Here is a 115,343-nt window from a genome sequence, read left to right as displayed (position 1 = left end):
TCGATGTCACAGGCGACCGGCATCATATTGACGAAATTGCCGAGGGTTAGCTGAAACTCCCTTTTGGGCCGCCCCAGCGTCGGCAATCCCATGGTGAAACGCTGCTTGCCGCGCCATGCCGACAGGGCCAGCATGAACGTCCCCATGAGCACGGTGGAGGCGCTGTATCTCTTGGTTTCCCGGAAATTGAACAAGCGATCGGCAAGATCGCCTTTTATCTCAAAGCTGATCTTGTCGGTGGCGAAAACCGACGCATCCTCTGACCCGAGGGCCAGTTCGAACCGCTCGTCCAACGGCAGCAGGCCGTCAGCACATTGTTTTTCCCAAAAGGATAGACTTTTGCGCCCTGCCGGCGAATTCATGTATTCGGATTCGAATTTCACGAAATCAAAGAAATTCGAATGCGTCTCCTGCCACGGCAATGGCCGGCCCTGCAGAAGAGAACGATAATCCTGCCAGATCGTCGACAGCCACAGGCTGATCGAGCTGCCGTCGCAGATGATATGATGAGCGGCCAGCAGAACGACATATCGGCCGGAGTTCAGCGAATAGACATTGATCCGATAAAGAACGCCGTCATCGATTGAAAATGGGGTTTGCGCGTCTTGCTTGATCTGATCCAGGCATTCCGGCAACTCGCCGTCCAGATCAATTTCCCGCCATGACATCTCCTGGCGGGGATTGACCCGCTGCAATACCTCACCACCACTAAAGGAGATATGAGTGTTCAACACCTGATTGCTGTTCAAAAACCGCTGACACGCGCGACGGAAGCAGTGTTTGTCGAAATTATCCCCGACAACGCAGGCAACAGCCACATTGTAAAAGGGATCCGCGGGGAATAACGCCTGGCGGGACCAGATGCCTTGCTGATTTTGCGAGAGCGGAGCGTCGGCCGCGACGGAATAATATTGCAAAAGCAATTTTTCGGCATCGGCTTGAGTAAGTTGCCCCTTCTCATAGCTGCGCTGAATATGTTCGGGCGTCATCGGTTTGTTCACCACATTCATTGGGCTGCTCCGTTCTCTCATTCATTAAGCAACCATAACTTTAGTCACCTAACAATACAACAATCTATGCGAGTATGTCGGCACAGCATCACTCCCACGCCGACTAGCGCGGCGAAACAAGATGCCAGCTAAGCTTCCCTGTTAGGTCGGTAGGTATCCGCTCTGCCTGCCGACGCATTTCTCAACGTCATTCCACTGGAGCCGCAATCGCGGAAGATTCCGTCGGGCCATTACACCCAGTTGTGCAGTTGACCGATTGAGATGTCGCCACGATTGAGCCGTTCCAGCAAATCGATAATGCCTCTCTGCCGCACATCTGTGACCTGGGAATTATCCGGGGGCTCGCTAACATCAGGTGCAATCTCAGCGCCCTGCTGTTGAAATTCCGTGACCAGATCGGACATCGGCCTGTTCAGGTCCCGCAGCATCGCATCGGCGAAGTCCACGACCAGATGCAGAAATTTCTGCATGGTTTCATGTTCGAACGACGCCTGATCGTAGGAATGGAAGATGTACAGGCGGCCATCGAGCTTCAGGAACTGAAAGAATATCGAGGCAAGAGACTGCTCTAGAAAATGGATCTTGCGCTGCTCCAACACGGCGTCCATGTAGGCTGAGACGCCATGTTTGCCGGCGATATTCACATTGGCGGTGTCTATGTCGGCACTGTCCAGGATGATGTCGCCGCGCATATCGCAAAACTCCGGATAGCCATCGAGACCAGCGATTTCCATCAGCTGTTTGAATTGCACCTTGGAGTTCTGCAAGGCATCCAACAATGTCTTGCGTACATCGCTCAGGAACTCGATCACGCTCTGATTTTCTTTCAGCTGGAACGGTATGAGGGCGATGTTCGAGAAATCCCCCAGGCACGCAGCGAGCGAAGCCCGATCTCTGTGATTGTGAACGACCTGGAGAACCGGCCTGCGATTACTGAGGAACCTCTGAAGGACAACGACGATGACGGCGGCGAACAGTTGTGTATAGGAAATTCCGTGCTGCCTGTTCAGATTTGCAATGCTGTCGTTGAGGGCCTCAGAAACCGGATTGATGTGATTGGCCGCCAGCTTGCGTGACAACGGCGCGGCTTCGGAGTGCTCCCGATAGGGGAGCCGCATTGCGACATCCACGCCGTCAAGCTTGTCGCGCCAGTATTCCTCTTGCTCCTTGGCGCCAAAGACCGAAGTGTCGTACTGCTGCAGCGCGTAAAGCCAATATTGCTCCAGCTCGTGCTCCCGATCTGCCGGTGCATCGGATTGTTCTGTGAGCGCCTGATAGGTCTCCATCAGTTGCGAGAAAAGCAGGCCGGACGTGAAGGCGTCTGCATGAGCATGGTGGGCGACCAGACCAAGATAGAAAGTTCCGTCTGTCTCGGTCAGCCACATTTTGATCGGACTGCTTCCGTCCCCCTCCAGCAATTGATGAGAGCGTTGACCTTGGATGAACTGATAAAAAGCCTCCGAACTGGGCATGGAGATATAGTCGAGAGATACGCAAACCAGCTCGGAAATGCATTGCGAATGGACATCGCCAAACTTGCAGTAGCGCGTCCGCAACAGGTCCTGCCGCCTTGCCAACAGGGTCAATGCATGTTGGAGACGCGGTAGGTCGACATCGACAGCTTGCAAGCGGAAGATATGAAAGACGTTCCAGGCGGTACTCTTCATCTCTTCCGTGATGTACAAATTCCGTTCCTGTTCCTGGGAAATCGGCACCCAAAGGCGACCAGGGATCAGGGAATTGAAGCTGGCGTTCAGGACTTCCTTTGAGTACCACCCCAATTGGTCGTCGATATCGACCGTTCGTGGAGCAACCAGCACCACCTTATCGGTATCCCTGAAGATCGCGATGCCGCTGGCAAGCACGTCGGATATGACATACTGCCGCTCCTCCTGATCCAGCTCCGACGCTATAGCCTCTAGGGTAAAGCTGGTCACGCCGACCGTGCGAGGCAGACTGGCCAAGCGGCTCTCGAACCAAGGATATTGTACGGAAGGCAGGGGCTGCGATATTGCTTGCTCTAACTTTTGCAATGCGTGTTCTGGCCGGGAGAAAGCCTCCAACTCAGTCAGATAATCGAGCAATTCCCCCGGTGTCTCCCTATCGAGTAGGTCCACCAATTGGACATTCGCTTCGGTCTGCTCATTGATCAGCGACACAAATCGGATGCTCATCAACGAGTCGAAACCCATCGCATTCCAGCCCGTATCCAGGCGCAATTCCTGCCAACGATTGCCAGTGATCTTCGCGACCTGTTGCAACAGCCAGTCCTTCGGTCCTTCAACGGTCGGCGAGGCCTGCTCGGTGGAGGCCGCCAACGTAGGGAGCAACCAACTGCGCGTGTCGGCGAACGGATAGCCCGGGAGCGAGAGCGGCACGAGCTCCTCAGCGCGGAAGAAACCTCTCGCGTCGAATTCGACCCCGTGGACGAACCACAGCGCCGCCCGGTCGAACGGGGCTGTCTTCCAATCAGCAACGCCCTTTCGCGCCTCGTGTTGAAATCTCAACCGATCCGCTTCATCGAGCGTAATCGTTCTTGCATCCACCTCATCCTCGCTTGTCATCAGGGCAATATTGCAAAGGATATTCGGATCCGCTTTCTGCGAAAGAATACATTCGAGCAGCTCCGCGAAATGTGCTTCGTCCCGCGCCAACACGGCAACGCGATAGCGCTGATGGTGGCGCCGCGAGAGCAGGTTGGCCGACAACTGCCTGAGGGAGAGCGGTTTGTTAGCGTTGCCGGTCAAGTGCTCGAGAAGATCGCGGCAGCGCTGGTGCAGAGCATCAGACGTATGCGCCGAAATCGCCATGAGTACTGGTCCCGCCGATCCCTCCTCAATCGCAGGAGACGTTGGTGGTAACCAGTCCGAGATCACGAGATGGGTATTAATGCCGGTGGCACTATAGGAGCTTACCCCGGCTCGGCGCGCTTCGGGTCGCCGCGGCCAAGGCTGTGCCTGGCTATTTATGTAGAAGGGTCCCGGCTCCTTCCCCAAGACCGAGTTGTTGGGGTCGATATTCGGAGTTGCGGGGATGACTTCATGATGCAGTGCTAGGATGGCTTTCAGCAGATGGGCCATGCCGGATGCGGCAAAGGAGTGTCCTACATTGTTCTCGACAGTGCCCAGTGCAATGCTCCGCTCCGGGCGCTGATCGAAGACTTTGTTCAAGCCCTGCAACTCGACCTTGTCGCCCAGCGGTGATCCACTGGCATTGGCCTCGAAGAAATCCAGGGAATTGATGTCTATGCCGAATTGCCGGTAGGTCGACGACAGCAACTCGGCCTGCGCCGCCCCGCTGGGTGCCGCGATACCCTGCGTCCGGCCATTATGATTGCTGCCCCAGGCATCAATGACGGCATATATTCGATCGCCGTCTCGTATTGCCTCCTCCAGAGGCTTGAGAACGACGGTGGCCACGGCCTCCCCGGGCAACATGCCCCGCGCCTCGGCGCCGAGACCGTTGACCTGACTTTCCCTGCTTAACAACCGATAATAGTGGCTGGTGGAGATCAGGTTCCGAGTGGAATACACCATCGCACCACCAGCGATCGCAACATTGCACTGGCCGAGCTTCAGGCTGTCGCAGGCATGCTTGACCGCCATCAACGAAGAGGCGCAGCCGGCGTCTATGGAAACTGTTGGGCCGTTCAGGTTGAGGTGGTAGGCAACACGCCCGGGAAGCGTCGACTGCGACACATGCGGCGCTATGCCAAGAATGTTTTGCACATGCAGATTGTAGTCGCCGCCGCTGCCGGCAAACACGCCCCAATGGGAACCCGCAAGCCTATCCGGCACCAGGCCTGCATCCTCCACCGCGCGCCAGGCTTCCTGCAGGAACAGCCGCTCGCTGGGCTCCATCATTTGCGCTTCGTTTGGGCTTATGTTGAAGAACGCGTGGTCGAAACCGTCGATGCGTTCGAACAGGCAGCCATGTTCAAGCGCCTCGTCCTCCAGCTCCGATGAAGCGAAACGGTCAGCGGGATAAGGTTGCAGCAGGCTCTTTCCGGCTGACAATTCCCGCCAGAATGCTTCCACGTTTTCCGCGCCGGGGAACCGCGCCGACATGCCAATGACGGCGACCTTGAAACCATCGCGCGGAACGACGGTCAAGGGAGATCCGGCAGGGGAGATTGCCGGCGCAAGCGCCGCACTGCCGGAACCAATCCACACCTGCGAACCCTGGGGAGGCGGTGTCGTTTCCACATCTCGCTCCAACGTGGCTTCGCGATTCATAGAGGCCAATATCGGGCCGATGACTTGCTGACTGCCGATGCTGTGATTACACAGGTCGAAATGATCCTTACCGTCCGCGATCACGGTTTTTACCTGGGGCATTTTCTCCGTCCAGGTGTCCAGCAATGGGAGCATCGAACCGAGGTCCCGTTGCAGCTTATGAAGATAGTTGGGATTATAGACCTCGTCGGACGTGGCCTTGGCGGATTCGGTTCGGAACATCAATATCTCTATCTCGCTAGGCCGAGGCAGAGGCTGCCAGCGATATTCCCGCATGCAACGCAGGTTATTCCGGTGTGTTTCCGACATAGAGCGCAGACGCAGGCGCAAGATATCCGGTGATTGCCGAACTCCTCGATGGACGATCCGTTCCACGAGACGATCTTCGATCGTGTCGGTGCTGATCTCCACGCCATCGGCTGTCGTCAATTCGGATGCGGTGATGACCAGATCTGGCCATTTGATCGCACCCGCCTTTTTGCGTTGCCGAAAGGCCGGATCGAGATGCAGCATGGCGATCATCAGGAAATTGGCATTTGTCAGCCAATTCTGTACCTCGTCCAGCGAGAAGATATCCTGATCCCTCTCTCGCGTTATGAGGGGTGTTTCGAGCATAAAAATCGACTTCACATGCCTGCCGGCTTGCTGGAGCACTCTTGCTACCGCGTAGGCAGCGACGCCTCCCATCGAAGCCCCCATCAGATGATAGGGACCGACAGGGTCCACCGCCTGGATGAGTTCAGCATAGTACCGCGCCATCTCTTCCGCATCGGCACAAGCCGGCTTCTTTGTTAGGAAGCCTCGCGCCTTGATCCCGATGATCCGACAATTGGTTCCCACGCCGGTCACCAGCTTGCTGAACATTGCGACATCGCCAGAGGCGGGGTGGAGGCAAAACAGGATCGGGCCATCACCCTCGCACTGAAGCGGTACGATTTCCTCGTAAGCTCCCCGCCCGTAGCGCAGCACATTTTCCTGCAACTCGGCACTGCTGAGTGGAGATGACTGCAAGCTATCCGACAGTTCCATGTCTGCCGTATTGCCGGCATCCCCCGTTCCACCAATGTCAAGACGCTCGACCATGTGCTTGGCAAGACCGATAATCGAGGGGTGGTCGAAGAGCACCGTCTCTTCCAGCTCCAGCGCCAGCTTTTCCGAGAGCTGATCGATGAAGCTCACCATGCGAATCGAGTCCACGCCCAGTTCGAAGAACGTAACGTCGTCGTCGAGGATCTCCGAAGCGGGATAGTGCAGGATCTCCTTTACCGCATCCTTCAGCCGCCGAATGACATCCGTAAGTATTTCATGACTGATAGAATCTTTCAGCCCTCCATTCCGAGCAGATGCTGGTTGGACCGCCGCACTCGCGAGTCGATCCGTTTCGCCGGGATCTGTGGCGGCAACGGCATGGCCACTCAACAGCCGAAATATGTGCTGGCAGAACTGCATCACAGTCGGATGGTCGAACAACACGGTTTCTTCCAGGCTGAGAGCAAGCGCCTTTGCCATGTCGTCCACAAAACCCACCATGCGAATGGAATCTATGCCCAACTCGAAGAATGTGGCGTTGTCGTCGATCTCGTCCGTTTTCTGGAAATGCAGCAGTTCCCTGACGGCATTCTTGACCTGACGGTCAATCGTTGACCGCGTAACGAGACCCGACGTCTGTTCGCTTGCCCCCGATGCATGTGGTTCACGGGAGCCTTGTTCATACATGTCCATGGAAATAGCCTCAGCTTCGGGCACGATGCCGACGGAAGCGACTGCAGTCGCATCCGGATGGCGCGAAGTTTGACGGAGTTTTTCCTGCGCGGGCGCCACGGACCGCCAATACTCCCGGGAATCGAAAGAATAGGCCGGCAACGCCAGCAGCCTGGGGTGCCCGTCCGGCCCCCTGTTTGGGTAAACATCGAGCCAGTTGACGGCTCCGCCTTTCACCCATTCTCGAACAACCGCCTCAAGACCCGAACGCTCTTGCGAAAAGCCCACCTCACCGGGACTAGCGAAACCGCCCACTTCGCCGCCGACGATAAACATGCTCGCCACATCTCCCGAACGGGCCAAAGCAATGGCACTGAGCTTGCGCATAAGTTCCTGCCGGCTGGCGACCACGAAACCGGTACGGATCTTCATCGCCTCGCGCCCGACATGCAGGGTGTAGGCGATGTCTTCAATTTCATATTCTGGATGGGCTGCCAGGTGATCGGACAAATTCCCGGCGATACGTTTCAGTGCATCCACTGTGCGGGCCGAGAGCGTGATGGCGACGAGCGGTTCGCGCGCTGCCTTTCCGCAATCTGCGTCGCTTGGCGCTTGCTCCACCACCATGGCGGCATACGTACCGCCAGCGCCGGCAGCGGTAACAAGGCACTTATGCGAACCGTCGAAACCCGACCAGGGACGGCCGTCGGTGACTAATTGCAGGCCGCTATCGGCCAATAGATCGTGATCCAGGCGCCTCTCATCGATCAGGGTCGGCGCCAAGGCCTGATGCTTCATCTGGGCCACGACTTTGCTCAACTGCGCCATGCCGGCGGCGGCCTCAAGGTGACCGGTGTTTGGCTTGACGCTGCCGATCAAACAAGGTGTCTGACGGGAGCGAAAGACGTTTTTCAGTGCACCCCACTCGATCGCATCACCCATGCTCGAGCCGTTGGCGGCAGACTCGACATATGAGATGTCGTCGACATCATTGCCCGACTTTTCGATAACATCGCGGATCAGTTGCTCCTGCTGAGCAAGGCTAGGCGCCGTATAGCCGTGTGTCCGCCCGCTATGGCTTAGCGCGGTGGCGGAAATTATCCCTTCTATTCTGTCGCCATCGGCAATGGCCGCATCCAACCGTTTCAGAATGATCGCGCCTGCTCCTTCGCCCGGGATAAAACCGGTTCCTTCGGCGGCGAAACAATGCACCCGTGCCTCGTCACTCAGCATCCCGAGTTTCTGCAAGGCCAAGTAATCATTGGGATGGAGATAGAGATTGACGGCCGCGGCAATCGCCAACTCGCAATCCCCATGCTGCAGATATTGGCAAGCGTGGTGGATCGCCGTGATAGACGAGGTGCACATCGTATCAAACGCAATACTGGGGCCTTTGACATCAAGGAAATACGACACACGATTGGCCATACCGGAAAACGAGGTCGAATTGACCTGACCGCTAACGCTCCCTTCAGATGAGACGTAATTGAAGCCGCTTTTGGTCGCCCCCACGCATACCGCAACTCTCTGGCCGTGCTGCTCCTTCAGGCGCTGGCGGGTGTAACCGCTATTTTCGAGCGCCTCCCAGCACGTCATAAGAACCAGTCGTTCCTGAGGGTCGATGGAATAGGCGTCTATGGGCGCAATCTGGAAAAATGACGGATCGAACTGAGCAAACCCTTCCAGGAAAGCCCCTTTCTTCCCTTGCAAGCTTGCGTGGATATTTCCATCCCCGGAGGCGGTTTCACCGTACCAACGCCAAGCGGGGATCTCGCTAATCTGGCTAGCTCCGGCATGAATTTGTTGCCAGAAGGCGTCCAGTGTCCCGGCATTCGGATAACGTCCGGCCATGCCGACAATCGCAATCGGCTGTTGACGGCGTCCCGCTCCATCCACCAACGTTTCAGATACGGCTTCACCGGACCGAGACCTGAGCGCCGACAAGCGATACCCGCTTGCGGAAATCGGCCTGTCAGCTAGGCCGACATGATCCACCGTGTCCTTTTTTAACCTAGCCGGCATCCGATTGACCGACACAAGCTTTTCCGTGGGAGCCTTCTGTCGGAGACCTTGTCCAACCAGATAGCCAGCCAGCGCCTCCAACGTCGAATATTCGTAAAATAGCGTCCGTGGCAGTTGTTGGAAGTCTTCGGCCAGAGCCTTGTTCAACTTGGCAATCATGACGGAATCCAAACCGAAATCCTGTAGGGCCTTATGCTCATCGATGTCGGCGACATCCAGTTTGGTCACGTCGCTGAGCATCTGCTTCAAATAAGGATAGAGGTCCTGGGCGCTTGGCCCTTCCTCACCTACACCGCATAGCTCGCGTGAGGGTTCCGTTTCAGGCAATAGTGCCTCACCGCCGCCTCGTTCGGGGTGAAGCCATTCGGACGCACGCAGCGTATTGGCGGCTGCGGCGTAATCGCCCGTACCCACGAACACTTGAGGTTTCGCCGAGGCGAGAATGCCATGCAGCATCTGCCTGCCCTGTTCATTCGAGATGGAGGCAAGGCCGTGCTGTTGCTCCAGCATGCCCGCAAGTTCAGGATCCAGCGCCATCCCACCTTCGCTCCACAACGGCCAGTTGATCGATACGCTACGCCCCAAACGTTTTTGGTCGAGCGACAGCCGGTTTCGATAATGGGCGAACTCGTCCATAAACGCGTTCGCCACCGAATAATCCCCTTGGCCCGGATTGCCCAGTACCGCGCTGATCGAGGAAAAGAGGACAAAGAAGTCCAGAGGTTGGTCCCGGGTGGCGCGGTCGAGATTGACCGTTCCCGCTACCTTGGCCGACAGAACCTCCCGAAACTCGATTGGGGATTTGCGCAAGAGATAAGCATCCCGAATGACCCCGGCGCAGTGAATCACACCACTTATGTCGCCATGCACGATACGGATATCATCGACACAATTGGCTAGAGCCGGCCCGTTGGAAACGTCAACCTGACGATATTCGATCCGTAGCCCCTGCTTCCTGAGGCTTTCAATTTCCTGACCGCGCGCTGAGCCCGCGATGCTCGAATAATCGCTGCGCGCAAGCAGGAATATCGTCGCGCTGTCATCGATCATGCCAACCCACTGGGCGCAGACCAGGGCCAGGGCTCCCGAACCACCGGTAATCAGATAGTTTCGTGGCCCACCGGGTTTCTCAACATTGGAAAGAGGAAGTGGCTGCGGCGCCAGGGGTAAAGTCCGCCAGGTCCGCACCTGCCGTCGAGAGCGGTAACGTACGATCACGTCTTTCCCATGCTGCATTTCGTCCTGAAGCAAAGTGAGCCAATTCTTTGCCTCTTGCTCAGCGTTTAGCTCGACAAATTGGCCGGACAGCAGCGGGCTCTCTTGCGTCGCCGTCTTCAGCAGAGCTGCGAGACCTGTCCAGGACTCATGCTGATCACCGGATACCGCCGCCACCTGTAACAACGTGCTCTTGCGCAGACCACTCTTCAGGAGATCCTGTATGTAGGTGAACAGGGCAACCGCACCATCTGCAAAGGCACCCTCCCCTATGTGAGGCAGAAAGCAGTGGGTCACCTCGGAGTTTCTCAACTCGCCTTCCAGCTTGGCCCGCTGTTCGTGATCAAGACCACAGAAAACAATGCGGCGATCCTCGAAGAGAGAAGGCATTGAGGAAGACTTGGCGATATCCGTCTCGATCCAGACCGGCTCGAAGAAATTCGCCGCATCATTTACGGGATTTTCTTCTTCACTGAATTGAGTGATGGCAGCCATCGGCGACTGCACGAAACCAGCCTGCCGCGGAATATAGGCGTGCTCAAGCCAGTGCGACCGCCCCCTGAACGGATAGGTCGGCAGGCTGATTTTGGACGGAGGAGCGTTTGTGTACAATTCCGCCCAAGGCATGCTGAAACCATGCAGCCACAAGCGGGCGATGCGGTGGTAATCCTGCTCGCCCACCCATTTCTTCAGCAGCTCCTGCATATCCCCCTGCTGGTCGAGGTAGCTGCCCAATGCATCTCGAGCGGCAGTCCTGGCGCTGAGCCAGGCAGGACTTTCGCTAACACCGGAACTGAATTCCTCCAGCGCCTTCAGCAGCTCGTCCATGTCGCTGACGACGAAGATCACCCGATGGTCCATGGGCTGGCGGCCGATTTGCAACGTGTAGGCAACCGAGGCAATGTCCGTGGCAGTAAGATCGCTCCCCTTCAGAAGGTCGTGCAAGCGTCGGCACATCAAAGGCAATTGTTCCTGCTTGTTGGCAGAAAGTGGCACCAGGTAGCGTGCGATGCTCCCGTCATCCCGATCGGCGACTTTTTCCTGGCGGTACTCTTGTAAGACCACATGCACATTGGATCCACCCGCACCGAAATTGCTGATACAGGCGGCAATAGGGGGCGAGACTTCCGGTGACCCGGCACCGGCAGGTTGGACGTCCCAATCGCTGAGCACACGCTGGACTTCAAATCCCGCGGTGGAAAAATTTATTGCCTTGTTGGCCTCGTCAGAGGTCAGCGTCGGCGCCCATTGCCTGTGCTTGAACTGCAGCAATATCTTGCTCAGACCCGCGATGAAGGCATTGGATTCCGTATGGCCGATGTTTGCCTTGATCGAACCGATCTTTCGATGGCCGCCATCGCCCAGACTGTGGAAGGCACGACTGAGCGCACTGACCTCGATGGGATCGCCCAAGGAAGTTCCGGTGCCATGCGCTTCGACATAGGCAATGCTTTGGATGGGCAAAACCGCCTCTCGCAGCGCCTGCTGGATTAGCTCGGCTTGTGCAATGGGGTTGGGGACCGTGAAGCCGTTGGTCTTGCCGCCGCTATTGACCCATGACGACTTGATGACGGCATAGATATTGTCCCCGTCCAGCCGCGCCTGCGACAGCGGTTTCAGCAAAACGGCGCCTACGCCCTCGCCCAGCAAAGTGCCATCAGCCCCTTGCCCGAATGGCTGGCAGCGCCCGTTGTTCGAGAGCATCCCCGTCTGCGTGTACTGTATCAGGCGGCTCGGATGCAGGATGAGGTTCACGCCGCCAACAATTGCAGCGCTGCAATTGCCCGCACGGATTGCCTGGCAAGCGAGGTGAAACGCGGTGCCTGAAGACGCACAGGCGGCATCGACCGCAATACTCGGCCCGTGCAGGTCGAAGTGATAGGAAACGCGATTGGCGATCTGATAGTAGTCGGTATGACGATATTGTTCGGCATGCTGTAGCGCATGCAGGTTGGCATACATGGCGTAGTCGTTGGAGAGCACACCGACGAACACGCCCGTCGACCTATCCAACGTCTGCTTTGTATAGCCGGCATCCTCGCACAGCCCCCACACTACTTGCAGGAACAGACGCTGCTGTGGGTCCATCAGCTCTGCTTCTTTCGGAGTTATGCCGAAAATTTCCGCGTCAAACCGGTCGATATCGTCAATGTAGCCCGCGCGGTCCATGCTCCCGCGCAACGACGCGGAAATCCCCGGGAAGGATCGTTCCATCAGTTGTCGCCGAGCCTCCGGCAGGGGAGCGATCCGGCACTCTCCCGCTCGCAATATCCGCCACAGATCATCCATGCTCTCGGCGCCGGGATAGTTTCCGTGCAGACCGATAATCGCAATGTCTTCACGTACCGCAACATCATCTCTCGATGTCGAGGGCTGCGCGGTGATGTTCCGTTGCAAATCCGGCGCTTCGGACACCAGGGCGTCAACCGGCAGACCCGAGGGCACGGCGAGACCGTAGTCCCGTTGCAGGCTCTGCACGATGCTGTGCAGAGTGCGATGTTCAAACAAGAAGGTGGGAGACAGGCTGGGGACGACCTTGCTGATCGCGACAGTAATATTGACGATATCGATCGACTCCAGACCATATTTCTCAAGCTCTTCATGCTCGGAAATCTGGTCGGGACTGATCGCCAAGGCTTTGGCGAACAAGGTCTTGATCATCAGCACAAGCTCTGTCGGGCGGCCTTGGTAGTTGCCGTTCCGCGCATTGGCACTTCGCTCTCGCCCTGCGGCCTTCGCTGCCGGCATTTTCCTCGAAGAGTCTTCAAGATCGCCGAAGGCAACGCTCGATCGTTCGGCGATCCTTACATAGTCCACGTCGAATTGCACATCATCCGTCGCAAGCACGAACGGCGCCTTCGGTGCCTCCTTGGCGACCGTCTTCTGTTCCAGATAGACCTGATTGTCGAGCAGCAGCTGGAGTGAGCGCCGGTCGTAGACATAACGGCTTATCCCGTCCGATGCGCCATTGCCGGGTAGGGTTTTCTCAGGCGAGAGCTTGTCCAGGAATTGCAGAAAGGGCGTGTTCTTCTTGGAGGGAACGAAGCCGATGTGAAGCTCATCCAGCCGCGCGTCTTCGGCAATCGCCAGGAGGCGTTGAAGTATCCGATCCTCGACGGCACGCCCAAGCACGCGGCAACTCAAAAGGAAGGACTCGACGAAAAGACAATTCTCTTCGAACCGGTATGTCACGAGCCCCACGGTTCCGTAATCGCCGAATCGATCGGTGACCTGGATGACCAGCGGACGCAGCCCCTCGCTCTCTGGAAGAGAGGCAATTTCGGATTGATCCCTGCGGATCGTCGTGTTGTTGAACTGATTGGTGCGCAACGTCATTTGTGACGCCCGGTCCACTAAATCGGCCGTCAGCGGGTTGATCGCTACCTCTAGACCCAGCCCCTCCAGGAACTCCCTGAACGATACCACCGATTTCTTGAATTGCTCACGCTGGGACTGCTCCCTGTACATCTGCGTTCGTGAGCTATCCTCGCTTGTATGGGTCAGATGATCGAACGCCCACAACAACCGCGCCCAGCGGGAAAAGCGAAGATTGCTCTCGGTTAGGCAGATCGTGACAACGTCCGGGCAGCCGGCGCGCACTTCCGCGCACTCCATCGGGTTGTCATCAAAAAACACAAAACTGTTCAGGCCAAGATTGAGCTCGTCTGCCAATGCCTGGATGTTTTCCGACTTCGGCTGCCAGTTGATCTTCGAAGCAGCAATGTCTTCCCGTGTCAGCACCATGCCCGGATGCTGGTCGAATACCTTCCAAACATCCTCCTCTCTGTTCTTGCTGCACAGGCAAAGGATGTAGCCTTTCTCCAGCAAGCCTTTCATCGACCGCTGGAATTCCGAAAATTCGTGATCGATAGTCAGATTATTGACGTCGTCCTCCTCACCGCAAACCCCCTTCCACAGGGTATTGTCGCAGTCGAGAACGACGACTTTGTAAGGTTTCTGCATCTTCGCATTCAGCGTCCTGACGCAGAGCAACGCCAGGAACCGATAATAGTCCTGAACAAAGGGAATATGCGCGATCCGATCCCGCGATGCGTCGCCGATCAGATGGCTGTCGATGTCATAGACGGCATGATGGTCGCGAGCGATCACCGTGGTCAGATTTGGAGTATCCTTATCGAGCGTCAGCAGCTGCGCCTGTATTTCCTCGATAAGGGCGGCGCCGCGACGATCCTCCGGATCGAGGCCGGGCTCCGGGCAAACCACCAGCAATTGCCAGGCGCGGCTTCGCCGGCAAAACTCACCGAGCGCGGTCGCAAATTCCTCTGCGACTTGCCGGATGAAATCTTCTCCTTTGGAGAGATTAAGGCCAGCCGGACCCCAGTAGTCTTTGCGCTCATGGACCCAATCGCCGATACGCAGGAAAACGATATTGACGGTGCCAGAATCCGTATTCAGCAGGCTGGCGGGGTTAAGCAGATCAGGCATGATCTGGCTGTAGCCGGTCTGCTGAACCACGTAGTCACGAGGCAAGAAGTCCAGCCACTCCTTGAATTCTTCGATAAGGGGATCCAAGGTAAAGCTTCCGGTCAACATTATAGCCGACGCATTGCTCTTGGCTTTGCCCGTGCCAAACTCCGTTATCAGCTTCGTATGATCCGTCGTCGTCACCAGTGCATTGACAACCTGCATGGCAACATCGTCGGGAGAAATGGCATTGAAGATCCGGGCGGGAGTGTTGCTCATTTCCGTGAGAAGGTTTGCAGGCCTGGCAATGAGGGTTCTGATGGACGGATGTTCCTCGGCAAGCTTCGCAAGCACTGCCTCGACCTGCTGCTTCAGCTCGACATAATGAGAAAAACCCTTGGGCTTGGTCTCGACCATGGTCGATGAGATGGCGGCGCACACGCCGCCGCTTTGCTCAAGCAGATCGGAGAACGTGGTGATCGGAGCCTCGACCATTTGACGGTTATGGGCGATATATTCGGCTCGACGGGAGGCGGTGGACTCCTCCTCTTCCATGCGCAGGGGTGGCTGGCAGGCATTGCAAACGAGAATGTCCAGTCGCCCGTGTTTCTCCAGCAGCTCGGTCCTCAGACCATCACACCAATCACTATCGCTGGCATCTCCCCGGTACAAGGTTACCGCCAAGCCATTATCTTCGAGGTCGTCTGCGATTGCCCGCGCCTGCGCTTCACTGCTCAGGAAGTTCAGGTAGACATGGCAGCCAAGTGCGGCAAGGCTCTTGACCATGGACGCACCAAGACCGCGTGCGCTACCCGTGACAAGCGCGACCTTGCCGGCCAAGAGCCCCCGTTCTCCATCAGGTATCTTTGCAAGATAATCGGCGACCGGCCTATCATTGAACTCTTTTCGGACAAAGGATTTCAGCTGGCCATGCGCGACGACGGAGTGTGCCGCATGCACGCTCAGCTCGGTTTCTAGCAATCCATATCCTGGATTGTAGAATTGCGTCTTATGGGAATAGCCCAACTCGCCATTAGTCCCGCGCGCCTCGAAGGTCAGCTGCATGGATGAGAAAAGCGCTCTTTTTCCGGGGAGCTTCATGCCTACCAAGAAGCTGCAAAGCGAAACTACCTCCAAGACCGCCCTTCCGAAAACCCGATATGCGATCGGATAATAGTCTTGCAGACCTTTCGGCGAATAGGTCCCACTGAGCTCGATGTCCCCAAGCAACGCATCTTCGACATAGTCGCAGGCTTCGCACGATGCTTCATCGCTTCCGTTTGCAGGCGGCGTCATCACTTCGGCAAGCTCAAGCTCGGCAGATCCCGTCAGCGGCGCCCAGGAAATACACAACTGCATGAGCGCGGTCGAACCATCCCGCAAGGAGATGATGCAGCTATCTTCACCGTCCTGGTCCAGCTGATAAGTATATTTCTGGTCGCAGAAAATTGGGTTCTTGAAATTGACCGACAACTCTTTGACACGCACGGGTTCGGAAATCCCGGTCTTTTCCAAAGCGGCCAGAACCGCAATCGCACCATGCACGATACACCCTCCAAACGGTGAGCGCCTGGCATAGTTCCGGTTCATGTGCAGAGGGTTGAAGTCCCTGCTGATACTGGCAAAGGCGGAAACATCTGAGTTTGTAAATGTATGAATGCCGTCGACAGAGTTAGCATTTTCTCCGAAGAATGATGTCGTCGCCATGAAATGATCTTTCACCAATGACTAGAGTTAATATCGGCGTACTGATGCTGTTACGTGGCTCATCGCAAATCGCTAAAGCTCAGATGCGCTACCGGCAGCGTGAGCTTGCGGTTGTCGTCTCTAAAGCAGCGCAGTCCGCGCCATTCCGATGCACCCCATCCGCCGGCAAGCAGTAGGGCCACTTAATCGTTCGGCTCATTCTTGTCGTTTCGGTCGTCCGCAGCATCTGGGAAAAATTCCAGAGACATGACATCAAGTGTTTGGACACATGGACGCGCCAACCGCATGCGCAAATCTGGGGTGATGGCACGACTGAACCGCACCGGGTTTGCCGGAGGCTCCAACTTCTGAGAGAGTGGAGTCGATATGAACAAGACAACGAACAAGTTTTCACCTGAAGTCCGTGAGCCTGCGATCCGCATGGCTCTGGATCACGAAGCAGAACATCCGTCACGGTGGGCCGCCGTTTCATCTATTGCGGCCAAGATTGGCTGCTCGGCAGCCACGCTGCATGAATGGGTGAAGAAGACTGAGGTCGATACCGGCAAACGAGCAGGCCTGCCGAGCGATGTGGCCGAGAAGATGAAAGCTCTTGAGCGGGAGAACCGCGAGCTTCGTCAAGCCAACGAGATATTGCGCACGGCGTCTGCTTATTTCGCCCAGGCGGAGCTCGACCGCCCCTTCAAACGATGATCTCGTTCATCGACGAAAACCGTGGCGTGTTCGGGGTCGAGCCGCTCTTCAGACTATTGTGCTCTTTAAGGGAATTGAACCCCGCGCACCCCTATTCGATTTACGGCTGCATCGCGCAAATCAAACTATGGACCTTCAGATGATCCGCAACGGACCACCGTCGCGATGTCCGGCCTGAGAGACAGGTGACGCATTGTGCCGGGACATGGCCGCACCCGACCCACGGTCCCCAGACAGCGACTAAAATCACGTTGCCAAACCGGTGTCATCCAAACATTAAGGTGCCAGGGAACGACATCGCGGATGTTACCCTGCAAGTGGAGAAGCCGATCCGGCCTAGGTTATTCGCGGCTTACATCACCGATATTGAGGCTGGCACCTGCGCCATTGCCCGTTTGCGGTTCAAGATGGATAGTGACGGCACGCGGCTGGCGGCAGGCCGGATCGTCGGGCAAGGGAAAACTGAACCGCTGGGATTGGGCTCCTGCTGATGCCGAAAACGCCTCGTCCGGGAAAATACCGAACCGGCCGATTTCCTGTGTATTGTCGCCGCAGTGCACCGTGTTGGTTTCCACACAGAACTGAGCCGGTTAGACGCATAATTTCCATTGAGAATTGAGCCATGTGACCTTCCCCCCAACGCGGTGAGCGACGGGGGCAACGGAGTGATCCACATGGGACTTTTAAACATCATCCGTCGGATGAAGCTGCGCGAGAAGCAGTCGATCCGCGAGATCAGTCGGCATACCGGTTTGTCGCGCAACACGATTGCGAAGTATTTGAACGCTGGCACGATCGAGCCGACGTTCACGGTACCGGAGCGACCGAGCAAGCTTGATCCTTTTGCCGACAAACTGGCGGCCTGGCTGAAGACCGAGGCCGGGAGGTCGCGCAAGCAGCGCCGAACGCTGAAGCAGCTTCATGCCGATCTGGTGGTTCTCGGCTTTACCGGCTCCTATGGTCGGGTCGCCGCCTTTGCCCGTGAGTGGCGGGTTGAGCAGCAGACGACTGGCCACGGCATATTCGTTCCGCTGTCTTTCCGTGCAGGCGAAGCATTCCAATTCGATTGGAGTGAAGATTATGCCGTGATCGGCGGCGAGCGCACCAAGCTTCAGGTCGCACACATCAAGCTATCGCACAGTCGGGCGTTTCTGGTCAGAGCCTACCTGCTGCAGACGCACGAGATGCTGTTCGATGCTCACTGGCACGGGTTCCGTGTGTTTGGCGGCGTACCTGGTCGCGGCATCTACGACAACATGAAGACCGCGGTCGATCGCGTTGGCCGCGGCAAGGAGCGACAGGTCAACGTCCGCTTCCAGGCGATGACGAACCACTACGTTTTTGCGCCAGAGTTCTGCAACCCGGCTGCGGGTTGGGAGAAAGGCCAGGTCGAGAAGAACGTCCAGGATGCCCGACCACGGTTGTGGCAACAGATGCCGGACTTTCCAGATTTAGCGGCGTTGAACGCATGGCTGGAGCAGCATTGCCAGGACCTGTGGCGCGAGACACCGCATGGCACCTTGTCCGGTTCGATCGCAGATGTTTGGGGTGATGAGCAGCCTGCCTTAATGGCATTGCCCGCCATGTTTGACGGCTTCGTCGAGCAGAGCAAGCGCGTCTCACCGACATGCCTGATCACCTTCGAGCGTAATCGTTACAGCGTGCCTGCGTCTTTTGCGAACCGGCCCGTCAGCCTGAGGATTTATCCCGAGCGACTGGTCGTTGCGGCCGAGGGCAAAATCCTTTGCGAACATCCGCGCATCATAGAACGCAGCCACGACAAGCCGCCGAGGACGATTTACGACTGGCGCCATTACCTTGCGGTCATCCAGCGCAAGCCTGGAGCACTGCGCAATGGCGCACCCTTCCTGGAATTGCCGCCGGGGTTTCGACAACTGCAGGATCAGATGCTTCGCCGCCCCGGTGGTGATCGGGAGATGGCCGACATCCTCGCTCTGGTTCTTCATCACGACGAACAGGTTGTCGTCAGGGCTGTGGAACTGGCTCTGGATCAAGGCGTCGCGACCAAGACGCATGTGCTGAACCTGCTGCATCGTCTGATCGATGGAAAGACGACTGACGGTCCTGACATCGACACGCCACAGGCGCTGACCTTGCTGCGTGAACCCAAGGCCAATGTAGAACGCTATGACGGTCTGCGGGTCCGGATCGTAGGAGGTCGTCATGCGTCATGATCCTGCCAGCGCCGCCGTCGTCATCATGCTGCGTAGCCTGAAGATGTATGGCATGTCTCAAGCCGTCACGGACCTGATCGAGCAAGGGGCTCCAGCGTTTGATGCCGCCGTGCCGATCCTGTCCCAATTGCTGAAAGCCGAAATGGCCGAACGCGAGGTCCGCTCCATCGCCTATCATATGAAGGCTGCTCGCTTCCCGGCCTACAAGGACATCTCCGGATACGACTTCGCCGCCAGCGAGATCAACGAAGCGACGGTGCGCCAACTAAACCGATGCGAGTTCATCGACGGAGCGCAGAATATCGTGCTTGTCGGCGGACCGGGTACAGGCAAAACACATGTCGCGACCGCCCTCGGTGTCCAGGCAATCGAGCATCATCGCCGAAAGGTCCGCTTCTTCTCAACAATTGAATTGGTCAATGCGCTCGAGCAGGAGAAGGCCAAAGGCAAGGCAGGCCAGATCGCTGAGACGCTGGTTCGCCTCGATCTGCTGATCCTCGACGAACTCGGGTATCTTCCGTTCAGCGCCTCAGGCGGAGCACTGCTCTTCCACCTGCTGAGCAAGCTCTATGAACGCACCAGCGTCGTCATCACCACCAACCTCAGCTTCAGCGAATGGGCCACCGTCTTTGGCGATGCCAAGATGACCACGGCTCTGCTCGACCGTTTGACCCATCGTTGCCATATCCTGGAAACCGGAAACGACAGCTTCCGCTTCAAAGCCAGCTCCGCCGCAGCAGCACAGAAGAGAGGAGAAAAAGCCAATCACTTGACCAAACCCTGATCAGAAAACCATACTCAGAGGTGGCTCACTTCTCGGTGGAAAAACCGGCTCAGTTCCGCGTGAAAACCAACAAACGCGCTCCGACACTCAGCGAACAAGTCTGTCTTCAGAAGAATGGCTATGCGCTGATCATGCTCTGGCACGAGGAAGCAGACGAGGACCAGGAAGAAGGAGAGGACATGACGGCTCGCGACCGCTGGCGTGCTCAGCAGGAAAAATATCAAAGAGGCTAATCTCAATGGAAAGCCACAACTTTGAACGCCTGAAAGCGCATATCCTCCCTTTGTCAGTCTCAAAGGTGTTCGAAACGGCTCGCCTAGAATGGCAGCTGGTTGGGGTTGAGATCAGCGAGGAATTCGATCAATGCCCCTGCGGTCAGGACATTCTTGATCATTGCTACATCCGAAATCGCCTCAACAGAGCGACAACTTACGTTGGGAACGTCTGCATCAATCGCTTTGTCGGCATCGACACCGGAAACCTCTTTGAAGGCCTGAAGCGCATACAGGCAGACCCTTCCGCCAATGCCAACGATGACTTGATCGAGCACGCCTATCGAATGGGTTATCTCTACGACGAGAAGGAATATCGGTTTCTTAAGCAGACAAAACTCAAGCGGAAGCTCTCTCCGGCTCAGCTGAACTGGAAGCAGAAAATCAATCGTCGAATTTTGAATCAAACGATTGTCCAGCGCCGGGGAGCGCATCAGTCTCGCTAACCTATTCGGGACGAGTCTACCGTGACGTGTCAGGAACGAGCGGCACCGGTGCCCCCAAGTTTTATCCAGTTTTGAGTTCGCTCCGGCGGTTATCGGTTATTACATTTGCGGTGGTAGCGGCGTGTTGCGGTGCGGAGCCATTTCGGCTGCGCAGCACCGCATCACGCCGCGGGTTGATGGTCTGAGTGAACTCGGCCGGTGTCAGCCGCCCATTGAGCTGGCTACATCGAGCGGAGCATCGGGTCCGGCGAGAATATAGACTGCGATCCGACAGAATAATCCTGCGGGTCTGTCGCTAAATCATTGGCGCCGTTAAGCGGCCACCTCGTAGTTCCCTTCCACCATCAACCTTGCTGAAAAGATTCACGGCTCCATCGGGCGACTTACGAGCCATGCTCGAGGCAGCATTGGTGCCTATCTTGATCCGGCCGCGCGCAGCGTAGATTGGATTGTATGAGTGCTCGCCCCCTATCCCTGAGCTATGGCAGCCTGACTGGCTGTCGCACCGCGTTGGATCTAGTGGCCAGCAACTGCGTTGGCTTAAGGGACTTCGCGACGATTCGCATCTGACAGCGAGACGCGTGGAAGACCCGAAACCTGGCCAATGCATCTATGTCAGTGAATATGGCGGACAGCTGTGCGTCCGAAGACGGACTTACGATTCCGGGAGGGATCGCGGCCTCCCAGCCCTCGACCTTGCGGAACTCCCATACGATGTCGCCGAATGAAGTGGGAGCGTAGTCGAGCTTGGCATCGAAGGCAGAGACGAGTTCGTCGGTTACTTCGCATCGAACGTGACCAGATTGATTTCCGAACGCGGCGAAATGGTTCTTTTTCGCCAACGAGATGATCTCGTACACGCTTTCGCGGCATGCTACCACGAACCCGGCGTCGCGATCCTTGGAACGGCCGGCGACCGCGGTTGGGAAGCTGAAGTCCGTTTCAGTGCCGTCGCTTCTGATAACCCAGAATCCTATGCTCTTTCCACCATGCACCTCGTTTTGACGGGTGACAAAGTGGCTGACGCCACATCCAATCTTGGATGGGCCGTCGTAGATCGCGGCATCGTACCGCTCAAGCAATGCGCACAGATCGTCATGATCCTGCGGTTCATCGATCACCGTCTCAAGCGGGTAGCGGTCCCGCAGATCACGGAAATAGTCTTCCGCAGCTTGTCGGGTCGACCATTCGCTTCCATTTGACAGTATTACCGGCTTGCCACGTGGCATAAGTCTATCCTCGAACTGGTGTCTGGACGGGTCTGCGATTAATCCCCTGGGAGTCTCTCCAGACTGAACGCAGGTCATCCGCCGAAACGAAATCGGCTATTCGTGTACCGTGAATAGCATCGCGCCAGGCCTCTACGCGGCTTGTCTCGAGGAAAGTCCTGAACCTGGAGCCATCCTCGGGGCGCAAGGACCCATTCTCCTCTGAATAGAGAGCGGCCATGCCGGAGGCGAGCTGTCGGGGAATTCCGAGAATTGACGCCATGACTGAACCGGGTGAACTCACTCCATACTGAATGTAGGCCGGTAGCATACGGTCTTCACCTTCGAGAGCTGCTCCCTCGCCTCCAACCATATCGCGACCGCGCAAAAAGGCATGAGCGCCCCATGATACCGTTTGTGAAACAAGTCCGAAGACGTACCGTCCCGCCTCCCTGATGCGGTCCGCTTCGCTTTTCCCACGAAATGAAGGGGCGATCTCCGCTACGGTTGAGCCATTGATCCATTTGTGAACGACGTCCGCCACCGCCTTCGTGTCGATCGTGCCATGGCCGAGGTCCAAGGCCAAGGAAAGTTCCGGAAGTTTGGCCAGCGCATCGATGAGATGTTTGAGTCCGTCAGGCTGTTGGAGCATCTGAGCTGTGCCGCCCGAAAGCAGAGGATCGGTGCGAATCGTGGCATAGAGTTCGTCGAAACTGAAAGAAGCCAGCCCGGTCTCATCCGCCACCTTCATGTAGCTCTGCTGCTTACCTGTTATCTGCCCAAGATAACGGCGTGCAAACTGCAGGAGCTTTGTTCTTGCGGTGTCGGACCGTCCCGCAAAGCTTGCGTTAACCAGCCGTTCGAGTTCGCTCGATGTCTGCTGTGCACCAAGTCGAGCGACCGAGTGACCAAGATACTGTATGAACGGGCGAATACCTTCGTTGGTCCTATAAGCAGACTTTATATCTGCCCCATCCGCTATACGTTCGATCGCAGCGGCAAGAGCTGAATCGATCTTCTCAGATAGAGACGCTGTATAATGCTCCCACAGCTCTCGGTGTTCGGAATTTGCAAATACGATTACCCCTCTTTCAGATAGGCCGACGCGCCCGGCTCTGCCTGCGATGTTCCAAAATTCGCCTGGGCTGAGTGGACCGGCGTAGGGCTTGTGGACCGAATGGACGACGACGCTGGACACCGGAAAGTTCATGCCTTGTGCCAAGGTCGTTGTCGCCGCTATGAACTCGAGCGTTCCAATGGCGGCCAAACGTTCGACAAGGTAGCGCAGTTCACTGCTCAATGCCGAGTGATGAAATGCGACGCCTTTCCTCAGGCAATTCGCTAACTGGCTGTCTTCTCCGTATTCGTTCGAGGCCAACGCGATCGCTACGCGGAATTCCGGCGGAGCTAACGTCGGATCTATCGCTGCGCGCTGCTCAGCCATCTCGAGCGCGGCCTCTTCGGCGGCTATTCTCGAAGCCGGAAACATCATTAGGGAGGGACCAAGCGATTGAAGCCTTCGCCCGATCGTGATCGCCTTCGTCTGGGCCGAAGAACTCTCGCGAAACTTATTACGCTCCTCTTCGGTTAGCAACATGACTGTAGATGTCAGTGCCGACGACCGATGTGGCTCCTTCCACTCTATCTCGATCCGCCGTGTGCCCTGACGACCCTTGAGGCTAGCGAGGCCGACAATCAGACGGGACGGCCGCCATTTGACCTCGACTTCACGTCCGCGGTCTTGGCTCAGCCAAGCTGCAACGTCCTGAGCGTTCTCAACGAACGGCGTCAAAAGCAACAGACGGATATGCGCGTGCTCTCGGCGAATGTTGGCCAGCAAGAGCTCCAACCGAGCACCGCGCTCGCCATCTTTCAGAAGATGAGCCTCGTCGACTATGACCAAACGGATCTGTTCAAACCATTCTGTACGCGAACGAAGAAGGAGATCCAGCTTTTCCGGAGTGGATACCACGACGCCAGACAGTCTGTTCAATAGAGCCTGTTCAAAAGGGTCTTCTTCAAAGGCGCTGCCTGCCGCGGTGACGTCGATGTTAAGCTCGGCAAAGTCCGCTCCAAGCGTTCGGCGAACCTGTGTGGCCAGTGCCCGAGTCGGAGTGACGTAGATGACCCGTGCATCGGCGTAGCCGGAAAGCGTCTGAAGAATGGCTAACTCAGCCATCAAAGTCTTTCCCGAACTCGTGGGCATCTGCAGTATAACCGCCTCGCGCTGTGGATCGAGAAGGTTCTTTGCCAAAGCATCCTGTTGAGACGGCAACATGCTCAGGATCGCACCCTCTCTGGTGCTGACCGATCTCACAAGCGCGTCGATTTTCTCATTGATATTGGATCCGTTCGCCCAAATGGAGTCCTCGCGTAGCTTCCCAGAGATCAGGGAAACTGAAATGATCCAAGTCATGAGTTCAGGGTCCGAGCTCAGGACCGCGTATTCGTGCGCCTTGCGCATCAGAGTCTGAAGCTCTGTCACGACGTTCACCGGACGTCCACTCGTGCCCACGAATTCGCCATTGAGGACGTAATCAGTCAGCACGATGGTGGCCTGACCTGCATGATAAAGGGCCAGTAGCGTTAGTGCAGACCGCTGAGGATGATCGGTAGAGGCCAGCAAGGCCCCATCCATCTTACCCTGAAGTTCACGAAGATCGTCAATGCACCGTCTGGCTTTCCCGACGTCTTCGCGACTTGATTGTCTGGCGATTAGGATCAGGGCCCGAGAGATTATGTCCTGCACTTTGACAGGCCAGGACCGAGTATCGTCCGATGCCGGGTCGATTATAGCGGAAACGATCGGTAGGCGGAGAAGGTGACGAAGCTCGGTCGGACGTCTCGCCCAGAGTGCCACGCTCGATGCTAGAAACAGATCGCGCAGTTCGATACGCCTCTGCGCGGATGCCGCACCGACATATGCCAGCCACTGGTCGAAGACTTGACTGGCGGTTACTTCCGAGATGTTTGGAGATGCGCCGATCGCTGTACTCACGTCGATTTCGTTGATCCAGGTCTCATAGTCAACCATGGCCCCGATCTTGAGCTCAATGAGTTCATCGATCGGGGCAGCAGTCGGAGCATGTGAGAGAGCAGCTTGGAAAACGCCGTCATCAACGCGAGCGAGCAGCTGCCGACGATACGCTGTGTCAAAGATGTTCTCTGCGCTAGACATGTTGCCGCGCTCTCGTCATTGCCGCTCGACCAAACGCTGTAAGCTCCGCACCAAGAGAGAGTGTCATGCCTCGCGCTCTAGCATGCAAGAAGGAAGTTGTCGCACCCCTCAGCGAACAGAGGTCGTCAATATGAGACTCGGCCCCGCCACGGACGATGACTGGCGCAAGTAGGGTGTTGGTAATCCTGTTGTCTCGTTCGAGTTCCACGATGAGGTTCATCAGCGGCAGCTCGAAAGCCGTGTTTTTGCAGCGAAGGAGACATGCCATGAGAAAGCCCTTGAGCTTGGTGAAGTCGGTCACCGCTCGCCCACACTCGGCAACAAGTTCAGCGGCGACGCTTGGGGGCCTAGCCGCATCCTCCGTACCCTTGACTTGGAGGAGTACTAAAGCGAGTTCACCATCGGTCGCCTGCATTATGGTCCACCCGTCGAAACCAAGTATTGGCTGATTTCGGTTCCCTTTCGTCGCATGTAGCGTCGGAGGGGAAGCAAACCCGTAAACGGTGGCCAGCGCTGCGCGCGCAAGCAACTCGGTCGTTTCTGACCGATAGTTAGTCAGCTGGCCGGGCTTTCCACCTTCAGCGGCCGGATCTGGCAGAGACGATCTAAACGCGCTCAGCAACAGGTCGAGCGAAAAGGTGTTCGCTACCCCATCGGCCGGCTCCGGGACAGTCACGAGAGGAGCATTTTCCGCCATTTCTCGGATTTCTTGTTCGCCGTAGGCTTCCCGGATTGTTGCTACCGCATGCAACAGCATCCTGTCGTTCTGATCTGACAGGTCGCAGGATTCCTGAACGACAGCCCAGACATGATCGCCATCGTCGTCCGTCAAGTTTCTGTTGATGTAATACACGCGTGGGCCCCCTCAAGAAAGGGCTCTCACACAGGAAGATTCGCGTCAAGCGATAGTAGTGTTTGATGCTAAACGTGAGACTTGCCGAGCGACTACTCTATCATTATTATTCCTATTCGGTCCAAAAAAGGCAACGGCCCGTCTGCCCAATCGGCCGCGCGAGCGAGGCCTAGCTTTAGGCCCAGCGGAGCTGGGATCAGGTAGCTAGATCGGATGACGTTTCGCATGACGAGCGTATGAATGTGTTGGCTGCACCAGTGATCACAGGCGGCAATGATTGGGGCTAGGCCGCCACCATCAGATGAGTGGCGGGTCATAAGATTCCCCACGCCCGAAACCTCCCCCTCCCGGTCATCTCCCGCAGACCCAGCTCCAAAACAATCCGCCGCGCCGCCTGCGGCGTGACGTCCAGCGTCTTCGCCACCGTTTTTGCCGACACCAGCGGCCTTGCCATCACCAGCTCGACCAGCTCCGGCAGTTTTGAAGACGTCCTCCGCCCATCGAGCTTGCGGTCCATCATGGTTTTCGCCAGTGCCAGGCGATCGTGCTCCTTGAGGCCGATCTCAGCGGCGGCGATCAGGCCGTGGGCGATGGCCAGCAGCCGAGTTTCGCGATTGCGATGGCGACGCCGATCGACGGGGATAGTTTTGAGGCCAAGATTGATCGCGGCCAGGTGCGCACCGGTGGTGAGCCCGACCTGGCGCAAGATCGAGGTAGCCAGGAGGCGGCCGAGCCAAGGCGCGTGCTGAAGGACGGAAATGTCGTTCCAGGCATCGAGGGCGACGATCGCCTGCAGCACCGCCGGCAGGTCTTGCACCTGTCGGAGCACGCCGCGCCATTCCTCCAGCCGCGCATCCTCGTCCCAGTCGAGATCATAGACCAGTGCGTCTCTGTCTGCCGCGCTGGCGCGGCCGGGACGTGTTGCGTTCTCGATCGCAGCCTCCGATCGGGCCAACACCGCATCGATGGCGGCATAGTCGACGCCGGGTAGATTTTCCACGTCGTCACCCTCCTCGCCCTCCCCTTCCGGATTTATTGGCGCTGCGGGGCGAATGACGACGGCAGTCTTCCCCTCGCCCGCACCGGCCGAATTGATGTCCGATGTTTGTCGCAAGGTTCGGATACCGTCGGCAGAGAGCGCCCAATCCGGGGATTGGCCGGCGATCCGCCGACGAGTGCGCAGGACGTCGCGGGCGATTGTCAGCTCATGGGTGGGTGTGCGAATATCTCTGGTATCGTCGTGGAGGACGAGGTCTTCGAGATGGACCAGTTCGCCGTCGATCCACAGCGAGGCGCACGCGTCGGCAAAATGGGACCGTTCGATCCATCCCTGGCCGACCGGTGAGCGGACGATGCGTTCGTCCAGACGCGTTAAGGCGATGCCCGCGCGGAAAGCCGGCCCGATCAGAGCTGTCATACTGATTTTCGCGAGATCGTAAGGCATTGAAATCATGGTAAATGATTTGCTAAAGGAACTCTATCTGAAAGTTACTATTCCTCACATGGTATGGTTGCGGGTTGGCGTGCTAACCATCGATAAGTATCAAGTATCGATAGTGATGGTTTTGGAGTCGCAAAACCGGTAAACTCGGGGCAATTCACAGCGCCAGAGAGCACCATGCCAAAATCCAAAGCCCTCCCCTCCCCCACAGATACGTTGCTGCGCCGCTCGGATGAGGCAATTTAGGTATCGATAGTTAGCCATCTACCGAGGCATTTCTTGCCATCTCAAGCTGGAGCCGCTATATTTGACGGGATCTCGATAGAGGAAAGCCGATGTCTGAACCACAACTCTCCGTCCGCAGCACAAAGGCGAGGGACCTTGCCCATGCGATGGCGCGCCGCACCGGTCAGCCAATCAACAAGCTCGTCGAGCAGGCGCTTGAGCGCTACGATCTGGAACTGCGCCAACAGTCTGCCCGGACGCCGATCGATGTCCTATCGGACTTGATGGCCGAGGGCCGGCGTGCTGTGCCAACCGGCACGACATCTGCGCATGACGATTTCTACGACGAATATGGTTTGCCACGATGATCGCTGTCGATACGTCGGTCATTCTGGCAATGGCCTTGGGAGAGCCGGAGGCCGAACGGTTCATATCGTTGGTGGGTCGGGAGGCACTTGCGATAGGCTGGCCGACCCTGCTCGAGGCTCGAATGGTGCTGACAGGAAGAGGGTTTTCAAACGCTTCGGACATCGTTGATCAGCTTGTCCGGCTGCCGAACGTAACCACGATTGCTTTCGACGAAAAGCATTATCGTGAAGCGGAACGAGCGTTCGATCGATTCGGTAAAGGTCGCCATCCAGCCACGCTTAATATGGGCGACTGCTTTTCCTACGCCGTTGCCGCGGTCGCCAAGGCGCCGCTCCTGTTCAAGGGCCAGGATTTCGGCAGGACCGACGTGAAATGCCATCCCGCGTCGTCAACCCAATGACACGCAAAGCCATCACCCACCCCGCCCCCGCCGATCCGGTGCAGCGCCGTGCCGAAGAACTCGATGCGCTCGACGCGATCCTTCCCTTCGATCGCCGCGACCAGCTGGCAACGCTGCTGACTGACGATGATGTCGCCACTTTAAAACATCTGGCGCAAGAGGGCATGGGCGACAATACGCTACGGGCGCTTGCCTCAGACCTTGGCTATCTCGAGACCTGGTGCCAGCTTGCCACCGGCGCTCCCCTCCCCTGGCCGGCGCCCGAAAGCTTGGCTCTCAAATTCGTCGCCCATCATCTCTGGGATCCCGGCGAGCGAGCCGAGGATCCGAACCATGGCATGCCGGCCGACGTCGAGGCGGTATTGCGCGCCAAGGGGCTGCTCAGAGTCGATGGCCCGCATGCGCCAGACACTGTGCGCAGGCGCCTCACCTCCTGGTCGATCCTGACACGCTGGCGCGGGCTGACCGGCGCATTCAGTGCTCCGTCCCTAAAGACCGCATTGCGACTGGCCGTGCGCGCTGCGCCGCGGCAACGCCGCCGCAAGAGCAAAAAAGCAGTGACCGGCGACATCCTGGCGAAACTGCTGGCCACCTGCGCGGGTGACCGCCTGGTCGATCTTCGCGATCGGGCGCTATTGCTCCTCGCCTTCGCCTCCGGCGGCCGCCGGCGCTCCGAAGTTGCCAACCTTCGCGTTGAAGATCTAGTCGACGAGGAACCGGTGCATGCCGATCCGGCCGACGCGAGCTCCCCTCCCCTGCCCTGTCTGACGATCAGCCTCGGCCGCACCAAGACGACGACGGCCGATGATGACGAACACGTCGTGTTGATCGGCCGGCCGGTGACCGCCTTGAAGCATTGGCTAGCAGAAGCCAGGATCGAGACTGGACCGGTGTTCCGGCGCATCGATCAGTGGGGCAATATCGATCGGCGAGCACTGACGCCGCAATCGGTCAACTTCATCCTCAAGGCACGCGTCAAGCAGGCCGGCCTAGACCCGGAGATGTTCTCGGCGCATGGCCTGCGGTCTGGCTATCTCACCGAGGCCGCCAATCGTGGCATCCCACTCCCCGAGGCCATGCAGCAGTCGCTGCACAAGTCGGTGACGCAGGCGGCCAGCTATTACAACAATGCCGACCGGAAGAACGGGCGCGCGGCGCGACTGGCTGTCTGATCCATCGACTGGGGTATATCGGCTATTGTGCAAGCTGCCGTCGCAGCCTCTGAACGGGAAAGGAAAGCCGTGCGCTCACCGCAACTGACGACATCAATAGCCACTCTCCTTTTGTCGATCCCTCTCGCGGTCGTGGCTTTCGCCCCCGTCGCACTGGCCGAGACAGAACGCGAAAGCGCTGCAAGAACGCTTGTGGAACCAGCTTATCCAATATGGCTGGCGCAGGCGAACGCTTGGACCACCGACATGCGGCTTTTGAAATCCATGACGGAACACGCGATCGGCGGCCTGGCCGCACTACTACCAGCGGATTGCGATGTGGCCCGTATGAAACGGGACATATGCGGCATAAAACTCTTCAACGTTCCTTCGTCCTCGATGTCGCCGACTGTGCAGGAAAGCGAAATGATCGCCGCACAGGTGCTGGATTATAATCCTGTCAGACGCGGAGATATCATCGTGCACAAGGCGAGGTTCCAAGGCGGTGACGAAACGGTTGCCCTTACGCGGATCATCGGCCTGCCAGGTGAGACGGTGAAAATGCGAAACGGCCATGTCTTCATCAACGGGAAGGGAATGATCGCGGCTGCCACCGGCCAAGTCATCAAGGAGGAATTTGTCTCCGGAGAAGTCTATAGGGAGACCACGCCCGAAGGCCGCAGTTACGCGACGCTGCTGTCGCCCAAAACGCCTCCAGGCGTGGTGAACGACTTCGGGCCCGTGACCCTTCCAGAAGACAGCTATTTCGTGCTCGGCGATAATCGCGACAGCTCCGTGGACAGCCGCTACCCGCACGACTTCAACGGCGATGGCCTGGTCCGAAAGGAAAGCATCTTGGGGGTAACCCTGTCGGTTTTGGTGTCCAAGGATCCGGATCGGGTCGGGAAGCAATTATGAAGCAGGCCAGTTTGTCCGCTTCCAGGAAATCGTCAACCGCTTCAGATGGCAGCAAGAGTTGCGAATGATTTGCGGTGGCAAGATATATCATGTTCACGACCGACTTCGCGAGAAGCAGCATGCTCGAATTCCGTCCAGTGGAAACCGCTGCTTCACGGAGACAAAATTTGATTATTGGAGGCATACTCACATGCGTGCATTGATGTTTTGCATTATTTGGTTCAGTGCTCCCCTGCATGCATGGGCTCAGTCTTCCCACCTTACGCCGGAACGGACTGCCGAACTCTACTATCGCTCCTGGTTGAACTATGATCGCGACAGCACATTGCGGCTCCAGCGTGAATGGGGCGCTTCCAGTGCCGAACCACGTTACCTCGACATGGAGCGTGTCACCGATCCGGTAGCATGGCAGTTCAAGTACAAAATGGGTGACTTGCCACTCGGGAGCTCGCACGAGCAGGCCAAACTCATGACAACGCTCATGATCGAAAGCTCTCGGCGGGTTCGCTGCAAGGCAATATCCGGACGGGTAGGAGAACAACTGCCAACTGGTCAATATCTGGCTTCGGTAAAGCTTGAATGTGCCGTTCCTGAGGTCAAGGCGGCCTTTGAACACCTCAAAGCTGCCACTAGCGCTGCTGAACTGGGCGGAGGAGAAAAAGCTCCCGCGGCGACATTGCTGAGAAAGATGATCGCAGTTGTCAGCCGCGCCCCACTGACGCGGCGAGTTTCAACCGAGATGGTGCTCACAGGGGACGCTGATAGAAAAATCTGGCGTGTCGGTCCAACGAGTTTAGGGATCGAGGCCGTTGGCGCCGACTTCGGCAGGCAGCTGGCTCAATCGGGATTAATGGATGGCGCTCTCTGAGGAATGTCGCGAAACTCGGACATCACCACGAAAAACAAGACTGATGGCGTTGTCCAATGTGACAGTTCGCAAAACAGGCGTTCGCCTTGCCTAATGTTTGCCGTCAAGAACACTCCCCGGAACCATTAGCTCTGAAAGAGTAGTTCAGTGTGTATTTGGCAAGCGGTAGAGCTTGGCGCACTCAAAAGCATCCTGCCGGTCGACCGGGGTGGCCGGCTCTCGACCATTCTGATGAAGAATCCCCGATCTGTACCGCGCCAAGATTGGGGCACTCGGCGCGGCCGCGGTGGGTGATCAATTTGCCTGGCGATCGTGGTATCGCTTACTGCTGTGCAGGCGCGGCTTTCTGAAGCTTGTCCTGAACTTTCTTGACGAGCACCGGATCTTTCTGTGCAGCCGTTAGAATTGTCTTGTATTCGTCCACCGACATGCCCGGAGACGTCTGAACAGCCTGTTCCATCTGTTTGCTTGCCTCGGTCTGTAGCTGTTGCTTCGCGCTCGGATCCGAGGTTGCGCCGATCTTGGCTGAGTATTCCTGCCTAATTTTGTCCACCTGGAGATACGCGACCGCAAAAGCTTCGATTTTTTGATCGCTTACGGTCGCAGCCGTACCATTGTTATCTGGTTGTGCTTGGGTCGGCTGCTTCTCTTGCGTTGCTTGCTGTGCGGACGCCGGGTTGCTGAGAAGCGTCAAGCTTAAGACTGCAGCGGTCAGCGATGCGGCAGGGATATAACGATTGATCATCTGAATTCCTCTCTCGTAACGTGGGGAGAACACCTCTTTGATGGCGTTGAGCGAACGGCGGCATATCGCATTGATTTAGCCGTCTGTTAGGGTTGAAGAACGATCCGGCGACAATGTGGCCGTCAGACGTTTTCTATGGGGCGATAGCACGGCGACCTGTTGACGGCTACATCAACGCGATAAGCCGATCGGCACGACTGTCGGCTCACAGCGGCTCCGGATAGGGGCGTCTCACGGAACCTGCGTCTACTTAGACGTTCACGAACGTCCTTTTCTGACGCATTCCTCACTTGTACAAACGCCACCAAATACGGGCCGGAAAATCGATGGCGAAAGCAGCAAAGGTCAGTCCCCCTCCCCTCGCCCCCGTCGCCCGGAGACTGATCGGATGCGGCCGGGTTTCGACGGACGATCAGCTCCTGCATGAGCGGCCTCCGCGAGGCGACCGTAAATGGCAACCGTCTTCTGTTAGGGCGCTCTTGGATGAAGCGCGGCGCTTCGGGCTCGTTCGCTCTTGAGTGCCTGATTATGATGCAGCCGAGTTGCGAAGGTTCGTTTGCTAGGAGGCCCCGCATTTGTGCGAGCCGCTTGTGAGACGCACAATGTGTCGATATATTTCGATTCTATCGACATGAATTGACGATATGTCGATGCCGACGACATATCCACCCGACATCTCGCTTGTGCGAGGATCGATCGACATGCCGTTTGAGCCGAACCGCGCTTACAACGACCTCCCATCCTTGCCTCCGCGAGAGGACGTGAAGACGAGCCATGCTGAAAGCCTGCATCGTGGCGCGCGCAGCGGTGGCGGAGCTGCGCGTCTCCGACTACCTCATTCCCAACCAGCCGGTCCTGACCAATTCTATTGCGCTGCTCGAGGCACAGGCGAGCTCCAAGATCGAGAACGTCGTCACCACGACCGACAGGTTTTTCCGCTTTGCGAACGAGGTCGGCACCTAGGCTGATCCGGCAACCAAGGAAGCGCGGCGATATCGTACCGCGCTCAGTAAAGTCTTTCAGACGCTCAAACGGCGTCCGGTATCGACCTCCACGGTAATCGCTGTCTGCAGGACCATCAAGGGCATCGAGCTGGATATCCGCGCAACGCCGGGAACGGCGCTGATGAACGATGCGACCGGCGCCGTTATCTACACCCCGCCAGACGGCCAACCATTATTGTGGGACAAGCTGTCGAACTGGGAACGATACATTCACGAAGAAGAGGAGATCGATCCACTGATCAGGCTCGCCGTGATGAACTACCAATTCGAAGCCATCCATCCCTTCATCGACGGCAACGGCCGAACGGGACGAGTTCTGAACCTGCTCAACCTCGTCGACAATGGCCTGCTGGATGTACCGGTCCTCTATCTCAGCCGTTACATCATCGGCAACAAACGTACCTACCACGATCGTCCGCTCGCCGTGACCACAGACTCCGCTTGGGAGGACTGGATCCTCTACATGCTTGAGGCAATCCGCGAGACAGCCGACTGGTCAACAGCGCGCATTCGTTCCATCCGGGATCTGCTCGATCAAACTGCGGAGCGGATCAGGCGAGACTTGCCGAAGATTTACTCCCGGGAGCTGGCCGAGGTGATCTTCGTGAACCCGTATTGCCGTATCGGCGATCTGGTGGCCGCTGGAATTGCGAAACGGCAGGCCTCATCGGTTTCGGTGAACCGCTCAGATTTCCGAACCAAATCAAGCTCACGGTTCCATATGAAGGTCTAGAAAGAAGGCTAACATGCCTACCCATCTGGGCGTCTATACGCCCAGCAGCGTCGGTTGTATCGTCGAGCTGTTCATTACCCGGTGAACTTTACTGCGCCAGGCGTCTACGCCCACAACAGACGCCTGGCGGCCTCTTCAGCTCGCAATCCGACGAGCGCCAAGCATTCCCAAGTTCCTCGCCGCCAACTCAGTCTTTGACCAGGATGGCGTCGAGTAGCGGGCGCCACGCGGAATCCGCTCAGTGCGTACGACGCGAAACTCCATCGAGCGCCTTCGCCTGGAGAAGGAGGCCGATGCTGGCCGTAACCTCTTGGAGAAAGAAAGACTGGAACGCGCGGCACAGAAGGCCAAGAATGCGGCCGATGGACTGGCTGCGGGCCTCACTGAGCTTTCGAACGGCAACGTAACCTATCGCAGCGATAACCCTTCCATCACCATCGCGAGCAGCACGTCCTCACGACCGATTTCGCGGTGAAGCGTAGAAATTGCGAAAGTTTGGTCGAGCTCCAGTCTTGGAGCAAGCTCTGATAAATCACAGTCGTCAGCGCTTCACTTTGCGCAGTCACCTTCCCGCCGCCTGGGAGAGCCAGTCATCCTTTGCCGATGACCCCGGCGGCATCACAAAGACTGAGTAGATCCGCAGTGCCGGCAACGACCTTGGGAAGGCTGTTAAATTCACCTTCATCGGATCATGCGACCGGGAAGGGCGAGCCTTTGAGGAGACATGTGCTATACCAAACAAAAAAGTAACAGCTGTTACTTTCACCGGTGGCGCCTAAGAACGCTCACGACGCGCAGCATTTTCTGGAGACGGGGCGTGATCCATTTCTGGCCAGGCGTTGAAAAAGTAACAGCTGTTACTATTGCCCAGTCTCCCCCGATGCGCCGTAGAAACCGGCTGCCAACCCAAACAATGATCGCTCGAGATTCAGCTTCCCCTCCACCGCACGATCGATCATGGCACGGAAGTAGCCGGCTGGCTTGGATATCTGCTCTGGGTCACGGAGCGATTTTTCAAGCACTATTGCGAGGATAGCGCTGGCGCCGTAAAGGCCGACCTTTGCCCGACCATCGGCCCAGCCCGCTTCAGAAAGGCCGATCATTCGTCGCAGAGTTTCACCGGCACGACCTAGCGACGACCAGTTATCAAAGCGCGTACTGATCATGACCTGCGCTTCCCGGCAGCCAACCTGGAGCAGCCCAATGGACACCGACCCCAAGATTTCCCCCTGAACCGTATCGGGATCGCGCCCTTCCCGACCATCCAAACCAGCTTGCTTAGTTCGGGCGTCCGCCGGAGGCTTTTTTTCCAAAGCCATATAGGCAGCTTTGCTGCCGACCTTAAATTGGTCTTCCCGCTCGTTAGAGCGGGGCCGCTTATTGTTACTTATATAAATAGATTCATGGGTTGTATTAGTATTAGGCATGACGCTGATGTCACCCTCGCATGACAAATTATGCTCGAATCGATCGATCGTTGTCGAGACCACGATCTCAGCATGCAGTGCGCTTAACGCTTCCGCGCGTCGTTCGATGTCTAGGCCTGAGTTCTGCAGTTCAACCACCTGCTCTCTCCAAGTTGCGCTGTTCTCCGGAAATGCGTTGCTCAAGTCTTCGACGGCGCGGGTGAGGCGAGAAATATCCCTTTTCGCTGCAAGTTCTCTGTTGAGCTTCACCTGGTATTGCTCGACGGCTACCCTTATTTCCGCCGCACGGACGCGGGACGGTGTAAAATCGATGCCATAGCCAACGGAAATGTCACCTTGCTTGTCGCGATATACAAACCGGCGACCCGTCGCGCTGTCGCGATAAGCGGCGATGCCAACTTCGACCAGTCGTCGAATGCAGCGCATCACCGTCCGCTCTGATCGCATGGTATATTCGGCGAGCTTCGCATTCGAGATCGCGACGATTGGGCGTCCCGCGCCTTTCCAGTCCTCTGCACGCGATAGTCCAAGGAGGATATCCATCACATGGTAAGCCGTACCGTCGATGCCCAGCACCGGTGCGGCACGTTTCAACAACAGGGCGATCTCACTTTTTGTGACGTCGGGGACATCGTTGGCCATCGCAAGCCTAGCGCTGGCAACGATACCCGGTGTCACGCGTCTGAAGGACGCGACGGCTGTAATCTGGGTCATAGGTTTCCCGCTGCGGTCCAAGGAGCCACAGTTCCAAAGATTGTTTTGGGGAAGCCAAGCAGAAGCTGGACGCAAAAAATCGATCCCTGGGGTTACAGAGACTTGATTAAGCGACACGACCGGCCTAGAATCAGATTGCTAGAACTGATGTTGGCGGTGCGAATTTCGTTCCGTTGGCTATTGAATTAAGGGTCTGTCGATTGGCGTCGACAGGCCCTTTTTCGATTTCGTCGTCATGCCATCATCGCTCTCCTCCACGCTGGGTCGATTGAAACTCTTCGACCAACTCTGGCAGTCTTTGAACAAGCCATGCCGAGAGCCCTGGAATCCGATCGTCCGGAATAGCAAATTTGGTCGCAGCGCTAGATCGCCTGGCAACGATGACGTGGCCACCCGCGACATGGATCTCCGTGATATCGGGCTCAGACTTGACGGGCCGGCCCAAGACATCCAGGACCAATCCAAATCGCTGGTCGCTGTCACTTGCCTCCCATTCCAACGAACGAACAAGGCCTTCAACAGCGTTGCTCTGCTCGGGAGAAAGACGACCATCCTTTATCAGCGAGCCGAGTTTCTCCCACTTCGGGCGACCGATTGCAGACGCAGGACCAATCAGACGGATAAGATCGGCGGGCACCAATGCCGCGGCATTGGTGAGGATTGAGATATAGGCCATTTTTTGGCCGTCCTTCCGCCCGAGAGCTTCGGAAATCAGCTCTCTGGAATAACCCCGTGCCTTGAGCGCCAGTGCGAAAAGGGCTTGCTCGATAAAGGACAGGTTGAGGCGTTCTGAATTCTCGATCCCCTGCGATTTGACGAGTTCCTCGTCTGACAGCGCGCGAACGATCGCCTTGACCGGACGCTTGAGGATCTGGCAGGCTCGAAGCCGTCTATGGCCGTAGGCAGCCTGATAGTGCCCGGGCTTGTCGGGGAGGGGGCGCACAAGGATCGGGAGTTTCTGACCGGCTTCCTTGATCCCCTCGACAAAGGCCTGAAAGCTTCGGTCACCTTCAATGTCCAGACGATCGTTGACGAATGACGGAATAACGCGCTCCGGGTCGAGCTCAACGATCACCTCCGATGAGAGGAGTTGGTCGTGAAGGCGCCTGTTTTCCTCTTCGATGGACACGAAGGCCCGATCCATCGACTTGACCGCCGCCGATCCCACGCGCCGCTTGTCTGCGTCTGCCACGGAGGGCGCTGCAGGTTTCGCAAGATCGTCCGGGTTCACACCAGCGAAAAGGCTTTTCATTCGTTGGTTTCGTTCGCGAGGATTGGTCATTGTCTCCCCCAAACTTGTTTGATGTGGTGAAGGATTTCGCCGTTGACCGCATCGACGGACTCGAGCGCCCGATTCAAGGTGTCGCGCCCGACGCTTCCACGAGACATCTCGTAGAGGCTCTTCTTCTCCAGACCGGCGCTCGCGATCGCTGTTGTCTCCACAACGGCAGGCGCAAGCACATCATCCTTGAACAACGACCTGAGAAGAGTAACGACGTTGATTTGCGGACTGTCGTTAGGGTTATGTCTAGTCAACACGTAGCGGATGAAATCATGACTGAGTACGCCGCCCCGCTCTTCGATGACATGCATCAGGTCGCTCATCATGGCGAGGAACTGGTTCATGCTCGCAACATCGATCATCGCAGGATGGATCGTGATCAGTAGACTGGTGGCCGCGCAGAGAGCGCCCAGGGTCAAATAGCCAAGCTGCGGCGGGGCATCGATCAGAACCACGTCGTAGTGCTCTTCGACCTCGCCGATGACTGCGCTCAGGCGCCTGAAGAAAATTCCGTCACCACGACCGTGTCCAGCGGCGATGGCTTGAGGCGTCTCATGTTCATACTCCATGAGTTCGAGATTTGCAGGGATCAGATCAATCCCATCGAAGTAGGTCTTTCTAATAACTTCCTGGATGGGTCGCCGCTGCTCGTCGTAACGGATGGCTGCATAAACGGTCTCGTTCTCGTCGACATCGAATTCAGGCTGATAGCCGAACATCGCCGTGAGCGAGGCCTGCGGGTCGAGATCGATTGCAAGGACCCTTAGTCCCTGAATTGCCAGGTAATGCGCTAAATGCACGGTGGTGGTCGTTTTGGCCGAACCGCCTTTGAAGTTTGCGACAGTAATGACCTGCAGTTTGTCACCCTCGCGACGGCGTGGCAGAAAATCCAGTGCTTCGGACGGACGGCGACGTGCTAGATGCTCGCGAATCTGATTAATCTGCGGAAGTGTGTAAATCCGCCGCCCGTTGTCCTGCCGATCGGGGATAGCACTTTCACCATCCAGCGACATCTGCCGCAGTGTGGATTCAGCTATGCCGAGCAGGGACGCAACATCGCGGGACGTGTAGGTCTTCAGCGTTTTCGCCGCCTCGGGTTCGTAAAGACGTTCACGAATCGATTGCAGTTGCGCAGAAAGCAATTGAGATTGCCTGCTGATCTTGTCGGCTGAGGATTCAGCTGCATCGTTCGTAGTGACTTTCGTCTTCATTTTACCTCACGACGGTTTTAAATCGATCGTCGCCTATTTTCCGTCGAGCAACAGTTACCCGATTCCCTTTCCTCGTCAAACTTTACTTGGTTAACAGATGGTTAAGGCGCGATTGGCGGTTTTGCTCTTCAGGCAGATTTATCTATTGCGATTAGCTAGTTAGGCTATTTCCTACAAGCTGCGGCAGTTGGCGCAAAATGCAGATTTGCACATCTTCCGCGACCTTTGGCGTCCATCGAACGCAAACATTCCAACGCATATCACCGACTCGGTAGAATCACCTGAGGTGCAAATCTGCACGTTGGCACACGCTGAGCGAGATGATTTTTGTCCGGATGACCTGTTCGTGCGGAGATCATGATGCGGATACTGACCATTCCACCCCACCACCACAGACGGCACCGACGTTTCCTGACACAGATGCACCGCCTTCGTGCTGCAGTATTCGGCGACCGTCTCGAATGGGACGTGTCTATTGTGGCAGGCAAAGAGCGTGACCACTATGATGACTTCAAGCCAACCTACCTCTTGGCGATCACTAAGAGCGGGCTGGTCGCAGGTTGCGTCCGTCTTCTTCCGGCTTGCGGGCCGACGATGCTCGAGCAGACCTTTCCTCAGCTGCTGAAAACAGGCTCGCTCGCAGTACACCCTGGAATGGTCGAGAGCTCGCGCTTCTGCGTCGACACCTCCCTTGTTTCGGGGAGGGAAGGAGGCCAACTGCATCTCGCGACGCTCACCCTGTTCGCTGGCATTATCGAATGGTCGATCGCGAACGGCTATAGTGAGATCGTCACGGCGACCGATCTCCGTTTTGAGCGCATTCTGAAGCGTGCCGGATGGCCAATGCACCGGCTCGGCGAAGCTTCCTCGATCGGGAACACCATCGCTGTTGCCGGAAGCTTGCCGGCAGATCGCGTCAGCTTCGAACGGGTTTGCCCTCAGGGCTATCACTCGATCCCTCAGCTCGACGGGGCACGGATCGGGAGCGCCGCGTGACCCAGCTGCGCTCCCATCCCCGTCTCGTCCGCAAACTCCAGGATGCCCTGGGCGATCACCTTTGCGTCGCTCTCGACGACGCAACAGTCGTTGAAATCATGCTCAATCCGGACGGCAAGCTCTTCATCGAGCGCCTGGGTCATGGAGTCATGGCGGCCGGCGCGCTGACGTCGGCCGCAGCAGAAGTGATTATTGGCAGCGTCGCTCACGCTCTGCGCTCGGAAGCAGACCCCGAGCAACCAATCATTTCCGGCGAGCTGCCGATCGGCGGACATCGATTTGAGGGCCTCCTGCCGCCTGTCGTCTCGGGACCGACATTCACGATCCGGCGACGCGCTTCGCGCCTTATTCCACTCGATGAGTATGTGCGATCAAAGGTAATGACCGAAGCGCAGGCTTCCGTGCTACGTAGCGCCATCGCCTCTCGCATGAACATCGTGATTTCCGGCGGAACGGGATCCGGCAAAACGACGCTTGCAAATGCAGTCATCGCCGAAATCATCGCAAGCGCACCAGACGATCGTATCGTCATTCTCGAGGACACAGCGGAGATTCAATGCGCGGCGGAGAACGCGGTGTCGCTTCATACGAGCGACACGATCGATATGGCCCGGTTGCTCAAAAGCACAATGCGGCTGCGGCCCGATCGCATCATCGTCGGCGAGGTCCGCGACGGCGCGGCGCTGACGCTGTTGAAAGCCTGGAATACCGGGCATCCGGGCGGCGTGACGACCATTCACTCCAATACGGCGATGTCGGCCCTGCGTCGGCTCGAGCAGCTGACCGCGGAAGCAAGCCAGCAGCCCATGCAGGAAGTCATCGGGGAGGCGGTCGATCTGGTCGTCTCCATAGAACGAACGGGGAAGGGGAGGCGGGTCCGCGAGGTCATCCACGTCGAGGGATTCACCAACTCCCGCTACCGCACCGAACATTACGCACAGATCGAAGAGGACAGCCATGTCGCGTGACCATCAACGTTTCCTGGGCGGCGCCATGCTGGCCCTTCTCCTCTCCGTTAGCTTGGCGGAGCCGGCACTTGCCTCATCGGGTGGCGGCGGCCTGCCTTGGGAATCCCCGCTTCAGCAGATCCAGCAATCAATCACTGGCCCAGTTGCCGGCTTTATTGCACTCGCAGCCGTCGCCATCGCCGGTGCAATGCTGATCTTCGGCGGCGAGCTCAACGATTTCGCCAGAAGGCTTTGCTATGTCGCGCTTGTCGGCGGCGTTCTTCTCGGTGCGACCCAGATCGTGGCGCTGTTTGGTGCAACAGGCGCTTCAATCGGCGACAAGGAGGCGCAATCCGCTCCAGGCACTGCCGAACAAATGACGTTGCCCGGACCGAAAGGGGAGGGGGCTCATGGCTGAGCCCACCTCCAATCTCGCTCGTTCGCGGATCCACCGCGCGCTGTCACGTCCGAACCTCCTGATGGGCGCCGACCGCGAGCTGGTGCTCCTCACAGCGCTCGCAGCCGTGATCCTCATCTTCGTGGTTCTCACCTGGTATGCCGCACTGTTCGGCGCCGCCATCTGGCTGGTCGCGGTCGCAGCCCTTCGCATGATGGCGAAAGCCGATCCGCTTATGCGCCGTGTCTATATCAGGCACATTTCCTATCGGTCCTACTACAGGCCGACCTCGACACCGTGGCGACGGTACTGACGATGGTCGCACTGAAGCCTTTTCGTCATTCCGGACCATCCTTCGCCGACCTCGTTCCCTATGCGGGGCTGGTCGATAACGGCGTGGTCCTGCTGAAGGATGGCTCCCTCATGGCCGGTTGGTATTTCGCGGGACCGGACAGCGAAAGCTCAACCGACGCCGAGCGCAACGAGGTCAGCCGGCAGATCAACACGATCCTGTCGCGGCTCGGCACAGGCTGGATGATACAGGTGGAGGCCGTCCGCGTGCCGACGATCGACTATCCGGCGGAAGACGTCTGCCACTTTCCTGATCCGGTCACGCGCGCCATCGATGCGGAACGGCGATCTCATTTCGAACGCGAGAGCGGACATTTCGAAAGCCGGCACGCGCTGGTCTTGACATGGAGGCCGCCGGAGCCGCGGCGATCCGGGCTTGCACGCTATGTCTATGCCGACGCGGGGAGCCGATCAGCCACCTATGCCGAAACGGCGCTGGAAACCTTCCGGACCTCGATCCGCGAGGTCGAGCAGTATCTCGCCAACGTCATCTCGATACACCGCATGGTGACGCACGAAGCCGAGGACCGCGGTGGATTTCGGATCGCTCGCTATGACGAGTTGTTTCAGTTCGTCCGTTTCTGCATCACTGGCGAGAACCATCCAGTCCGTCTGCCTGACATCCCGATGTATCTCGACTGGCTGGTGACGGCTGAGCTGCAGCATGGGCTCGCCCCCAGAGTCGAGAACAGGTTTCTTGGGGTGGTCGCCATTGACGGACTGCCGGCGGAAAGCTGGCCGGGCATTCTCAATTCCCTCGACCTGATGCCGCTGACCTATCGTTGGTCAAGCCGCTTTATCTTTCTCGACGAGCAGGAGGCGAGGGCGAAGCTCGAACGCACCCGAAAGAAGTGGCAGCAGAAGGTACGGCCCTTCTTCGACCAGTTGTTTCAGACACAAAGCCGGTCGATCGACCAGGATGCGATGTTGATGGTAGCGGAGACAGAGGATGCGATCGCGGAAGCATCCTCCCAGCTCGTCGCCTACGGCTACTACACGCCCGTTATCATCCTCTTTGATGAGGACAGCACCCGGCTGCAGGAAAAGTGCGAGGCCGTGCGCCGACTGATCCAGGCCGAAGGTTTCGGTGCGCGCATTGAAACCCTGAATGCGACCGACGCTTTCCTCGGTTCGCTTCCCGGCAACTGGTACGCCAATATCCGCGAGCCGTTGATCAACACGCGCAACCTCGCCGATCTCGTCCCATTGAACTCTGTCTGGTCCGGCAGCCCGACAGCGCCGTGCCCTTTTTACCCGACCGGCTCGCCGCCGCTGATGCAGGTCGCCAGCGGATCTACGCCCTTCCGGCTAAACCTTCACGTCGGCGACGTCGGCCATACGCTGGTGTTTGGCCCTACTGGTTCCGGCAAATCGACCTTGCTGGCACTGATCGCGGCACAGTTTCGACGCTACGCGGACGGTCAGATCTTCGCGTTCGACAAAGGCCGTTCAATGCTGCCGCTGACGTTGGCCGGCGGCGGCGATCATTACGAGATCGGCGGCGAGAGCGACGGGAAGGGGAGGGCGCTCGCATTCTGCCCGCTCTCGGATCTTTCGACCGATGCCGACCGGGCCTGGGCGACCGAATGGATCGAGACGCTGGTAGCGCTGCAGGGTGTGGCGATCACGCCCGACCACCGCAATGCGATATCCCGCCAGATCGGTTTGATGGCCGAGGCGCGGGGCCGATCGCTCTCGGACTTCGTCTCGGGCGTGCAGATGCGCGAGATCAAGGAGGCGTTGCACCACTACACGATCGACGGACCTATGGGGCAGTTGCTCGATGCCGAGGAAGACGGGCTTGCGCTTGGAGCGTTCCAGACCTTCGAGCTTGAGGAGTTGATGAACATGGGCGAGCGCAATCTCGTACCCGTCCTCACCTATCTCTTCCGTCGGATCGAGAAACGCCTGACTGGAGCCCCCAGCCTCATCATTCTCGATGAGGCGTGGATCATGCTCGGGCACCCTGTTTTCCGCGACAAAATCCGCGAGTGGCTGAAGGTGTTGCGAAAGGCCAACTGCGCCGTGGTGCTTGCCACGCAGTCGATCTCGGATGCGGAGCGTTCGGGGATCGTCGACGTTCTGAAGGAGAGCTGCCCGACGAAGATTTGCCTGCCCAACGGCGCGGCGCGCGAGACCGGTACGCGTGAGTTCTATGAGCGTATCGGTTTCAACGAGCGGCAGATCGAAATCGTCGCGACTGCACTTCCGAAGCGCGAATACTACGTCGCCTCTCCTGAAGGCCGTCGGCTCTTCGACATGACGCTCGGACCGGTGGCACTTTCCTTTGTCGGAGCCACCGGCAAGGACGATCTCGCCCGGGTCCGCGCTCTCGAAACACAACATGTGGCCGAATGGCCTCTCCATTGGCTCGAACAGAGAGGGATCGCTCATGCCGCGAGGTATTTTCCCGCCACCAAGGTCTGACACAATGCGCCTCACCTCTCTCGCAATAATCTTCGCACTTGCCGGCGCCGTATCGCCTGTAAACGCGGGCGGCGTGACCGGACAGGCAACCGAGTGGACGCAGCTTGCCAACAACACTGAGCTGATCAGTCTCGTCGGCAAGTCGGCCGAACAGGTCAACAACCAGATCACCCAGATTAGCCAGCTCGCCGAGCAGATCCAAAACCAGCTCAATATCTACAGCAACATGCTGCAGAACACCGCGCAATTGCCGAACCACATCTGGGGACAGGTGGAGGGCGATCTGAACAAGCTCAAGAGCGTGGTTTCCCAGGGGCAGGGCGTCGCCTTCTCGATGGGCAATATCGACGATGTGCTGAAGCAGCGATTTCAGAGCTTTGCTGATTTCAAGTCGGGCCTGCCGAACGGGGCATCCTTCTCGTCGACCTATCAGACCTGGTCGAACACCAACCGCGATACGGTCGCCGGGACCTTGAAGGCAGCTAACCTGACGGCCGAGCAGTTCTCCTCCGAGGAATCCACCATGTCTTCTCTGCGGTCGATGTCGGAAAGTGCTGACGGCCAGATGAAGGCGCTGCAGGTCGGACATGAGATCGCGGCGCAGGAAGTGGCGCAGATGCAGAAGCTGCGCGGGCTCGTTTCCCAGCAGATGACGATGATGGGGACCTGGTATCAGTCCGAGCAGGCTGAGAAGGATCTCGCCCAGGCCCGCCGCGAGGATTTTTTCAAGTCGACGGCGCCGTCGATGTCCGGTGGACAGGAGATGAAGCCCAGATGGTAGTCTCGAAGCTACTTCTCGTCGTCGTCCTTTTCGCCACTGCAGCCAGCGCCGGAGGAGCGGTGTGGCTCCTTGCTCAATCAAACGATCCGCTACAGTCAGCCGCCGGGACCGTCGCGTCCAGATCTCCGCCTAACGATGAAGCACGCAAGCACGCGGAGAAATTTTTTGGCGGAAGACAAGATTACGACCTGACAGACGGCCAGGAGATGAAGCCGCGATGGTAGTCGACAGGGCTTTAGGCGGGCGTCTTCTCCCCATCTTGCTGGCGCTTGGTGTCGTGGTCATAGCAAATCCAGCGCTGGCGCAGGACGGCAGCGTGCTGAATACGCTGGAGAACCAGATCGTCACGGCAGCGAAGGGCTGGGAAGATACGATCAGCCGCGCTGCCCGCTCGCTGTTCTGGATCCTTGCCGGTATCGAGGTCGGTATTGCCGCCGTCTGGCTGGCGCTTCAGGCTGCCTCCCTTGATGCCTGGTTCGCCGAGCTTGTCCGCCGGATCATGTTCATCGGCTTCTTTGCCTTCGTACTCGAGCGCGGCCCGGCCTTGGCGAAGGCAATCGTCGACAGCCTGTTCCAGATCGGCGCCGGCGGCGGCTCCGCTTCGCCGGCTAACGTCTTCAATGCCGGCCTGACTGTCGCTTCGAAAATGTCGGAGAAAATCAGCTTCGGCCTGTTCCAGGACAACGCGCTCGCGCTCTCGGCAGCACTGGCGATGATAGTCAGCGTCATCGCCTTCTCGCTGGTCGCGGCAATCTTCATCTCTGTGCTCGTCGAGATGTATGTCGGTTTGCTTGCCGGGATGATCCTGCTCGGCCTCGGTGGATCGAGCTTCACCAAGGACTTCGCCATCCGTTACCTGATCTATTCATTCTCGGTCGGAATGAAACTCATGGCGCTGGTGATGATCGCACGCATCGGCTCCGAGGTCTTGATCGGCATGGCGAACGATGCCTCGGTCGGCGACCAATATCAGACGGCGCTCGCCATCGCCGGCATCGCAGTCGTGGTGTTCGTCGTTTCAATGTATGTGCCGAACATCATCCAGGGCGTTATCCAGGGTGCCTCCGTCACCGGCGGCATGGAAACGATCCGGCACGGATCGCAGGCAGCGAACTTCGCGATCGGTACGGCGGTCGGGACGGGAGCGCTTGCCCGGGGTGGCGCAATAGCTGGAGCCTCTGCCTATTCGGATGCACGCAGCACCGGTTCTTCGATGGCGGGCGCCGCGCTCAAGGGGATGGCGAGCGGAGGTGCGGCCGCTGCCGGTGCTCTGGCGTCTGCCGCCCGCGATCAGGCGATGGGCGGCCGTGGCACGTATGGCACCTCAACGCTCGGCCTCGCCAACGCCAAACTGGATGAAGCCAACAGAGCGTCAGCGCGCAAGGGCTCGGGAAACAAGGGGTCAGGAAAATGAGGATCTGCAAAGTCAACCAGCGGGGTCCGCATGTCCCAGCGTGACGGTCCGGACAATCCCTATATTGCAGCCCGCCAGGAGTGGAGCGAGCGCTACGGCTCCTACGTCAACGCGGCGGCGGCGTGGCGCATCGTCGGCATCGTCGGAATGCTGATGGCGGTGATCGGGTTCTCCTATGCCCTGTTCCAGAGCACGCAGGTCAAGTTGGTTCCTTATATAGTCGAAGTCGACAAACTGGGGACGGCGGCGAATGCCGGTTTCCCGCAGCAGATCGAGTATGCCGATCCGCGTGTCGTGCGTGCGACGCTTGGCAGCTTCGTCTCGAACTTCAGGAGCGTCACGCCGGATGCGGTGGTCCAGAAGCAATATATCGATCGCACCTACGCACTGCTGAGGACCTCCGATCCCGCAACCGAGAAGATCAATGCCTGGTTCCGGTCGAATTCGCCCTTCGACAGGGCTCGGAACGCGACGGTCGCCATCGAGGTGAATAACATCGTGGCGCTGTCGAACCAGTCCTACCAGATCGACTGGACCGAATTCGAGCGTGACCGCAAGGGCCAAGAGGTCAGCCAACCGAGGCGCTTCCGCGGCATCGCCACGGTGACGCTGACACCTCCGCAGGATGAAGGCGTCATTCGCCTCAACCCCATCGGTCTCTATCTCCGCGACTTCGACTGGACAGCCCAACTTTGAAAGGCCTAGCCCCGCACATGATCACAAGAACAAGACCGGTTCCGGCCGTGCTTCCGATCGCCGCCGCACTCGTGCTCGCCACATCGCCGCTGTTCCTCGCTCGAGCGTCGGCACAAAGCGTCAGCGCCAATGAAGCCAAGGGCATAGGTATCTCCGGTCAATGGCGAGGAAGTCGCGGTCTCGTCACCAAGGGCAGCGACGGCAAGGTGATCTTTCTCTTTGGTGAGGTGCAGCCCTCTGTCGTGTGCTCGCCGCTGCAGGTCTGTGACATCGAGCTTCAGGCAGGCGAGGTGGTCCGCGACGTATTGGTCGGCGACACCGTCCGATGGAAGGTCGAGCCGGCCACCTCCGGCGCCGTCGGCGGTCAGGCAATCCATTTGATCATCAAGCCGGCAGAGTCGAACCTGGTTACCTCGATGGTCGTGACGACATCGAGGCGAACGTATCATATTCAACTCAAGTCGACGCCGACCCAGTACATGGCACGCGTCGGTTTCGAATATCCAGAGGATGTTTCGACCAAGCTCGCTGACGTCAACGCCCGGCTGGAGGCGAGCACCATCCCTGGCGCCGGCGTATCCGCCGAGCAACTGAACTTCGCCTATTCGCTTTCGGGCAGCGCCCGCTGGCGGCCGACGCGGGTCTATAGCGACGGCATGAAAACCTACATCCAGTTTCCGCGCTCGATCGCAGGCCAGGATGCCCCGGTGCTGTTCGTTGTCTCTGGCGGGCAGAACCGGATCGTCAACTATCGCATGAAGGACAATATGATGGTGGTCGACTATCAGGTGGACAAGGCTGTGCTGGTCTCCGGGGTTGGCTGGCACCAGGAGAAGATCACGATCAACCGGGGAGGCCGGTAATGGGGCTGGCTTCATTCCGCTCTGCGGCGACATGCATTCTAGCTGTCACGCTGGCAGGCTGCCAGGTGACCGGCCGGGACGCATTGGTTACCAGCAACGCCCCGACCGAAATCACCGGGCCGGCGGCTTCCGCGATCGCCGGCGACATGGTGAGCAGGCTTGCCGAGCAGATCGGGCCCGGTACAGCAACCATCTCGTTGAAGAAGGATGCTTCGCCCTTCGGCGAGGCGTTGGAAGCATCGCTCAGAGGCTGGGGCTACGCTGTCGTCACGGATCAGAAAACGGACGACACGGCGAAGACGATCGCACTTGCTTATGTGATCTCGCCATTCGACGGCCAGATCCTAGCGCGACTGTCGGCATCGAGCGTTGAGATCGGCCGAGCCTATCGTGCAAGCGCAACGGGAGCGACGCCGGCAAGCCCGCTCTCCGTCATGCGACGCGGATAGGGGAGGGAACCATGGCTCAGTCCCTGAAACTCGGCGGTGGGCCGGAGGAGGCAAGCGGTTCCGGTGTCAGACGCGTCAACCGTTTGCCGGTCCTCGTTGTGATCATCCTTGTCATCGCCTTTCTCGCGGTCATTTTCTACGGCCTTGCATCGCGCGGGCTTTATTTCCGGGGCAATCCCGGACTTGACCAAACATCGGGCAATCCCGCCTCGAGCTATGCCGAACAACTGAAGCGCGGCGTCAGCGACGGTATCATCGGTGAACCTGCTCAGGCCCAGGCATTTCAGCCGACGCCCGTCGAGCCCAAAAAGGAGACGACATCCAATCCATTTGCCGCAGAGACACGTCAGACCCACGAAGAAAAATCCCAGCTTGAGCCTGAGGCCGTCTGGAAAGCCCGCCTGCAGCGAGAACAGCAGGAGCAATATCTGCGCGAACGCCATCGGGAGCGGATGGCGCGACTGCAGGCCAGCGACGCCGCCTATGATGCGCCGCTCGTCATCGACAAAGGCAAGATCGAGGCGCAGGCAAAGGCAGTCACCGATACGACGACGAGCCGTGCGGCGAACGCCGCTCAGCCGGGATCGGCGACAGACCTCTATGCGGCGGCACTACGGGCGGGTTTCGGCGATCAGAACCTCGATCCCAATGGCCAGCGCACCAAGGAAGGCTTCTTCAATGCCGATATCAAGGAACTCGGTTATCTGCCGAACAGGGTTGTGCGACAACGGTCTCTCTTTGAACTCAAGCGCGGCTCGGTCATTCCGGCAACGCTGATCACGGGTATCAATTCCGATCTTCCCGGCCGCATCACGGCTCAAGTCAGCCAGAACGTCTTCGACAGCGCCACCGGCCACCGCCTGCTGATCCCGCAAGGAACGAAGCTGTTTGGCCGGTACGACAGCAAAGTGTCCTTCGGCCAGTCCCGGGTGCTCGTGGTTTGGACCGACATCATCTTTCCGAACGGCTCCACGCTGCAGATTGGAGGCATGGCGGGAACGGACGCGCAGGGTTATGGCGGCTTCAATGATAAGGTGAACAACCATTATTTCAGGACTTTCGGGTCGGCGATCCTGGTCGCCCTCATCGGAACCGGGATCGATATGGCAGTCCCGGAAAGTTCAACGCTGGCGACACAGGACGCGGCGTCCGACGCGGCCCGTCGCAACTTCGCCGAGACCTTCGGCCGGGTTGCCGAGCGAACGATCAATAGAAACTTGGACGTCCAGCCAACGCTTGAAATCCGACCCGGATACAAGTTCAACGTCCTAGTAGATCAAGACATCGTGTTTCCTGGCATCTACAACGGCTAGCGGCTTCAATGATGAGTTGCTAATTGTGGGCTGCCATGAAGTTTCTCCTTTCGTCAAAGCCCTCTATTCACAGGCGTCTGCTGCCTGAGATATCCTACTATCGCAAGCTGGAGGAAGCCGGACGCAAGCCGGATTATGTCGCAGGCCATAGTCTGGGCGAATATAATGCGCTTCTGGCGGCGGAGTGCTTCGATTTCGAAACCGGCCTGAAGCTGGTCAAGAAGCGCGGCGAGCTGATGGCTCAGGCGCCTGAAGGTCGAATGGCAGCTATTTTGAATGCCACGAAGGCAGACGTCACCGCCATCCTGCGGGACAACGCGCTGCACAACATCGATGTCGCGAACTACAACACGCCTCAGCAGATCGTAATCTCTGGTCGGGCGGACGAAATCGAGCGGGCGCAGGCGTTCTTCCAGCAGGGAAACATGATGTATCACCCGCTCAACACCAGCGGCGCGTTTCATTCTCGATTGATGAAACCGAGCAGTGAACAGTTCAAGCGGTTTCTGGAGGGGTTCACATTTTCGCCATTGGCGATCCCGGTGATCGCCAATGTCACTGCTAGAGCTTACAGAAATGAAGCTGTCGTCGATACCCTTGCGGCCCAGCTCGCCGACAGCGTGCTCTGGTGCGACAGCATCCAGTATTTGATGGCGCACGACAATGACGGCGAGGAGATGACATTCGAGGAAATCGGACATGGCGAGGTGCTGACCAAGATGCTTCGTCACATCCCGAAGGACACCGGCCTGGTCATCGATGATCGAGCGGAAAACGAGAGCAGACCAGCGCCGGCCGCTCGTGTGCAGCAGGCCCTAGATAATCGGGCCCCACCCGCCGTGAACGAAATCGTCAGCGCCTGGAACGCCAAATACCCAATCGGCACGAAGGTTCGGTGTACCCTCCATGATTACGATGAACTCGAGACGCGGACGGAAGCGATCGTTCTCTTTGGCCACCGCGCGGCAATCTACATGAAAGGCTACAACGGCTATTTCGATTTGAACGAGGTTGTGCCGACGCGTGCATAAAACTGGTCCGGAAATCATCATGCGAAAGCCGATTGTTTTCATGTTTTCAGGCCAGGGCTCGCAATATTTTCAGATGGGTCGAGAGCTATATGATCATCATCCTCGGTTCAGGCTATGGATGGATCATTGCGATGCCCTGGTCAAAGACGCGACAGGCCGATCTCTTACGGCAACCCTTTATGGTGGGTCTGACTGGACAGACAGGTTCGACGATATTCTTTTGACCAACCCGGCTCTGCTTTCCATCGAGTTCTGCTTGGCCAAGCTGCTGCAGGAGGCCGGCATATCTCCCGACTATCTGCTGGGCTACAGCCTGGGCGAACTGGCGAGCTCCGTCGTCGCAGGCGTCTTATCTCTGGAGGAGGGGATACGGCTCGCGGTGGAATTCGCCCAACTTCTGACAATGAAGAGTCCGGCCGGAGGGATGTTAGCCATTCTTGGTGATGAAGGGATGATTGACGATCACCCCGACGCCTTCACCCGTTGCAGCATTTCCGGCAGGAACTTCGATACCAATTTCGTTGTCAGCGGGCTGGCGGAAGAGATAACGAAACTGCAGACATATCTCACCGGCTTCGGCTTCGGCATCGTCACGCAGCGGCTGGCGGTGAATTTTGCATTTCATTCGCCCGTCATCGAGCCGTTGAAACCGTTCTTCCTTCAAATGTCCGGATCGTTTAATTATTCCCCACCGAGAACACCCATGATTTCCGCGCAAAAAGGGCAGGAGATCGCCGGCGTCGATGAAACGCATCTATGGGACGTCATTCGGCAGCCGGTGGATTTCAAGTCGACCATCCGGAAGCTTGCGTCCCAACAGGATTGCATATTCATCGATATCGGCCCCAGCGGCACATTATCGACGGCGGTCAAATATCTGTTGCCGAAGAATACGTCATCGATCTTCCTCGCGACCCTGAACCAGTTTGGTCAAGACCGCGCAACCTTGGAGAAAACGATTTCGTGTCTCTCCGGCTCGACGGATTGAGCGCAGAGATTCGCTTGATGTCATCCGTGTCCGACCGCGCCGGTTGACACTCGGAAAAGGATCGGATGTTGAATGTGCGGCCCATCCATCAGCGGTATCGCCAAGTTGTTTGAAGCAAGTTGGTCCTGAGCGGTTTGATCGAGATCAAGCGGCCATTTCTTCGGTGTAGTCATGCCAGAGGGCAAACGCATGCGCCCTGGCGTGGCGGCAAGACGCGGCATTGATTTTGTGGCGGCGGGAGCGGAAAATCAGGTTGATCTGGTCGTGGGCAGCAAGGAATCTCTGTGCTTGTCGGGGTGACTTGAACTGCCCGAATATCGTCTCCCGCTTTCGGGTCGGCCTGTGCGAGACTTCGACCGCGTTGTTGAGTCCTTTGTGGGCCCGATGCTCGGCGCCCGCCGCCAGGGGTCCGGATCGGCTTGATATAGCTGCGGAGTTTGTCCGTGACCACAACTCTTGGCCTACCGAACCGGGTAATCAGGCCACGCAGGAAACGCCTCGCGGCCTTGGCATTTCGACGTGGCTGAACCAGAATGTCGGGCATATTGCCGTCCGCATCGATGGCCCGCCATAGCCAATGCTTTGTGCCATGGATTGTGATCACGACCTCGTCGACGTGCCACTTGTCGCGAGGCGCAGGCCGATCTCGCCGAACACAATCTGCAAAATGCCGCCCGAAACGATTGACCCAAAGCCGGATTGCTTCCCGGCTGACAATGACACCGCGTTCGGCGAGCAGGTCTTCCACATCGGCGGTGCTGAGCGCAAAGCGATGATAAGCCCACACTGCATAGGCGATGATTTCACGGGCAAAGCGAAAGCCTTTCAGGCGCGGCATTTGATACGGGGTATTCATCCAGCTCGAATAGCCCACGCAGAACGGTCAAACAACATGGCAATACCCTTCGACTTCATCGCTATACCGAAGTTGAACAAGATGCAGTTGCTGGAACTGGCACGTTGCGAATGGATCGAGCGGCGCGAGAACGTCATCGCTCTCGGCTGTTAATTATCGGATCCGTTTGACCCATTTTTCCATTTCGCCGTGATCCACTCAGGGCGTAGAAAGTTTTTTGCGGACAATTAGCTACATCGGATTTGGTGGACTGACGCGAAATGGAAAAATGGGTCAAATCCTGCTGAAACTCAACACCCCAATTCCCATACGCACGCAATTACGGGCCTCGTCGCGGTATCCATAGGCTTATCGGCGCCCCACAGCGTGCGGCGGATATGTTGGCAGAGTACCGACCCCTGGATCCACCAATGCGCCAGAACTGATATGCCGAGATCGCCTGGATGTATGATGATGAAGCCCAACCCGTTGTCATCGCCTTCAGCCAACACGAGCGGCGGTAAATCTTGATCAACAAATGCTTTGGCATCATCAATCATGGAGTTGGTCAGCTCTTTTCCGGCTGCCACAACACCGTAGACCTTGAGCTTAAGATGACCGACGTCCCAAATCCCCAAATGCGCTACGGTTCGCGGGCTATAGATTTCGGTTACCCCAGTGCTCATCGGTAAATCCTCGTTTCCAAATACTCTTCTGCATGGCAGCGAAGAATGTCAACTTGCACACAGGACGCAAAGCCGCCGAGCCGCTCGCTTCGAAAGAACTTGAAGATCCTATGCGGCCTTGAAGTCTTATGTAGGTTTTCTGTTCCGCTGCTACTCAAACCCCGTATCCCGCATTTCTCGACATCGACGCAGGAGGCGTATGACGAATCTCGGCGGTTGTTCTACGTCGGCCTGACCCGTGCTAAGCGCATCCTACTCGTCGCGTCCGATCAGTCCCACTGGAGAAACAAGCCGACCACCTTCATCGCGGAGGCTGGCCTTGGATGAGACTATGCTTCTTACGGGTTTGATTGTCGGTTGCGGTCGGCCGCTTCTTAGAAGTAGGTAGCCACACGGACTATCTCCAACAGGCGCTATACCACCCGTCGGCGTAAGACGAACTGACGGCCCTCGTTTTGCAGTCGCAGTCGGGTAACCTGGACGTTCATATTAAGTTCGTCCACATCGTTCAATCTGAGTGATTTCGTCAGCCGCAGGAGACAGCTGGTATGCCCCATCAACGATTGGGTTCGGAAAAAGCGAGAGCAGATCCTGCGGTGTGGAGCTTAATCTCGTAAGCACGCTTTGCTAACTTTAGCCCCGCCGCTTCTAATTCACGCGACCACTCCTCAATAAACCTATTTGCCGACATGTGCAAAAATGACCTGAATTGTTCAGGTGAAGATGCTACGATTGCTTCCCGAGCTGGACCAGATAAATCCTGCGTTATGTCCGAAGGCGGCTCAACTAGAATGCGGGCTAAAGGTCGCTCGTACTTTTTGAAAGTATTGTATATATTGTTTATATTCAACCCGGAGCTATATCTATTTAGCAAGAAGACCTTGTCAGCATCATCAGAAAGCCTGACCTCCATATATAAAATCACCATTTTAGAATATGCGAATATATCTTCGGCTAAATGTTCTCCGGGATTATCTCTTTGACGGCCTCTGAGATGGGCGACAAGCATGTTGGAATCAAAATGAAAGCCGTCAAGAAAACCATCGAGTAATTTTTCACCGTAGCGAATGACCTCGGGCAAGAACGGCCTAAGATTCCATTCCAGTATATCCATCCTACTTCTCAGTAGATAAAGCAATTTTTCTAGTGCATTTGAAACATCAAAGGCCGCGGCGCGTGAACGCGATGCCGCAGCCGCCAAGACCGATGATGCGGTGCGACAACTCGGTACTGCACTTCAAGAAATGGCGGATGGCAATCTCGGCTTCCGGCTCACCCAGCCTTTCGATGCAGCCCTTGACGCAGTCCGCGTTAATTTCAACCATTCGGCTGAGAAGCTACAGACGACCTTGAAGGCAATCGGCGGTAATGCCTTCTCCATTGATGGCCAAGCGAAAGAGATCAGTGTCGCGTCGAATGATCTCGCGCGAAGAACGGAGCAGCAGGCTGCGGCCCTAGAGGAAACCGCAGCCGCCCTCGAACAGATCTCGACAACGGTGGATGGCGCAACGAAGCGGGCGGAAGAAGCACGCTCGATCGTGGCCAAGACGCGAGAGAATGCCGAGCGATCCGGCGCCGTCGTCGATCGGGCTGTTACGGCGATGGACCAGATCCAAAGATCATCGAGCGAGATAAACAATATTATCAGCGTTATCGATGAGATCGCATTCCAAACCAATCTTCTCGCGCTGAACGCGGGCGTTGAAGCGGCACGCGCTGGTGAAGCCGGCAAGGGATTTGCTGTTGTCGCGCAGGAAGTGCGAGAACTGGCACAGCGGTCAGCCAACGCGGCGAAGGAGATCAAGCAACTCATTAATAATTCGACAGAGCAGGTCCGATCAGGGGTGACGCTAGTGGGCGAGACGGGGAAGGCCCTGAGTGAAATCGTGACGGAAGTCCAGGCGATCGACCGACATGTGAACTCGATCGCTGAGACCGCGAAGGAACAGGCGATGGCACTGCGCTCGATCAATACCGCCGTCAATTCCATGGATCAATCAACCCAACAGAATGCCGCGATGGTAGAAGAAACCTCGGCGGCCAGCCAAGCTCTTGCCTCTGAAGCCACATCGCTTTCGGGACAAATCGCACAGTTCCGCTTCGACGGCGGTCCAACGCCCATGCGGGTCGCGGGAGCCGGAGCCCGTCCACAGCCTTCACCCGCTACTGCCATGGTGCACAAAGTTGCCGCAGCCTTCTCACGGGGTAATGGCCGATCATCTGCCGGAGCACTCCAGCAATCGGCAGATTGGGAAGAGTTCTGAGGCCGTTTCCATTTTCAATCTGCACAATGACGTACTGGAGATTAGCGCCTCGTGTCGCCATGAGTAACAAGTCTGCTCATGCCGACAGGAGGCGAGTTCGGACATTTCAATCCAAGGAATTTTTGATGAGCAATATTATCCCCTTTCTCCTCAACCAGGTTTCCGAAGCTTCAAAGCTGGCTGCCGAAGAGGTCAGCCCATTACAGCGGATGGAAAATGTCCGCGCCGAGGTCCAGGCCGTCTTTGCCGGGTTGACCGCCATGCAGGATAAGTTGGCGAATTCTCAGATCTCAGTGGCCTCTGCGCCCAAGCAGGCAACCACGCACAAGCTAGGTGCACAGGGCTGATGGGTTGCACCAAGCCTGAAGTGCCCAGATATCTTCAATTTATAGGGAATACCTATTGCAACACTCAAAAGATACAAATTTTCTCTATCAAATGTCCGTGCTACGGACCTTACGTCAGCAAATGATCGGCATCACGGTGCGCGCCTTCCCAAGCGTCGCCCTGGTGTCCGAAATTTGCACTCATCCATAAAGAATAAGGCAGAGGTGAAGAATTCCATGGACGGAAACCCTACTTCCAACGCCGGCAAATGTCCGGTCATGCACGGCGCGAACACCGCGACCAGCATCACAGTTATGGACTGGTGGCCGAACGCACTGAACCTTGACATCCTTCATCAGCACGACGGCAAGACCAACCCGATGGGGCAAGCCTTCGATTATCGCGAAGAAGTCCAGAAACTCGACGTCGATGCGCTGAAGAAAGACCTTCACGCACTGATGACCGACAGCCAGGAGTGGTGGCCTGCGGATTGGGGCCATTACGGCGGTCTGATGATCCGCATGGCGTGGCACTCAGCCGGATCGTACCGTACGGCCGATGGCCGTGGCGGGGGCGGCACTGGCAACCAGCGTTTCGCACCGCTGAACTCGTGGCCGGACAACGCCAACCTCGACAAGGCCCGCCGTCTGCTGTGGCCGATTAAGAAGAAATACGGCAACAAAATCAGCTGGGCAGACCTGATCATCCTTGCGGGCACCATTGCCTACGAATCGATGGGCTTGAAGACCTTCGGCTTCGGCTTCGGCCGCGCGGACATCTGGCATCCCGAGAAAGATGTCTATTGGGGGTCGGAAAAGGAGTGGCTGAGCAGCACCCGCTACAATAGCGACGATGACCGGGCCTCACTGGAAAACCCGCTGGCAGCGGTGGTGATGGGCCTGATCTACGTCAACCCCGAAGGGGTAAACGGCGAGCCAGACCCGCTGCGCACTGCGCAGGACGTACGCGTCACCTTCGCCCGCATGGCGATGAATGACGAAGAAACCGTTGCGCTGACCGCAGGCGGCCACACCGTGGGCAAGGCACACGGCAATGGCAGTGCCGCCAATCTGGGCCACGACCCGGAAGGCGCGGACGTTGTGGAGCAGGGTCTTGGTTGGATGAACCACAAGACTCGTAGCATTGGCCGTGACACCGTGACCTCGGGCATCGAAGGCGCCTGGACCACGTATCCGACCAAGTGGGACAACGGCTACTTCTACCTGCTCCTGACCTACGACTGGGAGCTGAAAAAATCCCCGGCCGGCGCTTGGCAGTGGGAGCCGATCGACATCAAGGAAGAAGACAAGCCGGTTGACGTCGAGGATCCGTCGATCCGCTACAATCCGATGATGACCGATGCCGACATGGCGATGAAGATGGACCCAGCCTATCGGGAAATCTCGGAACGGTTCTACAACAATCCCGACTACTTCTCGGAAGTCTTTGCCCGCGCCTGGTTCAAGCTGACCCACCGCGACATGGGACCGAAGGTGCGCTACACTGGACCGGACGTGCCGGCCGAAGACCTGATCTGGCAAGATCCAGTTCCAGCGGGCCGCAAGGACTACGACGTGGCTGTCGTGAAGGCGAAGATCGCGGCCAGCGGACTGAGTGTCCCCGACATGGTCGCCACCGCATGGGATAGCGCCCGGACTTTCCGCGGCTCCGACATGCGTGGCGGCGCCAATGGCGCACGTATCCGTTTAGCCCCGCAGAAAGACTGGGAAGGTAATGAACCGACCCGACTTGCGCGAGTGCTATCGGTTCTTGAACCAATCGCCACCGAGACCGGCGCAAGTATCGCCGATGTCATCGTTCTGGCAGGGAACTACGGCGTTGAACAGGCAGCCAAAGCGGCTGGTTTCGACATCAACGTGCCGTTTTCGCCGGGAAGGGGTGACGCTTCGCAAGAACAGACAGATGCCGCGTCTTTCGACGTGCTGGAACCAGTAGCCGACGGCTATCGCAACTGGCTGAAGAAAGACTATGTTGTCAGCGCCGAAGAACTGATGCTGGATCGCACCCAGTTGATGGGGCTAACCGCGCATGAGATGACGGCATTGGTCGGCGGGATGCGCGTCATTGGCACTAACCACGGTGGAACGAAGCATGGCGTCTTCACAGACCGTGTGGGTGCGCTGACTACCGACTTCTTCGTCAACCTGACCGACATGGCTTACAAATGGCTGCCGAAGGGGGCTAACCTCTATGACATCGTGGACCGTAAATCGGGCGCGGTGAAGTGGACGGCGTCCCGGGTTGATCTGGTGTTTGGCTCGAACTCGATCCTGCGCGCTTATGCTGAAATCTATGCCCAGGACGACAACAAGGCAAAGTTCGTGCAAGACTTCGTTGCCGCATGGAGCAAAGTGATGAACGCCGATCGTTTCGATCTTGTCTGATCTGACTAGCCTTCCCCACACCCAAATTTGGTGGGGAAGGCGCCTCTCAACCGCATCGATGTCGCTCAATCTTGATGCCGCCGTGATGTTTTAGACGCGCAGCGGATCGCGGCTGTGCTTGCGAAATCCTAAAATGGTCGAATTACGTATTGGTTGCCGAAAAAGCCGTCTAGCCACCATACAAACTGAGCAGGCTGGGGCTTATATCTGCTCGCGCTCGCCGGGCGTTAGCTTCAGACTGGTCGGCTTCGAAACGAGCGGTGACCGTATCGCCGGTAGCTTGGCGCGCGCCGGCGGCAAGGGGCACTTCGTCCGCGAGGTCGAAGCAGCTTTGGTGTCGGACGCGGCCAATTTGGCGATTCATTGTCTCAAGGACATGCCGGGCAATGAGATAGAGAGTGACGAATTGATAATCGCCGGCTTCCTGCCACGCGAGGATCCAGCGGATGTCTTCATCTCAACTCGGTACGCCTCCATCGCCGACCTTCCTCCTGGGGCTCGGGTTGGGACATCTTCGCCGCGCCGCGCCGCACTGTTGCGCGCGATGCGCCCCGATCTGGAGATCGACGGCGAGTTCCGGGGCAGTATCGATACTCGCATCCAGAAGGTTCGCGACGGTCAGGTCGATGCGACCCTACTGGCTGCGGCTGGTTTGAACCGGGTAGGGGAGACAGTGTTCAATGGTCACCGCCTTACCCCGGAAACTTTCCTTCCTGCCATCGGCCAGGGTACCTTGGCTTTGCAATGTCTTGCGCATGACACGGAGGTACGCGCCATCTGCGAAGCGGCTAACGACCCCGACGCGCAATACGCAGCCGTCGCCGAACGCACCTGCTTAAGGCTCTTGGACGGAGATTGTCACTCGGCGATCGCTGGACTTTGCGCCAGGGCCGACGGGAGGTGGCGGTTCTCGGCGTCGGTCTATCAGTTGGACGGCACTAACAGCGTCGCCGTGGCGCTAGACGTTCTTGACAACGAACCGGCCCAGGCCTTTGGCGGGCGGATGGCGGAAGCCTTGCTGAACGCTGGTGCCGCACTCTTCTTACCAACGCGTGGAGCGAGCGACAGATGAGATTTGCCACGCTTACAAAGATAGGCATGGCTTAATTAATTTGAGGTTTTCATAGTTATGTCCTATATGTTGCCGCGATGAACCTTTCAGGCCTTACACTTCGTGACTTGGAATATGTCGTCACTGTTGCGGAGCTCGGCAGCTTTGTGAAGGCAGCCGAACGATGCGGCGTTTCCCAACCGTCGCTATCTGTCCAGGTCAGCAAACTCGAAGCGCGGCTAGGGAGACCGATTTTCGAGCGAACTACCAGACGGCTGATCGTTACGCCGGACGGCCTGCAATTCGTCGATCAAATGCGTAAGATTATCCTTGAGGCTCGCACGCTGCTCAACCTCTCTCGGCGCTCGTCGGAGCCATTTGGCGGCGCGCTCCGGCTGTCTGCGATAGCGACGCTCGGACCTTATTACTTTCCTCATGTTCTGCAGAACCTACGCACTCAATATCCAGATCTATCGCTAATTCTCGGCGAGGGCACGACAGATGATCTAGTAGCGTTGTTGCTTCTAGGTGAACTTGACGCCGTCCTCATGTCGGCGCCGGTCAGTGAACCGACCCTGATCGAGATGCCGTTGTTCCGCGAGCCTTTTGTCATGGCGTGCCCAACCGGACATTCCGCCGCCACTCCCAATGGAACAGGATGGGTCGGCTTGCAGCCTCGCGAGCGGTTGTTGCTTGAGGAAGGACATTGCCTCCGCGATCAGGCAATTGCCGCATGCGCCGAGATCGACGTGAAAAGCCGACATGCGACCAGCCTCGAGACCCTGAAATATATGGTCGCAGCCGGCGAGGGATGCACGTTGTTACCGGCGTTGGCCGCGACCCAAACCAACGGATTGCAATATGTACCGTTGCCCGCGTCAGACTATTCTCGAACCATTGTGCTTGTTTGGCGGCGATCGGATCCGCGCACCGATGAATTTAACAGCCTTGCACGGCATCTCCAAGAATTCCGGCACCCGGCGATCAGGCTCTGCGCTGGTCCGATCGGATAACTACTCCCTGGCGCTAACGGGACACGTGCTGGATCGGAAAACGCTGAGGACATTGGACAGAGCGAAAGCGCATTTCGCCCGATTTATCGAGGCGGGCGAGCCCGGGGCTCGGCATGGTTTCCGATCAGTACGGTCCAAAGTATCATCGCTCGCGCAACAACGGCGGTGAGGAACTGTTGCCTCAATGGACAATTAGGAGCGCAATGTTGCGGATGGGAGTTGCCCGAAGCGCTTGCGATAGTCTGATGCAAATCGGCCCATATGTGTAAAACCCCATTTTAGTGCAATTTCAGCGACGGTCTGGCCGGGCTCCGCGTAACGAAGCTCCTTGTGTACAGCCTCAAGCCTCAGATGCTGGAGATGGGCTATCGGTGTTGTTACCTTGAACTGTCGGAAACCCTGGTGCAATGTCCGCACGCTGACACCACAGCCCCCGGCGATGTCCTGAATGCTCAAAGGTTTTGAGAGGTTTGCTTCCATGAACTCAATTGCCCTCTTCACATGTCGCGGCAACGGGTAAAAGGGACGGTGTAATTCCTCGGAAAAGCGATGAGGTAAGGTCTCAAGGATCATCTGGGTCAGCGCGTCAGTTAAGCTGGCAAGTGCGAGCGGCGCGCTACGCAAAGGCCCGTCGTTTAAAACCAACCCCGCTTGAAGTGTGGCCGCTATACGCGTAATCGCGACACCCGCTCCCGCCGTCAAATCGATTTCCGGCCGGAAATTGAGGCTTCCGGAAATCGGTATCTCAAGCATATCGCTCAGCCCGTTGCTTAGGGTATTTCGGTCAATGATGATGACGAAATGTTCTCGAGCCCCTAGAAATAAAGTGCTCTCGTACTGCGCACAGTCAGCAATAACCCCCTGTCGCCCCGAGCTAACAATTTCTTTGCCACCCACATGGAAGACAGCGTTGCCGTACCGTGGAAGGAAAATCAGGCAAAGGTCGCTCGCGCCCTCTCGTGTTATGGAGAACTGTCCTTGGTAGCGATTAAGGCCAATGGATAACGCACCGGCGTTTGTAAATCGACATTTGTACAATATGCCAGTTTTGTTGACGGGCCTGGCAGTCAACTTCACAGTTGGGAGCGAAAGCGTAGCAGCGAGCTCGACTGGATCGTTCCCCTCGGCAATGAGAAAGTCGGCTACTTTTGCAGCAGTCATATTGTTCTCCAATAATTTGGAGCGATCATATAGCCTCGGCCTGAGGATAGGAGAAATACGTTGTTGTCAGTGATATAGGCAATTCCTATAGGTAAACCTCAATAGAGTCTCAAGACAACTATGTTGATACTCTTATAGATGCTTATTTTCATCAATGTTACGCTAATACATCTTGATGCTCATATGCATTTTCGCGCGTTTGTTTCGTAATCACTTCAGAGATCAAGCATTCAGATTGATGATGATTTGACATCGACTCTCGTTTTTTCGATTGACAGAAAAGCGCATATGACAAACTTATTTGTATATAACAAATATAGTGACAAATAGGAGGAGTCGTCAACCTAGTTGTCGAGAGCGAGACTTTGGCGATCCGGAAGAACGAAATAGCGGCCCTACCGTACGCGTAGCTCACAGACTAAGTCAGAATCGATGCCCTTCGCCAACGGATTAGCATCTGAGAAATAAGCTAAAGTTCCATAAGCTATCTTATGCATTTTTCTATCCTAGGTTGTTACTTCTAACTGGAGACCTTCTGATGAACTGTCCCACCTGAACATCCGCATGGAGTGACAAATGCAGCATTGGCTGGATAAGCTAACTGACCTCGCCGCAATTGAGGCCGATCAGGATCACATCGAGGAAGCCCTCTCCGGTCTAACGGATCAGATCGGTTTTGTCGGCTACGCCTACCTCAACGTCCAGCCAGGCCATGTGCTGGCAATCACGAACTACCATCCAGAATGGCGATCCCTTTACTTTGAACGAAATTATTCTGGACTAGATCCGGTGGTGAAGCGTGCTAAGTCATTTAAAAAGCTCTTCACTTGGGCAGGTGAACAGGAGGGGCCGCGCCTCCCCAAACCAGAGCGCGCCTTTTATTCACAGGCTGCAGATTTCGGAATCCGTTCGGGCATTACCATTCCAGTCAGAACCGCAAACGGCGCAATGTCTATGTTCACCTTGGCTTCTGAGAAGCCGACGATCGAACTCGACCGAGAGATCGATGCGGTCGATGCCGCAACCGCCGTCGCTCAACTTCACGCCCGTATCGCCTTCATGCAAGCAAGGCCGACTGCCGAGAGCCCGGCCCACCTCGATCCCAAGGAAGCCGCTTATCTCAAATGGATGGCGGTCGGCAAAACCATGGAAGAGGCGGCGGCTCTCGAAGGGGTGAAATACAATAGCGTGCGGGTCAAGCTTGCCGAGACGAAGAAGCGGTTCGACGTCCACACGACAACGCACCTGACCGCTCTGGCGATACGTAGAAAGCTGATTTGATCCTCAGCTCTCGGGGACTTTCGGGATATAGCCGATAATGTCGACCAAGGTGTTCACGACGCTCATCTGAGCATGCATTTCAATGCAAGCCTCAATGTAGGCAAGATGTTGAGCGCCTCCGGCAACGGCTCCAGACTTATAGTCATCCGGCAATGCCTGAAACAACTGGTCAGCTTTTTCCACCAGGCTCCGGTGGGTACGGATTGCGCCCGTGGTGAGTGCCTCGAGGTCCGCCAGAGGCAGCCCGCGAGTGAGCCCAATCACGGCTCGGAGCTCGAGCTTGTCTTGCGGCGGCACGTCTTGAGGTCCCATGTTTTCCATCCCCGTTAAGTCTGCGAATGCTAATCTTTGATCCCAAGCCGGGGTTGGAAACTCTGCCTAGACAGGCCTGTGACCTCTGGTGCTTTAATTCACCGATTTCATCCGCAATCAAAGACATATTTGTAGGTTGCATGGACAAATTGCGCCATTTCCGCAGATGTGCCTGCACGCGAGCGCCTAAAGCGCGCGATTGTATCGTATACTCTGTAGATGAATGCACTGCAACGCGCATGACTCCGAATTATGAATATTCGAGAGACCTTCGCGCTGAATCTGAGGACCCTGCGAAACGCCAAGGGGCTTTCGCAGGAGGAACTCGCGCTCCGCGCAAACGTCCACCGCACCTATGTCAGCTCTCTCGAACGGTGTGTCTATAGCCCGACGATCGATATGGTCGACGGCCTCGCCCAAATCCTTGGTGTAGAAGCGTTCGAAATGCTGGTTTCAAAGCGCAATTCGGGTGAAAAGAAGACGGCCAAGTCCGGTTCCGAATCATCCTCCGCCGTGTGATTTCGACGTGAGTGAAGCTCGCGCTGCTTCAGACAAATTCCGATCATTCTGCCGCGTAAAAGCATAGAGCTTTGCGAGTTCATGGTCCATCTTTGGCGTCTATGCCCTCTGGCAATCGCTGTCGTGTTCCGCTGCAAGGACGCAAAGCATGCGCGCCGTCTCGTAGGATTTTTCGAACGCGGGAACAGGCAGGAACTCGAAGCGCGAATGGAAATTATAAGCGCCGGTGAAGAAATTCGGGGTGGGCAATCCGCGCGCCGACAGCGCCGCCCCGTCGGTCCCTCCACGCATCGGAGTGAGCTTTTTTTCGATTCCAAGCCGATCCAGGGCGCTGAAAAGCAGTTCGGCTGAGCGGTTGTCTCCGTGGAGGTAGTCCCCGATGTTGTGATAGGTATCGGCCACGCTATATTGCACCGATCCTGAAGGGTATTGCGACGCGATCCGTTCCGCGACTTCACCGATACGCCGCTTCCGTTGCTCGAACGCAGCCTTGTCGAAATCACGGATCATGACCTTGAGCCGTGCCTCGCTGTCGTTCGCAACAAGGTCCTTGAACCAGAAATAGCCTTTGCGCTTCTCCGTGCATTCAGGTGTTTCGTTACGGTCGAAATGGGAAATGAAGTCGAGAGCCATCAGCAGCGGATTGACCAGCACACCCTTTGCCGACATCGGATGGGCACTGACGCCGGTAAAGACGATCTCGCCGGATGCGGCATTGAAATTTTCCACAACGACTTCGCCAAGTTCGCAGCAGTCGATGGTGTAGGCGAAGTCGCACGGGAAGCGCCTCAGATCGAGCGCCTTGGCGCCCCGGAGCCCGATCTCCTCATCCGGAACGAAGGCGACGACAATGTCGCCGTGAGGCTGCGATAGCTCAAGCTTGGCTAGGAGGGTCATGATGACCGCAACGGCTGCCTTGTTGTCCGCCCCAAGTACGCTGGTTCCGTCACTGAGGATAATGTCCCCGCCCTGCCAGCCGCGGATTTCCGGATGTTCGGCGACCCGCAACCAGATGTCTTTCTCCGGGTTGAGGCACAGATCCAGCCCCTCGAAACGTTTGATCTGCGGCCGAATGACCGGGGAGAGGCCCACATCGACCGTATCGAGATGTGCGATGAATCCGATGCGCGCAGCGCCCGGCCTGTTGCCCCGCTTTACACCCGTCACGATGGCATGCTCATCGACTACAACATCATCAACGCCGAGGCTGCGCATCTCCTCCGCCAGCACCCTCGCGAGTTCGAGTTGACCCGGAGAAGAGGGTAGATGCGCTGAAGCGGCATTACTCTGGCTCTCAATCGCAACGTAGCGGAAAAACCGGCCGATAAGGTCCTCGCGAATGCCCATCGATTCTTGTTCCGTCGAATACATTCAATTCCCTCATTGGCGACGAATGATGATGCTCTTGGGCGGCGGTATCCTGTGAGCATCCGGCGGCTTAGATGCGAAAAATACCGATCCCGCCTTCCAGTTCGATCTGCACGCCCAGATTTGCGGACTGCTCTCTAAATCGCCGCAGGATTCTCGTCGCACCTCCTCCTGTTGCAAGATGTGGAACCAGCCGGCTTTCGAGCAGGCGATCCTTCAATCCGTCCTCTCCGCCGATCACGACGGGATAGAATCTGATGTCGATCAGATCGTTATCCTGCCCGTAAGAGCACACACCGACAACACTCTCCCATACCTCCGGTGCCAGCCACGTCGATTTTTCCGACCTGACATGGAAGATGAAATTCCCCAGGCTGTAGAAAATCGGGCGGCGGCGATAGATTTCCATGGGTTGAAGCACCGGAGCGCCGTGGCTGACGAACATCGCCGCACCCGCATCGATACACCGTCTTGCAACGGCGCCGACCCAGTCCGGCACCTGGTACCAGTCGGAAGCCCAGTGGTGGTGGTGCAGATAGGCTATGACGAGGAAGCCATCCCCGGCTGCAGAAGAAATCGCCGCTAGGTTCCTGGCAACGTCGTGATCATCGACTTTGACGCTCCTGCCGAAGCTGTTTGATCGTTTGAAGATAGCCCGCGCGATCGCGATCTCGTCCTGCGGATCGACAAGCGGCCGATCGTCCGGCTGGCTGTCATTGGCGAGGTCGATCGGCGTGTAGCCGACATTGTCGCGAATGGAGCAAAGCTGCCCGAAGGCTGCGTCATCGACCTTGATGACCTGCGACAGACGCAGCCGGTTCACGCCGGGGCGTTCAGGCCGGCCGATGTCTGCATTCGCTGCATACATGAAATCGGGGCCTGGACCGCCATCCATCGCGACCATGGCGACACGCCGCCCACTGACCGTTCCAGTGCCGGCCTGCGCAGCCTCAAATTGGTTGCGGCCGAGACCCGCATGGAGGAAGCCTCGTTTCTCCACTTCCTCCAAGGTCGACAGTACGCCGGAGGGGCCAAGATCGAAGGCATGATTGTTCGAGAGCGAAAGTGCCCGAAACCCGGTCGCCTGAAGCGCATCCAGGACGACGGGATCGCTACAGCCGAAGAATGATCCCTTGAGCGGCCAGCCACCATGGCTCCCAAGGATCGTTCCCTCGAAATTGGTGAACGAAAGATCCGCCCGGTGAAGCAGAGCCTGAACTTCCTGAAACGCCGGAGCGCGGATAGCGCGGATAGCGCGGATGTCGTGCTTTATGAGCGACTGGCCCGTAACGGCCAATGTGAACCTGTCTTTCATGTATCACCTTTTGGGGCGGCAAGAGCCGCCAATGTTCGGAAAATGGATGTTGAACGCTGGGCCGCCGGCGCGCAGCTGCGGCCCAGCAGCACTCAACAGGTGAACCGGAGAGGCCGGGCGTCGATGAGGGTGCGCGTGTAGGGATTTTGCGATTGCGAGAAGATGAAGTCGGAGGATCCGAAGTCCTCGATCCGACCATCCTTGAAGATGTAGACGGAACTGCAGAGCTGCTGCACGACGGCAAGGTCGTGCGAGATGAAGATCATCGTCATGTCCCGCTCGGCGATGCTCTCTTTAAGAAGCTTGACGATGTCTGCCTGTACGGACACGTCGAGCGCTGATGTCGGCTCATCTGCAATGATGATCTCAGGCCTCGCCAGCAGCGCCCGCGCAATGCAAACGCGCTGCTTCTGGCCGCCCGACAGCTGATGCGGATATCGGGTGAGCAGGCTCCGGGATAGACCAAGCCGATCCATCATCATGCCCACGTCCGCGGGCTCTTCACCGGGACGCATATCTGCGCCAAAGCGGATGCTTTCGCGCAACGTCTCGTCGATGGTCATCCTGGGATTGAGCGACACAGCGGGATCCTGAAATACCATCTGCACACGGCCAAGGAGCCCATTGCGGCGGCCACTTTTTGAAACATCGAACTCGTTTCGGCCGATCGTCACCCGTCCCACTGAGGCCGTGTCCAGTCCGGCGATGATCCGGCCGAGCGTTGTCTTTCCGCTTCCACTCTCCCCGACAATGCCGGTGATCTCGCCGCGCGACAGCCGTATGCATGCGCCCCGCAACGCAAACTTTGCCGCGTTTCGGCCACGGCCCCATGAGAACCCTTGCGAGGAGAAGGTTTTCGAAACACCCTCTGCAACGAGAAGCACGTTGTCGCCCTCCCCGCCATCGGAGGACATGGTCCGGCTGCCGTTAGCTTCCGCGTCCACTACCGCTGTCGAGATCCGCAGGCGCGGGACCGCGGCAAGCAGACTGCGCGTGTAGTCGTTCCTGGGCGCATCCAGAATGGTCGCGGTGTGATCCTGTTCCACCACCTGACCCTTTTTCATGACGAGAACCCGGTCGGTGATTTCGGAAACCACGCCCATGTCGTGGGTGACCAGGATGATGGAGACGCCCGTCTCATCGACGAGGGTTCGAAGGAGTTTGAGAATCTGCTTCTGGACCGTGGCATCCAGTGCCGAGGTCGGCTCGTCGGCGATGATAATTTCGGGCGATCCCGCCAGTGCGATCGCAATGACCGCCCGTTGTCTTTGCCCTCCGGAGAACTGATGTGGATAATTGCCGTACCGACGCTGCGGCTCCGGAATACCGACGCGGGCCATAAGCTCGACCGCGCGCATGCGAGCGTCGCGTCTCGAGACAGAGCTGTCGACGGCGAGGATCGTTTCCTCCACCTGTGCGCCGACGCTCATCAGAGGGTCGAGCGAGGCGGTATGATCCTGGAAGATGGCGGAGATCCGCCGTCCTCGGATAGCGCCCTGCCCCTCTCCCGTGGCGTCGATCGGTTTGCCGTCGAATTCGATCGTGCCCGACGTCTGCTCAAACTCAGGACTAAGCAAGCCGAGGATTGCATTGCCTACTGTCGATTTTCCGGCCCCCGATTCACCGATGATGCCAAGGATCTCTCCGCGCCCAAGCTCGAAACCCACATCTTGCAGGATCGTTACCGGTCCGGATTCGGAGAGATGTTGAAGACCGAGGTTCTTCACCCGAAGCAGAGGCGTTTTTCCAGTTTCGAAAGTCATGCCGGACGGCTCCTTGGGTCGAGTCGAAGACGAACGTCTTCACCGACGAGGTTGATGCTTGCGATCAGACCGAAGAGGGCCAGCCCGGGAAAAAGGCTGATCCAGTACTGGCCGGTCAGAAGGTATTGGAAGCCATTTGCGACTGTGGAGCCCAGGGAAGGCTTGTCGATTGGAACACCGAGGCCAAGAAAGGACAGGGTCGCTTCCAGCGCGATCGCATGGCCGACTTCGATCGGGATCAAGGTCACCGCCGGCGCGATGCTGTTCGGAAGCAGGTGACGAAAGATGATCCTGGATGTCGGCAACCGCATCAGCCGGGCCGCGTCCATGTAGGACTTGTTGGTCTCGCTGAGCGCCACGCTGCGCGCCAACCGGGCATAGCTTGCCCACTGGGCGATGATCAGCGCCAGAATGATCCGGTCTATGCCGGGGCCAAGCGTGACGATCGCGATCAGGGCGACCAGGATCGTCGGTAGGCTGAGCTGAAGATCAACGAGCCGCATGATGGCGACGTCCGCCCACTTGCCGAAATAGGCGGCGCTGACGCCGGCCGTCAGCCCGATCAGGGCGGCGATCGCAGCGCTTGTGACAGACACCACCAAGCTGATCCGCAAGCCGTAGAGGATACAGCTGACGATATCCCTGCCGAGCCCATCCGTTCCAAGCAAGTAAAGATAGCCACCGCTCCCCCACGTGCCCGGAGGAGAAGACGCCTCCCATCCGTAGATTTGCAGGGGGTCGTAGGGGTTTTGCGGCGCAATCGCCGGTGCGGCGATAGCAAACAGGATATAGGCTACAAGTAGGATCTTGGACACATCTGGCATCGGCCATTGAGGACGCCGGTTCAACGCCCGGAGAATATGAGCTTTCATGGCAGTTCCCTTTATGAGGCCAGGCGCACGCGAGGGTCGAGCACGGCATGGAAGAGGTCGACAAAGGCATTCAGGGCCACAAACGCGACCGAGATGAAGGTCAGTGTCGCCATGACCACCGGCCTATCGAGAAGCTGGATGGAGTCGATCAGGAGCTTGCCGACGCCCGGCCACGAGAAAATCGATTCCACCACCACCGCAAAGGCGAGCATGCCGCCGAATTGCAGGCCGATGATCGTCACGATCGGCATGCTGATGTTCGGCAGGGTGTGGCGGAGCAGGATCCTTCGTGAAGAAAGCCCCTTCGCACGGCAAAACCTCGTAAAATCCAGGCTCTCGACTTCGATCGTGCCCGATCGTGAAAGCCGCGCGATAAGCGCAATGTTCGGGATCGCGAGCGCAAGCACGGGAAGAACCATGTGCCACAACCCGTCCCATGTAAGGACGCTCCATTCCTGCCCGAGGAAACTTGCCGTCGCACCCCTGCCCCCGGATGGAAACCAGCCTGTCAGGATGGCGCCGGTGAGGATCAGCATCATGCTCAGCCAGAATGATGGAACGCTCAGTGCGAATACACTCGATCTGAGAACAGTCCGGTCGAGCAGCGTGCCCTTCCTCCGGCCGGCCAGGAGCCCCACTCCTGTTCCGGCCGGAGCCGCGATGAGCATCGCGATACATGCGAGCTCGAGGGTCGCGGGAAGCTTGCTCATGACCAGCTTGAGGGCCGGCAAATGATAGATGTATGAGGTCCCGAAGTTTCCCTGGACGACGTTGCCGATGAAGAGGAAGTACTGGCGCCAGATCGGCTGATCCAGTCCCAGCGCGACGGTCGCTCGCTGGATATCCTCAGGTGTGGCGGTTTCGATATTGACGATGTTGAAGACCGGATTGCCGATGCTGTGAATGCCGATGAATCCGATCAACGACATCGCAAGGAGGAGAAGGAAGGCTTGGCCCAGTCTTCCCAATGCAGATGAAATCAAGGGCATGATCGTTCACTCCGTCGCTGGAAGCGTCTGCATCGCGGTCGTCCAGCCGCGTGGATGCATCACATAGGAGCCAACCCGCGGGCCGTAACCGACGATATGATGGAAGTGATAGAGCGGGATGATCGGCTGGTCGGCCATCACGACATCCGTCGCGTCGGCGAGCGCCTTGTTCCGCTCGGGGCCTTCCTGGATGCTTTCCGCCTTCGCAAGCATCGCGTCAAAAGCCTCGTTGCGATAGTGCCCGAAGTTCAAGGCGCCGGTCCCACGTTCGGGATTTGGCGAGGCCAGGAGAGCGTGGAGAATGATGTCGACCGCCTCGCCGGATGTGCCGCCGTACCAGACGACATAGTCGCCGCTAGCACGCTTGGTATTGAAGACCGAAAATGGAAAGGCGGCAGGCTGGACGCTGACCCCGATACGGGCCCAGCTTTGCGCGATCGCCTGGAGACTCTCGCCGTCGCCGGGATAACGGCCGGTAGGTCCGGCGAGAACAACGTTGAAGCCGTTCGGAAATCCAGCCTTTGCGAGAAGCGCTTTCGCTTCATCGTAGTTGGGGGCCTCCGGCTTCAGATTTTCCGAAGTGCCCGGAAGACCGCCCGGGAAAACCTGTGCCGCGGCCGTTCCGTAACCGGCGAGGATCTTGTCGACGAGAATGCCGCGATCCGTTGCCATCGCAAGCGCGCGGCGGACCAAGGGATTCTTGAAGGGGTTGGCGATCTGCTCGCCGGATTTGCCGGTCACGCCGGGAACGGTCTCTCTTTCCAAGTTGAACTGCAGGAAATTGACGCGCGCCGCACTGACGCTCTCGATCTTGGCACCTCGCTGTTTGAGCGAAGCCACGTCCCGTGCCGGAATGGCATCCGCAAGATCGACATCTCCGGTGGTCAACGCCGCCACCCGCGCCGCCGGGTTCTCGATGATCCGGAACGTCACCGCCGACCAGGCGGGCCTGCGGCCCCAATAGTCGTCATTCCTCGTGAGCTTCAGCATCTCGCCGGAACTCCAGCTCTCGAACTTGTAAGGCCCTGTGCCGTCGGGAGGGCTGCCGGCGTTGAGTTCCTCGGTGGTCTGGAACCCCTGCCCCGGCCGATGCATAACGAAGATCGAGGAAAACGACAGCGGCAGGTTGGGGACATTGCTGTTCGTATCGATGACGACGGTGAGAGGGTCGGACGCCGAAACTGCTTTGATCTCGCTGACATAGGATCGAAAGCCGCCGCTTGGTGGTTTGAGGAAATCCCGGATCCGCTCGATCGTGTAGACGACATCGTCTGCGGTAAACGGCGAACCATCATGAAAGCGGACATGTTCCCGCAGTTTAAATTCCCATTGCGTGCCAGACATCGCCCGCCAGGAAACGGCAAGGCCGGGCTTCAGGTCGAGGCGCTCGTCCTGGTAGACCAGACGCTCGTAGATATGGGAGAGCAACGAGGTATTCTCGTTGAGATTTGCGTAATGCGGGTCGAGCGTCATCAGCTTGTAGGACGTCGCGATGCGAAGCTCCTGTGCCTGTGCCGGCCCCAAAGGAACACTCCAGACCGCAAGCACGATCAGCAACGCGGACGGCAAAAACGAACGCAACGGATTTCTCAGTTTCATGGTGAAGTTCCCATTTTTTGATTCTTTGCCGCAACCGGCACCCCGCGGCGGAACGGTTCCCACCGCGCATTCATCACTGGAACGATGTCTTCAAAGGTTCGGTCCGCACTGTTTTTGTAGAGTATGCTCTGCAGGCGAATGCGCTACGAAGCGCCATCAATCCGAGCATGAAAATCAGGAGAACCATTGCGCGTAATCACCGGACGAGCTGCGTCTCCACGGAAGGGTGTTTCACGTCGATCTTCAGCAGATCGGCGATGACGGAACGGATTTGCGGCCAGGGATACTCATCGCTGATGAGCGAGGGGTGCCACTTGGTGACGACGGCATGGAGCTTCGCGGTTGCGCCGATGATCGACTCCGCTGGCGTATCCCACAGGGTTTCCGCCACCCCCTCCTCTACGGTCGATGCATGCCGTTCTTCTTCGAGGGCCTCGCTGTATCCGACTTGCTTGTCAGCGGCCTGCAAAGCCTCGGGTGCGTCCAGCGGTGAGCCGACCATCGAAAAGAGCTTGGTTTCGAGCCCCTGCTGTCGCAAGCATGATTCGATCACATTTTGCCGGGCCGCACACCATTCGCGCCAGATCGTGAGCGCGAGATCGTCACTGCAAACGTCCAGCGGCGCGGTGAGCGAGGCGGCAAGCTCCGGATATGTGGGTAAAGACGCCGCCACGGACGAATGGAAGTCTCCCCGGGTGACCGGAGGCAAAGTTCTGCTATTGTCGGAATCAGCCATGATCCGAGCTCCCGTAAGCTTGGTTGTGGTGAGGCTGGAGTCGGTGGTCGAAACACCGATTTCAGCCGTTATGGGCGTTTTCATATCATCATGTCGTAAAGTCTTCAATGAGAAATCGAAAAAAATGAATGGAATAACCGGAGCTCAAATTAGGGCGGCGAGGGCGCTGCTTCGATGGACCGCAGAAGATCTCGCGAAGGCTGCAAGTATTGGCGTCACGACGATACGCCGCTCAGAATCGGAAGACGGACAACCATCAATTACAGCAGCAAACCTGAAACTGATCAGGATAACTCTAGAGGATGCCGGCATCGAATTCATCGCACGCAATGGCGGCGGCGTCGGGGTGAGATTCAAGAAGCCGGAATGACGATCAACAGCCTACCTACATTGGAGCAATGCCGTCCGACATCGCCGGAATACGCAGTCGATATATAGCGCGCACTAATCCAGCTGCAGCTTGAAATCTGCCTCGCTCACGTGCATATACATATGGATATGCAAAGGAGGCCAGCATGCCCCATCTCCGCAACCACGAATCCACACCGGCACGAGAAGCCAAGCTCTTCCGCAATAATAAGAGCCAGGCAGTCCGTATCCCTGCTGACTTTGAGTTTTCTGGTGACCGGGTGATGATACATCGCGAGGGAGATCGGCTTATCATCGAGCCGGTGCGCCGGAAGAATCTGCTTGATGTTTTGGCCAGTCTGGAACCGCTCGGACCGGATGATCAGTTTCCTGATATCGATGATACCTTGTTGCCGGTGAAGGAAATTGATCTTTGAGCAAGCTCTACATGCTGGATACCAGTATCGTGTCCGAGCTTGTGCGAAACCCGCACGGCGCTGTCGCAAGACGCATCGCCGAAGTTGGGCCAGATGCAGTTTGCGTCAGCATCATTACGGCCGCAGAGTTGCGTTATGGCAGCGCCAAAAAAGGATCGGCAAAGTTATCGGCGCAGATCGAGGCCATCCTTGGAAGCATACCAGTACTCCCACTCGATGTTCCTGCCGATACCGAGTACGGCGGCATCCGTGCTGAACTGGAGGCCGGTGGCAAGCCCATCGGCCCAAACGACCTGTTCATAGCGGCCCATGCCTATGCGCTAGAGGCAGTGCTGGTAACCGCCAATACTGGAGAGTTTAACCGTGTCCGCTCCCTTCGAGTCGAAAACTGGCTTGAATGAACATCTAGCCCAATAAAGGCAGTTTCCCAAAGGCAGCGCAAGCTTTGGACACGGAGGTTTGGTAAGAACCTCGCCACATGCTTTGATAGCACGGAAGTGAATATTAGGAAATTCTGCCAAGCAGGAAGCTTTAACCTCAGAAGCGAGATCTCGAAGGTGACAGCCGAGAATTTTATTGACCCATTTTGTTGGGTTGATTTTTTTGCAATAAGGCATTAATTGATCCATTAAAAGGAGCAATAATGCGATTAACGCTTCAAATCCATTTTAGTGGTGAGTGGCATCAAGCTGCTACACTCGAGATACGCGACGACGATACTGGCTATCAAGGCGCGTCGATCGTTGACTATGACCTCGACTATTTCATTGCGGCGGCGTCCCAAGAATTCGCGCTAGGCAAAACGGTCTGCGACCTTCGCGCGCTGTCGGTCCGCTATCCGGTGGACCTCGAAAACCGATATGGCCGTCATTGGCCTCCTTTCCTTCTGGATCTGATGCCGCAGGGACATGCAAGGCGGAAGCTTGCTGAACATCTTGGGCTCGTCGAAGCGTCTCGCGCGTCCGATCTTCCTCTGCTTCTTCGATCGGCGACGGGCGGAATCGGCAATGTTCGAATCAGGCAAGCGGCGGACGCGGAAGCAGAGCGTTTGCACGATGTACAGCGCATGGGTGTTACCGAGGCGGATATTCTGGAGCGTTCGGACCGCTTCATGGAAGTCGCCGATCGTTTCGGAATGCTCGCCTCCGGCTCAAGCGGTCTTCAGGGCGAGTGGCCGAAAGTGTCGATGACCCAAGCGAGCGACGGACTATACTACCCTGACAGCTTCGTCGCCGACGACGAGGCAATGCGTCATGTCATCGTCAAACTGGTTCGTAGCACTGAACCAGTTGATCGTCTGATTCTCGAAGGTGAAGCACTCTATTCCCGAATTGCTGAGGCAATCGGCCTGAATGTCAGCGAGGTCTCAACCTATGCGGATGGCGTCCTGATCATCCCTCGTTTCGATCGGAAAAAGGGGAAGAATGGCCAGACGGTACGCCTTGGGCAGGAAAGTCTGGTGTCTGCCATTGGCGTTGCCGATTTCGGCCATATCGGCTCGCACGAAATCTATATCGACGTTCTGAAGCGATATTCGTCCGATCCGTTCGCTGACATAGTCGAATACCTGAAGCGCGACATTGCCAACCTGGCGCTCGGCAATCCCGACAATCATGGCCGGAACTCGGCATTGAGCAAGCATCCTGACGGAAGGATCCGGCTGTCGCCGCTATTCGATTTCGCACCCATGCGACTGGCCAAGGAAGGAATTATTCGTTCCACGCGCTGGGCTTCCATGCGCGATGCAGGCCGCGATCACCTTCCGGATTGGAAACTGATCTGCGCCGAGCTTATGCCCGATCCGGATGAACAGGCGCGCCTCATAACCGCGCTCGGCCAATTTGCCGAACGCTTGAGGCAGGCGCCGCAAATTGCCAAAGACATCGGCGCACCGCCCGAAATTCTCGATCGGGCGATGAGCCGCTGCATTGAGATAGCGGACAGCGTTTCAGTGGCCTGCGCGTGACATCAGAATGGAGCTGATCAAATGGCCCGCTGGAAAAAACCCACGAAAGAAGAAATCCTGGAGCACCGCCGGAATTTGGCCGAGCAGGCGCGTCAGGGTGCGCTGCGCCTGCCGGGCGCTGTGGTGGAGATCCGCAAGAGCTTTGGGATGACACAAGAAGAGTTCTCCAAAACCCTCGGTCTTACGCGGCGGCAAGTCGCCGAAATCGAAGCTGGCACCGCAAACCCGACACTTGAAACACTGGACAAGATCGGCCGCCTGTTCGGATTTGCTGTCGGTTTTGTGCCAAGAACGCCGCGTGAGGACGCCGCGAAATCGCCGTTCAACTGACGACATGCACCGTTTCGTCGCCCACGGCGGCAAACGCAGGGCCGAGTACCCAATCGCCGAGTCTTTAGACAGTATCTACCAAGGTGGTTGGAGATGACAGCCGCTACCAAATTCCAAACCCGATAGAAGCGCGGTAAATGCTCATCCGCGCAGTCGCCGCACCATGATGACGTCCTCGATTCCCCTGTCACCGTCCAGCAGTCCACAGGGGATCCGGCCAACCTCGATAAATCCATGGCGCCGGTAGAAGCGCAAGGCCGCGGGATTTTCGGCGTTGACAGCGAGTTCCAGCTGCAAAACTCCCTCGCCTCTTGCAAAGTCGATCACAGCATCCAGAAGATCTTTGGCAAGACCTGTGCTGCGAAAACATTCGCGCAGATAAACCATCAAAAGGGTGGCGCGATGGGCCATCTTGTGCGGGCGGAAACGCACGAGCCCCATAATGCCAATGGGCTCGCATTTGCTGAACGCGACAAAGACAGGATCATTCAGCCTTCGGCGCCACTCCTCATCAAGGAGGAATTGCCAATCCTCAAATCGGCTCGCGAAGGAAGCCGGTTCACAACGAAGGGCTTCTAGCCGAATGCTCCGGAAAACATCGATCTCGTCAGCGGCAATTCGCCTGATCGATACTCGCTCCACAACCATGATGGACTCCAGAAAAAAGAAACGGGCTCCCACCGGGGAAGGTTGCGGACCCCAACGAACCATTCGCCGCGTGCAGAGGAACCTGTGCGCAGCCCTTCCAGTCCACAGCTCCGCCAGCGGCTGCGAGGACTATGCCCACTGCCACTCCACGGAAGCAGGGTGAATTGCTTGAGCCCTTATTTGCGCCGACAGCTCTGCCCAAATCGGATCGCCGGTGAAACTGGCAAGGTCGCCGGCGGCATCCTCCAAAGAGCAGGCCCCATATCTGGCAGCTATCTGCAGCCCAGATCCGTTTTCTTCGGTCTCCATGAATGGGGAGCCGTTCATTGGGCGCAGGACCCGGTGCCCCCACATTCCAGGTCGCTCGTCAGCACGCAGTGCGTCAATGAGTTCCCGGTCGGTCGAGACATCGAGTGCAGTTGCTGTGAGATACCGTATGAGGGGATAATAGACGGTCTGGCGGCATCCGCCGAGAACGCGAACGCCCGGCAGGATCGATGTCACCAGAAACGTCATGAGCAGATTCGGCACCAAGCTGCGCTGGCGTAGCGCTGCCGCGAGGCTTTCCGGATCGAATCTTACTTCACGGAACGAAGGGTGCCAGCTTGAAAGAACGCCATCATGGAAACGCAAGGGAAATATCCTGCCATCCTGCAGACCCCAGAAAAAATCGGTCGTCTGGCGGACCCATCCCGCCCACGGTCCAGCGTTGAGCTGATCCACCGTCCTCAAAATCCTGTCCGCAAACCGGCCAGGCCCGGCGAGATGGGTCGATAGCCACGATGCCGAATCCTCGAAATGGTCCGCGACGAGATCGGCAACATCGATATCGTCAAATTGCAGCAGCCGGAGAGACGGCGGAAACGACCGTCGCCATAGGACCTGATTGGCAGCTTTGATCGCCTCGGCCCCTGACGGAAATTCGGTGTCCGGCAAAATAGCCTTGAGCTGTGCCGCGGCGGCATTGGCGGATCCGCCGCCATTTTGCCCCGCCAGCGTGAAGCGATAAGGCCCACTGAAGCCACAAACACTGCAAGGATCCATCCGGCTTCGAGACAGGCCGAACACGTTCACAACCTCGCCGCCAAGCGAAAGCCATCCAGGGCCTTTTTTCGCCTTTTCGATGAATTTTACCGTCGAAGAGCTGTAGCAGATGTGCCACCGGCGGGCGTGGGCGGTGAGGCCGAGTGCACTGAACAGGTGCGTGTAGAATGCATCGGGCTCGATCAGCAAATGACAGTGGGGACCGGTTTGGATAACCGGCGAGGCCGCTATTTGCCGGCCTGCATTCTCTGCCTCATCCTGACTGGCCCCTGACCTTAACGCGATCCGAGCGACAAAAGTCCGAAACCGGATCATCGCATCGTCGCGAACCGAACATCGGCCGCGGCGGCCTTCTGCGTAAACCGCAGATGCGTAGTCCTTGAGCGGAAGCGCCCAGAACCTGGCAAGGTCGGGCATCAGAAAAGACAAAGTCCGTCTTACATCCTCCGCAGCACTTTGACCGCCCGTGGCGCTCGACAGCTCTTTGCTCATTTTTGCTATTCTCGCATCAACAACCGACCGGTCAGGTTTCGCGGTCGATCGACTGCGGCGGTCGCCACGCCCAGTCTGACGGGATCGGATTTTTCTCGTCATTCACGAGGATCTGCGGCAGCTGCTCGTGGCAAAATTCTGGCGGTATCGCCGGCTTCACCATGGAAGTGACAAAGTCTCGCAGCGAATTCAAGGAATTGGAGGAGACGATCGTATAGAAATTCCCGCTATTCCACGTGACGACGGCATAGCGGAAGTACGATCGGAGAGCAGATCGCGATGTCTCCAGATCGACCTGGAAATCGAACATCGTATCCAGAACACCACGCTTCTTCTCGACAATCTGCCTCTTGGTAAAAAACCTCGACTTGAACACCTCGTCCTTATGGCGCTCTCGCTCAAGATAGGCTTCCGTGTTTCCGTGGACGAGCTTTTGCACCTGAACCAACACGCCGTTGGAACGGACACGGGGCGCAATGAAGCCAGTTTGATTGTCCCTGTCACGCCCGTACATCTGGAACGTCGTGTCTTCGAGCAGGACATCATATCCGTCCCGGAAAGGCTGAAGAGTTTCATCTTCCGCATAGCGCTCATCGTCGAGTTCGAAGAACGGCCCGTGGTAAAAGTGAGCATCCTCGCTACCTCTCCTGGCGAAAAAGCTGACGCGATTGCCGTCTGTGGGACTGCAATTGAGGGTTTTCAGGCGCCCGTCACCAAGCTTTGCCAGTGTCCTCGCAAGGGTGCCGGCGCCAGCTCCCAGGGTGTAGATCGTCGCAGGACGTCTGCCGCGTGCCCACGTCTTTTCCGCAAACGAGAAGATGGCGGCACCCAGGCGACACTCCTCCTCCAGCCGATAGGGAATACTTGCAAAATAGTGGCTGTCGAAATGTCCCCACAAACGCCGGTGCGTATCCCAGAATGTCATGCAAGCGAGATCGAACGACAGGAGACCCATCTCAGGTTCGGGCCTGCCCAGATCAGGCGCCCCTCCCAGTCCGCTGGCCGTTTGTTCGAAGAAGGTTGCAAACGAATTGAGGCGCGGAGCCTTCCGCCAGGCGCCTATTGTCTTGCTGTCCACCATGGTGCGATCCTCGTTTCAAGCCAAACGATGGGTGCCGCGTGATCCGACTTTCGGATCAGGGCTCACAGCTCCGCCGATTGCCCTTTGCCCAAGGGCATTTTTCGCGACTAACCGTGATTGCGTAGAGTTGATTGCCCAGGAGACTCGATGCAATCTACCGATATCGGGAGATTGACTCGCAACTTTGACTTGTTCAAAGACGTCGTCAAAACGCCGAAAAGGCGTATTTGCGCGGTGTCAGGTCTCGATTATTTCAAGGAAGCTTGCCCTTGCGATAGCCTGATACATCGTCCTGGCATCGAGTTTGCGTTTGGCTAACGTGAGGTAGAGGCGCACGGCATTCTCCGAAATCTGCAGTCTCGCGGCGATGCGCTTCGAAACGAGGCCGCGCGCCAGGAGTTGAAGACATTCCTGTTCTCGCCGGGATAGTTTCCGGTAGCCGCCACCTTGGCGCAGGCCCGACACAGACAGCACTTTCTCGTGCAGATAATGGGAGAGTATCTGAAGGTCGTAGTTACTCGATACACGTAGTTTCCGCCACTCAGGCCCCGGCAGGTTCGACGTCACCGAAAACAGGCTGCGTTCGCCGCCCGGGCCTCTGATCGGAACTGTCAGACCGTGCCGGCCAATGTCGAATGACGACGCCTCCTTGAAAAAACTTCGGGTTCCTGGGGATCTCCGATCGAGATTTGACCAATCTGCGGGCAGAAAGCCGGTGCGGCTGAGTTCCATGACAGGGTCGATTTCGAAATAGTTTTTTCGAAGATAAAGGGATGTCCATTCCTCCGGATATGTCGTGCAATAGAAGGGATAGGCGTCCGCCCGATTTGCTGGCCGGACCACCAAGAAGACCAGATGAGCAAAATGGTATCGCTCTCGAATATCGGCGATAGCGACATTCAAATCCGCTCTGCTGCTTACCCTTCGCAATATCGCCAGCGACCATGACAATGGCGACGGTTGTCGATTTTCCATTGGTTTCCTTTCGAGAAGCGCGACGGGTCTACGGTTTCCGCATACCGAGGGATCTGCCGCATCGTTCGGTGTGTACGTGTTCACCATTGGATGATCGCCGTTTGAATTGTGACGCGGCGAAAATCCGGTCTATCTCGAGCCTCCGATTCCGGAGAGATCGATGCGCATTCCTGCCCTGTTTGGATCGCTTGCACCGTCGGCTTTCGAATCGTCCGGGCCTCCTCGGTCCTGTGGCTTCGCACTAGCATCCGCAGCCGGCTCGATGCTCGGGTCGTCTTGCCTTGGCTCGGCGAGTTTTACGTTGCCAGGATCGGGGGCCGTGAACACGGCCTTTCCCTCGAAATATCCGCTCTGCCAGGAAATGATGGCGTCCTCGAAGGCTTCGTCGACGGCATTGCCGTACCACTTGGTGACGATCCGGTAGACCTTTCCGAACAGCACCGTTCCCATGCGGATATTCTTGCAAGCGTCGACAAGATCCGGTTTCAACTCCCAGACATCCTTGATCCCCAGACCGGCCGGATATTGCGTGATTCCCACACGTACGACAGCCTGTCCGACATACTCGCCGATCAGTGCCATCGCCTGCTCGGGTGTTTTCGCCTGAGGCACGAGGATGATCCGGTTGCCCGAGCGAACCGTCACGGCAAGCGGATCGTCGGATCCGGCTTGCGCGATGAACTTTTCGACGATGGCAGGCTTTAGACCCGGATCGGCGCATTGCCGGATAAGAGCGGCATCGACCATAGTTGCTATTCCTCTGCTTGGGAGTTGAAGGCGGTGACGAGGGGCAAGTCGAACAGCCGGGCCCAGGCGCTAGTGCTGGCGTTCTGGATCGCGATGATCGAGGTACCCGATGTCCACCAGCCATTGCCGGCGGCGACAATCATGTCCGGCTTGTGCAGCATCGACTGTAGGACAGGCCAGACGATGAGTTGCTCGTAGCAGATCAGCGGCGCGATCCTCTGGCCACCGAGCTCGACGACGGGGTTGGTGAAAAAGTGAGCGTGTGCGCCGCCGCGCTGACCCAGCCAGGCCCGCCACGGCTGCCACATTGAAACAGGGACCGGCATGCGCTCGCGATAGAGGATACGGGCCTCAGCTTCCGAGATAGCCACCATGACATTGTCGTAGCCGGCAGCATCGATGACCGCCGCACCTGCGATCACGGTGACGCCGGATCCTGGCAAATCATGCTGCCAGACGTGTGCAATGGTCGGCGTCCAGAAGCCAAGCGCGCTCTCAGGCAAAACCACGAAACGGGCCTCTTCGCCCTCCGCACGAACGGTTGCAATTAAGTCACGATGATAACGCAGGGCGCCTTCTCGACCGAGATTTTGCCCGAGTGCAAGGTCGACCCCTTTCCAGCTGTCTGGTACCTTTGGCTGCGTCCAGTCCGTGGCGGACCTGGCGTATAGTCCCAACAGGACTGCGACCGCGATTTGCCACCGTCGACCGGTCATGACGACCAACAGGATCGCGGTCGCTCCAAGACCAAACCATCCCCAACCCGGGAACAGGACTCCAGCCGCGGTTAGCGGATGCGCCCAGCCGGCAATCCCGAAGGGCGGCACACCCATCAGAACCATGGCGAGCAAATACCGCACGCCCCTTCTCTTTTCCGGCTGCCCTGTCCAGAGCACGGCATGCACGAGGGAAAAGCCCGCAGACGCCATCGCCCAAAGCAGGAGGCCCGGCCAGAGATCGGCGGCGTAGAAGTTTGCGACACCCATCGGCAAGCCGCGGGAAGCGGCGAGGAAATAGCTCGCTGACACGGCAGCCGCGACCAGCCGTGCTGACGACTTCGCCCACAACAATGGAAAGAACATAGCGACCGGGAGGGTCGTCATGTTTCCGCTCCAGGCAACCGTGCCCACCCCGATCGACACACCAATCAAGATAGGTCCGTGCAAGCTGTTAGGGATTGAAGGTGAGGATCGGCTTGGCAAGTCCGAGGAGCCCGCTGTCGGGGATCGGTCCAAAATATCTGGAGTCATAGGAGCTCGCAAAGGATGAGTGGAGAAACACGTGACCCGGCGGCACGATGCCCCCGGAATAGGGGATGATCGGACGGCCCTGCCCGTCGCTCTCGCGGATGCGGGACGCGTCGAGAACAGCGCCGTCGATCTTGACGATGTCGCCGATGGCGACGTGCTGGCCGGGAAGCGCTACGACGGTCTTGATGAGGGGCGCAAAACCGCCCGCGCACAGTCCGCGCCGGAGATAACCGCGCTGCCATGCCTCCTGGATCGGCGGCGTAGGCGGAGGGCAGATGAACGCAAGATCCCCGACGAGGGGGGCTCGGCTCAAAGGCTCGATGCGCCAGATTCCAATTGGTTCGCTCGGCGTCAGGTTCAGCCTGATGCCGCCGACAAGACCGATCCCTTCAAGAGCCACCATGAGGCTCCCGGTGAGGGTGACGAAGACGACCGCACCTCGCCTGCTCATTGCTTGATCATCGGCGTCTGACGCTGAGCGAGCTTAAGATCTTCAACCTGCTTCAGCGTTACCACTGTGCGTTCATGGGCCGACAGCTGCTGAGCCGTCCGCATGACCGGCCAGGCTTCCTTCAGCCGCTCCTTTTCCTGAGGCGCCAACCCCTCCGAGAGCTTGTCGAACAGCTGACCTTGCGGGTCTCGCGCGGCATTACTCAGCAGCGTCCGCTCGCCGAACCGCTCGGTCACCGCCTTGCCAAAACCATCGATCTCGGCCTTGGTTTCGCGATTGCTGAGTGCGTATGCCATCGCGGTGGGAAGATCACTGCGGTCAATCGCGTCGCGTACCCGTTCCAACACACTTTGTGCAGCAGGTGATAGCGCCGGGATGTCGATCGAGACGCGCAGACGCTGCGTCTTCTCCTCACTTTCGAGCCGCTGCACGGCGACCTCGCGGATGCGAAGGTAGGTTTCGATGTCGCGCCTCAGCGCGGGTACGTTGACCTCGGCGACGCGTCGGGCTTCGCGGTCAGACTTGCTGGCGAGGACGCCGGTCTTGCCCTTGAGCGGGCCGATCGACGACGGATCCGCGGCAAGCTTGTTCAGCGTCTGCGACGCAACTTGGCTGTCGGCAAGGACCGCGTCGAAGTTCATGGTACGGAAGGCGGTCTCCGGATCGGCGAACACATAGCGAAAACGTGTCGAGACCTCGTCCCATTGCTTCTTCACAGCGGGATCGTCCGCAACCTTCCGACCGACGACATCGCTCAACAGTACCGGGAACAGTTTCACGCCTGACACCATCGGGCGGGTCTCCTTTGTCGTTTGGGTTTTTAGAGTTTGCAAAAGGCCGAGACGCTCGCCGGCAGCTCGAAGGCGAACAGCAAGATCGGCAAGTTTCGAGCTCTGGCGCAGCGTCCAGTCGAGCCGGTCGCGTAGCAGGGTCCGGGCGACCTGGACGATGTGCAGGCCGCGGTTCTCGGCAAAAGCGAGCGCCGGGCGATAGAGGTTGCCGCGCTCGTAGTCGAGCGTGGTCTCCTTGGCATTCCTGCGCGACAGGATTTGCGTCAGCCCGCCTGCCTTGGAGAACGAACGGCGGCCATAATAGAGTGCCAAGTCCTCACGATGGCGAGTCATCGCGACATAGGTCAGATGGCGATCGAGCGAGAGTGACGCGAGTACCTTCACCCTGTCGACGGTGGCGCCCTGGCTTTTGTGGACCGTGGTCGCATAGCCATGATCGAGGTTGTTGTAGAAGCGCTGCTCGACCGACACCTGGCGACGCTGATCGCCCTCGCCGATCACGACAGAAATCCGGTTCGGCGCTGCCTCGACGACACGGCCGATCATACCGTTCTTGACGCCGAGCGAACCTTCATTCTTGAGGAAGACGATCTGGTCGCCAGCGTCGAAATGGCGGATACCGTCGGCGGTCCTGAAGCTATGCCCCTCACCGAGAATGCCGCGCTCGACCAGCTTCTCACGCGCCATGACATTGAGCATTCGAACGTCGCGCCGAAGATGCGCCAGCATCAGCATGGATTTTGACGGATCGTAGTCGCGGTTCCAGTCGGCGACCAGGTGTTCGACGGCCTGAGCCTTCAGCTCCGCGCCAAGCACCTTGCCCTCTGAGCGATAGGCGATGAGCGCCTCGCCAACGCGGCCGCGTGCCAGATCGAGCGAGGCTTTGCGCATCCAGTCCTCTCGCTGGCGATAGATGGTTTCGAGTTCGGCATAACCGACACGATCGGCGATAGCGCGAAACGCGGCACCCGCTTCAATCGGCTGAAGCTGCTCGGGATCGCCGACAAGCACGAGCTTGGCTCCGGACTTGACCGCGGCCTCCACAAAGCCGGCCATTTGCCTGGACGAGACCATTCCGGCCTCATCCATGACGAAGACGGTGTTTGCGTCGAGCGTGTCGCGGTCCTTCTTCCAGCGCAGCTCCCATGACGCGAGCGTGCGGCTTTGGATCCCTGCTTCCTTTTCCAGACCCTCTGCCGCCTTGCCGGCAAGAGCGCCACCGACGACCCGGTAACCGGCGAGTTCCCAGGCTTCTCGCGCAGCCTTCATCATCGAGGTCTTGCCCGCACCAGCGCGACCGACGACGGCGGCGACGCGCGCGGAACCGGCGACGTGCTCAATTGCTACTCGCTGTTCAGCCGACAGGCGGGCATGGCGCGCGAACGTCGCTTCCAGCACCGTCTTGGAAACACCATGCGTTTTCCGCTCGGAGAGCCAGAGCGAGCGCCGTGCCATCTCCGCTTCGAGCCGGATCAGCTCTCGCGTCGTGTACCGCGCCGGCAGCCTCTGGCCGGTCGCGAACTCGATCGTGTCGCGCTGCAGACGTAGGATTTCCGGGCTTTGGAGAATGCGCGCCAGAAGCTGCTGGAAAATGCCCTGATCATCGATATAGCGATGCAGCACCTTGGCCACGTCGCGTTCATCGAAGACGCTCTTCTCACGGGAGACGAGATCGAGCACGATCTCCGGGCGCGCCTGAATGCGCCGCACGTTCTCGGTCTTGCGCGCCTCCTGCAGGTCGAGCCGCTCGAGCGAAGGACGCTCCCCTTCCACCACGGCTTTCCGCTCGATCGCCTTGGCGCCAACGCCGAGATGGATGGTCGGCCGGAGCTCGATACCCTGCTTCTCATAGGACCGGCCGTCGACCTGTAGCGCGACCCCGTTCAGCGTCAGATGATGGTTCTGACGTTCGAACCAGGCGTCGCGAAACGCATTGAAGTCCTTGTTGCCGCCAGCCCATAGCTCGTAGACGATTTTGCCGGCGGTGTTTCGAAGCGGCTGCCCGTCCTCGCCGATGACCGCAACCTTCTTCGGCCCAAAACCTTCCTCGGTCAGCGGCCGCAGCGTCGTCATCAGATGGATGTGCGGGTTGCCCGGATTGTCGTGGTAGACCCAGTCAGCGGCCATGCCTTGCGACAGGATGTGCTTTTCAACAAAGTCCCGGACGAGCGCGACGTTCTGTTTGGGCTTGAGTTCAAGCGGCAGAGCAATGGTCACCTCCTTGGCAAGCTGGGCATCGATCCGCTTCTCGAAGGCCTCCACCTTGTTCCAAAACGCCTCAGAAGCTCCGGACACCGAACTGTCGGCGATCAGCTTCCGTGCCCATTGCGGCGCATCCGCAGGAAGCACGAACTCCTCGTGCAGCAAGCCCTCCTTCCGGGAGTAGTCGATGGTGCGGGCTTCACGCTCATAGTCCATCTTCGCGCAGTGCCGATAAGCCGCCGACAGCACTGCGCTGCGGCCGTCGCCACGGCTGACGATGTTGACTGAGAAGTGGGCGATGGCCACGGCGATAAAACTCCCGGATATGAACCTCGTTCGTCGGGAGCGGCGGGCCGTCTGAGGCCTCTGAGCACGCGTCGCATCAGCGACGTATAATTGCGCCCTTGGATCCGCTCCTTCGGAACGGCGGGATCATCTTCCAAAGTGTCGGCTTTGCCGACGTGCAAATCTGCACATTCCCTAGAACGTGCGTTTGCAGGATTCTCGGCAGCGAGACACACGCCGCAAAGAGTCCAAGGGAAGACAACCGGAATGAAGAAACCCTCATCGAAAATCCGTGAAGAAATCGCCCGGCTGCAGGACCAGCTGAAGCAGGCCGAAACCCGAGAGGCCGAACGAATTGGCCGGATCGCGCTAAAGGCAGGCATTGGCGACATCGACACTGACGAGGCCGCACTTCAGGTGGCGTTCGAGGACATTGCCGCGCGGTTTCGAGGAGACAAGAGACATGCAAAGGCTAAGAAAAATCCCGGAGACGACAGCGCGACCAGCGAAACCTCGACAGCACTCGCATCTGGCGCGGCTGCGGGCAACGATAGCGAGGCTTGAGCGGATGCGCCGGAGCTCATCGACCGACATCCGCAGACAAGACACGCGCGAGAAGATCGAACTGGGCGGCCTGATCGTCAAGGCCGGCCTGCGCTACGAGAAGCGGGCGCTGCTGCTCGGCTTGCTGATCGACGCAGGTCTTCGCATCCAGGCGGACGATGCCGAGCGGGTGCGCCTGACCGCCATCGGCGCGGGAGCCTTTGGTCGTGACGGTGAATAGGCTTCTCCTCACCCTCTTGCCGGTGACCATCATGGTCGCAGTAATCGTCCTCATGTCGGGCGTTGAGCTTTGGCTGGCTGCGTTCGGCAAGACGGCGCAGGCAAAGCTGATGCTCGGGCGCATCGGCCTCGCCTTGCCCTATGTGACGGCGGCAGCGATCGGCGTGATCTTCCTGTTTGCCGCCAATGGTGCGGAGAACATCAAGGCGGCGGGATGGGGCGTTGTCATCGGATGCGTTGCGACGATCTTGATCGCGGTCCTTCACGAGGCGACCCGCCTTGCTAACATCGCTGACATTGTCCCATCGGACCAATCTGTCCTCGCCTATGCAGATCCGGCTACGATGCTCGGCGCGGCCACCGTATTCCTCGCCGGCGTCTTTGCGATGCGCGTCGTGCTTCGCGGCAATGCCGCATTTGCGGATGCGGCTCCCCGTCGCATTCGCGGCAAGCGCGCAGTCCATGGCGAGGCCGACTGGATGAGCATGGTCGAGTCTGAAAAGCTCTTTCCGGATGCGGGTGGCATCGTCATCGGTGAGCGCTACCGAGTCGATCGGGAGAGCGTCTCGCGCGTCGCGTTTCGGGCGGATAGAAGAGAGACATGGGGTGCTGGCGGCAAGACCCCTCTACTTTGCTTCGATGGTTCGTTCGGCTCATCGCACGGCATCGTCTTTGCCGGCTCCGGCGGTTATAAAACGACATCGGTGACAATCCCGACCGCGCTCAAATGGGGCGGCGGGCTCGTCGTGCTCGATCCGTCGAGCGAGGTCGCGCCGATGGTCGTCGATCACAGGAGAAGGGCCGGCCGCAAGGTAATCGTGCTCGACGCCGCCGATCCTACAACTGGATTTAACGCACTCGACTGGATCGGCCGCTTCGGGGCTACCCGGGAGGAGGACATCGTCGCTGTCGCGACATGGATCATGACCGACAACGCACGCGCCGCCTCGGCGCGCGACGACTTCTTCCGTGCGTCCGCCATGCAGCTTCTGACCGCGCTGATCGCCGACGTTTGCCTGTCCGGGCATACGGACGCAACGGATCAGACGCTACGCCGTGTCCGGGCCAATCTCTCCGAACCTGAGCCAAAACTTAGAGAACGGCTGACGCGGATCTACGAGCAATCGGAGTCCACCTTCGTACGCGAGAACGTCGCCGTATTTGTCAACATGACGCCGGAGACATTCAGCGGCGTTTACGCCAATGCCGTAAAGGAGACGCACTGGCTCTCCTATCCGAATTATGCCGCCCTCGTCTCGGGCGACAGCTTCTCGACCGACGAACTGGCGACCGGCGTCACGGACATCTTCATCGCCCTGGACCTGAAGGTTCTGGAGTCGCATCCGGGACTGGCAAGGGTGGTCATCGGCTCCCTCCTCAATGCGATCTATAATCGCAATGGCGAGGTAGCGGGGCGAACGCTGTTCCTGCTCGATGAGGTGGCGCGCCTCGGCTATCTGCGCATCCTCGAAACTGCCCGCGACGCTGGGAGAAAATATGGCATCAGCCTGGCGCTGATCTTCCAGTCGCTCGGCCAGATGCGTGAGGCCTATGGTGGTCGCGACGCAACGAGCAAATGGTTCGAGTCCGCGTCGTGGATCTCGTTTGCGGCGATCAACGACCCCGAGACCGCCGAGTATATCTCGAAGCGCTGCGGCGACACGACGGTCGAGGTCGACCAGACGAACCGCTCTTCCGGAATGAAGGGATCGTCGCGCTCGCGGTCGAAGCAACTCACGCGCCGTCCGCTGATCCTGCCGCATGAGGTGATGCGCATGCGTGGCGACGAGCAGATCGTCTTCACCGCTGGCAACGCGCCGCTGAGATGTGGCCGCGCGATCTGGTTCCGGCGCGCCGACATGATATCGATCGTCGGCGTGAACAGGTTCCATCGAACAGCGCCCGAACGCGAAGCTGTCTCGAAGGCGGAGACGCCATTGACACCGTTACGCAAATGAGAGGAAATCGGCCATGCAACATTGGAAAAAGACCTGGTACCCACTGCTCGGACCGTTGATGATCTGGGTCGTATTCATCATCGCCGTGCCATTTCTCGGAATGGGCGTGATCGTTTCTCTCGGCGTCTTGACGCCGCTTGGCGATACGATCGTGAAAACCGTCGCCATGTTCTGCGCTCTGATACTTGCACCGCTTGCGGCCGTTTTCGAGATCGCACCGCCCTTTGTTACCAGGGAGGAGGTGCGCTGGCGCAACAGCAACAGCGAGCACCTCTTCGAGCGCGATGTGGTCTGGGAGGATGTTCCGTTTCTGCCACCTGTCCTGAACCGGATCCGGTCGACAACTGGAAAACGAAAGCCGCGGGAGGAGAAGGAAAGCGCGACGGCCAGCGATACAAAGCCGTCCACTGCGTAATAACGATGCGTGGAGCGTCTACCCTGAAATGTATCTGGGGTGCGAGTAGAACCGTCCCCCGAAGTGGGCTCGCCTAACCTTTTCCTTCCGGAAAAAGATAGCTTGCAAAGCGCGGAACCCGATCGCAATTCTCATCCGCCTAAGTGCTCGTTGTCCTGATCGTAGCGGGCATTGATGTCACCGGTCACGACCTGGTCGTGGATCATTTTGCGCTGGCGTGGAACGCACCGGCAGCCAAAGGGCGCTTCGGTTGGAAAACGGCGCGACGTGAAACAAGCAAGGGCGACCCGAAGAGGATGAAGAGCATCGGAGAAATCAGCATGCGCCGGCCACAGGCCGGGATTTCGGGAATTCTCGACGCGCAAGGAGTGGAACAAGGACAGCCGCAGGAGCTTCAACATAGTGGCCCGAAGGGGAAGCGGGACCGACTGCCCCGCTCTTTGCGTTCCGTTTTTATCGGCCGCGCAGTCCTTGACGCCGAAGTGGCGGATGGGCGCGACGAAGACATACCCGTTACTTTGCCGTGCCAATTCGGGCGACGAGGCTACTCGTCCTCATCACCACCCAGCAGCCCATCATAGACTTCCAGGAGTGCATTGGTGATCGTCTGCCCAAGTGCGTTCCCAGCGACGCGAAGCTCTTCCTCCGTGCCGTCCCGCGCTGCTCTGGCCAGCTCGAACCCCTGATCGCTGACGATCTGCTTGGCGGCTTCAATCGCCCAAAGCCCGAAGTCACCGCGATTATCGATCTTGATTGCGTCGTCCATTATGCTCTGCCCATTGTTGGAATGCGGCTTCTATCGCGACTGCTCGCGGATCGCCAGCACTCATCAACGTCGTGAATCAGAACCCTCGCATCGATTCAAAACTGTCGTTGGACGAGAGCGGACGCCTTCGTCATGTTTTCACCATGGCACTCTACAATTTCAGGCTTTATTGCCAGCGCATCGACGCAACGAAAAACATGGCGCGCTATTATGCGCTGTCGTTGCAGCCCACCCTGTTCGGCGAGATGGCCGTGGTTCGCTGTTGGGGACGGATTGGAAGGCGTGGCGGAGAGAAGTGCGAGGTGTTCGCCACGGAGAGGGACGCTGCGCGGCATTTCCTGGAACTGGCACGGATAAAGCGGGGTAAGGGCTACCGACCGGTCGGAAACTGTGGAAATCCCGGCAATTCCACGCCACATGCCGCACCGCCTCAATGACAGCACGCCAATCCGCTGTCAGGGATTCCGTATCAACAAGGATGCGGAGACGTAAAATGACGACCACGAATGAAATCGCCGACAAGATCGCCGGCGAACACAGCCTGACCAAGGCACAGGGCAAGGCCATCGTCGAAGCGGTAATTGCCTCGATCACTCAAGCCGCGATTACCGGCAACGAAACGAGCCTGCCGGGCTTCGGGAAGTTCAAGGTCAAAGCGACACCGGAGCGCGAAGGCCGCAACCCGTCCACCGGCGCGACCGTGAAAATCGCGGCTTCGAAGAAGCTGACCTTTGCGCCTGCAAAGGCGCTCAAGGATGCACTGAACAAGTGATCTAACGACTTGGGAGAGCCCCGCCTTTCGGCGGGGCCTTCGTTGCTATCAGTCCCGGTTCGACCGGGACCAGATGAGGGAGAGGCCTTCCTCCCCTTCGACCTCGATCAGCGTTGCGTAGATCGGAGCCGGGAAGCTCGGGTCGTCGAGCTTGACCGAGAGGTAGTCGCGGCCTTCGTTCGAGGTCTTCTTCCAGGCTGCGCCGAATTCGACCGTTGCTCCGGCGAGGATGCGGTAGTCCGGGCCTTTCTCGGAAGTGCGCTCAACTGTGCGAATGGTTGCCTTGACGTTGAGGTTGAGGGTCTTGATGGTGCCGGAGAAGCCGTTGCCGGAAGCGGTGAAAGAGCCGATGGTTGCCATTGTCGTATTCCTTTTCGGTTGTTCGGGCCGCATCCATCGCGGCCTCGATGGCAGTCGATCAGACCGGGGACGATCGGCCTGCACCTGAAAGGCCGCAACGCAGTGGAGGACGGCCAAAGGAGAGGCTTTCTTGGTCATCGCGAGGAATGGGCGCTTCCGCGCACAGGGGAAGAAAACGATCCGGCCGTTGCCGATGCCGATCGAGCCGAGCATCGCGAGGCGGTCTTCGGTCAGACATGCCCCATCGAGACCGCAGTGGACGTGCCGGAAACAGGGGGCGAAAGGACATGGCAATGGCGGTCTTGCACGGTTGAACAACCGCTTCGATACCGATGCGCCGGCCGGCCCCTCACACTGGTATCAACTCAGGCCGTACCAAGTTCCGCGACCTGCTCCGTGCAGGATCAGATGTCCCTCATCGGTCAACGCGCGTAGATGATCCTTGACGGTATTCCGGCTTGCGCCCGTGGCCTTGGCCGCGTCCATCACGGTTACTCTGCCGCGCTCGCGCGCCAGCTCGAGGATCGACACCGACAACTCCGGAAGGTCGCCCAGAAGGATGCGTTCACGCTCCATTTTCCGATCGAGGCGCTGCTTTTGACGCTGCAGGCTTCGCAGGAAGAACTCGACCCAAGGGTTCCAGTCCTGCCGATCCGTGCGGATCGTGCCCTGTGTGCGACGAAGCGCGAGGTAGTAGGCCTCCTTGTTCTGCTCGACGATGCTTTCGAGCGAGCTGTAAGGCACGTAGGCATAACCAGCCCGAAGCAACAACAGCGTGGTCAGTGCCCGCGACAGCCGGCCGTTGCCATCCTGGAAAGGATGGATTTCCAGAAAGACCACGACGAAGACGGCGACAATCAGCAGAGGGTGGAACGTCCCATCCGCCTCCTGAGCCCGCTGCCAGGCCACCAGTTCCGCCATTCGGCCCGGCGTATCGAACGGAGAGGCTGTCGCAAAGACCACGCCAAGGCTCACACCGTTCTCGTCGAAAGCCTCGACATTGTTGGCAAGGGTCTTCCAGCCCCCCCGGTGTCGCTCATCTTTCGTTGAGTGGGCGAGCAGATCCCGATGAAGCTGGCGTATGTGATTTTCGTTGAGGGGGATTGCGTCAAAGGCGGAGAAGATTGTCTCCATCACCTCGGCATAGCCTGCGACTTCCTGTTCGTCGCGGCTGGAAAAAGAGCCGATCCGGAGGTTTACGAGCAGCCTCTCGACCTCCCGGTCAGTTAGCTTTGCCCCCTCGATGCGGGTCGACGATCCAATGCTCTCGATTGTCGCGACCCGACGCAGGCTTGACAGGCGATCAGGCGCAATGCGGCCAAGGGCGCGCCATGCGCCTTTGAACTCGTCAATCTCTGCGATCAGTGAAAGGATCTCGGGTGTAATCCGCAATGTTGAAAGATCGAGGGGCGTCATCCGTTATCCCATCCGTTTCCATCCGAATGGTTATGACACGGCGAGATCCATTTTTCCATCCATTTTCATCCGATAGTGGATATGGATGAGTTAAAGGTAGGGAAGGAGGCCCCGCGTTTCGGCGGGGCCATCGTTGCTATCAGTCCCGGTTCGAGCGGGACCAGATGAGGGAGAGGCCGTCCTCGCCTTCGACCTCGATCAGGGTTGCGTAGATCGGAGCCGGGAAGCTCGGGTCGTCGAGCTTGACCGAGAGGTAGTCGCGGCCTTCGTTCGAGGTCTTCTTCCAGGCTGCGCCGAATTCGACCGTTGCTCCAGCGAGGATGCGGTAGTCAGGACCCTTTTCGGAGGTGCGCTCCACCGCGCGGATGGTTGCCTTGACGTTGAGGTTGAGGGTCTTGATGGTGCCGGAGAAGCGATTGCCGGAAGCGGTGAAAGAGCCGATAGTTGCCATTGTCGTAATCCTTTTCAGTTGTTCGGGCCGCGTCCATCGCGGCCTCGATGGATGTCGACAAGACCGAAGACGATCGGCCCGCACCTGAAAGGCCGAAACGTCAGTGGAGGACGGCAAAAGGAGAGGCTTTCTTGGTCATCGCGAGGAATGGGCGCTTGCGCACAGGGGAAGAAAACGATCCGGCCGTTGCGGATGCCGATCGAGCCGAGCATCGCAAGGCGGTCTTCGGTCAGACATGCCCCATCGAGACCGCAATGGACGTGCCGGCTGACAGATCAAGGGGTACGACTATGGCATCATCGGGAGGTGCCGAATGGGAGCGGGTTGCATAGTGCCCACAACTCCCAATCGAATAATCGAAGCGAACGCCCACATGTGAGAGATTGCCGGAACGGGCATTATGCCTCCTCGCTTATGCTCAGACGAGTTCGCCAAGGTGGTGTCTGACCCATTTCGCCTCCTCTGACGCTGTGCGACCGAAATGTCGTTTGAAGTCCCGGCTAAATTGGGCTGGGCTGGCGTAGCCGACTGAAACAGCGACCTCTGCGATTGTGGATCTCTGACGGGCGATCACCAATCTGGCTTCGTGGAGCCGCATTGCTTTGATGTATTGCATCGGACTGGTGCCTGTTAGGTCTTTGAAATGGACGTGGTATGAGGGAACGCTCATGCCAACCTTCCTTGCAAGATCGGCGATGGAAATTTCAGAGCCGTAATTGTTCCGCAACCAAGCCAAACTCTGGATGATTTTCCCGGATGTCCCCTTCGTCTGGAGCGCGGCTATCATTGCGCCGCCCTGCGGACCGACCAGAACGCGGTAGTGCAGTTCGAGCAGAATGGCGGCCCCGATAACAGCACTCTCGACAGGACTTCGCAGTGCTTTTAGGAGGCGCAACAAGACATCCTCGATGTCGTCAGCCATCTTGCTCGACACTAGACCCCGTGGCTTGTCGTCCGTCAGTTCGGCGTGCTGCTCCATCTGCAAGGCAATCTCTGCTGCAAGTTGCATGTCGAATTCGAGGTAAACGGCAAGCAAAGGCCGCTCTGGACTGGCGATCGATTCCATTCGGAATGGAACGGGCACCGAAACAGCCAAATAGTGGTCTTCATCGTAACGGAAAATTTCTCCGTCCAGCATGCCTTGCTTACTTCCCTGCAGGACAAACACTGCGCCCGGTTTGTAGAGGACCGGAATATCGTGAAGTACTGCCTCGGTACGCAGAATGCGCACGGGATCAAGTGCCGTCGGATTGTACCCGTGACGGGGGGCGAGACCATCGGCCAACTTGACCAGGGAGGTTCGCCCTGACTGGCGATCTCCATATCTCATAGGATTTGGCAAGGAACTCATCGAATTCGCGATTTTTTCATCAGGTGATGCATATTATCTGTCAAACGTATCCTCAATCAAGGGCGTTTGCACATCATGTCAAAAAAGACCTTTTTCATCACCGGCGCAAATTCAGGTTTCGGCCTGGCCATCGCTACGGCTGCCGTCCAGAACGGCCATCAGGTAATCGGCACCGTCCGCTCCGAGGCGTCACGCTTGGCGCTAGCCGCAGCCGTGCCGGCCGCGCACCCCGTGCTATGCGACGTCACGGAGTTCGACCGCATGGCGGACGTCGTCCGGCTTGCGGAAAAGGAACATGGCCCAGTTGATGTGCTGATCAACAATGCAGGTTACGGCCACGAGGGCGTGATCGAAGAATCGCCTCTCGAAGAGATGCGCAGACAGTTCGACGTGAACGTCTTTGGCGCTGTGGCTGTCGCCAAGGCGTTTATTCCCAGCTTCCGCGAACGGCGCCAGGGTTTCATCGTCAATGTCACGTCGATGGGCGGCATGATCACCATGCCCGGTATCGGGTATTACTGTGGCAGCAAGTTTGCGCTGCAAGGCATATCGGAAGTGATGCGTTCAGAAATGGCGCCGTTCGGCGTGCATGTGACGACGTTATGCCCCGGTTCTTTCCGCACAGACTGGGCCGGACGTTCGATGATCCGCACGGAAAGGTCGATCGCGGATTACGATTCCCTTTTTGATCCGGTACGCGAGGCCCGGCAGGCAGTCAGTGGCAAGCAGCTTGGTGATCCAGAGAAACTCGCTGCAGCCGTCTTGATCCTGGTCGAGACCGATAACCCGCCACCGCAGCTTCTCCTTGGCAGCGACGCAATCAAGCATGTATCGGCGAGAATTAAGCGCCTCCAAGAAGAGATCGATGCGTGGACGTCCGTGACGGTATCGACGGACGGCTGACCGGAGAAAGAGGGCGCTCGGACCCTACGGCGCATTTACCCATTTATGATTTTCCTAAATGAGGTCTCAGGCGGGGCCGAAGCCCCGCGATCGTCCTATTCGAATGCTGCCATCTGGGCGGTTGCTGCCTTTTGATCGACGGAGTTGGCGGGCTGTTCGACCGTGCGCTCGTAAGGCTTCCAGGTTTCGCCGGTGATGTCCTCGTAAGCCGAGACGGCACCTTCGGCTGCCATGCGAAGCACGTGGGCCTGCAGGCCCATGTCGGCTGCGAACTCGCGCTTGCGCTGGGCGCGGCTGTCGAAGCCGACCGGGCCGTCGAGGTCCTCGTCGCGAAAATCGTTGGAAAGCTTCGTGGTGAGGTCACGGGCTTCCGTGACCGCGCGGCTGTAGAATTGCCCGGCGCCGTAGGCCGAACCGACAAAGGATCCGACGATGCGCTGCATGTGGATCTGCATCGCCTTCTCGGCGAGGCCATCCCTCAGGGCATCGGCGCTTTCGATCAACTGGCCGCGGTGAAGGTCGCGGATCCCCTCGCTGTCGATGAGGGCAAGGCCGAAGCTTTCGGAGATGCGCAGCGCTTGGGGACTGTCGGGGCAGGCGTGCCTGACCATTTCGAGTGTGGTGGCGCGCTGGGATTTGGCGGGACGGTTTTTCTGGGTGGAGCGGTTGAGCGGTGCCATGATCGGATCCTTTTGAGCGATGTTTCAGCGAAGCCCGGGGTACTGGTTGTCGTCCGGCTCAGCCCCTCGGGTGCGGGCAAAATGACATGGGCGTCAGCGGCCCGGCCCAAGGTCAGGATATTGCCAGGAGGAGCGGGGACGGTTTGCGGATGGTGCGGCCCGCACTTGCGGGCTGCGCCAAACGCGGGCCTGCCTTGCGACGAGGCGATGATCCTGCCGCAACGCGGCGTGGCACACGGCCTTTGACCGGGGCGCGCCCATGTCAGACCGCAGCAAAACCGAGGTGCTGTGCCGGGCGGGCAATCTGGCTTCGACAGCATGATGCAGTCGCCGATCGCAATCCGATCCTGGTGTCGCCACATCACCCACAGAGGATACTGACAATTCCCAATCCCAGCTGCGTTCCAATGCGGGCCGGTTGTTGCCGGTGGCATGATCCGACCTGACCGCGCTTCGATCAGAGCGTCACCGCACGCTCGACGGGTGAAACCTCCACCCACTATCCGGCTCTGTTGATCTGCATGACATGATCAGTCGGTGGCCGCGCCGTGCTTTGCATTTCCGCCGTGCCTTCATTTGTCGGGACAGCCTTGCCCACCAGGAGCGGCAATCCTGGTGCCGTGCGCAGATCCCGTGATAAAACGCGATGACATCGATCAGCGGATTTCGCTGACCGTCGGTGTTGGTAGGAGATTCGGCTTTCATCGCCGTGCCGACCAGGTCACGAAGCTGGATGGCCCATCATATGGCTCGTGCTTGAGCGGATCGATGACGAAGCCATGTCGGCCGATAATATAGTCTGACGATGGAACCAGAAACCGTCGTTCATCGGTTCCGTCACGCTTGGCGCCTAGGGTCGCGATGCATTCGACGAAACCGGGCTTGTGATTGAAATTGAGTGCCGCGATGACAACCCAGTCGTTGCGATGTCGCCTCTCGAAATCCTGCCTGTCCCGGGCATGTGACTGGCCCTCTAGGAGAGTAACGCCCATTACGCGCTCGTAGGCATCAGGATAATAATCGCGAAGCGTCCGGTCGGCGCTACGCCGCTCAGAGGCGGTGAACAGGTGCGGGAATGCATGGGCGACCTTCGCCCATTCACAATCCTCCTCGTAAAATCCGGTGTCATTGCGATAGAGGGGATGGACGATGGCATTGGCATTCTCGTCGAGATGGAAACCGCCATGGCCGGCGGTCGAATGCAGAACGACCCAGACAGCATACTGCCGCGAGATCTGCGACACGCCCCAAGGGGTTCTCGCTCCAGCTCGTACCGTCGGCCGGGACAACGCCCGAAGTTCAGTCTCATGCGCCGCTTTTTTGGCAGTCATCTCATCATGGATTTCTGCCATGACAAACTCCTTCTGATTGCTCGAAACAAAGACGCCGCCGGCATGTGCCAGCGGCGTCGGTTCAGTTTCCTGTCGTTTGGCGTTATTCGGCGGCCTCGCGGAATTCCTCGCCGGTTTCGTCATCAGCGGCGGAATGGTCGCCAAGGTTACCATCGGAATGCTCCTCCTCCCGTCGGCCCGGCTGATCGGCGGCATCCTCCAATCCGCTGTCGACGCTGGTGTAGCGTCCGACCCACGACCGCACGTCCTCGGCTCGTGGCGCCAGGAGTGCTGCCGGATACACCAGCTTTCCCTCGACAAAATGCTCGACCAGAGCCGCACGGGTATCCTTCACCTTGATCCGGCCGGGCACGCCTGCTGTTTCGGCTGCAGCCTCCAGCGCATTGCGCGACAGGCATGAGAGGAAATCCTCGGTTGCCATGTTGGGCAGGAATTGATCAGCGCCGATGGCGTCGCCGGCGATGCGGGCGATAAAACCGCTATCGGAGCGATTGCGCCGAAGAGACAGGACTTCGATCAGAACCGAGCGCGCAGCCTGTATCAGCGTTTCGCGATCGAATGAGAGCCTACCGTCCTCGCCGATCAGGCGGGCAGCGTGCGGGCCGCATTTGGCGTGACCATAGGGATTGTCCGATGCGCCACTGGCAACCGTGACATTCATGCCGGTGAAGGCCAGAATCAGCAGAGCCATCAGCGTGTCATCCTCGATCGGCGCACGTGCAAGGGCCTCGTGTAGAGCATCGGTCCGCAGGTCGCCGATCATGTCGAGGCCCTTCTGAGTCACATCGGGCCGCACTTTCGGTGCCTCGACCTCTTCGACGAGGGTTTCGACACCATCGGCATCCTTGACCAGCTTCGGCTTCTTCACTTCAGGCATGCGATAGGCAACCGAATGCACCGAGCCATCGCGCGCGTTGATGTACCAGCCGGTCAGGTCACCCTTGCCCGGCTTGCCGTAGAGCTGTTGTGCCTTGGACGGTAGCTTTGCCTGGCCATATTCATTGGCCTCGATGATCGAGCCGCGCTTCGGCAGGTTGTTGGCCAACCACTCCTGTTGCGCCCCGAGAAACGCCTCGACGTCGGTGGTGTAGCGGCTGTCCTCGTCGGCCGGTGCAAACAGGTCCTCGACCCAGACGATGCCGTAAGCCTGTGCCAGATCGCCGCCGAAGCTCGCATGCTTGGCGAGCATCCGGGTTCTGGTGAGCGCCCGGGCAACCTCCCACCACGAGACCTGCGGGTCTTGCTTCCTAGGCTTGTACTTTTTCCACACCTCGGCCTGCTCATCCTGGCCGGCGGCCGCAATCGTACGCAGCTGCTGCTCGTTCGGCATGTCGCCACGCGCCATCTGGTCGAGCATAGATGGCAGGATGTTGGCGAGCAGCCGCAGCTTGCGGATCTGCCGGCTCGGGAGCGCCAGCGCCATGGCGATCGATTCCTCCGTCCATCCGAGAGCAACCAGACGCTCGATGGCGCGCCATTGGTCGACGGGGTTCAGTGGCTCACGGGCGATATTCTCGGCAAAGGACTGCATGGCGCCAAGATCGTCGGAGGGATCGGCAAGCAGGAGCGGGATTTCCTCGAGGTCCGCGGCGATGGCCTGCGTGGCGCGGCGATGACCGAAGACGATAATGTAGCTGTTGCCGCCCTCTGGATCGAGTTTGACCACGGGCGGTTGTACGACGCCGATGGCCCTGATCGATGCGCACAACAGCGCGTCGGACTGGGGTGAGGATTTAGACTGGCGGGACCGGTCGGGATTGTCCTTCAGGCTGCGCGGATCGGCTGTAATCAACTGCATGGGTGTAACCTTTCGGGTTTCGGGCGGACAGGCTGTCCATCCCTTCTCGTCTTCTTCTCGAAGACCTCTCCCGATACCCGCGGGACTGACCCGGCGGCTGCAATTGCGGCGGAGCATGCCTGGCACGCGGACAAGCAAGGCCCTTAAGCCTTGCGAAGGGCGCGGCCTGGTACTGCGACCGGCGCGATTGAGGAAACCGTCAGCCGATGGGCCGTCCTGCGACTAGTTTTTCGCAATTTTTTAAAGAGCCTTGATATAAACCCCTGTTCATTCCATTTTTTAATCCATTGTTTCTACTTATTTTTCTTCTAGTTTCGCTCCTCAAGTAATTATCTTTCCGACAAAAAGGGGATATAAAATCCGGCTCCTATAAACGGCCGAATTCGACGACCCGCAACCACCCGCCGGATAAAACCGTGATAAAACGCGGGCGAGCAACCACTCTCTGATACCACTGTTTTTGCTTCATAAATCGGATCTATCACAACCATAGAAGCTGCAAAGCATGACGAATCTGATATAAGGGGGATAAAAGGAGATCTTGAATGCCGATCCACAATCCTTGTGCCCTGCTTGACCGCTTGTTGCAGGAGCCGAATGAAAGCACATGGCTCGAATTCAAGGTCAACAACAAGGATCCGCGCGAGATCGGCGAATATATCTCGGCGCTTGCAAATGCGGCAATGCTGGCGGGTCGCGACAGGGCCTTCATGGTCTTCGGCGTTAGGGACGGAACAAGAGATCGCGTGGGCACCGATGTGCGCCTGCAGCAGCTCAAGAACGGCAACGAAGATTTCACCAACTGGCTAAGCCGCATGATCGAGCCGCGGATCATGCTGGACGTGCTCGATTTCGAATGTGGCGGATTGGCCTATTCCATCATCGCCGTCGAGCCATCCTATGAGCGACCGGTAAAGTTCAGCGGCTCGGAATTCATCCGTATTGGCGAAAACAAGAAGAAGCTTGCCGAGTTCCCCGAACACGAAAGGTCCCTGTGGATCGCGACAGGACGCAGGCGATTCGAAAGCGCGGTTGCTGTCTCGAACGCCACCACCGACGATGTGTTCGCCAAACTCGATCCGGACCCTCTTTTCCAACTGACCGGCGATCCCCGCCCGAACAACCCCGATGAGATCATTCGCAAGATGATTGAATACGGCTTCCTGCTCGACAATCTCGAAGGACGCTATGACATCACCAATCTCGGCGCGATCCTGCTTGCACGCGATGTCAAGATGTGTCCGTCGATCGCCGGCAAAGCTGTCCGCATCGTCAAATATGTCGGGCGAGACAAGTCAAAATCTGACTTCGAGCAGGAGGCCAAGGAAGGATACGCCGTTGGCTTCACCAGCATAATGAAATTCCTTATGGATCGGCTGCCGAAGGAAGAACGATACATCGGCGGCGTCCGGCGGATGGTGCCACATTTTCCCGAAACCGCGATCCGGGAAGTGATTGCGAATGCCTTGATCCACCAGGATTTCATCGTGGGCGGCGTCGGGCCGGTGGTCGAAATCTATGAGAACCGGATTGAAGTGACGAACCCCGGAAACTCACTGATCAGTACGGATCGGATCCTCGATGAAAGGCGATCGCGCAACGAGAAGCTCGCATCGACGATGCGCGCCTTCGGTCTTTGCGAAGAGCGCGGCGGCGGCCTGGACAAGACGCTGATCGAAATCGAGGCCGATCACCTGCCGGCGCCGGACTTCATCTCCTCGGAAAACTCCATGCGGGTGGTTCTGTTCGCACCGCGAGCGTTTGGCCAGATGTCAAAGGCCGAAAAGATGCGGGCCTGTTTTTTCCACTGCGTACTTCGCTGGTTGACGCACGACTATATGAGCAACGCTACCCTGCGGGAGCGCTTTTCGCTCGCGCCTGAGGAGTATCAGGCCGTCTCCGCCATTATTGCGGAATCCATCAAGCTCGGTCGGATCGCGCCGGCCGACCCCGATCAGGGAAAGAGAAATGCCCGCTACGTGCCATACTGGGCCGTCTGAAAACGAAAGGGCGCTTGACCCTTTCGGGGAGCCCCCTTTGCGACCTGGACAGCTACGCGCGACGATCGCCATCGCAGGGAACCATCGAAACGGGGATGACCGGTAGATGTGTATCTCAACCCGTTTCAAATGAGCGGAGAAGTTCCGCCATTCACGCCGCTTCCTGGCGATCTTCAGGCGGTTCATCGGCGGTCGCCGCTAGATCCCTTTCGATCTCGTCCAGTTGGCTCAGCTTGAGTTCGAGCTCGGCTTCCAAAGAGAAGCGTTCTCCGAGACGCGGCGTATATGAGGCGAGGCGGCGGTTCGCGTCGACTAGCCGAATGCGATGGTTCTCTCGTTCCTGTTCAAAACCGCCGAGCGCATGCTCGAGCCTGGAGATGGCACCGATCGGCGTCGTGGTCACGGCTAAGTCGATCTCGTAGTCGCCACCTGTGCGTTGAAGCAGCGTGTCGTAGCGGTAGCCATCCTTGCCGAACCTTTCGCCATCGTATGCGAGATCGAAGCCCCCGATCGTGGCGATGATGACCTCTTTTTCCTGCTGCAATTGAACCAGCGTCAGGATTTCCTTAATCAGCGCTCGACCGGCGAGCTTACGCTCGTCGAACTCGATCGTCCCGACCCGCATCACGAAGGCCTCCCCGTCGGTTGGCACGTGTCGTTCGATGTCCTTGCCTACATCCTCGATTCGGCGGCTGGAGAACTCGATATCCCGCTCGGCATCGCGGATCTGCCGCCGTATCGCATGCTGATCGTCAATATGCGCGGCACGCAGGCGATCGAGTCGGGCGATCTCAGCCTCGAGCCCCGCCTTCTGCATCAGGCGCTCGTCGCCTGACGCTATCGCCTTGGCCATCGCGAACTGGTTCGCCTGCCCCTCGCCCATATCCTCCAGCCGCCGGACGCTGGTGTCGCCTGACAGGGCGGCTGCGATGAACCGGGCCTTGCGCTCGTTGTTCTGCCACATGGTGGCATCGAGACTGCCAAGCGTCGCGTAAGCGAAGACATCGACCTCGTCATGCTGGTTACCCTGGCGGATAATCCGGCCTTCGCGCTGCTCGATCTGTGATGGCAACCATGGGACATCGAGGTGATGCAGGGCTTTGAGCCGCGCCTGGACATTGACGCCGGTGCCCATGGTCTCGGACGAGCCGATCAGCACGCGGACCTTGCCGGCATTGAAGTCATTGAACAGCCGCTGCTTTGCGTCCGATTTCTTGTAGTCCTGCATGAAGGCGATTTCCGAAGCCGGCACGCCCAAACGAACGAGTTCGTCGCGGATCCAGCGATAGGCGGAGAAGCCGCGCGTGGCTTCGACCGAGATGGTGCCGAGATCGGAGAAGATCAGCTGACCAGCGCCCGGCCGGTCGAATGGTTTTCCGTCCTTGCGGCGATACTCGGCCGCGCCCGTCTCGCTCCAGATCCGGAAGGCATTTTGGACAAGCGCGTTGAGCTTGTTGCTCTCCTCATTCTCGTTCGCAGGGTCGACCAACCGCAGATCGATCGCGGCATGGCGCCCGTCGGTGATCACCGAGAGCAGGATGTCGTCACCGGGCTTTGCCGGCCCCTCACGCGTCTCGATCGCCTTGATCCGGACGTCCAGACGCTTCTGATAGATCTTGAAGGCCGGCGTTGGCTCCGCGGTGACGATGTGGCGCTTGCCACCGGATATCTCGGGAACCTTCACATAGGTTCTCAGGTCGACCGGCAGCACGACGTCGGCAAACGACCGGAACATGGCAATCAGTTCCGGGACATTGACGAATTGCGAGAACCGCGTGACCGGCTTGTATTTGCCGGAGGGCTGCAGTTCGAGTTCGGTCGAGGTATCGCCGAAGGTCGAGGCCCAGGCGTCGAACTCGTGCAGACCACGCTCGGAAAGGGCCACTGCGCCCATGATGCGCTGCACGGAAAACATCTCGCCGAGTGTGTTGGTGATCGGCGTGCCCGAGGCCAGCACCAGTGCCCTGCCCGGGTTCTTCGTCTCGATGAAGCGGGATTTGACGAACAGGTCCCAGGCGCGCTGCGAGCCGTTCGGATCGACACCGCGCAGCGTCGACATATTGGTGGCAAAGGACAGCTTGCGGAATTCCTGCGCCTCATCGACGATGATCTGGTCGATCCCAAGCTCGGAGATGGTGAGCAGATCGTCCTTTCGCGTCGCCAGCGCTTCGAGCCGTTCCTTGTGGCCCTCCTTCATGCGCTCGATGCGCTTGCGCGACAGCCGGTCCTGGTTATCGACCTTGGTAAGCAGATCCTCGTAAAGCTCCAACTCGTCCTGGATCATCTGTGCCTCGAAGGAGGACGGCACGGAGATGAAACGGAAGGCCGAATGGGTGATGATGATCGCGTCCCAGTTGGCGGTGGCTGTCCGTGACAGGAAGCGATGGCGCTTTTCCCTGACGAAGTTCGTTTCGTCGGCGACCAGTATCCGGGCATTGGGATAAAGGGCGAGAAACTCGCGGGCGGCCTGCGCCAAGCAATGGCCGGGCACGACGAGCATCGCCTTGTTGATCAGCCCGAGCCGGCGCTGTTCCATGATGGCAGCGGCCATGGTCAGCGTTTTCCCAGCGCCGACGGCATGGGCCAGATAGGTGGCGCCGGCAGAAATGATCCTCCAGATGCCGCGCTTCTGGTGCCCATACAAAGAAAAGGCGCCAGAGGCGCCTGGAAGTTGGAGATGATCGCCATTGAAGGCTCGTGGCGCGATGTTGTTGAAGGTGTCGTTATAGACCCGCGCCAGGCGGTCGGTGCGATCCGGATCCGACCAGATCCAGGATTGGAAGGCGGTCTTGATCTTGGACAGCTTTTCCTTGGCGGCTTCCGTCTCCACCGTATTGAGCACCCGGCGCTCGGTTTCGCCATCCCGGACCGTGTCGAAGATTTGCGGCACGGAGGAGTTCAGGGCGTCGGACAGCAGCTGGCCGGCATGGCGGCGATGCGTACCCCACTCCGTGGTGCCGGCCGCCGACCACTCCAGCTGCCGGGCATTGACCGTCCATGTCGCCAGTTCCTGCAAATGGTGGATGGTAATGTCGGCCTCCATCGTCTGTTTGACGAAGGCGACGACATCGTCTGCCGGGATCCACGGCGCGCCAAGGCGGGCGGTGATGTCGGAGGGCCGAAGATCTGCCGGCTGGACATGCTCCAGAGCCGTCACGTTGCGGGCAAAGGCGGGATCCAGATCCGCCGCCGCGCGTGCGGTCAGCAGCTTCGACCGGATTGGACCGGACAGATAGGCATCGGCCATCTGCCAGGAGCCGTCGGATGGATCGCGGAAGATCGCCTCACCCAGTTCACTGATGACGTCATCGACGTCGCGGTGCAGCAGCTCGGCGATATGATCGGGATCGACGTGACCGCGTTCGTTCAAAACCACGGCGAGCGCATCGAGCGCCGAAGTGATCACTGGTGCCGGCGGCGGCGCGATGACGCGCTCGGTGAAGATCGGCCCAGGCTTGGCGGTGTTGGTCTCAAGATCGTAGTCCTCGATCGAGGCGACCAGCCAGCAATCGGGATCGTCGAGGAACGGCGCGAGGTTCGGTCGGCGATGGGTTTCCCTGATCTCACCGGTTTCCGGATCCTCCGATGTCGAGACGGAGGTGAAGTTAATCGGGCCGAACTTGCGCACGAAGCTCGACCAGGCGATGCGAAGCGCGACCTGCGCCTGGGTCCAGGGCTGATCGCGTTCCTGGAGTTTGAGGACCAGACGCAGGGCGTCGCGGATCGGGATGAGCTTTCGAATAATCAGGGCGTGTTTGGCGAAGATTCCGTCGGTGCTCTTGGCTTTGCGCACGTCGACCGGGACCGATGCACCATCCACCACCTGCATCAGCGCCGTCGCCTTGCCGATGAAATAGCTGCCTTCGCGAACCTTCGGATCGTCGGGCCGCTCTGCCATCGCATCTGCGACCTCATCCTCCAACTCGAAATCGATCGGGGTGAATTCGCTGTCAGTGATATCGGCCGGAAGCCGTTCTATCGATGCATTCAAAACGGTTTCGAGATCGCCGTTATTCGAAAGGCAGGTGTAGGTCCCCCCGAATGGTCCCGAGGTGATCGCATGGCGTCCGAGCACCATCTCCGGATGATCGGCAAACCATCGATTGATGCGGACAACCTCGCCGCTATCCCCTTCTGCCTCGACATCGGCCAGATCGAGCCAGCTCTTGTCTTCTGAGTGTTCGCCGGCGCGACGCTTGCGGAAGAAGAGGATATCGACGACGACATCCGTGCCAGCGTCTGCGCGAAAGCTGCCCTCGGGCAGGCGGATTGCTCCGACAAGATCGGCCATGCTGGCGACATATTCGCGGGCACGGGCATCTGCCTTATCCATCGTGCCGGACGAGGTGACGAAGGCGGCAAGCCCGCCGGGCTTCAGCCGGTCGATGGACTTGGCGATGAAATAGTCATGCAGCCGGAAGCCGAGAGAGCGGAAAGCCGGGTCGCTTCGCACTGTCCGATTCGAAAACGGCGGGTTGCCAATCGCCAGATCGAAATGCGCAGGCAACTCCGTCCGCGAGAAATCACTTGTAATGATCCTGGCCCGTGGTTGCAGCAACCGGACAATGCGGGCGGTGACCGGATCAAGTTCGACGCCGGTGACATGGCTGGTGCGGGAGAGCGCGTCCGGCATCAGTGCCGGAAACATGCCCGTGCCGATCCCCGGTTCCAGGATCCGTCCGCCCTTGAAGCCCATACGGATCAAGCCTGCCCAAATGGCGCGAACGATAAACTCCGGCGTGAAGTGGGCATATTGGGTGCAGCGCGCCAGAGACGCGTAATCAGCCGCAGCGACGGCGCTTTCAAGATTGCCGCCGAGATCCTCCCAGCCTTTGCGAAACGCCTCGTCGCCGGGACGCCGGAATATGCCGTTGGCCAGATCGGACGCGCCGAAGCCGGTAAAGCGGATCAGCTTGGCCTGCTGGTCAGGCCGGGCCGCCAGACCATGACGCTCGATCTCGTTTGCAAGCAGGATGGCGGCGATATTGTCTCGTGCCCGGTCGCGCCAGGATTTGGCGAGACCGCGTGAACCCTGCAGTCGGAAATCGACCTTCGCGCGCATCTGCGGTTTGGCCTCTGGGATCTTCAGAACAGGGACGGACGGCGCCGGCGTCGAGGGAGGTGGGTCATCGTCGAGATCGCTCCCGAAGTCTGCTGTGAAACCCGGCACACCGAGATCAAAACCGGATGCGAGTGCTGTTTTGCCAAACAGGTCGATGGTGAAGGGATCGTCATGGGCCATGAGGGAACTCCTGTGAGAAGGCGCGTCGAGGCACGCTCGCTGCGAGATCTGCCGCGAACGGGCGTTGAGGGCGGGATGGTGCGGATTGGGAGGTGAAGGCTGCCGTCAGGCAGCGATGGTTTCCGGCAGGAGACGGAACTGCACCGGCAGCTTGGCGGCAATCTCCTCGTCAGTCAGATCGTCAAGCAGCTTCCAGATCTTGCCTTGAGCTGAGGGATAAACGAGCACAATCTGGCGATTGTGGAGATCGGCTGGAAAACGCGCGTCGGCATAGCCACGAAAATCGGGACCAGTCGTGCTCCAGATATGATCGAGTTTTTCTTGGGTGCTCATGGCACGGACCGGACGGGATTCCCGGGCGATGATCTCGGACCGCATCCGGTCAGGCGACTGGCGATCGCTCAGATCGCAATAGGCGTGAAACCAGCGGGACCGATCGTCGATTGTGAGCGCAAAGAATACGCTGGTGATGCTGGCGGCCAGAAACTCGCGCATGGCGAACATGTCACCGCAATAGAAGAGCGGCGGTAGGATCTCGAACATGTGGTCATGGTCCGCTTCGGTGATCTCGAACCATTCACCGACATAGCGCTCACCGTTCATCCGATCATCGTCGAACGGCGACTGGCTGTGGCGATTGAACAGGGCGTACATTTCGTGGCGGCTAGCGACGCCTTCGAATACCTTGCGGATAGCTGGGGAAACAAACATCTGCGGCTCCTTTTGAGGGTTGCGGCTGAAGCGAAGCCTGTTCGACCTCTCCTTCAGTCCTTTGATCACCCCTCCTCAGCCGGCGCCTCGCGGGCAGCGGGTCAAGGGCCGCCGTCTGGCGGGCGAAGCTTCACCCTTGATGCGTTGTCCGCGTATGCGGCAGCTCGCCTCTCTCCCTCCTCTCTTTCAATTCCTCATTCCAATCCTCGCATCGCGGCCTTAGCCGTGAGAAATCGCAGCCGGTGCCATCCGCCATCTGCCGGATCCTGTCCGCGAACACCTCGCCCTGAACATTATTGTCCGTCGCGGCGACCATATGCGTCTCGCGTTGTGACGCCAGGAACTCCAGCGCCTGAGCGGTCAGAGGCGACCAGCCGCCGCCGGTGCTGACATAGAGACTGTCAGTCCTAATCCTCTCGATCGCAGCCAGGCTAAGCGCATCGATCGCTGCCTCAGTCACGCAGATCCGGCGAGCGCTCTCGCCCCCGAACCGGAACAGCGATTTTGCACCGCCTGTCGAAAATCCACGCCAGTCCGGTCCGCGCTCCTCCCAGCCGATGACGGCGCCAGCCTCATCGACATGCTTTGCCCACATGGAGCCGTAAGGCCCTTCCCTCAAGAGATCCGCTTCGATCGCCGCAGAGACAACCTGCCATGGCAACGCCCTGCCTTGTCGGAGATAAATCCACATCGCAGATGCCCGCCACGGCCGTCTTCGGTGATTCCAGCGGTCAGTGACCGAAGCCATTGTTTGCGTGTCACGGATAGGTTTTTCCCAAACCGGTGCAGTTGGCTGAAACGCGACCAGGTCGCCGACAGCCGCCAGGGCTTCTGCAAAACCGATCCCGTTCAGATAGCTTGCAAGCGCGAAGACGTCGCCCTTGGCATCTGAGCGGGCGTCGAACCATCCTCTGCCCTCATGAATCACGATGACGATGTCGTCGTCGCGTCGGAATTTGACCGCCCGGCGCGTGCTCTCTTTCACGTCGACGGTGAAGCCCTCATGCTCCAGGACAGCTGTGCAGCCCACGCGGACGCGCAGCTCCTTGATGTCCTTCTTTTCCATATTCTCTCCTTCAGTTTTCCTGACTATTCGGGCTGTCAGCGCCCAGGCCGCGAAGATGGAAGCGCGCAAGGGCGCGGTTCGCAATGTGCAGATCTGCGAGGAAAGCTCGCGGCGAAGCCTCCCTTGCGCGCGCATCAGCGCAAGCGGCACGCCTTCCCCCGAAGGGGTGATCGGCTCAATGAGCCGATCCATAGGCAAAGGGATCGTATTCGTTGATGATGGCGTCCTCATCGCCGTCATACTCAGCGGAAGGCATGACGCCGATCTCTCCATCGATTTCGAAGAGGGTGACCGGGACCATCAGGGTCCGGGCAAGATCGAATGCGTGGTTTTGTGCGAGGCTGAGATCCGACATGTGAGGCTCCATCCGTTGGCGAGGCCAATCCCCGCTCGATGGCACCCGTTCGATCCGGACCCGGCCGCGGTCACCTCGACGGCGGAGCCAGAGAGGCCGCAGTAGCTGCGAACCCCTTGCGGGTTGACCGTCCAAGGACGGGACTGGATTAGGGATGCCAGACAAGAGAGCGGGGTCGGAAACGCCAATGGTTGGAGCGTTCGTCGATCCGGTCCGAATTGCAGGCCAACCATCCGATCATTCGATCCGTCGGCGTACAACACCCCCGGATATCAATGGGGTGAGTTCTGCCTTCTGCATGACAGCGGATTGCCCGGTGATCCATGTGCGAACTCGTCGCACCGTCCTGATGGCAGCCGGAAACCATTCCGCTCGCCAAGGTTTGCCAGATCGCCAATTAAATCAAACATCCGTTGTGCCACTAGGCCTGAAACGAAAAAGCCTGCCGCGGGAGGAGGTGCGGCAGGCTTTTCGAAAAGAACCGAACAGCAGCTGGGAGGAGGAGTGCTGCTGTTCCCGCAGGCGACCTTGGGAGGAGGATAAGGGCGCCCGCATCATCGAAGCTCTGCGGGAGGAGGTGCATCACTTCGATGACAACCAGGATAGCCGTTCTCACCGCACATTAAATGGACTTTGCTGCAGTGCAGCCATGCGAAAGGTGCATGGAATAAATCTGGAGGGAGAAATCTCCAGCTTAGCACCTCTCGTCGGTCCAGACACAGAAACGCCCGCGTCATCAGCGGGCGTATTGTCATTCAGTATGTCTTGGAGATAGCCGTTTAGCGAGCGACCGATGCGCGGGCAACGCTGTGAATGTCGGCGCGATCGATGCCGAGGTCCTGCAGCTCACGCGAGCTCATGCGGCCGAGTTCGGTAACGGTCTGACGATACTTGCGCCAAGTGTTGAAAGAGCGTGCTACGTTCATGATGATCCCCTTTCGTGAGGTCTCTTGACGCCAGCAACCTTGTTGCGGTTCCAACGTCGTTTCGATGATTGAAATATAGGCCGTTGCCCGCCCCTCGATAAGGCACAAGGTCTCACGTCGGCCATGCGTTCAAAGCATGGGTCCAATCAGAAGATGGGCTGAAGGGGCTATCAGGCCCGGAACCGGTCGAAGGCGGTCAGGCGTTTGATGGGAGGATCGGCGTCTGGATAGCGGTAGATTTCGGCCCTGAGATAGCGGAGTTCATCATCGAACGCTTCTTCCCCAACCTCAATCCACCAGGATTTCGGACGACCGTCGCTTCCGTCGGACCAGCGATAGCCTCGCGTCTTCAGGTGGTCCTTCATGTCGAAGGGGCTGTTCTCCGCAAAGATCCGCACACGCGACCTCTGGCTTGCTTCATAGAGTTCGGCAAAAGCGGTGGAAGCCGATCCTTCCACCCCGCGAGCCAAGACCTCCAGAAGTGCAAAGCAATCATCGACAGCACGATGACCATCATGGAAGTAGCCCGCCTGCCCGATCAGGTAGCCGAGCTTGGTGCCTTCATATCCCCGCGACGACCAGTCGATCTCGGAGTTGGAGCAAGCCCAGGCCTTGCCGGCGAATAAAGGAGAGAATGCCTCGCAGAATGGCCGGTCGAAACCGGCATTGTGGGCGATCAGCAGATCGGCAGGCCCAATCAGCGCCCGCAACGCCGCCATGTCGATCGACTGCCCGGCGACCATATCATCGGTAATCCCGGTGAGCCTGGTGATCTCAGTGGGAATGGAAGCGCTTGGCTGCTGAAGTCCGCCATAGATGCCGGTCACGTCACCGATGCTTCCTATCGCATCGAAGGTAAAAGCGATCACGCCAATCTCGATGATCTCATCCCTGCGAGCATTGAGGCCCGTGGTCTCGGTGTCGAGAATGATGCCTTTGAGGGGGTATTCCGAGCGTGGCAATGGTGCGATTGCGCGCGGCGCGAGTTTCTGCAGGATCCGATATCGACCTGTCTCCGACAGATGTCGGACCATGTCCTCTTCGCTCATGGGAGTGACATGCTTGTCGGGTTTGGTGGATTTGGAGGTGCCACGCGTGACCACCTGGGCGCGCGGAGCCTGCTCCGAAAACATGTCGAACTGTTCTACCATTCCTGTTGCCAAAGCCCCGCCGCCAATGTGCCACCTTCAAAACACGGCACGATCGGCAGATCAACCTTGTTGATCGGGTGCGATTTCAGCCAACCTGGCGAGCAAGGTTCACAACCGTGCAGTTTCACGCGGTGACAGCTCTTGGGTCTTTGGGCAGTAGCGTCCAAAATAGGAAGGGCATACCAGCTGTAGCAGGAACTGCGAAAGCCGTTCGCCTCCCGCAAGACCGGTTAAATGGGTTGCCGCAGGAGATTTAGCATAGCGACGGCAACGCCGGAAACCGGGACCGACAGCCCCCGGCGCGCGGGGCCGCTAAATGTGAACGCCTTGAACGGAAACGAAACGCAGGCCCGGCTTTAGAGTATTAGGCCTTTGTCTAAGTACCTGATAAACGGTGAGCATGGGGTGTACGTCATCGCCGACCCGGGTAGCGAAATGCCGGCCATCATGAAGGAGAGCTTGCAATGGGTTGGAAAACGCCGAAGATTGAATACGTGAACGGTTATAAGATTGTTGAAGTCGACGGCCCCATCTTCAAAGTCTACGAGGGTGACCGTCAACTCGGGGAAGACTTCCCCTATTCCGGTGAAGCCGCATCTCACGCGAAATCTCTGCCGAGGCGGGACGCGTCACCGGGCTAAGCAGCAGAAAAGCGAAAAAATCACCAAGACGAGTCAGTGATAGCAAACCGCTCAAGCATTTTGCGGAGCTGCAAATTCTGCTGACGCAGCTGTTTCGCCAGGAGCAATTTCAAGCATCGATTTTCTTCCTCAAGCGAGATGAGCTCATCGGACGATACTTCGCTGTGATCGACGGGCGTCGGCGCGGTGGAAGCGTTGATCTCTCCGTCGACAGGACGTCCGCGCCTTGCGCCGCGACGCCGTTCCAACCCTCGTCTCGACAGTTGCGTTAGCGGGTCCACCTGCTTCTGCGATACGGCACTGAACGCTGAATCCTCACCTTGCTGCAGCGAGCGGGGTTGATCAGCCCCGATCAATGGAGCCTGAACCTGCTGCTCGTCGCCGACATCGATACCCGCAGGCTCTTCCTGCGGTTCTAGGTTCGACGTCCGATCCTCATCCTGGCTCAAAGCGTCCGCAACAATGTCATGCTTAAACAGAGGCGATGCTTCCGCTTCGCGAACGAGAGCCTTGAAATCCGTGTCGCCCCAGATCGATTTCGGCGGCACTTTTGACTGTCGACGTGTCGATTTGATTTCGACGACAAAACTTCGCTGCGGTGTCTTCATAGATCTAATCTCTGGATATTTTCAGGTGGGTTAAGAGGATTCGAAGCGCTTGAGCATTTTTCTGAGCTGGGCATTTTGCAAACGCAGCTTTTGAGCTAACTGGTCTTTCAGCTGTTTGATGTCGTCGTCCAGGCTCGCCGCCTCGTCAAAAAACGGGCTTCCAGACGCCGACGGAGATTGTCGAACCTCCCCACCGGCGACAACAGGGCTCTGCGCAATTGCGCTGACACGGCCTTTCCTTGCTACCTTCGAAGGTTTCCGCTGCGGCATGCCGAGTGGTTCATCGGCCCCGCTTGTCGGCGCCAACGCCTGCACGTCGACGACAGACTGTCCCCGACCATCATCCGCTCCGGCCTTTTGCTCTCCGGCTTCAGCCGTCACCGATGCCGGCGCTACGGTATCGACTGCGCTTGTGTTTACCGCCGTTATCTCAACCGCATCTTGAGATGGGCTTTCATCGTCGTGTTCCGGACCGGGTGCTGCTTCCGGTGAAGCCAACAACGGCGGGGGCGCTGGCTGCAATTTAGTTTCGACAGGCTTACGATCGCTGTCCCGCTCACTCGTTTGACCGGAATTCACGGACGGTCGTTGCCGTGACATCAATTGAGCAAGGAACTTCCATGGTGGTTTCATCGTGCTTCAGCCTCGATCAACGGGCATCGCGTCCATGCCACAGCTCCAAATCCGGGCTCGCGACGCAAGCCCAGTCTTTTCTGAACCGTCCAAGACCATACCGGTGAGGGTCGATAGCGCAACCGACCCGGTGCCTTGTAATGATCGACTAGATGCCAAGGCGCTTGCGCAGGTCAGCATTTTCCGCGCGCAACTTTTCGGCCAAGGCCTTGCGAAGCCGCTTGTTTTCTTCTTCAAGCTGAATGAGGTCTGCCATCTCGTCGGCAGCCGTGGCTGGCGCCATTACCGACGCTTCGATATGGCTAACTGCCTTGATCTTTCTAGTGCCCTTCATGCCGGTCTTTTTGATGATCTTCGCAGCGTCGGATGTTTCGACAACAGCGGGTGTCGCTTCGACTTGCACGCCGCGCTTCCTGCGAACCTTCGCTGCCTTCACAGCCGTGGACGACACGGACTGGGCCGCTTGAATCTCAGCTTTTGAGCGGCGCCGCGCGCGCTGCTTTTTAACGACCGGTGCTTCTGCCGGGGTCGGTGCCAAAACCGCGCTTGTCGCGCCTGTATCGTTCTCGTCAGCCATCAGTGATCTCCCTCTAAGGTGAGTTTCTTTTCAACCGCACAAAAGCTGGTGTCAACATGAACTGAATAGCCCCAAGATTTGTAGACACCTCTTCTTTCCTAAATCTTAGGCAAGAAGAGCTTTATGAGCACATCCAATTTCAGTGAAGAGTTTAAGCAGTTCCACGATGCTTGGGCGTTACGACGCCCGACCTATTTTGGTATCAAGGTTCATAACATTATGTGACCGTCATTTTCTATGCCACTTCTGCCTGAGGAGATTTATAGTTTCGAGGTTCTGATGTGGAAGATAAGTTGCGTCGTCCTGCTTGCCTACATCTGCATGGCAGGGCCTACGCTGTCGGCAGACCGTTCCGTGCACTTGACGGTGCCTAGCCCTGTCGGCAAAGACATCGCGGCCATGCCGCAGGTCATCGCGCCTGTCGACGATGCCGAACGTCGCATCAACACCGCATTGAAGCGCCTGGATCTCACAGTTCTTAAGGCATCCAAGGACTGCAAGGGTGGCGACTGGCAACGCTCGGTGGATGTTACCATGAGGGGGCCCGGGTTCCTCAGCCTAGTCATCACGGATTCGCTTAGTTGCGAAGGAAGCGCCCACCCGGACTCGGGCACAATGTCTATCGTCTACGACCTGACGACGGGGCAGCCCGTCGACTGGACGCATCTGCTTCCAGCTACCCTAACCGGCACGGTCGCGTTGGCGCAGCAGGCAGACGGCACCAAAGTCGTCACCCTGGCTTCCAAGCGGCTGTTCGATCTCTACATGGCTGGATACGGCGCTGGCGACACGCCGGATAGCGACCTTGACGATTGTAAGCAGGCTTTGCTGAGCGAGGCGGCAGACGGATCACCGGGCATGATGGTCTGGCTGGACGCAAAGGGCGGCGGGTTGGCGGTCCAGCTCGGGTTACCACACGTGATGACTGCCTGCGAGGAGCCGGTTATCATACCTGCAGCAGTGCTCAAGACAGAAGGTGCGCAGCCCGCACTGCTAAAGGCTTTCGCGGTGACCATCCCGGCGACGACACCCCTTGCGCAGGCCACACCCGCCCCCGCAGCGACAAAGTTGCCGCTGCGTCCCGGCTACTACGTGAACTCGGATGCGCCATGCGGAGAGGCAAACCAGGCGATCATCATCCAGTTCACCGGCACGGCGTTCGAGGAAGGCTCCGACCTTTGCGTGATCGACGGAGTGACGCACGACGGCACGTCCTACACGATGACGGAGAAATGTCAGGAGCAGACGAAGGGCAAGAAGCGCACGGCGAATGCCACTATCGTCGTCCCGGATTCCGATAGCTTTGTCACCCGGGTCGCAGACGGCACGACGCGCTACCGTTACTGCCCAACCTCCTCCTTGCCGGCGTCCTGGCAAAACTCGAAGGAAACCGTGCCAGACTTCCCGGCCCTCGGCCAAGGCGGCTGACTAGAGAAGGCACTGTAACGTTACCTGAGCAGCGATGAAAATGTGGGATCTGGCAGCATGACCAGATCGACCCGTGATCCTCTCTTATCGTGGCCACCGGTTTCCAGCCGAAGTGATTGGCCATGCGGTGTGGCTGTATTTTCGCTTTCCGTTCAGCCTGCGGATGGTCGAGGATATGCTGGCAGGTCGTGGCATCATCGTCTCTCACCAGACCGTGAGACTGTGGGCGGAGAAATTCGGCAGGCATTTTGCCAATGATAGCCGGCAGGCTGGCCGACAAATGGTACCTCGACGATGTTGAATTCCGTATGAAACTCACTCCAAGTTTCTATCCGCACCCCAGCACGGTCAAATCGGGGCAGAACTCAACACCAGGATGGCAAAGAGACGGCTCCCCTGCGCCTGCCGACACGCCTTCTCTGAAAGCGTTGCGCAGTTTGGTGACCGGCTTGCTGGAACGAGCCCTGCAAGCTGAAGTTCGCCTCGAGAAGCTGGAAGCGCAGAGCGCAACCCTTCGCGAGGACAATGCGGAGCTTCGCGTGGAAAGCACCCGCCTGAAGGTCGAGAACCAGTTGTTGCGCGACGAGATAGCGCGGCTGAAAAACCTGCCGCTGCGTGCACCGTTTCGCCCGTCCGGCATGGACAATGCAACGGATGGAAGCCCGGTGATCGACAGGTTGCGAAGAAGAAGACGCGTGGCCCAAAGCTGGATGTGAAGCGGGCGAGCCGGGAAGAGGCCCTAAGGGCCAATGTTCCCACTGGCTCGCGGTTCAAAGGCGACAAAAGCTGCTTCATGTGGGAATTGGTGTTGGCGACCGAGCTTGTGTCTTGATGAGATTCAAACCGCAGAAACACGGGCGGACGACATACCCTGAATTTGAATCCGATCCATCATCTCCATGTAGCCTGAAATTTAGGTGCAAGCACCCGCTATCTCAGCCGCATCAAAAATACAGACATGGGATCACATTTGACCACGCCATCAGAACTCCTCCCATGCGCCGGCTGTCGCGGTGGCACTGCCCGAGCCCCCAAAGGCACCGGCAAGCTTGGCGCGGAGCGATCGTGCCGGTGAGGCTGCGGGGGCCGACTGTTGGGTGGCCGCGGCCGGTCGCTGATAGCTTCGATCACCTTGGAGGGTGAACTGGCCGAGCAGATTGTTCAGGGACGCCACTTCCTTGGCCAGGCTGTGGCTGGCAGCAGTGGATTGCTCGACCATGGCGGCATTCTGCTGCGTTCCCTGATCGATGCTGTTGACCGCCGTATTGATCTCATGCAGGCCGGTTGCCTGTTCACGAGCAGCCTCGACGATCGCCCGCACATTATGGTCGATCTCCTCCACTTCCTTGACGATCTGCTGAAGCGAAGCTCCGGTTTTCGTGACGAGGTCGACACCGCTGTGAACCTGTTGGCCGGATGTCGAGATCAGCGCCTTAATCTCCTTGGCCGCCTTGGCGGAGCGTTGCGCCAGTTCGCGCACCTCCTGGGCAACGACCGCAAAGCCCTTGCCCGCGTCGCCGGCGCGCGCCGCCTCGACGCCGGCATTCAGCGCCAGGAGATTCGTCTGGAATGCAATGTCGTCGATAACGCCGATGATGTTGCTGATTTCGCTCGACGACTTCGAGATCGCCTCCATCGCGGAAACCGCCTCGCGCATCACGTCGCCTGATTTCTGCGCACCGATGCGGGCGCGACCAACAAGCGAGCCTGCTTCTTCTGCCCGCCGGGTGGAGTCCTTGACGGTGGTTGTGATCTGTTCCAGCGCTGCGGCGGTTTCCTCGATCGAAGCGGCCTGCTGTTCGGTGCGCTTGGAGAGGTCGTCGGAGGCTGAGCGGATCTCGTTTGCACCGGCCGCGATGGCCTGGGCATTGTCGCCGACGGCGCTCAGCGTATCCTGGAGCTTTGCCATCGAGGAATTGAAGTTGGCGCGGAGCTGATCGAGATGGGCAACGAAGGGTTTGTCGATGCGATAGGTCACGTTGCCGTTGGAAAGCTCGGCGAGGCCCGCGGCCAGTCCGTCGACGGCAAACTGGGTGTCGGCCGCATCCTTGGCTTTCTGCGCCTCACGTTCGAGCCTTTCCTTTTCGGAGAGGTTGCGGCCGGCATCAGCCTCTCTCTCCAGGCGAATGCGTTCGATGGCGTTGTCGCGGAAGACCGACACGGCGGCGGCCATATGACCGACTTCATCCTTGCGCTCGATACCCGACACAGCTTGATCTATATCGCCATCGGCCAGCGAGACCATCCGCGCACGCAAGCGTTCGATGGGAGCGGTAATCCCTCGGGCGGAAACAAAAAGAGCGATCAGAACCGCCGCGACACAAAGGATGCCAATGGCGATCAAAGTATCGGTGATGGTGGCAATCGTTCGA

General features: G+C 58.3%; 97 protein-coding genes, 7 pseudogenes and 1 other annotated feature (2 of these 105 cut by a window edge). Of the genes and pseudogenes, 53 read left to right on the top strand and 51 right to left on the bottom strand.

What is annotated here, in order from left to right; all coding sequences use genetic code 11:
- Positions 1-1,010: the beginning of a non-ribosomal peptide synthetase gene (locus J3R84_RS38450; RefSeq protein ID WP_203528974.1), read on the bottom strand. 22,771 nt of this gene lie to the left of the window's left edge; the window shows 1,010 of its 23,781 coding nt (coding positions 1-1,010); the start codon lies at positions 1,008-1,010; its stop codon lies beyond the left edge, outside the window.
- A gap of 230 nt (positions 1,011-1,240) precedes the next feature.
- Complete coding sequence (locus tag J3R84_RS38445; protein WP_203528975.1) at positions 1,241-16,315, bottom strand: SDR family NAD(P)-dependent oxidoreductase; 15,075 nt, start codon at positions 16,313-16,315, stop codon at positions 1,241-1,243.
- A gap of 366 nt (positions 16,316-16,681) precedes the next feature.
- On the opposite strand from J3R84_RS38445, the pseudogene J3R84_RS38440 reads away from it, so the two are divergent.
- Positions 16,682-17,067: pseudogene (locus tag J3R84_RS38440) on the top strand (transposase); the annotation flags it as partial.
- Positions 16,963-17,092, top strand: a sequence feature (AL1L pseudoknot). Its footprint overlaps the pseudogene before it by 105 nt.
- 257 nt (positions 17,093-17,349) lie before the next feature.
- Here J3R84_RS38440 and J3R84_RS38435 read toward each other — a convergent pair.
- Positions 17,350-17,583, bottom strand: coding sequence for a hypothetical protein (locus J3R84_RS38435; RefSeq protein ID WP_203528977.1), 234 nt, complete (start codon positions 17,581-17,583; stop codon positions 17,350-17,352).
- Positions 17,584-17,682: 99 nt separating this feature from the next.
- On the opposite strand from J3R84_RS38435, the gene istA reads away from it, so the two are divergent.
- The 4 genes from istA to J3R84_RS38415 are packed head-to-tail and all read left to right on the top strand — an operon-like array spanning position 17,683 to position 20,705.
- Entirely contained in the window at positions 17,683-19,203 is a 1,521-nt protein-coding gene (gene istA / locus J3R84_RS38430; protein WP_203528979.1) for an IS21 family transposase, read from the top strand.
- Positions 19,193-19,987 carry an IS21-like element helper ATPase IstB gene (gene istB, locus J3R84_RS38425; protein WP_203528981.1) on the top strand — a complete coding sequence of 265 codons (795 nt, stop codon included), beginning with the start codon at positions 19,193-19,195 and terminating at the stop codon, positions 19,985-19,987. The genes istA and istB overlap by 11 nt, the downstream gene beginning before the upstream one ends.
- 35 nt (positions 19,988-20,022) lie before the next feature.
- Positions 20,023-20,220: a hypothetical protein gene (locus J3R84_RS38420; RefSeq protein WP_203529000.1), complete on the top strand. Its 198-nt coding sequence runs from the start codon at positions 20,023-20,025 to the stop codon at positions 20,218-20,220.
- Positions 20,221-20,225: 5 nt separating this feature from the next.
- A complete protein-coding gene (locus J3R84_RS38415; RefSeq protein WP_203528983.1) occupies positions 20,226-20,705 on the top strand; it encodes a hypothetical protein in 480 nt (159 codons plus the stop codon).
- A gap of 61 nt (positions 20,706-20,766) precedes the next feature.
- On the opposite strand, the pseudogene J3R84_RS38410 reads toward J3R84_RS38415, so the two are convergent.
- From J3R84_RS38410 to J3R84_RS38390, 5 genes and pseudogenes are all read right to left on the bottom strand, one after another.
- Positions 20,767-20,916, bottom strand: a pseudogene (locus tag J3R84_RS38410) (IS3 family transposase); the annotation flags it as partial.
- A gap of 268 nt (positions 20,917-21,184) precedes the next feature.
- The gene (locus J3R84_RS38405; protein WP_203528985.1) at positions 21,185-21,934 is read right to left on the bottom strand and encodes a DCL family protein; all 750 of its coding nucleotides are present in this window, start codon (positions 21,932-21,934) and stop codon (positions 21,185-21,187) included.
- Between the two features lie 4 nt (positions 21,935-21,938).
- Positions 21,939-25,091, bottom strand: a complete 3,153-nt coding sequence (locus J3R84_RS38400; protein WP_203528987.1) for a DEAD/DEAH box helicase — start codon at positions 25,089-25,091, stop codon at positions 21,939-21,941.
- Complete coding sequence (locus J3R84_RS38395; RefSeq protein WP_203528988.1) at positions 25,084-25,944, bottom strand: hypothetical protein; 861 nt, start codon at positions 25,942-25,944, stop codon at positions 25,084-25,086. The genes J3R84_RS38400 and J3R84_RS38395 overlap by 8 nt, the downstream gene beginning before the upstream one ends.
- Before the next feature lie 313 nt (positions 25,945-26,257).
- Positions 26,258-27,397, bottom strand: coding sequence for an RHE_PE00001 family protein (locus tag J3R84_RS38390; protein ID WP_203528990.1), 1,140 nt, complete (start codon positions 27,395-27,397; stop codon positions 26,258-26,260).
- A 323-nt stretch (positions 27,398-27,720) separates the two neighbouring features.
- On the opposite strand from J3R84_RS38390, the gene J3R84_RS38385 reads away from it, so the two are divergent.
- From J3R84_RS38385 to J3R84_RS38365, 5 genes are all read left to right on the top strand, one after another.
- Positions 27,721-27,978, top strand: a complete 258-nt coding sequence (locus J3R84_RS38385) for a type II toxin-antitoxin system VapB family antitoxin (RefSeq protein WP_203528992.1) — start codon at positions 27,721-27,723, stop codon at positions 27,976-27,978.
- Positions 27,975-28,379: a type II toxin-antitoxin system VapC family toxin gene (locus J3R84_RS38380; RefSeq protein WP_203528994.1), complete on the top strand. Its 405-nt coding sequence runs from the start codon at positions 27,975-27,977 to the stop codon at positions 28,377-28,379. Before J3R84_RS38385 ends, J3R84_RS38380 begins: the two co-directional genes overlap by 4 nt.
- On the top strand, positions 28,376-29,551 hold the full coding sequence (locus J3R84_RS38375) for a tyrosine-type recombinase/integrase (RefSeq protein ID WP_203528995.1): 1,176 nt from the start codon (positions 28,376-28,378) through the stop codon (positions 29,549-29,551). Before J3R84_RS38380 ends, J3R84_RS38375 begins: the two co-directional genes overlap by 4 nt.
- 69 nt (positions 29,552-29,620) lie before the next feature.
- Positions 29,621-30,448: a signal peptidase I gene (gene lepB, locus J3R84_RS38370; protein ID WP_203528996.1), complete on the top strand. Its 828-nt coding sequence runs from the start codon at positions 29,621-29,623 to the stop codon at positions 30,446-30,448.
- 190 nt (positions 30,449-30,638) lie between these two features.
- A complete protein-coding gene (locus tag J3R84_RS38365; RefSeq protein ID WP_203528997.1) occupies positions 30,639-31,316 on the top strand; it encodes a hypothetical protein in 678 nt (225 codons plus the stop codon).
- A gap of 322 nt (positions 31,317-31,638) precedes the next feature.
- On the opposite strand, the gene J3R84_RS38360 is transcribed toward J3R84_RS38365, so the two are convergent.
- On the bottom strand, positions 31,639-32,061 hold the full coding sequence (locus tag J3R84_RS38360; RefSeq protein ID WP_203528998.1) for a DUF4168 domain-containing protein: 423 nt from the start codon (positions 32,059-32,061) through the stop codon (positions 31,639-31,641).
- Positions 32,062-32,480: 419 nt separating this feature from the next.
- On the opposite strand from J3R84_RS38360, the pseudogene J3R84_RS38355 reads away from it, so the two are divergent.
- The 4 genes and pseudogenes from J3R84_RS38355 to J3R84_RS38340 form a co-directional block, all read left to right on the top strand.
- Positions 32,481-32,579 (top strand): annotated as a pseudogene (locus tag J3R84_RS38355) (recombinase family protein); the annotation flags it as partial.
- Between the two features lie 256 nt (positions 32,580-32,835).
- Positions 32,836-33,024: a Fic/DOC family N-terminal domain-containing protein gene (locus tag J3R84_RS38350; RefSeq protein WP_225906428.1), complete on the top strand. Its 189-nt coding sequence runs from the start codon at positions 32,836-32,838 to the stop codon at positions 33,022-33,024.
- Positions 33,025-33,186: 162 nt separating this feature from the next.
- Positions 33,187-33,798 carry a Fic family protein gene (locus tag J3R84_RS38345; RefSeq protein WP_225906429.1) on the top strand — a complete coding sequence of 204 codons (612 nt, stop codon included), beginning with the start codon at positions 33,187-33,189 and terminating at the stop codon, positions 33,796-33,798.
- A 241-nt stretch (positions 33,799-34,039) separates the two neighbouring features.
- Positions 34,040-34,273: a hypothetical protein gene (locus tag J3R84_RS38340; protein WP_203529001.1), complete on the top strand. Its 234-nt coding sequence runs from the start codon at positions 34,040-34,042 to the stop codon at positions 34,271-34,273.
- A 385-nt stretch (positions 34,274-34,658) separates the two neighbouring features.
- On the opposite strand, the gene repC is transcribed toward J3R84_RS38340, so the two are convergent.
- From repC to repA, 3 genes are all read right to left on the bottom strand, one after another.
- Positions 34,659-35,939 (bottom strand): plasmid replication protein RepC, encoded by a 1,281-nt coding sequence (repC, locus tag J3R84_RS38335; RefSeq protein ID WP_207932912.1) that lies wholly within the window; start codon positions 35,937-35,939, stop codon positions 34,659-34,661.
- Positions 35,940-36,180: 241 nt separating this feature from the next.
- A complete protein-coding gene (repB, locus tag J3R84_RS38330) occupies positions 36,181-37,191 on the bottom strand; it encodes a plasmid partitioning protein RepB (protein WP_225906555.1) in 1,011 nt (336 codons plus the stop codon).
- Between the two features lie 26 nt (positions 37,192-37,217).
- Positions 37,218-38,432 (bottom strand): plasmid partitioning protein RepA, encoded by a 1,215-nt coding sequence (gene repA / locus J3R84_RS38325; RefSeq protein ID WP_203529994.1) that lies wholly within the window; start codon positions 38,430-38,432, stop codon positions 37,218-37,220.
- Positions 38,433-38,792: 360 nt separating this feature from the next.
- Between repA and traI the strand changes: the two genes are divergently transcribed.
- Genes traI through J3R84_RS38260 form a run of 14 tightly spaced genes read left to right on the top strand, consistent with a single transcriptional unit; the run spans position 38,793 to position 51,085 of the window.
- Positions 38,793-39,428, top strand: a complete 636-nt coding sequence (gene traI / locus J3R84_RS38320) for an acyl-homoserine-lactone synthase (RefSeq protein ID WP_203529993.1) — start codon at positions 38,793-38,795, stop codon at positions 39,426-39,428.
- The gene (trbB, locus tag J3R84_RS38315) at positions 39,425-40,396 is read left to right on the top strand and encodes a P-type conjugative transfer ATPase TrbB (RefSeq protein ID WP_203529992.1); all 972 of its coding nucleotides are present in this window, start codon (positions 39,425-39,427) and stop codon (positions 40,394-40,396) included. Before traI ends, trbB begins: the two co-directional genes overlap by 4 nt.
- Complete coding sequence (trbC, locus tag J3R84_RS38310) at positions 40,386-40,793, top strand: conjugal transfer pilin TrbC (RefSeq protein ID WP_203529991.1); 408 nt, start codon at positions 40,386-40,388, stop codon at positions 40,791-40,793. Before trbB ends, trbC begins: the two co-directional genes overlap by 11 nt.
- Positions 40,786-41,085, top strand: a complete 300-nt coding sequence (locus J3R84_RS38305; RefSeq protein ID WP_203529990.1) for a conjugal transfer protein TrbD — start codon at positions 40,786-40,788, stop codon at positions 41,083-41,085. The genes trbC and J3R84_RS38305 overlap by 8 nt, the downstream gene beginning before the upstream one ends.
- A 2-nt stretch (positions 41,086-41,087) precedes the next feature.
- Entirely contained in the window at positions 41,088-43,550 is a 2,463-nt protein-coding gene (locus J3R84_RS38300; RefSeq protein WP_203529997.1) for a conjugal transfer protein TrbE, read from the top strand.
- Between the two features lie 4 nt (positions 43,551-43,554).
- Positions 43,555-44,331: a P-type conjugative transfer protein TrbJ gene (gene trbJ, locus J3R84_RS38295; RefSeq protein ID WP_203529989.1), complete on the top strand. Its 777-nt coding sequence runs from the start codon at positions 43,555-43,557 to the stop codon at positions 44,329-44,331.
- Entirely contained in the window at positions 44,325-44,555 is a 231-nt protein-coding gene (gene trbK, locus J3R84_RS38985; RefSeq protein ID WP_203529988.1) for an entry exclusion protein TrbK, read from the top strand. Before trbJ ends, trbK begins: the two co-directional genes overlap by 7 nt.
- Positions 44,549-45,745: a P-type conjugative transfer protein TrbL gene (gene trbL / locus J3R84_RS38290; protein ID WP_203529987.1), complete on the top strand. Its 1,197-nt coding sequence runs from the start codon at positions 44,549-44,551 to the stop codon at positions 45,743-45,745. Before trbK ends, trbL begins: the two co-directional genes overlap by 7 nt.
- Positions 45,746-45,775: 30 nt before the next feature.
- Positions 45,776-46,441, top strand: coding sequence for a conjugal transfer protein TrbF (locus tag J3R84_RS38285; RefSeq protein ID WP_203529986.1), 666 nt, complete (start codon positions 45,776-45,778; stop codon positions 46,439-46,441).
- A 17-nt stretch (positions 46,442-46,458) separates the two neighbouring features.
- Positions 46,459-47,304 (top strand): P-type conjugative transfer protein TrbG, encoded by an 846-nt coding sequence (trbG, locus tag J3R84_RS38280; protein ID WP_203529985.1) that lies wholly within the window; start codon positions 46,459-46,461, stop codon positions 47,302-47,304.
- Entirely contained in the window at positions 47,304-47,753 is a 450-nt protein-coding gene (gene trbH / locus J3R84_RS38275; protein ID WP_203529984.1) for a conjugal transfer protein TrbH, read from the top strand. Before trbG ends, trbH begins: the two co-directional genes overlap by 1 nt.
- 11 nt (positions 47,754-47,764) lie before the next feature.
- Positions 47,765-49,066, top strand: coding sequence for an IncP-type conjugal transfer protein TrbI (trbI, locus tag J3R84_RS38270; protein WP_203529983.1), 1,302 nt, complete (start codon positions 47,765-47,767; stop codon positions 49,064-49,066).
- 35 nt (positions 49,067-49,101) lie between these two features.
- Positions 49,102-50,097 carry an acyltransferase domain-containing protein gene (locus tag J3R84_RS38265; RefSeq protein ID WP_203529982.1) on the top strand — a complete coding sequence of 332 codons (996 nt, stop codon included), beginning with the start codon at positions 49,102-49,104 and terminating at the stop codon, positions 50,095-50,097.
- Positions 50,098-50,116: 19 nt separating this feature from the next.
- The gene (locus J3R84_RS38260; protein ID WP_203529981.1) at positions 50,117-51,085 is read left to right on the top strand and encodes an acyltransferase domain-containing protein; all 969 of its coding nucleotides are present in this window, start codon (positions 50,117-50,119) and stop codon (positions 51,083-51,085) included.
- Between the two features lie 144 nt (positions 51,086-51,229).
- Here J3R84_RS38260 and J3R84_RS38255 read toward each other — a convergent pair.
- A pseudogene (locus tag J3R84_RS38255) lies at positions 51,230-51,941 on the bottom strand (IS6 family transposase).
- A gap of 48 nt (positions 51,942-51,989) precedes the next feature.
- Between J3R84_RS38255 and J3R84_RS38250 the strand changes: the two are divergent.
- A pseudogene (locus J3R84_RS38250) lies at positions 51,990-52,088 on the top strand (AAA family ATPase); the annotation flags it as partial.
- 143 nt (positions 52,089-52,231) lie between these two features.
- Here the strand turns inward: J3R84_RS38250 and J3R84_RS38245 are convergent.
- Positions 52,232-52,606, bottom strand: a complete 375-nt coding sequence (locus J3R84_RS38245) for a hypothetical protein (RefSeq protein ID WP_203529980.1) — start codon at positions 52,604-52,606, stop codon at positions 52,232-52,234.
- Positions 52,607-52,651: 45 nt separating this feature from the next.
- On the opposite strand from J3R84_RS38245, the gene J3R84_RS38240 reads away from it, so the two are divergent.
- The gene (locus J3R84_RS38240; RefSeq protein WP_225906554.1) at positions 52,652-52,933 is read left to right on the top strand and encodes a 3'-5' exonuclease; all 282 of its coding nucleotides are present in this window, start codon (positions 52,652-52,654) and stop codon (positions 52,931-52,933) included.
- Between the two features lie 229 nt (positions 52,934-53,162).
- Here J3R84_RS38240 and J3R84_RS38235 read toward each other — a convergent pair whose 3' ends face one another.
- The gene (locus tag J3R84_RS38235) at positions 53,163-53,720 is read right to left on the bottom strand and encodes a lantibiotic dehydratase C-terminal domain-containing protein (protein WP_203529979.1); all 558 of its coding nucleotides are present in this window, start codon (positions 53,718-53,720) and stop codon (positions 53,163-53,165) included.
- A 40-nt stretch (positions 53,721-53,760) separates the two neighbouring features.
- Here J3R84_RS38235 and J3R84_RS38230 point away from each other — a divergent pair.
- From J3R84_RS38230 to J3R84_RS38210, 5 genes and pseudogenes are all read left to right on the top strand, one after another.
- Positions 53,761-54,870: pseudogene (locus J3R84_RS38230) on the top strand (methyl-accepting chemotaxis protein); the annotation flags it as partial.
- A gap of 125 nt (positions 54,871-54,995) precedes the next feature.
- Complete coding sequence (locus J3R84_RS38225) at positions 54,996-55,217, top strand: hypothetical protein (protein ID WP_203529978.1); 222 nt, start codon at positions 54,996-54,998, stop codon at positions 55,215-55,217.
- 216 nt (positions 55,218-55,433) lie between these two features.
- A complete protein-coding gene (gene katG, locus J3R84_RS38220) occupies positions 55,434-57,602 on the top strand; it encodes a catalase/peroxidase HPI (RefSeq protein WP_203529977.1) in 2,169 nt (722 codons plus the stop codon).
- Between the two features lie 133 nt (positions 57,603-57,735).
- Positions 57,736-58,674 carry a hydroxymethylbilane synthase gene (gene hemC / locus J3R84_RS38215; protein WP_203529976.1) on the top strand — a complete coding sequence of 313 codons (939 nt, stop codon included), beginning with the start codon at positions 57,736-57,738 and terminating at the stop codon, positions 58,672-58,674.
- Positions 58,675-58,751: 77 nt separating this feature from the next.
- Positions 58,752-59,666 (top strand): LysR substrate-binding domain-containing protein, encoded by a 915-nt coding sequence (locus tag J3R84_RS38210; protein WP_203529975.1) that lies wholly within the window; start codon positions 58,752-58,754, stop codon positions 59,664-59,666.
- Between the two features lie 192 nt (positions 59,667-59,858).
- Here the strand turns inward: J3R84_RS38210 and J3R84_RS38205 are convergent, their stop codons facing one another.
- Positions 59,859-60,827, bottom strand: a complete 969-nt coding sequence (locus J3R84_RS38205) for an AraC family transcriptional regulator (protein WP_203529974.1) — start codon at positions 60,825-60,827, stop codon at positions 59,859-59,861.
- 576 nt (positions 60,828-61,403) lie between these two features.
- On the opposite strand from J3R84_RS38205, the gene traR reads away from it, so the two are divergent.
- Positions 61,404-62,108 (top strand): autoinducer-binding transcriptional regulator TraR, encoded by a 705-nt coding sequence (traR, locus tag J3R84_RS38200; RefSeq protein ID WP_203529507.1) that lies wholly within the window; start codon positions 61,404-61,406, stop codon positions 62,106-62,108.
- 3 nt (positions 62,109-62,111) lie between these two features.
- Here traR and J3R84_RS38195 read toward each other — a convergent pair whose 3' ends face one another.
- Positions 62,112-62,420, bottom strand: a complete 309-nt coding sequence (locus J3R84_RS38195; protein WP_203529509.1) for a transcriptional repressor TraM — start codon at positions 62,418-62,420, stop codon at positions 62,112-62,114.
- A gap of 252 nt (positions 62,421-62,672) precedes the next feature.
- On the opposite strand from J3R84_RS38195, the gene J3R84_RS38190 reads away from it, so the two are divergent.
- Complete coding sequence (locus J3R84_RS38190) at positions 62,673-62,939, top strand: helix-turn-helix domain-containing protein (RefSeq protein ID WP_203529511.1); 267 nt, start codon at positions 62,673-62,675, stop codon at positions 62,937-62,939.
- 99 nt (positions 62,940-63,038) lie between these two features.
- Here J3R84_RS38190 and pepT read toward each other — a convergent pair whose 3' ends face one another.
- The 7 genes from pepT to J3R84_RS38155 form a co-directional block, all read right to left on the bottom strand.
- Complete coding sequence (pepT, locus tag J3R84_RS38185) at positions 63,039-64,286, bottom strand: peptidase T (RefSeq protein ID WP_203529593.1); 1,248 nt, start codon at positions 64,284-64,286, stop codon at positions 63,039-63,041.
- 91 nt (positions 64,287-64,377) lie between these two features.
- A complete protein-coding gene (locus tag J3R84_RS38180) occupies positions 64,378-65,622 on the bottom strand; it encodes a CapA family protein (RefSeq protein WP_203529513.1) in 1,245 nt (414 codons plus the stop codon).
- A 92-nt stretch (positions 65,623-65,714) separates the two neighbouring features.
- A complete protein-coding gene (locus J3R84_RS38175) occupies positions 65,715-67,385 on the bottom strand; it encodes a dipeptide ABC transporter ATP-binding protein (RefSeq protein ID WP_203529515.1) in 1,671 nt (556 codons plus the stop codon).
- Entirely contained in the window at positions 67,382-68,257 is an 876-nt protein-coding gene (locus J3R84_RS38170) for an ABC transporter permease (protein WP_203529517.1), read from the bottom strand. The genes J3R84_RS38175 and J3R84_RS38170 overlap by 4 nt, the downstream gene beginning before the upstream one ends.
- Positions 68,258-68,268: 11 nt before the next feature.
- Positions 68,269-69,246: an ABC transporter permease gene (locus tag J3R84_RS38165; RefSeq protein ID WP_203529519.1), complete on the bottom strand. Its 978-nt coding sequence runs from the start codon at positions 69,244-69,246 to the stop codon at positions 68,269-68,271.
- Between the two features lie 6 nt (positions 69,247-69,252).
- Positions 69,253-70,845, bottom strand: a complete 1,593-nt coding sequence (locus J3R84_RS38160) for an ABC transporter substrate-binding protein (protein WP_203529520.1) — start codon at positions 70,843-70,845, stop codon at positions 69,253-69,255.
- Between the two features lie 196 nt (positions 70,846-71,041).
- Positions 71,042-71,581: a hypothetical protein gene (locus tag J3R84_RS38155; RefSeq protein WP_203529523.1), complete on the bottom strand. Its 540-nt coding sequence runs from the start codon at positions 71,579-71,581 to the stop codon at positions 71,042-71,044.
- Positions 71,582-71,705: 124 nt separating this feature from the next.
- Between J3R84_RS38155 and J3R84_RS38150 the strand changes: the two genes are divergently transcribed.
- From J3R84_RS38150 to J3R84_RS38130, 5 genes are all read left to right on the top strand, one after another.
- A complete protein-coding gene (locus tag J3R84_RS38150) occupies positions 71,706-71,951 on the top strand; it encodes a helix-turn-helix transcriptional regulator (RefSeq protein WP_037221867.1) in 246 nt (81 codons plus the stop codon).
- A 145-nt stretch (positions 71,952-72,096) separates the two neighbouring features.
- Positions 72,097-72,366, top strand: coding sequence for an antitoxin (locus J3R84_RS38145; RefSeq protein WP_203529525.1), 270 nt, complete (start codon positions 72,097-72,099; stop codon positions 72,364-72,366).
- The gene (locus J3R84_RS38140; RefSeq protein WP_203529527.1) at positions 72,363-72,767 is read left to right on the top strand and encodes a type II toxin-antitoxin system VapC family toxin; all 405 of its coding nucleotides are present in this window, start codon (positions 72,363-72,365) and stop codon (positions 72,765-72,767) included. Before J3R84_RS38145 ends, J3R84_RS38140 begins: the two co-directional genes overlap by 4 nt.
- Before the next feature lie 242 nt (positions 72,768-73,009).
- Positions 73,010-74,332: a type II toxin-antitoxin system HipA family toxin gene (locus J3R84_RS38135; RefSeq protein ID WP_203529529.1), complete on the top strand. Its 1,323-nt coding sequence runs from the start codon at positions 73,010-73,012 to the stop codon at positions 74,330-74,332.
- Between the two features lie 21 nt (positions 74,333-74,353).
- Complete coding sequence (locus J3R84_RS38130) at positions 74,354-74,662, top strand: helix-turn-helix transcriptional regulator (RefSeq protein WP_037197787.1); 309 nt, start codon at positions 74,354-74,356, stop codon at positions 74,660-74,662.
- A gap of 141 nt (positions 74,663-74,803) precedes the next feature.
- Here J3R84_RS38130 and J3R84_RS38125 read toward each other — a convergent pair whose 3' ends face one another.
- From J3R84_RS38125 to traA, 8 genes are all read right to left on the bottom strand, one after another.
- Positions 74,804-75,310 (bottom strand): GNAT family N-acetyltransferase, encoded by a 507-nt coding sequence (locus J3R84_RS38125; RefSeq protein WP_203529530.1) that lies wholly within the window; start codon positions 75,308-75,310, stop codon positions 74,804-74,806.
- Positions 75,311-75,439: 129 nt separating this feature from the next.
- A complete protein-coding gene (locus tag J3R84_RS38120; RefSeq protein WP_203529532.1) occupies positions 75,440-76,846 on the bottom strand; it encodes a hypothetical protein in 1,407 nt (468 codons plus the stop codon).
- Between the two features lie 31 nt (positions 76,847-76,877).
- Positions 76,878-77,927: a class I SAM-dependent methyltransferase gene (locus J3R84_RS38115; protein ID WP_203529534.1), complete on the bottom strand. Its 1,050-nt coding sequence runs from the start codon at positions 77,925-77,927 to the stop codon at positions 76,878-76,880.
- Positions 77,928-78,164: 237 nt separating this feature from the next.
- Positions 78,165-78,902 (bottom strand): LuxR family transcriptional regulator, encoded by a 738-nt coding sequence (locus tag J3R84_RS38110; RefSeq protein ID WP_203529536.1) that lies wholly within the window; start codon positions 78,900-78,902, stop codon positions 78,165-78,167.
- Positions 78,903-79,031: 129 nt separating this feature from the next.
- The gene (locus J3R84_RS38105) at positions 79,032-79,649 is read right to left on the bottom strand and encodes a TraH family protein (protein WP_203529538.1); all 618 of its coding nucleotides are present in this window, start codon (positions 79,647-79,649) and stop codon (positions 79,032-79,034) included.
- A 5-nt stretch (positions 79,650-79,654) separates the two neighbouring features.
- Entirely contained in the window at positions 79,655-80,803 is a 1,149-nt protein-coding gene (locus tag J3R84_RS38100; RefSeq protein ID WP_225968625.1) for a conjugal transfer protein TraB, read from the bottom strand.
- Between the two features lie 16 nt (positions 80,804-80,819).
- Positions 80,820-81,350 carry a conjugative transfer signal peptidase TraF gene (traF, locus tag J3R84_RS38095; protein WP_203529548.1) on the bottom strand — a complete coding sequence of 177 codons (531 nt, stop codon included), beginning with the start codon at positions 81,348-81,350 and terminating at the stop codon, positions 80,820-80,822.
- Positions 81,347-84,649: a Ti-type conjugative transfer relaxase TraA gene (gene traA / locus J3R84_RS38090; protein WP_203529550.1), complete on the bottom strand. Its 3,303-nt coding sequence runs from the start codon at positions 84,647-84,649 to the stop codon at positions 81,347-81,349. The genes traF and traA overlap by 4 nt, the downstream gene beginning before the upstream one ends.
- Positions 84,650-84,895: 246 nt before the next feature.
- Between traA and traC the strand changes: the two genes are divergently transcribed.
- The 4 genes from traC to J3R84_RS38070 are packed head-to-tail and all read left to right on the top strand — an operon-like array spanning position 84,896 to position 87,784.
- Complete coding sequence (traC, locus tag J3R84_RS38085; RefSeq protein WP_203529552.1) at positions 84,896-85,192, top strand: conjugal transfer protein TraC; 297 nt, start codon at positions 84,896-84,898, stop codon at positions 85,190-85,192.
- Positions 85,193-85,196: 4 nt separating this feature from the next.
- Positions 85,197-85,412: a type IV conjugative transfer system coupling protein TraD gene (gene traD / locus J3R84_RS38080; protein ID WP_203529554.1), complete on the top strand. Its 216-nt coding sequence runs from the start codon at positions 85,197-85,199 to the stop codon at positions 85,410-85,412.
- On the top strand, positions 85,399-87,369 hold the full coding sequence (traG, locus tag J3R84_RS38075) for a Ti-type conjugative transfer system protein TraG (RefSeq protein WP_203529556.1): 1,971 nt from the start codon (positions 85,399-85,401) through the stop codon (positions 87,367-87,369). Before traD ends, traG begins: the two co-directional genes overlap by 14 nt.
- Positions 87,370-87,382: 13 nt before the next feature.
- Positions 87,383-87,784 carry a hypothetical protein gene (locus J3R84_RS38070; protein ID WP_203529557.1) on the top strand — a complete coding sequence of 134 codons (402 nt, stop codon included), beginning with the start codon at positions 87,383-87,385 and terminating at the stop codon, positions 87,782-87,784.
- Positions 87,785-87,915: 131 nt separating this feature from the next.
- Here J3R84_RS38070 and J3R84_RS38065 read toward each other — a convergent pair whose 3' ends face one another.
- Together J3R84_RS38065 and J3R84_RS38060 are read right to left on the bottom strand one after the other, a co-directional pair.
- Entirely contained in the window at positions 87,916-88,185 is a 270-nt protein-coding gene (locus J3R84_RS38065; RefSeq protein WP_203529559.1) for a hypothetical protein, read from the bottom strand.
- Positions 88,186-88,328: 143 nt separating this feature from the next.
- Entirely contained in the window at positions 88,329-88,550 is a 222-nt protein-coding gene (locus tag J3R84_RS38060) for a hypothetical protein (protein WP_125850948.1), read from the bottom strand.
- A gap of 143 nt (positions 88,551-88,693) precedes the next feature.
- On the opposite strand from J3R84_RS38060, the gene J3R84_RS38055 reads away from it, so the two are divergent.
- Complete coding sequence (locus J3R84_RS38055; RefSeq protein WP_125850946.1) at positions 88,694-88,987, top strand: WGR domain-containing protein; 294 nt, start codon at positions 88,694-88,696, stop codon at positions 88,985-88,987.
- Between the two features lie 56 nt (positions 88,988-89,043).
- Positions 89,044-89,322, top strand: a complete 279-nt coding sequence (locus J3R84_RS38050; protein ID WP_239637618.1) for an HU family DNA-binding protein — start codon at positions 89,044-89,046, stop codon at positions 89,320-89,322.
- Positions 89,323-89,370: 48 nt separating this feature from the next.
- Here the strand turns inward: J3R84_RS38050 and J3R84_RS38045 are convergent, their stop codons facing one another.
- From J3R84_RS38045 to J3R84_RS38030, 4 genes are all read right to left on the bottom strand, one after another.
- The gene (locus tag J3R84_RS38045; RefSeq protein WP_125850942.1) at positions 89,371-89,682 is read right to left on the bottom strand and encodes a DUF736 domain-containing protein; all 312 of its coding nucleotides are present in this window, start codon (positions 89,680-89,682) and stop codon (positions 89,371-89,373) included.
- 360 nt (positions 89,683-90,042) lie between these two features.
- Positions 90,043-91,098, bottom strand: a complete 1,056-nt coding sequence (locus J3R84_RS38040) for a Fic family protein (RefSeq protein ID WP_203529563.1) — start codon at positions 91,096-91,098, stop codon at positions 90,043-90,045.
- A 139-nt stretch (positions 91,099-91,237) separates the two neighbouring features.
- On the bottom strand, positions 91,238-91,549 hold the full coding sequence (locus J3R84_RS38035) for a DUF736 domain-containing protein (protein WP_203529565.1): 312 nt from the start codon (positions 91,547-91,549) through the stop codon (positions 91,238-91,240).
- A 418-nt stretch (positions 91,550-91,967) separates the two neighbouring features.
- On the bottom strand, positions 91,968-92,900 hold the full coding sequence (locus tag J3R84_RS38030) for an AraC family transcriptional regulator (protein ID WP_203529566.1): 933 nt from the start codon (positions 92,898-92,900) through the stop codon (positions 91,968-91,970).
- Positions 92,901-92,975: 75 nt separating this feature from the next.
- Here J3R84_RS38030 and J3R84_RS38025 point away from each other — a divergent pair, with 75 nt between their 5' ends.
- A complete protein-coding gene (locus J3R84_RS38025) occupies positions 92,976-93,803 on the top strand; it encodes an oxidoreductase (protein WP_203529568.1) in 828 nt (275 codons plus the stop codon).
- A 95-nt stretch (positions 93,804-93,898) separates the two neighbouring features.
- On the opposite strand, the gene J3R84_RS38020 is transcribed toward J3R84_RS38025, so the two are convergent.
- From J3R84_RS38020 to J3R84_RS38010, 3 genes are all read right to left on the bottom strand, one after another.
- Positions 93,899-94,483: a hypothetical protein gene (locus tag J3R84_RS38020; RefSeq protein WP_203529570.1), complete on the bottom strand. Its 585-nt coding sequence runs from the start codon at positions 94,481-94,483 to the stop codon at positions 93,899-93,901.
- A gap of 701 nt (positions 94,484-95,184) precedes the next feature.
- On the bottom strand, positions 95,185-95,835 hold the full coding sequence (locus tag J3R84_RS38015; RefSeq protein WP_203529572.1) for a DUF7007 domain-containing protein: 651 nt from the start codon (positions 95,833-95,835) through the stop codon (positions 95,185-95,187).
- Between the two features lie 82 nt (positions 95,836-95,917).
- Positions 95,918-97,633 (bottom strand): ParB/RepB/Spo0J family partition protein, encoded by a 1,716-nt coding sequence (locus J3R84_RS38010; protein ID WP_203529574.1) that lies wholly within the window; start codon positions 97,631-97,633, stop codon positions 95,918-95,920.
- 545 nt (positions 97,634-98,178) lie between these two features.
- Here J3R84_RS38010 and J3R84_RS38005 point away from each other — a divergent pair.
- The gene (locus J3R84_RS38005; RefSeq protein WP_203529576.1) at positions 98,179-99,633 is read left to right on the top strand and encodes an ATP-binding protein; all 1,455 of its coding nucleotides are present in this window, start codon (positions 98,179-98,181) and stop codon (positions 99,631-99,633) included.
- Positions 99,634-99,784: 151 nt separating this feature from the next.
- Here the strand turns inward: J3R84_RS38005 and J3R84_RS38000 are convergent, their stop codons facing one another.
- From J3R84_RS38000 to J3R84_RS37975, 6 genes are all read right to left on the bottom strand, one after another.
- A complete protein-coding gene (locus J3R84_RS38000; RefSeq protein WP_203529578.1) occupies positions 99,785-104,875 on the bottom strand; it encodes a helicase-like domain-containing protein in 5,091 nt (1,696 codons plus the stop codon).
- A gap of 105 nt (positions 104,876-104,980) precedes the next feature.
- On the bottom strand, positions 104,981-105,586 hold the full coding sequence (locus J3R84_RS37995) for a DUF1419 domain-containing protein (RefSeq protein ID WP_203529580.1): 606 nt from the start codon (positions 105,584-105,586) through the stop codon (positions 104,981-104,983).
- A 130-nt stretch (positions 105,587-105,716) separates the two neighbouring features.
- On the bottom strand, positions 105,717-106,652 hold the full coding sequence (locus J3R84_RS37990; protein ID WP_203529595.1) for a DUF3991 and toprim domain-containing protein: 936 nt from the start codon (positions 106,650-106,652) through the stop codon (positions 105,717-105,719).
- A gap of 175 nt (positions 106,653-106,827) precedes the next feature.
- The gene (locus tag J3R84_RS37985; protein ID WP_113552888.1) at positions 106,828-107,007 is read right to left on the bottom strand and encodes a hypothetical protein; all 180 of its coding nucleotides are present in this window, start codon (positions 107,005-107,007) and stop codon (positions 106,828-106,830) included.
- Between the two features lie 779 nt (positions 107,008-107,786).
- A complete protein-coding gene (locus J3R84_RS37980; RefSeq protein ID WP_164049362.1) occupies positions 107,787-107,933 on the bottom strand; it encodes a DUF1127 domain-containing protein in 147 nt (48 codons plus the stop codon).
- 170 nt (positions 107,934-108,103) lie between these two features.
- A complete protein-coding gene (locus tag J3R84_RS37975; RefSeq protein ID WP_203529582.1) occupies positions 108,104-109,084 on the bottom strand; it encodes a 3'-5' exonuclease in 981 nt (326 codons plus the stop codon).
- Between the two features lie 464 nt (positions 109,085-109,548).
- Here J3R84_RS37975 and J3R84_RS37970 point away from each other — a divergent pair, with 464 nt between their 5' ends.
- Positions 109,549-109,725 carry a hypothetical protein gene (locus J3R84_RS37970; RefSeq protein WP_174014689.1) on the top strand — a complete coding sequence of 59 codons (177 nt, stop codon included), beginning with the start codon at positions 109,549-109,551 and terminating at the stop codon, positions 109,723-109,725.
- Positions 109,726-109,745: 20 nt separating this feature from the next.
- Here the strand turns inward: J3R84_RS37970 and J3R84_RS37965 are convergent, their stop codons facing one another.
- From J3R84_RS37965 to J3R84_RS37955, 3 genes are all read right to left on the bottom strand, one after another.
- Positions 109,746-110,333: a hypothetical protein gene (locus J3R84_RS37965; RefSeq protein ID WP_203529584.1), complete on the bottom strand. Its 588-nt coding sequence runs from the start codon at positions 110,331-110,333 to the stop codon at positions 109,746-109,748.
- 30 nt (positions 110,334-110,363) lie between these two features.
- Complete coding sequence (locus J3R84_RS37960; RefSeq protein ID WP_203529586.1) at positions 110,364-110,966, bottom strand: hypothetical protein; 603 nt, start codon at positions 110,964-110,966, stop codon at positions 110,364-110,366.
- Between the two features lie 148 nt (positions 110,967-111,114).
- A complete protein-coding gene (locus tag J3R84_RS37955; protein WP_203529587.1) occupies positions 111,115-111,543 on the bottom strand; it encodes a SyrB-like regulator in 429 nt (142 codons plus the stop codon).
- Positions 111,544-111,822: 279 nt separating this feature from the next.
- On the opposite strand from J3R84_RS37955, the gene J3R84_RS37950 reads away from it, so the two are divergent.
- Together J3R84_RS37950 and J3R84_RS37945 are read left to right on the top strand one after the other, a co-directional pair.
- Positions 111,823-112,971 carry a hypothetical protein gene (locus J3R84_RS37950; protein WP_203529589.1) on the top strand — a complete coding sequence of 383 codons (1,149 nt, stop codon included), beginning with the start codon at positions 111,823-111,825 and terminating at the stop codon, positions 112,969-112,971.
- A 57-nt stretch (positions 112,972-113,028) separates the two neighbouring features.
- Positions 113,029-113,270, top strand: a pseudogene (locus tag J3R84_RS37945) (IS6 family transposase); the annotation flags it as partial.
- 683 nt (positions 113,271-113,953) lie between these two features.
- Here J3R84_RS37945 and J3R84_RS37935 read toward each other — a convergent pair.
- Positions 113,954-115,343 carry the 3' portion of a methyl-accepting chemotaxis protein gene (locus J3R84_RS37935; RefSeq protein ID WP_203529591.1) on the bottom strand. The gene runs 545 nt beyond the window's last position, so 1,390 of the gene's 1,935 nt are visible here — the last part of the coding sequence; its start codon lies off the right edge, out of view; its stop codon occupies positions 113,954-113,956.

The organism is Ensifer canadensis (assembly GCF_017488845.2).
Lineage (GTDB): Bacteria > Pseudomonadota > Alphaproteobacteria > Rhizobiales > Rhizobiaceae > Ensifer > Ensifer canadensis.
Note: the sequence above shows the minus strand (reverse complement) of the source record. Positions and strands in the feature narration are given on the sequence as shown.

Excerpts from the sequence above, each read along its gene's own strand:
- J3R84_RS38445 (WP_203528975.1), bottom strand. The coding sequence starts at position 16,315 with ATGGCGACGACATCATTCTTCGGAGAAAATGCTAACTCTGTCGACGGC.
- istA (WP_203528979.1), top strand. The coding sequence starts at position 17,683 with ATGGGACTTTTAAACATCATCCGTCGGATGAAGCTGCGCGAGAAGCAG.
- istB (WP_203528981.1), top strand. The coding sequence starts at position 19,193 with ATGCGTCATGATCCTGCCAGCGCCGCCGTCGTCATCATGCTGCGTAGC.
- J3R84_RS38415 (WP_203528983.1), top strand. The coding sequence starts at position 20,226 with ATGGAAAGCCACAACTTTGAACGCCTGAAAGCGCATATCCTCCCTTTG.
- J3R84_RS38405 (WP_203528985.1), bottom strand. The coding sequence starts at position 21,934 with ATGCCACGTGGCAAGCCGGTAATACTGTCAAATGGAAGCGAATGGTCG.
- J3R84_RS38400 (WP_203528987.1), bottom strand. The coding sequence starts at position 25,091 with ATGTCTAGCGCAGAGAACATCTTTGACACAGCGTATCGTCGGCAGCTG.
- J3R84_RS38390 (WP_203528990.1), bottom strand. The coding sequence starts at position 27,397 with ATGATTTCAATGCCTTACGATCTCGCGAAAATCAGTATGACAGCTCTG.
- J3R84_RS38385 (WP_203528992.1), top strand. The coding sequence starts at position 27,721 with ATGTCTGAACCACAACTCTCCGTCCGCAGCACAAAGGCGAGGGACCTT.
- J3R84_RS38380 (WP_203528994.1), top strand. The coding sequence starts at position 27,975 with ATGATCGCTGTCGATACGTCGGTCATTCTGGCAATGGCCTTGGGAGAG.
- J3R84_RS38375 (WP_203528995.1), top strand. The coding sequence starts at position 28,376 with ATGACACGCAAAGCCATCACCCACCCCGCCCCCGCCGATCCGGTGCAG.
- J3R84_RS38365 (WP_203528997.1), top strand. The coding sequence starts at position 30,639 with ATGCGTGCATTGATGTTTTGCATTATTTGGTTCAGTGCTCCCCTGCAT.
- J3R84_RS38360 (WP_203528998.1), bottom strand. The coding sequence starts at position 32,061 with ATGATCAATCGTTATATCCCTGCCGCATCGCTGACCGCTGCAGTCTTA.
- J3R84_RS38350 (WP_225906428.1), top strand. The coding sequence starts at position 32,836 with ATGCTGAAAGCCTGCATCGTGGCGCGCGCAGCGGTGGCGGAGCTGCGC.
- J3R84_RS38345 (WP_225906429.1), top strand. The coding sequence starts at position 33,187 with ATGAACGATGCGACCGGCGCCGTTATCTACACCCCGCCAGACGGCCAA.
- repC (WP_207932912.1), bottom strand. The coding sequence starts at position 35,939 with ATGACCCAGATTACAGCCGTCGCGTCCTTCAGACGCGTGACACCGGGT.
- repB (WP_225906555.1), bottom strand. The coding sequence starts at position 37,191 with ATGAAAAGCCTTTTCGCTGGTGTGAACCCGGACGATCTTGCGAAACCT.
- repA (WP_203529994.1), bottom strand. The coding sequence starts at position 38,432 with ATGAAGACGAAAGTCACTACGAACGATGCAGCTGAATCCTCAGCCGAC.
- traI (WP_203529993.1), top strand. The coding sequence starts at position 38,793 with ATGCGGATACTGACCATTCCACCCCACCACCACAGACGGCACCGACGT.
- trbC (WP_203529991.1), top strand. The coding sequence starts at position 40,386 with ATGTCGCGTGACCATCAACGTTTCCTGGGCGGCGCCATGCTGGCCCTT.
- J3R84_RS38305 (WP_203529990.1), top strand. The coding sequence starts at position 40,786 with ATGGCTGAGCCCACCTCCAATCTCGCTCGTTCGCGGATCCACCGCGCG.
- J3R84_RS38300 (WP_203529997.1), top strand. The coding sequence starts at position 41,088 with ATGGTCGCACTGAAGCCTTTTCGTCATTCCGGACCATCCTTCGCCGAC.
- trbJ (WP_203529989.1), top strand. The coding sequence starts at position 43,555 with ATGCGCCTCACCTCTCTCGCAATAATCTTCGCACTTGCCGGCGCCGTA.
- trbK (WP_203529988.1), top strand. The coding sequence starts at position 44,325 with ATGGTAGTCTCGAAGCTACTTCTCGTCGTCGTCCTTTTCGCCACTGCA.
- trbL (WP_203529987.1), top strand. The coding sequence starts at position 44,549 with ATGGTAGTCGACAGGGCTTTAGGCGGGCGTCTTCTCCCCATCTTGCTG.
- J3R84_RS38285 (WP_203529986.1), top strand. The coding sequence starts at position 45,776 with ATGTCCCAGCGTGACGGTCCGGACAATCCCTATATTGCAGCCCGCCAG.
- trbG (WP_203529985.1), top strand. The coding sequence starts at position 46,459 with ATGATCACAAGAACAAGACCGGTTCCGGCCGTGCTTCCGATCGCCGCC.
- trbH (WP_203529984.1), top strand. The coding sequence starts at position 47,304 with ATGGGGCTGGCTTCATTCCGCTCTGCGGCGACATGCATTCTAGCTGTC.
- trbI (WP_203529983.1), top strand. The coding sequence starts at position 47,765 with ATGGCTCAGTCCCTGAAACTCGGCGGTGGGCCGGAGGAGGCAAGCGGT.
- J3R84_RS38265 (WP_203529982.1), top strand. The coding sequence starts at position 49,102 with ATGAAGTTTCTCCTTTCGTCAAAGCCCTCTATTCACAGGCGTCTGCTG.
- J3R84_RS38260 (WP_203529981.1), top strand. The coding sequence starts at position 50,117 with ATGCGAAAGCCGATTGTTTTCATGTTTTCAGGCCAGGGCTCGCAATAT.
- J3R84_RS38245 (WP_203529980.1), bottom strand. The coding sequence starts at position 52,606 with ATGAGCACTGGGGTAACCGAAATCTATAGCCCGCGAACCGTAGCGCAT.
- J3R84_RS38240 (WP_225906554.1), top strand. The coding sequence starts at position 52,652 with ATGTCAACTTGCACACAGGACGCAAAGCCGCCGAGCCGCTCGCTTCGA.
- J3R84_RS38235 (WP_203529979.1), bottom strand. The coding sequence starts at position 53,720 with ATGGATATACTGGAATGGAATCTTAGGCCGTTCTTGCCCGAGGTCATT.
- J3R84_RS38225 (WP_203529978.1), top strand. The coding sequence starts at position 54,996 with ATGAGCAATATTATCCCCTTTCTCCTCAACCAGGTTTCCGAAGCTTCA.
- katG (WP_203529977.1), top strand. The coding sequence starts at position 55,434 with ATGGACGGAAACCCTACTTCCAACGCCGGCAAATGTCCGGTCATGCAC.
- hemC (WP_203529976.1), top strand. The coding sequence starts at position 57,736 with ATGGTCGAATTACGTATTGGTTGCCGAAAAAGCCGTCTAGCCACCATA.
- J3R84_RS38210 (WP_203529975.1), top strand. The coding sequence starts at position 58,752 with ATGAACCTTTCAGGCCTTACACTTCGTGACTTGGAATATGTCGTCACT.
- J3R84_RS38205 (WP_203529974.1), bottom strand. The coding sequence starts at position 60,827 with ATGACTGCTGCAAAAGTAGCCGACTTTCTCATTGCCGAGGGGAACGAT.
- traR (WP_203529507.1), top strand. The coding sequence starts at position 61,404 with ATGCAGCATTGGCTGGATAAGCTAACTGACCTCGCCGCAATTGAGGCC.
- J3R84_RS38195 (WP_203529509.1), bottom strand. The coding sequence starts at position 62,420 with ATGGGACCTCAAGACGTGCCGCCGCAAGACAAGCTCGAGCTCCGAGCC.
- J3R84_RS38190 (WP_203529511.1), top strand. The coding sequence starts at position 62,673 with ATGAATATTCGAGAGACCTTCGCGCTGAATCTGAGGACCCTGCGAAAC.
- pepT (WP_203529593.1), bottom strand. The coding sequence starts at position 64,286 with ATGGGCATTCGCGAGGACCTTATCGGCCGGTTTTTCCGCTACGTTGCG.
- J3R84_RS38180 (WP_203529513.1), bottom strand. The coding sequence starts at position 65,622 with ATGAAAGACAGGTTCACATTGGCCGTTACGGGCCAGTCGCTCATAAAG.
- J3R84_RS38175 (WP_203529515.1), bottom strand. The coding sequence starts at position 67,385 with ATGACTTTCGAAACTGGAAAAACGCCTCTGCTTCGGGTGAAGAACCTC.
- J3R84_RS38170 (WP_203529517.1), bottom strand. The coding sequence starts at position 68,257 with ATGAAAGCTCATATTCTCCGGGCGTTGAACCGGCGTCCTCAATGGCCG.
- J3R84_RS38165 (WP_203529519.1), bottom strand. The coding sequence starts at position 69,246 with ATGCCCTTGATTTCATCTGCATTGGGAAGACTGGGCCAAGCCTTCCTT.
- J3R84_RS38160 (WP_203529520.1), bottom strand. The coding sequence starts at position 70,845 with ATGAAACTGAGAAATCCGTTGCGTTCGTTTTTGCCGTCCGCGTTGCTG.
- J3R84_RS38155 (WP_203529523.1), bottom strand. The coding sequence starts at position 71,581 with ATGGCTGATTCCGACAATAGCAGAACTTTGCCTCCGGTCACCCGGGGA.
- J3R84_RS38150 (WP_037221867.1), top strand. The coding sequence starts at position 71,706 with ATGAATGGAATAACCGGAGCTCAAATTAGGGCGGCGAGGGCGCTGCTT.
- J3R84_RS38145 (WP_203529525.1), top strand. The coding sequence starts at position 72,097 with ATGCCCCATCTCCGCAACCACGAATCCACACCGGCACGAGAAGCCAAG.
- J3R84_RS38135 (WP_203529529.1), top strand. The coding sequence starts at position 73,010 with ATGCGATTAACGCTTCAAATCCATTTTAGTGGTGAGTGGCATCAAGCT.
- J3R84_RS38130 (WP_037197787.1), top strand. The coding sequence starts at position 74,354 with ATGGCCCGCTGGAAAAAACCCACGAAAGAAGAAATCCTGGAGCACCGC.
- J3R84_RS38125 (WP_203529530.1), bottom strand. The coding sequence starts at position 75,310 with ATGGTTGTGGAGCGAGTATCGATCAGGCGAATTGCCGCTGACGAGATC.
- J3R84_RS38120 (WP_203529532.1), bottom strand. The coding sequence starts at position 76,846 with ATGAGCAAAGAGCTGTCGAGCGCCACGGGCGGTCAAAGTGCTGCGGAG.
- J3R84_RS38115 (WP_203529534.1), bottom strand. The coding sequence starts at position 77,927 with ATGGTGGACAGCAAGACAATAGGCGCCTGGCGGAAGGCTCCGCGCCTC.
- J3R84_RS38110 (WP_203529536.1), bottom strand. The coding sequence starts at position 78,902 with ATGGAAAATCGACAACCGTCGCCATTGTCATGGTCGCTGGCGATATTG.
- J3R84_RS38105 (WP_203529538.1), bottom strand. The coding sequence starts at position 79,649 with ATGGTCGATGCCGCTCTTATCCGGCAATGCGCCGATCCGGGTCTAAAG.
- traF (WP_203529548.1), bottom strand. The coding sequence starts at position 81,350 with ATGAGCAGGCGAGGTGCGGTCGTCTTCGTCACCCTCACCGGGAGCCTC.
- traC (WP_203529552.1), top strand. The coding sequence starts at position 84,896 with ATGAAGAAACCCTCATCGAAAATCCGTGAAGAAATCGCCCGGCTGCAG.
- traD (WP_203529554.1), top strand. The coding sequence starts at position 85,197 with ATGCGCCGGAGCTCATCGACCGACATCCGCAGACAAGACACGCGCGAG.
- J3R84_RS38070 (WP_203529557.1), top strand. The coding sequence starts at position 87,383 with ATGCAACATTGGAAAAAGACCTGGTACCCACTGCTCGGACCGTTGATG.
- J3R84_RS38065 (WP_203529559.1), bottom strand. The coding sequence starts at position 88,185 with ATGTTGAAGCTCCTGCGGCTGTCCTTGTTCCACTCCTTGCGCGTCGAG.
- J3R84_RS38060 (WP_125850948.1), bottom strand. The coding sequence starts at position 88,550 with ATGGACGACGCAATCAAGATCGATAATCGCGGTGACTTCGGGCTTTGG.
- J3R84_RS38055 (WP_125850946.1), top strand. The coding sequence starts at position 88,694 with ATGGCACTCTACAATTTCAGGCTTTATTGCCAGCGCATCGACGCAACG.
- J3R84_RS38050 (WP_239637618.1), top strand. The coding sequence starts at position 89,044 with ATGACGACCACGAATGAAATCGCCGACAAGATCGCCGGCGAACACAGC.
- J3R84_RS38045 (WP_125850942.1), bottom strand. The coding sequence starts at position 89,682 with ATGGCAACCATCGGCTCTTTCACCGCTTCCGGCAACGGCTTCTCCGGC.
- J3R84_RS38040 (WP_203529563.1), bottom strand. The coding sequence starts at position 91,098 with ATGACGCCCCTCGATCTTTCAACATTGCGGATTACACCCGAGATCCTT.
- J3R84_RS38035 (WP_203529565.1), bottom strand. The coding sequence starts at position 91,549 with ATGGCAACTATCGGCTCTTTCACCGCTTCCGGCAATCGCTTCTCCGGC.
- J3R84_RS38030 (WP_203529566.1), bottom strand. The coding sequence starts at position 92,900 with ATGAGTTCCTTGCCAAATCCTATGAGATATGGAGATCGCCAGTCAGGG.
- J3R84_RS38025 (WP_203529568.1), top strand. The coding sequence starts at position 92,976 with ATGTCAAAAAAGACCTTTTTCATCACCGGCGCAAATTCAGGTTTCGGC.
- J3R84_RS38020 (WP_203529570.1), bottom strand. The coding sequence starts at position 94,483 with ATGGCACCGCTCAACCGCTCCACCCAGAAAAACCGTCCCGCCAAATCC.
- J3R84_RS38015 (WP_203529572.1), bottom strand. The coding sequence starts at position 95,835 with ATGGCAGAAATCCATGATGAGATGACTGCCAAAAAAGCGGCGCATGAG.
- J3R84_RS38010 (WP_203529574.1), bottom strand. The coding sequence starts at position 97,633 with ATGCAGTTGATTACAGCCGATCCGCGCAGCCTGAAGGACAATCCCGAC.
- J3R84_RS38005 (WP_203529576.1), top strand. The coding sequence starts at position 98,179 with ATGCCGATCCACAATCCTTGTGCCCTGCTTGACCGCTTGTTGCAGGAG.
- J3R84_RS38000 (WP_203529578.1), bottom strand. The coding sequence starts at position 104,875 with ATGGCCCATGACGATCCCTTCACCATCGACCTGTTTGGCAAAACAGCA.
- J3R84_RS37995 (WP_203529580.1), bottom strand. The coding sequence starts at position 105,586 with ATGTTTGTTTCCCCAGCTATCCGCAAGGTATTCGAAGGCGTCGCTAGC.
- J3R84_RS37990 (WP_203529595.1), bottom strand. The coding sequence starts at position 106,652 with ATGGAAAAGAAGGACATCAAGGAGCTGCGCGTCCGCGTGGGCTGCACA.
- J3R84_RS37985 (WP_113552888.1), bottom strand. The coding sequence starts at position 107,007 with ATGTCGGATCTCAGCCTCGCACAAAACCACGCATTCGATCTTGCCCGG.
- J3R84_RS37980 (WP_164049362.1), bottom strand. The coding sequence starts at position 107,933 with ATGAACGTAGCACGCTCTTTCAACACTTGGCGCAAGTATCGTCAGACC.
- J3R84_RS37975 (WP_203529582.1), bottom strand. The coding sequence starts at position 109,084 with ATGGTAGAACAGTTCGACATGTTTTCGGAGCAGGCTCCGCGCGCCCAG.
- J3R84_RS37970 (WP_174014689.1), top strand. The coding sequence starts at position 109,549 with ATGGGTTGGAAAACGCCGAAGATTGAATACGTGAACGGTTATAAGATT.
- J3R84_RS37965 (WP_203529584.1), bottom strand. The coding sequence starts at position 110,333 with ATGAAGACACCGCAGCGAAGTTTTGTCGTCGAAATCAAATCGACACGT.
- J3R84_RS37960 (WP_203529586.1), bottom strand. The coding sequence starts at position 110,966 with ATGAAACCACCATGGAAGTTCCTTGCTCAATTGATGTCACGGCAACGA.
- J3R84_RS37955 (WP_203529587.1), bottom strand. The coding sequence starts at position 111,543 with ATGGCTGACGAGAACGATACAGGCGCGACAAGCGCGGTTTTGGCACCG.
- J3R84_RS37950 (WP_203529589.1), top strand. The coding sequence starts at position 111,823 with ATGTGGAAGATAAGTTGCGTCGTCCTGCTTGCCTACATCTGCATGGCA.